The following is a 115343-nucleotide window of genomic DNA, read 5'->3' as shown; positions in this document are numbered from 1 at the left end:
GCTACCAGAAAGGGGGGCTTCTGACCGCCCTCAAATCCTTGAACTGGCTGGACGCTGCCCAGAAGCAAGGCATCAAATACGAGTGGTACCTGTTCCCAGCAGGCCCACAGCTTCTGGAAGCCTTGCGTGCAGGAGCCATCGATTTCGGCACCACCGGAGACACCCCCACCATTTTCGCTCTGGCAGCGGGAACCCCCCTGAGGTACGTGGCGATCACCAAAACCGAAGACCCCAGAGGCAGTGCCATCGTGGTGGACAAAAATTCCCCCATCAAGTCCCTGAAAGACCTCAAAGGCAAGAAAATCGCTTTGCAGCGCGGTTCCAGTGCCCACTACCTGACCCAGTTGGCCCTTGCAGAGGTGGGCCTTGACCTGAACGACATCGAAATCATCAACCTGCCCCCTGCCGAGGCCAGAGGGGCTCTGGAAAGTGGAACGGTGGACGCATGGACCATCTGGGATCCCTTCTATGCCATCGTGCAGGCCGGAGGGAACGTGCGGGTGTTGCGGGACAGCAAAGGCCTCACCGACGGGGTGGGTTACTTTTCGACGGTGGACCGTGTGCTGAAAGACACCGGCAAGAATCAGGCCCTGTCTTACCTGCTGGCCGAATTGAAACGCACTGCCGACTGGACCAACAAGAACACCGACAAGGTGGTGGACCTCTGGTACGAAGAACTCGGGATTCCCAAGGACATCCTGAAAGTGGTGAACCGCCGGAGTGGGGACACCAAAGTCACCACCTTCCCCCTCAGCCAGCTCAAATACCTGCAAAAACAATCCGACACCTTTTTCAAACTGGGCATCATTCCCAACAAAGTGAACTTCACCAATGAACTCATCGGCAAAGTCCCCTTCACCAAAAACGTCAAGGTGGCCCAGAAATGACCCTGCTGCGTACAGCCCCCTCCGTACAGAAACCCAGAGCACCCAGAAAAGGGTTTCAGGCCGCTGAACTCTGGCGCTGGGTGCTCCCCATCACCTTGCTGGTGGTGTGGCAGATCAGCTCCCAGCAAGGCTGGCTCAGCAAACTGATTCTGCCTGCCCCCACAGCCGTGTTCGGTGCCCTTCAAGAACTGATTCAGAACGGAAAACTGCTGGAGCACTTCACAGTCAGCATCCAGAGGGCTTTCACAGGGGTGTTCATTGGGTTTCTGGTGGGCTTCTCGCTGGGCCTGATGGTGGGCCTGAACCGCTTCCTGTCGGTTTTGCTGGACAGCACCCTGCAAATGGTCCGCAACATTCCACACCTTGCACTGGTGCCTCTGGTGATCCTGTGGTTCGGCATCGGTGAGAGTGGCAAGATCTTTCTGATTGCCCTCGGGACCTTCTTCCCGATCTACCTGAACACCGTGCACGGCATCCGTGGCATCGATCCCAAGCTGCTGGAAATGGCCAAAGTGTACCAGCTCACCCCCGCACAGACCTTCTGGCGTGTGGTGCTGCCCGGAGCTTTGCCCGGCATTCTGGTGGGCTTGCGGTACTCGCTTGGCATTGCGTGGCTGTCTCTGGTGGTCAGCGAATCCATCGCAGCCAACGCAGGGATCGGGCACCTTGCGATGGACGCCAGAGAATTCATGCGCACCGACATTGTGGTGCTGGTGATCCTGATTTACGCCAGCCTCGGAAAATGGGCCGACAGCACCGTGCGCCTGCTGGAAAGGAGACTGCTGCCATGGCACCCCAACCTCAAGTGACCTTGCACCTGGAGAGCATCTCCAAACGTTTTGGAAGCCGCGATGTCCTGAAAAACATCAATCTGCATGTGAAAAACGGCGAACTGGTCGCCCTGATCGGGGCCAGTGGAGGCGGCAAAACCACCCTGCTGCGGGTCATCGCCGGACTGGAAGAAACCTCTGGGGGAACCCTCACCTTCACCACCCTGAACCAGCAAGCCCCCCGCACGAGGGTGGTGTTTCAAGAAGACCGCCTGTTGCCATGGCTGAACGTGGTGAACAACGTCACGCTGGGACTGCCCAAAACCAGCCACCCTTACGCCTACCACATTCTGGAAAGTGTTGGACTGGCAGAACGCACCGGAGACTGGCCCGCCCAGCTTTCCGGAGGCCAGAGGCAAAGGGTTTCTCTGGCCCGGGCCCTCAGCCACCAACCCCACCTGCTGTTGCTGGACGAGCCTTTCGGGGCACTGGACGCCCTGACCAGAGGGGAAATGCAGAAACTGCTGGAAAACCTCTGGAACACCCACAGGTTCACAGCAGTGCTGGTCACCCACGACATCGAAGAGGCCCTGCAACTGGCAGACCGGGTGATTGTCCTCAGGGACGGAGAAATCGCCCACGAAGTGACCGTGGACCTGCCCCGCCCGAGGAAGCGCAGTGATCCGCACCTCTGGGAACTGGCCGAAGAACTCGAAAGGGAATTGCACGTGGCTGAGCCTGTGCCTTCTGCTCCAGTTGCGGTGGGAAGTGCACCCTGAAATCCGAAGTCACCTGCACCACAAAAGGGAGGGGAAACCCTCCCTTCAACTTTGGTTGCCGATGGAGTTCTGGTACCAGTGCGGATCAAGAATGTGTCTTGAAACAATCAAGATCTTGAAACGTCAGAAAAAACCTTGATTTGTTCTGAAATGTTCGCCTTTTCATCACACAGACCCTCAAATTTCCGCTGCTGGGCTCCAAGGTTTGATGGAGTCGATCCTGCCAAGCCAAATTTACCCAGCAAAATGGCTTTGGCAGATGAAAAGATTCCCGATGGCTTTCCTGTTGTAGTATCCTGCAAAAGTCAAACCTTTTTGAGGTTTCAAAGGAAAAAATGAAAAACATTGTTCTATTGACGTTGCTTGCTGTTGCCTGCATGGCCTGTGCCCCCACCCGTACATTCACCCAGTATCCTGATGCGGCTCTGGTGCAACTGGACCCTCAAGGAAAAGAAATCCAGGACTTGACTGCAGAAAAAGCTCCTCTTTCGTACACTTTTGCTGTGGAGGTGCAAGGTCACATCAATGTGGCCATCACCAACCGGGGTGATGAAAACGTGACCTTGCTCTGGAACCAATCTGATTTTCAGGTGGGGACACATGGCAGTTCTCCCATTCAGCAGTTCCGCAGCAACCCTCCCACCGAAGAAACCCTGGCACCTAGCAAAGTCCTTCGTGTGAGACTGACCCCAACAAAAGCACAGGATGGCTCCTGGCTTCCTGCGTCGGATAAGAAAGGGTCATTCATGCCTATGCCCTTTTTTTTCGGAAGCCAAACGGTGATTCTCAATTTGACCTACCAGAAGGCGTCTGAAACCCTCAAACACAGCTTTTTCTTTCGGTTCAAAAGCACTTCAACCATGTGAACTGAGCGGGTCAAAGTCTTTCTACAGTGTCTGTCAGTGAAATGGGAGGATTCAGGTGAAGCTTCCCATTTCAAAAATCCCTTCCAGAGAAAACAGGGTGCTGTTTTACGGACGGTCCAGCAAGATCTGGGTTTCTCCGGGCTGCAGCTTCCACGTCCCACCTGCAATGGCCCGACCCGAGACCTGATCAAACCACGTTCTGGCCCATGGAAGGTTGACCTCTTGCGCTTCTCCAGAGAAGTTGATCAACACCACGGCTTTCTGCTCTGGGGTGAAGCGCACGAATGCAGCCACATTGCGCGGTTGCCCGGCCACCAGACGCAACCCTCCGGTGTGCAGGGCTGGAAGTTTCGCCCGAACCGTCAGCAGTTTCTGGTAGGTTTCTTTCAGGGCAGGGTTGCCTTTTGCCCAGTCCAGAGGGGCGGGATCGAACAGGCTGGGACGCTCTGTGAGGCCCACTTCCTGACCTGCATAAATCAGGGGCACACCCGGTTCAGTCAGCAGAAGCCCGGCTGCGGCTTTCAGGACAGGCAGGCTGTTCAGTTTGCTGCCGATGCGTTCCTGATCGTGGTTTTCCAGATAACGCAATTTGGGAATGTTGGAGACCATCGTGGATTCAAAGGTGGGATGGTCAAAAAAGCGGTTGGCGGAAATCAAGAGCTTGGCCACCCCAACCGCTCTGGACATGCCGTCCCAGTCGTAAGACAGGTCAAAAGCCCGGTCATGGTAAGGGGCGTCTCCGGTTTCGGCCAGCAAGAGCACTTCAGGGTTGAAGGCTTTCATGGCCGGACGGAATTTCTGCCAGAAGCTGAGCGGAACCCCCCCAGAGTAATCGGCACGGAAACCATCCACCCCTTGCTGCAACCAGAAAAGACCGACCTCGATCAACTTTTGCTGGACCTCTGGATGGGAGGTGTCCAGGGCGGCCACATCGGTCCACTCGGGATTGGGTGCGATGATGTCGCCTTGCGGATTCTGGCGGTACCAGTCTTTGTGATCGGTGGTCCAGGGGTGGTCCCATGCGGTGTGGTTGAAAACAATGTCGATCACCACCCGCAAACCCAGACGGTGCGCCTCTTTCACGAAGTTCTGGAAGTCTTGCAAGGTGCCTTGCCTCGGGTCCACAGCGGTGTAATCCTTGATGGAATAAGGGCTGCCCAGTGTGCCTTTGCGCTGTTTTTCTCCAGTGGGGTAAAACGGCAGCAGGTACACGGTGTTCACCCCGAGGTTCTGGATTTCCTGCAAACGGGCCGTTGCAGCTTTGAAGGTTCCTTCAGGCGTGTGGTTGCGAATGAACACCTGATAGAGGGTCGCTTCTGGCATCCACGAGGGGGCAGGCAGGACCTGTGCCTGTGCAGAGAAGGCCAGCAGGATTCCAGCGGTCACAAGCGTCTTTTTCATCGTTTCTCCTTGATGATGCGCACCCCGGCAGAGGGCAGATGAAGGCTTTCCAGAATTTCGCCAGAGAGCAGGTCCGTCCAGTGGCCGGAAAGGGTGTATTCCAGAGGTGCATGGCGGGTCAGGACCACCTGAATGCGCTCCTCGCCCAGACGCCTTTCATAGACCAGATGGTCTTTTTGGGCCAGCACAATGCGGAAACTGCCTTCTTGCAAAGCTTTCTCCTGATGGCGCAACCGGATGAGGTCACGGTACCATTCGTACAGGGGATGTTCCCACCGCTCGGGATGGTCCCATGGCATGGTCCGGCGGCAATCCGGGTCATAGGTGCCTTCCATGCCGATCTCGTCACCGTAGTAAATGCAGGGCACCCCGATGAAGGTCAGCAACATGGCCGCGGCGATCTTCTGTCGCTCTGGATCCGGGCAGACGGTGGCGAAACGCTGGGTGTCATGGGAGTCCAGCAAATTGAACTGGGCCAACTGAAACGAAAAAGGCAACTGCCAGAGGTTTCGCAAAATCGCCTCTGCCCAGTCTTCGGCGTCTTCATGGGCAGGCACCCCACGGTGGTCCAGACCGCCCAGAAAAGCCCAGGTGGGCCACGTGAAACTGTGGTAATTCATGGTGGCGTCTTCGGTGCCCCCTTGCAACCACTGCACGGCATCGTAAAAATGCTCTCCGAAGATGTACGCGTCCGGGTGGGTTTCTCTGGCAGCCGTATAAAGTTCTTTCAGGATGTCTTTGTTGCCCTCATCTGAGCCGTTCATGCCAATCATCGGGGCCACATCCAGACGCCATCCGTCAATCTGGTAAGGCTCTTTCAACCAGAAACGCACCACACTGTCCGGGCTTCTGTAAATGGCATCACGCACCTGTGGGTTCGCGTAATCCAGCTTGGGCAGGGTTTTCACGCCCACCCACCCGAGGTAATCTTCAGGCTCTGGTCCGGTGTAGGTGTAGAAATCCCGTGTGGGACCATTCTGGTACGCCCCTGCCTCAGGGTAAAGTCCGGTTTTGTTCATCCATGGGTGGCGGTCTCCGGTGTGGTTGAAGACCCCATCCAGAATGATTTTGATGTCGTTCTGGTGCAGTTCTTCCACCAGAGCTGCAAAGCCTGCGTTGGTTCCAAAATGCGGATCAATCTTCAGGTAATCCTGCGTGTCGTATTTGTGGCTGGAGGGGCTTTCAAAGACGGGATTCAGGTACAAAGCATTCACCCCGAGCTTCTGAAAGTAAGGGATGCTCTGACGGATGCCCTCAAGATCTCCACCATAAAATTCCTGATGTCCGGTGTGGCGTCCGGGCAGGTCATCCCAGCTTTTCGCCATCACATCTCGGCCTTCGTAAAAGTATTCGCCTTCCTGCACGCTGATGGAAGGATCACCATTCTTGAAGCGCTCTGGAAAAATCTGGTAGAACACCCTTTCCCTCACCCACACTGGAGGGGCAACTGGCGTGAAACTGAAATCCTGTCCAGAGGCCGGACTGCTGCGACTCAAGCCTGCCTGATTGAACCACCAGAGTTTCCCCCTTTCAAGGACCTTGAAACGGTAGTGGGTTTTCTGGTGCTTCTGGATGTACACGAGGCCCGTCCAGCGACCATCTGGTGCTTTTTCCAGAGGCAGCAGTTGTTCGTCGCCGTAAGCGTAACTGACCGCCCATCCTCCTTCCATCTCTGGGGGGGCTTCCAGAAAGACCCGCATGTGTTCTCCCTCGCGCTTCAGGAAAAAAGGGGTGCCGTCATGGTGGTAAGTCACAGTGTTCTCCTTTCAGACAGGTGCAGGCTGGATTCGCGCACCACAAGCTCGGGAGGCAAAACCACCTGAATGGGTTCTGCGGGGTGTCCTTCAAGCAAATTCAGCAGGTGCTGGGCAGCCTGTTTGCCCATTTCTTCGATGGGCTGGGCGACGCTGCTCAGACCTTCTTTTGCTGCAAAAGTGTGGTCATCGAAGCCCAGAACCCTCGCCGGAAGTCCCTGTTCCCGCACGTGCCTGAGCACCCCAAGGGCCACAGTGTCGGCCATGCACAGAAATTGGCAGGGCTCTGGGTGATGCTGGAACCATCCTCTTGCAGCCTGCCGTCCTCCTTCGGTCGTCAGGTCCACGTATTCCGCCCCGGCCAGAGTGCGTCCATGCAATTTCAGGCCGTGCTGGATGCCGTTGTAGCGTGCTTGCAGCACTGGACTGACGAAAGGACTGGTGAGGTCCTGCCTCAGGCCAATCAACACCATGGGTTCAGGAAAGCTGCACAGGTGCCTTGCTGCCTGCACCCCTCCCCAAAAGTTGTCGATGCAGAAACTGGCGTGGCCCTCATGCTGGGTGTCCACCAGCACAGTGGGCTTCTGAAATGGAATCGGCAGACCGTTGTACAGGGTGCTCAGGTTCAGGGAACTCAGGATCAACCCATCCCCCTGATAAGGGAGGGCCGTGGCTTGCTGGTACCTGCGGGTTTTCAGGCTTCCCACCAGAGGGTACAGCCCGAGATCGTACCCGGCAGGCTCAAACACGCTTTCCATGGCCCAGAGCAAACGCCGGTAAAAATCGGTGTCCACCATCGGCAAAATGATTGAAACGGTGCGGGTTTTTCCAGCCCTCAGGGACTGGGCCTTGGGATCCGGCTGAAATCCCGTTTCCTGAAGGGCTTGCAGCACTTTTTCTTTCAGGTGGGCCTTCACCTGAGGGTTGCCGTTCAGCACCCGCGACACGGTGGCCGCTGAAACACCGGCAAGTTTGGCAAGCGTGTGGATGTTGTGTTTGCTCATGGGTCTCCACAAAAAGAGGGTTCTGGGACGGAAAATCTCTGGTTGCCTGAAAACAGAAATCGATTTCTGTTTGAGGTGTGTTTCAAGGTTCAATGGATTGTAGGTCCACAAAGGCAGATTGTCTATGGGGTCCTAGAGGCTTGACTGGGGAAAACCCTGATTGCTCTGGTTGATGCGGTTGGCTTCTTTATTTCTGTAAAATTGCTTTATCAACAAAGGTCAAGGAAAACCCTACTGGAAACTTGGCATTACCCTTAATCCAGATAGATGTTTCCACTGACTTTAAAATAAGGGATATGATATCAAGCAATTAACGACCCAATTAACGAAAGGTTAACGTCATTTGAAATATCCTCACCCCAGAGAGATTCAAGGATCTTTCTGAAAGGGAAGGTGGATGTATGTCTTACAACTGGAACAATGGACAGCTTTTGACCCTCAACCCCGGAGACACCGCAGTGTGCCAGACCCTGAACGCTGGGCAACTGTACGGCCTGTTCTTTTACAACTCGGCCCAGAACGACACTGGGGCCAACCTTGCTGTGGTGTGGAGCAACTCACAACCCCCCGTGACCGTGAACGTACCCGGCACCACTGGAAATCAGGGCCTGGCTTCGGTGGTCTTCGTGTACGGCGGAGACACCACCACCGTCTCGGTGAGCATGCTGCAGAACCAGCCCGGTGCACAGGTGCAGGCTTTCATTTGCAGCGTCAAAATGCCCACCGACACCTCTGGCATCAGCAACAAAGGCCTCCCAGAGGACGGAAGACCCCATTCTTTTGAGAAATTCACCCGGTATTTTGATGTGCCCGCCTCGCATTGGTACCAGTTGCAGGTCCAGAGCAACATCAACCAGTTCATTTTTGTGCAGTTCAAAGAGCAGAGCGCTCAGGTGGTGGTCCTGAATTCCACCAGCGATCCCAGTCAGACTGTGCAAGGGGTGGGCAGTGCAGTCAACATGTACAAAGTCAGTGCCGTGCCCTTCCAGAATTACTCCTACTCTTTGCAGGGCAATGGGTCACAGATCGTCTGGATCAATGCAGACAGTGTGCAGAACTCCCAAACCGCCAGCATTTCGCTGCAGTCCCTGACGGCCCTGTATGATCTGCACTCGGGCGAGTTGGTGGCCCACGACTGATCGGTTGTTCCGTCAAGAAGCAGACCTTCGGGTCTGTTTCTTTTTTGGTGTTCATTCCAGACGGGTGACCAGTCCTGCTCGAATGCCCAGTTCCAGAAAGCTTTTTGCGTCGGTGGGCACAGGTTCAGTGCGTTGCTGGGTGCGGTTGATGTGCCGGGTGATGCGTGCCCAGAGTGCATCGTCATCCATCAGGCGCAGGGCGGCTCGGGTCAAAAAGGGAGCCCGGCGTTCCATTTCTTTGCGGGCTTGTTGCCAGATGTCTTCTTCGTTGACCCCAGAGAGGGTTTCATCGAGGGTGATGGAATCGGTCTGGATGTGCACGCGCACTTTCATGTGGCCTCCTGTGGTTGTGGTCATGATACCCGACAGGGTAAGCGTAAAGTCGCTGTTCGGGCGATGCAAACAGAGAGAGCCATCAGCCGTCAGCGCTCAGCCGTCAGCCAGAAGGAAAGTCTTCTTGCTGCCTTTTGAGCTTAAAATCTGAGTGGACTTTCCCTTTTCGTTTTTGGTGTATTGCTGTTCTCGAAAGCAAACGCTTCAAGGTGGGCTTTGCGCTGAAAGCGGAGGGCTGACCGCTGACCGCTTTCTCCGATGACGTGCCAAACCTCAGGCTTTGCGGTGACCTCAATACTCGAGCAGCAGATTGCAGAAAGGAGCATTTTGCATGTTATTATGTAAATAACATATCTGTGTCCAGATGTGATAGGCTCTGGGCAGGAAGGAAGGCCCATGAAACTCGTCATTGTGGAATCGCCCGGAAAAATCAAGAAAATCAGCAGTTACCTGGGGAATGGCTTTGTGGTGGCAGCCAGTTTTGGCCATGTGCGGGATTTGCCCGCCAAGAAAGACGACCTCCCCGAGAAGTACCGCAAAGAGGCCTGGGCGAACATGGGCATTGATGTCCACAACAAATTTCGCCCGTATTATGTGACCAGCAGCAGCAAATCGGCACAGGTCCAGAAACTGCAAGATCTGGCCCGCAAAGCCACCGAAATCTATCTGGCCACAGATGCAGACCGCGAAGGCGAAGCCATCTCATGGCACCTCCTGCAACTTCTGAAACCCACCGTGCCTGTGCACCGCATGGTGTTCCACGAAATCACCCAGAAAGCCATCCAGCAAGCCCTGCAAAACCTGAGACCTCTGGACCTCAGTCTGGTGGCCGCACAGGAAAGCCGCCGCTGTGTGGACCGCCTGTACGGATACGAAATCAGTCCCCTCCTGTGGTCCCTCGGACCGAAACTGAGTGCCGGACGGGTCCAGAGCGTGGCCCTCAGGATGGTGGCAGAACGGGAACTGGAACGCGCAGTGTTCGTGCCCACCCAGTTCATTTCTCTGGATGCCCAGACCGTGGCCGGGTTCACGGCCCGACTGACCCACTTCGCAGCCCAGAGGGTGGCCACCGGCAAAGACTTTGACAGCAAAGGTCAACTCAAAGAAGGGGCTTACCCTTTAAGCAAATCTGAAGCAGATGGCCTCGCTGCCGAACTCAAAAAGCATCCCCTCTTCCTCAAATCCGACGAGGAAAAACCTTTCCGTGAAAAACCTCCAGCTCCGTTCATCACGTCCAGCATGCAACAGGAAGCTTCACGCAAGCTCGGGTTTTCGGTGAAAAAGAGCATGGAGGTGGCGCAAAAACTCTACGAAGCCGGATACATCACCTACATGCGCACCGATTCCCCCTCCCTGTCAGACGAGGGGCTCAAAGGGGCCAGAGATGCCGTAAAGCAGCATTATGGGGCGCAACTTTTGCCAGACCAACCCAGAATTTACGCCAGCAAAAACCAGAATGCACAGGAGGCCCACGAAGCCATCCGTCCCTCTGGTCAGGCGTTCAAACCGCTCAGTCAGGCCAAAAAAGAACTCCCTGACGAGGAACACCAGCTTTACGAACTGATTTACAAACGCACCCTTGCCAGCCAGATGATCGATGCCACCGGACGGCAACGCACCCTGACCCTCAACCATCTGGAGCACCTGTTCCATGCCAGCGGAAAAACCTACGATGAACCCGGATTCCGCACCCTTTACACCGAGGGCAAAGACGAACAGGAGGACGACGGTCAGAAACTTCCTCCACTCAACGTCGGAGACAGCATCAAAGTGCAGAAATGCACCGTCAAGAACAACAAAACCCAGCCCCCTGTGCGCTTCTCTGAACCCAAACTGGTTCAAACCCTTGAGAAAGCTGGAATTGGCAGACCCTCCACCTACGCCTCGATCCTTTCCAACATTGAAACCCGAGGGTACATCCAGCGCACCAAAAACACCCTGCATGCCACATGGCTCGGGGTGGCGGTCAGCCGGTTCCTGACCCACAGCTTTCCCCGTTTTCTGGACTACACCTTCACCGCAGAGATGGAACAGCAACTGGACGACATCGCTGCCGGGAAACGCACCCGACTGGACTACCTCACCCAGTTTTATTTTTCAGAAGGCGGACTCGGGCAGGAGGTCCAGCAATACCGCCAGAGGCCCCCTTTCGATCCTGATTTCACTCCAGTTCCCCTGAAAGAAGCTGGATTTCAGGTTCGCATTCAGGATGGGGTTCCGGTGCTGGCCTCTGGAGGCAAAGCCGTCCGCATCCCAGAGAAACTCAAGCCAGACGAACTGACCCCGGACAGGGCCACAGAACTGCTTGCATCTGAAGAAACGGTGGCCCTCAAGGCCCAGTCGGTGAACAGCCAACGGCGCACCCTCGGGACGCACGAAGGGCAAGAGGTCAGCGTGGGTGTGGGCAAATACGGCCCTTACCTGAAAATCGGAGACGCCTTTCACAAATTGAAGGTGCACGCCTCGGTGTTGCCCCATCTGACTCTGGAAAAAGCCTTGCAGCATGCAGAACAGGCCAAACAGGAAAACCAGATCCTGAAGGAACTCAAAAGTGGAAGGGGCACCATTCAGGTGCGCAGCAACGAACGGGGCCGTTACCTGTCCAGTGGCAGAAATTTTGCGCCATTGCCAGAGGCTCTGGATCTGGACAGCCTGACCTATCAGGAGGCCAGCGAAATGCTCAAGGCGCACCAGAGCAAGCGAAAGTGACCCTCCAAATCACCCATCCTGCCTGACCAGCCATTCCAGAGCTTGCTCTGCTTGATTCAGCACCGACAGGTGACCGGCCTCTGGAATGGCCCACAGTTCTGCATTCGAGCAGTGCTGTTTCAGCCACACCCCATGTGAGAAAGGCACCACCCGATCCTGCTGCCCATGCACCAGAAGAACCTTGCTCTGGATCTGGGAGGGGTCAAAGCCCCAGGGGGTCACATAAGAGATGTCATCATCCACCAGACCCGAGATGCCGTGATCCAGAGCCCCATCCACCACGGTTTGCAACCATGACCATGCGCCAGACAGGACTGCATGGTCGGAAGGGGTGAACATTTCAGGGTCGTACTCGGGGTTGGACTGCTCGTGCTGGATTTTGGCGGTTCTGCCCAGAGCGGCTTGCTGCAAGGTCTGGATGCCCCCCGGATACATCCCTGCAAACCAGTCCAGACCTGTGGCCTGAAAAGGGGCCAGTCCAGCCAGAGAAACCACCCCTGTGATCCGCTCTGGCATGAGGGCTGCACACGCCAGAGCGTGGGGTCCACCTCCTGAGTGGCCCATCACCCCAAAGCGTTTCAGATCCAGAGCGTTTGCCACCTGCAAGACATCTTCGGCGGTGTTCAGGATGCTGCGACCGGGTTTCTCTGTGGACAGGCCATATCCGGCCCGATTGATGGACACCCACCGAACGTTCAGACGGGCACTCAAATCAAACAGAGGCTCGGGAGGCAGGCCCAGATTGGGTGTTCCGTGGTGCCAGAACACCACTCTGGCAGCTTTGGATCCAGAGAAATCGAAATCGTGCAATTGCAGGGTGCGACCATCGGGCAGATCAAGCGTGAATGGGGTGGGCATGTGAACCTCGGGGGTCAAGTGGGATGAGGTCAGCATACTGCAAAACACCAATCTGTGTTCTGATATATACAGAATGGGTTACTTTGTTCACATGCCTTGCCACGTTTGTTGATCTGGAATCTCCTGCACGAAAATTTCTCGCTGTGAACTGTCCACTGTGAACTTCTCTTACGGCCCAAAAAGCCCTTTGATGTCCTCTTCGGTGATTTTCAGACCTTCTCCAAGGGTGCCTTCCAGAATGCCTGCGGCCAGAGCGGCTTTGAAACGCTGCATCCCGAGGATTTTCTCTTCGATGGTGCCTTCGGTGACCAGTTTGTACACGAACACGGGCTTGTCCTGACCAATGCGGTAGGCGCGGTCTGTCGCTTGGTTTTCTGCGGCAGGGTTCCACCATGGATCGAAGTGAATCACGGTGTCGGCTGCGGTCAGGTTCAGGCCCACGCCTCCGGCTTTCAGGCTGATCAAAAACACCTTGACCTGACCGGACTGGAACTTCTGGATCTGCTCCTGACGGTCCGAGGTGCTTCCGGTCAGCAGGGCATAATCGATGGAAAGCTCTTGCAACTCCTGCTCAATCAGGGCCAGCATCGAGGTGAATTGCGAGAACAGCAAGATGGTGCGTCCCTCTTCCAGCATGCTGGGAACGGTGTCTTTCAGCCACTGCATTTTGACGGAAGTCTGCACTTTGCTGGCCTCTTCCATTTTCAGAAGCCTCGGGTCGCAGCACACCTGACGGAGTTTCAGCAGGGCGTCCAGCACATGGATCTGGCTGCGGGCAAGGCCACGCATCTGGATTTCGTGTTGCAGGCGTTCTTGCATGGCCACCCGGATCACCTCGTACACGTCACGCTGGTCCCCTTCGAGTTCCAGTTTGAGGGTGATTTCGGTTTTCTCGGGGAGGTCGCGGGCCACCTGATTTTTGGTGCGCCTGAGCATCAAAGGCTTGACCATTCTGGAGAGGCGCATCTGTTTTTCTGCGTCCTGCTCTTTCTCGATGGGCTGCCTGAAGAAAGACCGGAATTCGGATTCTTTGGGCAAAAGTCCGGGCATCAGGAAGCGGAACAGCGACCAGAGTTCCCCGAGGTGGTTTTCCATGGGGGTTCCGGTCAGGCAGAGTTTGTGTTTGCTGCTGAGTTCCAGCAAGGCCTGACTGGTCTGGTTTTTGTGGTTTTTGATGTACTGGGCTTCGTCCAGAATGATGGTGTGGTAGGTGTGCTCTTTCAGGTGCTCGATGTCCCTGTGCAACAGGGCGTAGGTGGTGAACACCACATCGGCTTCCTTGATTTGCCCGAACAGTTTCCGGCGGGCCGGACCATGCAGCAAAAGGGTTTGCAGCTCTGGGGTGAATTTTTCGGTTTCGGAGAGCCAGTTGCGCATCAGGCTGGTGGGGGCCACCACCAGAACGGGTTTTTTCAGGCGTCCGGCTTCTTTTTCGATTTGCAGGTGGGTCAGGGTTTGCAGGGTTTTCCCGAGGCCCATGTCATCGGCCAGAATGCCGTTGGTGCCGGTTTTGCGCAGGGCTTGCAGCCACCCCACCCCTTCCCTCTGGTAGGGGCGCAGGGTGTCCTGCAAGGATGCAGGCAGTTTGGGCCGTTTCTTGCCGGTCAGTTGCCCGAGGCTTTTCGCCAGAGCCAGCACCTCCTGCCCTCCGTGCCATTCCAGATGGGGGTGTTCTTGAAGTTCACTCAGGAGCCCGGCGGCCATGCGCGGCAAACGCAGGCTCTGGCCTTCTTCCTCTTTCTTCTGATAAAACTCCGAAAGCAGGCGCAAAATGGAGCGCAAGCGGAGCATGTCCACCTTCACGAAGATGTTCTGACCCACTGGCAGGTACTCTTGCAGGGCGTCTCCCTGTGCAGAGAGCAGCAGTTTGAGTTCCTCGGGGTGGGTTTCCATCCATTCGATCAACATGGGCAGCAAAGAGACGTTCTGGCCTTCGACTTCCACACCCAGATCCAGCGTAAACCAGCCTTCCTCGTCCACAATGCGGGCTTCCAGTCGGGGTTGAATCACCCTGAAGGGGAAGGAACGGTCCATCTCGATGTTCCAGCCCTGCGCTTGCAACTCAGGGACCACTTTTTGCAGGAGGTGCAACCAGAGCGGCTCTGGCACGAATTGACCGGGTTTGCCGTAACGGTAAGGCAGGGTGAAATCGGTGTGTCCTTTGAGGGCATGGAAGCCCTGTTCGATCAGGGTTTGCAGGATGCCCTGCTCGGCCTGCACGTCCCGTTTGACCACCGTTAAAGTGCCTCTGGAGGGCAACTTGAGCGGTGGAAGCCCTTGCACTGCACGTTCCAGAGGAGGAATGGTTTTGGCAGGCACCTTCTCGCCCAGATAACTGAGGGTCAGGGTGGCGTGTGGCACAGGCGCAGTGATCGGACCGATGCTCCAATCCTGAGCGGAAATCACCAGATGGGGCTCGGGCTTGCCTTCCAGTTCATCGAAAGGCATTTCTCGGGGCAAGGGCATTTCCGGCCCGAGGTTTTTCAGGGATTGCTGAACCTGTGGCACCTGATCTGCCGTCACCCGTTGCAGGCCCAGAAAAAAAGTCAACTGGTGGGGTTGCAGTTTGGTGTTCACCTTGCCCATCTGCAGGGTTTGCATGTCCACAAACCACACAGAATGCAGAATCAAGACTTTGCTCTCTGGATCGGTGCGGAATTGTGCGTATTGGTGACCCTTTTCGTCCTCATGCCAGAAAGCGTGGCCTTCGCGGGTTTCCCGGTCGTCCAGAAAACGGCCCCAGTGGTCTTGCAGGAACAGGATGCCCTCGTCCAGCAGGTCTTCCAGCAGTTTGTCGGTCTCGGGGGTGTGGCGCAGGCGTTGCTGGGCTTTCAGCTCGTTCATGCGGTACAGCAAGTCGCCTTCCTGACGGCTGGGCACAAAATTTTTGCCCTGCACGTACACCTTCGGATCCTGCAACTGGCCCCCACGCAAGGTGCCCACCATCGGGATCAGCCTCGGGTAGGTGGGGTTGGGTTTCCCTCGTCCGAGGTCCAGCGCAAAGGCCAGCTTTTCACGCACCCTCGGTTGAGGCCGGTTGGGGGCCAGAATGGGTGTGGCCGGAGGCTTCTCAGGGTTGGCGGTCTGGGCCAGCAGAGGGGGAGGCGCAGGCACCGACAGGGTGATGTTCCCGAGTTGCAGCACCCCTGAAGGGGTTTGCTCGGGTTCAGAAGGCATCTGGATTTCGGGGTCTAATTCTTTCAAAAGGGTCATGGCATTCCATGCTTTCAGGAGGTTTTGGAGGTCGGCGGGGGCACGGTGGTACAGGGCTTGCAGTTTCAGCTGGAAAGCTTCGTGCAATTGACCCTGCAATTTCCAGCTGTCCACCATGCGCTCAAGGTGTTTGTGGTCGGCTTCGGTCAAGCCAGACACTTTGCGGGCTTGAGGAGGAGGGGAGAGGTGGTGGTGCATCACGGCTGCCATGTGGCGGCAGGTTTTTTTCTTTTTGTCCCTGCGGCAGGTGCATTGCCCTTCCAGCAGGTCTTCTTGCAGTAGGAGTTTGACCCGAAACACTTCCACGACATCGCGCACTTCGCCTTCGAGGGTGCTCTGGGCTTCAAAGTGGCGGCAGTGGATCACGCCCCCCTCCTGATACAGGGCCATTCCAGCCTGCCAGTCGTTGGGTTCAAAGAAGGCAGACCAGCCAGAGGGTCGGGAACTCCGGGGGGTTTTGAGGGTCCTGCTCATTCCAAAATCCTTTCAATCATCAGGCGAACCCTGCAGACCCTGCACCCCATGGGCCAAAGTCCGAATGCACCAGACAGGATACCTGTTTTCTCGGGGGAGACACGGAGGGATCCTCCAGACATCACTTGATGCTGTCCAACCCTAGAACTTGAGGCAATGTGCTCTGGCCCCATCCTGAAGGCCAGCGGTTGGCATGGGACAACCACCCGTGCCGACCAGATGTTCCCATTTTGGAGCATTTTCTCTGGATGTGCAAATCTCTGGCCTTCATGTGTGGATACAAGGGTTCCCAGATTGGAGGCAAGCTGACTGAGAGCAGGCCATGCAACCGGCTGCCATTCAGTCAAAATTCACCCTGACACAGTGGGCATCAGGGTGTCCAGAACGAAAAGTTGTGGAATCAAGAGGTGGCTTTTTTCAGAACGTTTTCCAGTCCAGCACGAACTGCTCTTGTTCTCTGGTCTGGATGGTTCCTGTTCGGGCTTCACGAACAGCCTGAACAGAATCTTGTGGGCTGTAACCGTGCAATTCTTGCAGCAAAATGGCGGCCAGAAGCCCTGTGCGCCCGAGCCCGCCCACGCAGTGCACCGTGAAGGTGGCTCCGCTCTGGTAAAGGTTTTTGAGGTCGTCCACAAAGGCTTTGAAGCTGGAAGCATCCGAGGGAATCCCGAGGTCCACGATGGGGTAGCGCAGGTGCTGCATCTGGTGCTCTAGGGTCTTCTCTGAGAGGTTTGGGATTTGCAGCATGTCCAGCTCGAAGTCTTCCACCAGGGTCACCAGATGGGTGGTGCCGTAGGTGCTTCTCAGGCGCAACAGGTCGGTGTCGAGGTCCCGGTTGTGCAGGGTTCCAGAAAGGGAACCCCGGCCTTTTTTGCCGGGTGCAAAAGTCATGTGAATGCGGGTGCCAGCAACGTGAGGGGCGAGGATGGGAAGTGCAGTCATGGTGCTCCTCCTTCTCTCATGATCCAACTTTAAAACATTAAAATCATGAGAGATTAGAGGGGTTTTCAAGGTTGGAGTGCAACCACTCTTGGACCAGTTCATGCATCAAGGCAGATGCAGCATCAGGAACCCGAGCCAATGTGTTGGAAAATCCTTGACTGCGCAGTGCGCTTTCAAGGAGAGGCACCCCAGCAAAATACACATCTCCAACCATCTGGTCCAACTTCACCTGAACAATCACTGGATGACACTGACCATTGACTTCCACAAAAAGGACCAGCAGAAGTTCAGGATCGTCCCACATGAAGTCACCCATGCTTGAAACCATTCCCACCAAATATCCCGCAGAAGGTAAAATGCCACCCACCCATCTGGATGCAGATGCAGCCCATCCCAGAGGCCATACCATCAAGTTCAGGCTTCCAAGATGCAATTCCAGAGCTTCTTGACGCAACTGTTGAAGGCCATCACCGTTCAGATGCACGGTTTTTTGGGTTTCCTGCCAGATGCAGGCCATCAAACACTGCTGGATCAGGTGTTGCTTCAGGGCCAGAGGATGCATCAAAAGCCCCTGAGCCAGCCTGCGCACCTCAGGCATTGGAAGGTAAAAATGTTTTGCCAGAACAGGTTGATGCAGCAAAAACTGCTGCCTGTGCTCCTTCAGTTGGTTCATGAAGCGTGTGCAGTCTTCCTTTGCTTCCAATCCTTGAAGCCAGAGGCGCAGGGTTTCTTGCAGAGGGATTGGAGTTGCAGGCAGGGGGTCTGGTGTTTTCGTGGCAAGAGCTAAAGCCGTGTCCAGCAACGTCTCAAGAACACCTCTTTTTAAAACCAACTGTGGTCTTGAAGGCAAATTGGCTTGAGTGGACCCCACAGGAACCAAGAGCACCTCACCTTCCAGGTCTGTCAACGAAGAAAACGTGGATGGATCATTCACAAGGTCATGAGGGGTTTGGGTCCATCCTGTGGGCAAGCTTTTCAAGTGCAAAAACCATGATGTGGTTTGAAAAAGCAGGCTCTGGTGCCGATCCCTCACATGCACCTGCCAACCACACACAGGCACATCTTGCTCAGAAAGGGTCAGGTGAGGCAGCAAAGCCAGATCTTTTTGCGTCTGGAGAGATGCTTGTTGAACCAGTTCAGCTCCTGTCATCTTGCGAAGACCTGCCAGAGCATTTTCTGGTTGCTGACCAGCATCCAACACCAGAACCAGACGCTCAGATTCCAGAAATGCTGGATCGGTGGTGTCAGGCCCATACCTGTAGAGCAGAGGCAATGACAGGGTGTGGCCCATCAGCATTTCCAGCATCCCACTCTGGAACACCCCCTGAAATGTTTGTTCGGAAGGGAAGCCTGATGCTCGAACCAACACGTTGCCATTGAGGTCGGTCCACAAGGAAGATGCAAAAAACAGGTGTGTCAGAGGCAAATCTTGTTCGGTGAAATCAGGCAGGGCCAACCATTCACCTGTCTTTTCGAACTGGTTGCCTTCACGAACCCAAAACTCCAGATGGGGATGCTCGGGAATGTGTTCCAGCAAGATGCCCTGCTCCAGCAACGTTTGCCATGCTTGAATTTGGAGTTCATCGGGTTCCGAAAAAGCCATGCCCCAATGTTACTGGGTTTGGAAAGAACCCAGAGCTGTACCAGACCCTGCAAGCCCTGTAACGTGACCGTTCAGTGGGGAAGCCGAAGCCCGGCTTTCAGAAGCACATCCAGCAGCAAAGTCAGGTTCTTGTTGGGCACCAGCAGCACAAAGCCCTGCACCACACTGCCCGGAAACTGCAAAATGAACATCTCGTGCGACTTTTGTTCGGCAGCAGTGGAGGTGATGCACTCCAGCAATTCCTCCTCGTCCCAGTGGGCATCCAGAGTCACGCAGTCGAAGACCTCACGGGCCACCCGGAGCAGTTCAAACCGCGAAAAACTCTGGAAACGTGGACCGAACGGCTGAAAGAGGTCGGCCAGCAAGCAGCAGGACCGGACCACCTCGGGTGGAACATCGTAAACGTGATGGGTGGGCAGCGAAGACATGGGCACTCCGTTCCAGAGCCTGCGACAGGAGGCCCTGATGGGTTCATGATGCCTTGTGGCCCATCACACAACTTTTTGGACAGAAGTAAAAAACCTTTAATTTGATCAGGGTTCTGAAGGGGTCAGCAGTTCTTCCAGCAGGTAAACCAGTCGGGTGCGGGCGTTGTCCTGACTGCCATAAATGCTGCGCACCATTTGCCCTTGCCCATCAAACACCAACCAGTGGGGTGTGCCCTCTGTGTGATGATGCGAGGCCAGAGACCCGTCCAGATCCAGAGCCACTGCAAAAGGCAAGCGGGCAAAGGATTGGGCGAAATGCTGCACGCTGGCCTCCACCTGATCTCGGGGCAGGATGCGGTGCCCTCTGGCGGTGTGAATGGCGAGCAAATTGAGGCGGTCTCCATGCTCACGGTGCAACCCTTTCATGAAGGGAATGCCCCGACTGACACACCCTGCGCACTCCAGATGAAAGAACATCACCAGACCCGGTTTGTTCCAGGTTTCAGGCGAAGGCAGCACCTCCCCATGCACGAAATCTTGAGCCTCTGGCCATTCCATGTTCAGAGCATACCCTGTGCCGTCTGGTGCTCTAGTTGCATCGGCCACAAATGCCTGTAAGAAGCAGGAGAGGTCCGCAGGCTTAGACTTGAGAGGCATCCTTCGTGCAAAGCCCTCCAATGGTTTCCCCAGCCGCCCCCTAGCTTTCTCTGAAGGAGAAGTTGTGCCAGATGTCCCCCTGTCCTTGCCAGTTTTGCTGGTGGTGGATTACTTCTACGACCACCAGATCCAGATCCACCGTGGCATCACCCATGCTCTGGATCAAAGCCAACAAGCTTCCCTGACTTTTGTGGGCCACCAGTTGGCTTCAGACAATCCCATTTTCCAGAGTGCCAACGATGTGTATGGCCTGATCTGCCCTGAGCGGTTTTCGGGTGCTCTGGTCAGTGCTGCCACCCTTGGCATCACGCTGGATGATGAAGTGTTCAGCCAGTACCTGCACAAACTGCATCCCCTGAAAACCGTGACCATCGGTCGCAAAGTGGCTGGTTTTCCTGCAGTCATGCTGGACAACCGTCCGGGGATGGAGCACCTCTGTCGGCATTTGCTGGACCGGGGATACCAGAGGTTCGTGGTTGTGCAGGGGTCTCCTGACAACCCTGAGAGCATCCTCAGGGAAGAGGTGGTCCATGAGGTGCTTTCAGCTCAGGATCTTGTGCCAGTTGCCACTGTAACCGGAGATTTTTATGGTCCTACAGCCGAGAGAGAGGTCGCACGCCTGATTCAGCAGGGCGTGGATTTTGATGTGGTGGTGTGCCTGAATGACGAAATGGCCCTCGGAGCGATCCGTGCCCTTGCGCAACACGGGCTGCAGGTTCCTGCAGATGTGGCGGTGGTCGGTTTCGATGACATTGAAGAGGCCCGCCATGCCAGTCCTCCACTCACCACCGTCCGTCAGGAGGTGCCGGGTCTGGGCCAGGCTGCGGTGCAGGTGCTGCAAAACTGGAATTGCTCTGGTGCAGAAGATGTGGTGCAGGCCAGTCGTCTGGTGGTCCGTGAATCTTGCGGCTCTTTGCCAGAGTGGCTTTACCAGTTGCCGTATTCCCATGCGCCAGAAGTGCTGATTCAGGAAATCGCAAAGGTGGTGCAGGGCCAGAGCACCCCTCAGGACTTTTTGCGCCATTGCCACAAAGCAGGCGATGATGCAACCCAGACCCTGAACCTCAAACAGTTGCTTCTGCAGTGCCAGCAGCATTTTGCCCAGCCACAGGACCGCAGGACCGCCACTGAGCTTCTTTTGTTGATGGTCGGCGTGGTGGTTGGACAGATGCACTCTTCAGGCGCGGCTTATCAGGGCTTGAGCAGCACCAACCGGGTCAGCACCCGACTGGCCCTGTCCCTGACCTCGCAGCAAGATCGGCAAGTCTGGTTGCAGGATGCAGAGCGGTACCTGCATTCTCTGGGGCTGCCCCGGTTTTTTCTGGTGGGTTACCCTCAGGTCAGAGCACGCATTCCAGAGCAGGCTGAGTTGCTGTTGACCTCCAGAAGGTCTGGCCCCATCTCTGTTCCGTTTCAGACTCAAGCATTGCTTCCAGCAGAGTGGCAGCATGAATTCCAGAAAGGCCACTTGCTGGTGGTTCCCCTGTTTGTGAAAGACCACCAGCACGGACTGCTGGTCTTTGAGAAGCCCACAGATCCGCATTTCAGCGTTGAGAACTTGCGCGTCACCCTCAGTCAGGGACTGCACAACCTGCACATCACCCAGTTGCAACAGGAATACACCCATCAACTGGAGCAGCAGGTGCGGGAACGCACCCGTGAACTGGAACAGGAAATCGTCATCCGCATGCATGCCGAGCAGGCCCTCAAAGCCATCAATCAGGAGTTGCAGCAATCCGCCATGACCGATGGATTGACCGGACTGTTCAACCGTTCGGCACTGGACCTCTACCTTGAACGGGAAATCGGGCACCATCAGGAACGCCAGAGCCCTCTGGCTGTGCTGCTCTGCGATGTGGACTTTTTCAAGCAGTACAACGACCTTTTCGGCCATTTGCAGGGGGATGTTTGTCTGAAGCAGGTGGCAGCGGTCCTCAAGAATTCCACCCGCAGAGAACGGGACTTCTGTGCCCGTTATGGCGGCGAGGAATTTGTGGTGGTGCTTCCCAATACGGGTTTGCAAGGTGCAGAGGTGGTGGCCCGAAACCTCCTGAAGGCCATGCGCCTCCAGGGCATCCCGCATCCATCATCCCCTTTCGATCAAAAAGTGACATTCAGCCTCGGGGTTGCCGTGTTGAATCCCCAGAAACCTCTGGCTGCCGCAGAAGTGCTCCATCAAGCTGACCTTGCCCTGTACCAGAGCAAAAAACAGGGACGCAACCGGCACACGGTGTTCCAAACAGGCTGAACTGCAAGGTTCAGCCTGCAGGATTTCTTTTCAGCTTGTAGGATGGAGTCAGGAACACAATTCTTTTTCTTTTGATGGCGCCTTTTGTGGACCCTGACAGGACCGGCAATCATTTGGTCATCACTCGGTGGTACTGTACTTCCACAACTTGCCTGCAGGGCCTGCCCCGCAGCGTGGTGTTCCCTCTGGAGGAAGCCTGTGACCTCATCGCTCTCTGTTCTACACCGACCCTTTCCCCTCAAACGTCCAGCCCTGCAGGCCCTGCGTTTTCGGGTGCTGGATGCTGCCGGAAATCCGCTGGGTTATGGTCTGAGGCAAACTCCTTTTTCTCCCCTGCTGCCTGCAAAAGACCTTGAAGAACTGAAAACCCGAGCTTTGGACGCCATTTACAATGGTGTGACCATTGTGGATCTGGAACAACCAGACATGCCCATCATTTATGCCAATGAGGCGTTTGAAAGGCTGACGGGCTACACCGTTCAGGAAGTGCTGGGCAAAAACTGCCGTTTTTTGCAAGGGGACCACCGGGACCAGTCGGGTCTGGAACAGATCCGGCAAGCCATGCGTGAACGCCGATCTGTGCAGGTCACCCTGAAGAACTTCCGCAAAGACGGAACGCTTTTTTACAATGAACTGACCCTGTTTCCTGTGGAGCAGCATGGACAGGTGCGCCATTACGTTGGAATTCAGAAGGACATCACCCATCAGGTGGAGACCGATTTGCAGTTGCAAGAACAGGCCCTTCGGTTGGAGAGTGCCCAGCGGTTTGCACAGGTCACCCATTTCGAATATGACCCCCGACGAAACACTTTTTCCAGTGGTCCTCAGGGGGCTTTGCTGCTTGGCCTTCCAGAGCAGCCCATCGTGGATCTGCATCTGGATGAATTCATGGGTTTTCTGCCCGTTCGCATTCGAGAGGGTTTTCTGGTGGAGGTGCAGCGGTGTGTGGAGAACCACAACCCTCTGGATGCCCAGATTCCGGTGCTGTGGCCAGATGGCACGGAGCACTGGTTGCACCTGAAAGCCAGTTGGGAGGCCACCCTGACAGGACCCAGATTGGTTGGATTGTCCATGGACATCACCACCCAGAAAGAGGCCCATGAGCGCATCAAGTTTCTGGCCCACTACGATGTGCTCACCCACCTGCCCAACCGGTCTTTGCTGCAAGACCGTCTGGATCAGGCTTTGCACCATGCCCGTGACCGCCAGAGCCGTGTGGCGGTGATGTTCATGGACCTCGACCGCTTCAAGCACATCAACGACACCCTCGGGCATGAGGTGGGAGACCGCCTCCTCAAGTCGGTGGCTGCCCGCCTGAAAAGCATCCTGCGCAAAGGGGACACGGTGGGCCGTCTGGGCGGAGACGAATTCGTGTTTGTGCTCTCGGGGTTCAAGGGCCTTCGGGATGTGGGCAAATTGTGCGAACGGATTTTGAGTGCTGTGCAGCAACCCTTCCGCATCCAGAGCCATGAACTTCATGTGACGGCCAGCATTGGGATCAGTGTGTATCCCGACGAGGCCCTCGATGCTTCCATGTTGTTGCAGCAAGCAGACGCCGCCATGTATCAGGCCAAAGCCCAGCAGGGAGGCAACAACCACCAGTTCTACTCGCCCGAGCTGCGCGGTCACCTGCAAGAACGTCTGGTTCTGGAAAATGGCCTGAGGAACGCCATCCGCCGTGAAGAAATGCATCTGGTGTACCAGCCCAAAGTGGACCTGACCACCTTGCAGGTGTGCGGAGCAGAAGTGCTGTGCCGCTGGATCCACCCCGAGTTGGGCCCCATTGGACCGGACCGGTTCATCCCTCTGGCCGAAGAGATCGGTGAAATGCACCACATCGGCAATTGGGTTCTGGAAACCGCTTTCCAGCAGCACCTGCTCTGGAGGAAACAGGGCCTCGATCTGCCCACCCTTGCCATCAACGTGTCACCCCAGCAGATCAACTCGCCCCTGTTTGTGACGCACGTTCAACAGTGCTTGCAAAAGTACCTCTTGAAGCCAGAGCAAGTCATTCTGGAAATCACCGAAACCCTGCTGATCAAGCAAGAAGATGTGGTGTTGCAGCAGCTTCAGGCTTTGAGTGCCCTCGGGATTGTGCTGTCTCTGGACGACTTTGGGACCGGGTTTTCCAGCCTGAGCCACCTGAACCGCTTTCCGGTCCGTGAAGTGAAAATCGACCGTGAGTTCATGCAGCCCACCACCTCCAGCCAGAGCCGAGCACTGGTGGAAAGCATCCTGCTGGTGGCCCACAAACTGGGCAAAAAAGTGGTTGCAGAAGGGGTCGAAGACACCGAAACCCTGCAATTTTTGCAGTCAGAAGGGTGCACAGAAGCGCAAGGTTACCACATTTCCAGACCCCTGAATGCAGAGGCGTTTTTGCTCTGGGCCACAGAAGACCGGGGTGTGTGGCGAAATGGCCTGAAAACCCCTCAGGAGGTCTGAAACGGATGGGCCGAAACCCGATTGCGCCCGGTTTGCTTGCTCTGGTAGAGGGCCTGATCTGCCCGGTTCACCCAGTCCTGCACACTTTCTGAAGCCTGATGCGTGGCCACCCCGAGGCTTGCCGTCACCTGTCCCACAGTTTCAAAAGGGTGCTCTTGCAGGGCTTCGTGGATCTTTTCAGCGACCAGAAGGGCGTCTTGCAGACAGGTGTTGGGCAGGATCAGCAGAAATTCTTCTCCACCCCACCTGCCCACGTGGTCTTCTCCACGCACTTTCAGGTGCAGCAGTCGGGCCACCCCTCTGAGCACCTCATCGCCCGTGTTGTGACCAAATCGGTCATTGATGCTTTTGAAGTGGTCAATGTCCAGCAGAATCACCGTTGCAGTGCGGGGTCTCTGGAGGGCCTCTTTCAGTGTTCTCAGGGTGGATCTGCGGTTGTGCAGTCCAGTCAGGGGATCGGTCCATGCTTGCTGTTCCAGCACCTGACGGTGGGTTTCGGCAGTGTAGAACTGCTCCTTGAACCATGCCACCGCAGATTGCAAGGACATGGCTGCAAGCACCAGAACCTGCATGCTGATCAGGTACAAACGGTCGTTGGCATTGAACTGGTGGTGAAGCAGGTCTGCACCCCACGGGGTCAGGAGTCCCAGAGTCCCTTGCAGCACAATCACTTGCAAAGCCCTCTGGTAAGAGAAAGCCAGCACACTCAGGGAAGTCATGGTGAACAGCACCCAGTAGCCTTCCAGAGCCACAGGTTTCCAGAAAATGCCTGTGTAAAGCTGATACAGCGTCAGCAACGTCCCGAGGAACAGGTTCACCCCTTCGGCTCTGGGCAGGTTGGGATTCGGGAAAACCGTCAGGTACAGGTGGGATCCCAGAAAAAGCGTTCCCATGATGCCGTAAGCCAGAGGATGGGCCTGTGAGTACAGGGCGCCCATCAGGCAGACCAGAAAGGCAAAAAACGTCACCAGACGGTACAACTGCCGTTTGAAACGCTGCACAAACTGTTCGGTGGAGGAGGGGGCTCTGGAGTCACGCATGGGAACCTCGCCATCAGTGTAGAAAACCCCCACTTGTCGAAACCTTACGACGCTGTCATCACAATGTGAAAGGTGTCGTGGGCCGATCACCCCAACTCAGTTTTCTTCGGCTTCGGGGGCTTCCTCTGCTTTGGGGTTTTGAGGGAGCATCTTCCTGACTCCCCTCTGGACCAGAGAACGGTGGCTTCGCATGGACATGTCGTCCATGACCTCTTCGATTTCAGAAAGGCTCTGGAAGGAACGGAGGGTTTTGCCTTGCACCTGACGTTCCAGCAATTTCAAAAGCCCCTCGGGTTTCCCATCCCGCACATGCACACGGGTGATGTGGGGCACCTGCAAAAACGGTGCGGTGGTCACACTGAAACAATGACCATCCGGCATGAAACCCAGCAAAGAAAACACCTCTTTCAGACTGGCTTTCCCGCCTGCAGGTGCAGGGTTTTTGGCCACCGCCACAAAAGCCACCAACTGTCGGTTCTGGTGCAGCAGGTACGCCCCAGAGACCTCTGGAAACTTCGGGTTGTGCATGAAAGTCAGGCGTTCAAAACCCAGCTTTTCCAGCTTCTGACTGGCGTTCAGCACACCTTCCTGATGGACTTCCGGCAGATGTTCAAAAGGGGCAAGGTCTTCAGACAAGGGGTTGGGGGCGGGTTGCCCCTGATCGGAGTTGATCAGACCAAAACGGGACAGCAAAAAGCCCATGATGCCAATCCACGGGCTCGGGGCATGGTCCAGCATTTCACGCAAGGTGAACTTGCGAAAGTCAGGCACGTACAGGGGTTCACTCATCTTGCCTTGATGGTATCCCATCTGCAGGATCAAACCAGAGATGAAGGCGTGTCGATGCGGTGGGACAGGTCATCGACCACATCGGCGAGGGTCACTCGGGCAAGGCGCTCTTCCATGCCTCTGGTGGCTTCCAGAAAGACCCACTCCAGAGAACCCTGAATGTTGCGCCCGATGGGACAATTTGGGTTGGGCTGGTCGTGCATCGAGAACAAGTCTTTTTCGTCCAGAACGGCCCGGAACACCTCCAACATGGTGATCTCCGACAGGGGACGTGTGAGTTGTGACCCGGCCACGCCCTGACGGGTGTGCACCAGACCTGCTTTGCGCAACAGCCCGAGGGTGGACCGCACCAGCACAGGATGCACCCCGATGCTGGCCGCCAGATCTTCGGAAGACTGGGGCTGTTCCGGGGTGAAGGCAATCAGACTGAGGATGTGGACGGCCACGGCATAACGGCTGCTGATCATCAAGAACTCCTGTAATCCATGATATTACAAGGACGGTGCAGGTTTGTGGTGGTTTTCCATTCAGGGTCAGCGCAAAGTCTCTGTCAGGCCATGCCAACACCAAGAGCCATCAGCCGTCAGCGATCAGCCGTCAGCAATCAGGACAGTTTTCTGGCTGCCTTTTGAACGGAAAGTCTGAGTGGCTTTCCGTTTGTGGCTTTTTGTTTTGCTGTTTGCAAAAGCCTTTTGGTGGGCTTTTTGCTGAAAGCTGAGGGCTGATCGCTGAACTCTTTTTCAAGTGACATGCTAAAAGCCAGACTTTGCGCTGACCCTGTTTGAGGTTGTCAGGCTTTCTCATGGGGGTGTGGTACGATCAACGTTCAGTCAACGGCACGGGAACGCACGTGTTCCTGTGGACCGTCTGCCCACACCATCACCTCTTCAGGTGGTTCTCTCTGGGTCCTGCTCGTGCAGCAGGCCTGCCGTCATGAAAGAGGCACAACATGTTGAATGCTTCATCCACACTGCAAAACCAGCAGGGTGCAGTTCTGAATTTGCTGTCCAAACAGCTCAGCCTGGGAGGTCACGAGATCCGTCTGGCCCTTGGCTTGACCGCCCATGACCTGCAAACGGTGCTCGCAGAATTGATTGCACAGGGTCTGGTGCAAACCGACAACCTTCGCAACACCGTGCGGTACAGCAAAAGGGAGTTCGAGCATGATCCAGAGCTGGTTCACCCCGAGTGGTTCTTGCCCTTCGAGGTGTGGTTCTCCAAAGGCCACCGCGAAACGGTGTTCAGTCTGGCCCGCCAGTTGAATGTGAACATCCCAGATGCCCGGGCCACCCTTGAAGAAATGCGCAAAGAGGGCCTCCTGTACGGGCATTTTGTGGGGAACATGTGCGTGTATTCGCTGCGCAAGCGCGGTGTCCTGTTGCAGGCTTCTGCAGAGCGCATGGGTCGCCTGAACGATGATGTTCTGGCCTCAAATGGCAAAATGGCCGGCAAGGGCCATTGACCATGCCTGATCCCACTTTCCAGAGTCCTGATGCGAATCCGGTGTCCACTTTGCATGTTTTTCAAACCCTTGATGTGATTTACGAATCTCCCCTTGAACCTCAGGGGGTGCTGGTTCACCTCACGGCACCCGAATGGGACCGCTACCAGAACTCTCTGGACCAGCGTTGTGAAGTCACGTACATCTTGATGGATTGCACCTCCCATCAAGCGGTTTTTGATCAGGCAGACCACGTGCACCTGCTTCAGCAAGAGGGTTTACCAGACCGTTACCGTTTGACATTCTGGATGTCTGCCCCCTGAGGGCAGCACAAATCAAAAGAGCAAATCAAAAGAGGAAACCTTTTGGGGTTTCCTCTTTTTTGGATGCGGTGTGCTCAGGGCAGGTTCGGGTCTCTGGCGTCTTTCAGGGCAGCCAGAATCACCCGCTCGGTGTCCGCAGGCCCAAGCAAGGGAATGACCAGTTGCTCCATGTCCGAGATTTTCAAACGGATTTCCTGATCTGCGAGGTGCTCACGCATCTGGCGGTGCCTCTCGTACTGGTCTTTGAAGCGCAACCGCACAATTTCAGTGAGCAAACGGCGCAAGGTGGGCAGCAACAATTCTTCTTTCATGTTCAGACCTTCTTTGGCTTGAGGATTGCATCAGGCGTTCAACCAAAATGGGATGGAGGTGTTGAGTGCGTTGATCCGTGAAATGAGGGGATTTGTCTGAATCCTCTCATTTCAAAACATTTTTTTAGAGAGAAAACCTCTGGTGCTTCTGGCAAATGCTTCAAATCAGATGGTTTGAATGGACTCGATGCGGTGGTGTTGCAGCATCAGGTTGTAAAAAGCCAGAGCATCGCTGCGGGTGGCTTGCAGGTGCACTTCACATCCCTGATCCCTGTGCCACCACAAGGACACCAGAGGCCATTTGTGGAGGGTCACTTGCTGACCGGTCAGGCTTTCAATCCAGCCTTGCAGGTTGGGCGTGGGGCGTTCGTGGGGAGAGAAAGTCAACTTGAAACGGTATGCGTTCATGATGTGCCTTTCTGCAAAGGAAACCCGATTTGCACAAGTTTCCAGTGTTTGATCCTTCAAAAGCAAAAGAAGACCGAAAGTTCGGTCTTCTTGCACGTTTCAGCCGATCACCAGCGTGAAGAACGTTGGGGTTGGCTCTGGTAAGCACTTTCAGGTGCAGCTTTGGTCACGACGATGTTGGCGGCCTGTGGACCTTTGCCGTTTTGTCCGGCTTGAACATCGAATTCGACTTCATCGCCTTCATTGAGTTTTTTGAATCCAGTGCTCTTGATGGCACTGAAGTGGGCGAACAAATCGGGGTTGCCCTGATGTGAAATGAAGCCGAAACCTTTTTCTGCATTGAACCACTTGACGGTACCTGAAGCCATGTTATACGCTCTTTTCCCTCCCAAAAACAAAAAAACACCGCACTCAAAAAAGGTGCCGTGTTGATCTTTAAGCGTCCTTGGAAGAATGTCAGTATAGCATGGAAAAATAAAAACAGCAAGCCATGATTTTTTCTCTGTGTCCACATTTGAAAATTCTGCCTCTCATGTGTTCGTGATAAAATAAAACTTCAACAGATCGTGCGTTGATTTTGATGACTTCGCGTTGATTTTTTGCTTCCGTTTTGTGTTTCCTCGATCGCTCAAGGTGTTTGAAAAACCACCTCGCCTGCCTGTTTGAAAAGATGGGACCCCTGAAAGAGGAACACATGCAATTGACTTCACCCTGGAACACCACACAAGCCCACCGCAACCTTGTGCTGGAACTGCTGGAAACCCACGACTCTGTTGGGGGCGTGGAAATCCGCAAAGCTCTGGGTTGTACGGCCCTGAATGTGCATCTGGTGATGGACGACCTGATCACCGAAGGTCTGGTGCAATCCGACACCCGAGGTGCCATCCGCTACAGCAAACGCAGTTTCACATTTGATCCTCAACGGGTCAAAGAAGAATGGTTTGTTTTGCTGAAAAACTGGTTTCAGGGTGGCAAAAGCGAAACGGCTCGGGCGGTGGCCCAGCAGCTTCAGTTGAACCTGCTGGATGTGCAAGCCACCCTCGAAGCCATGCGCCAGAGGGGATGGTTGCACGGTCGTTTTGTGGGCCGCATGTGCATTTATGCCTTGCTGGAAAGGGGCACCACCCTGCAAGGCACATCCCAGTCTGTGAAATCCCGTCTGAACGGTCCAGTAGGGGTGCTCAAGAAAATTCCCTGCAACATGCAGTCCTGAGCATCCAAATCATGTTTTGACCACGGGCACCATTCTTCAGGGTGTCCGTGGATTTGTGCAGGAGGTCAACTCCGGGTGTTTTTGGACCGGAAAGGGGTCTTTTTGAGGGGTTGAGGGGGGTGTTTGAGGTCTGCTGCTTCATCGCGGCAGCGGTCCAGGCACCGGGACCAGTCGTCCACGGTTTTGAGGCCAGAGGAGATGGCCTGTGCTGGGCTGTTGAACCCTGTTCCTGACAAAAATTCCCGTTTGGCACGTGCAAGAACAGATTCACTCATTTCCTGAGTGTACCACGTTCCAGGTCCGGGCAGGTGAAAGGCTCAGGATTGCAGCCAGAGTCAGCGCAGAGTTGCTGTCGGACCATGCCAACAGAGAGAGCCCTCAGCCGTCAGCGATCAGCCGTCAGCAAGCAGGACAGTTTTCTGGCTGCCTTTTGAACGGAAAGTCTGAATGGCTTTCCGTGTGTATCTTTTTGTTTTGCTGTTTGCAAAAGCCTTTTGGTGAGCTTTTTGCTGAACGCTGATGGCTGATCGCTGAACGCTTTTTCAAGTGACATGCCAAAAGTCAGACCCTGCACTTATTCTGAAGATTGCAGCAATTTCAGGTAACTTTCCAAGTGCCTTGTGACTGTTGCCTCGAAAGGCACTTGTTGCATCACGGCCAGCACACCTGCACCTTCAATGAGTGAAAGCACATGGTCTGCAGCCTGTTCAGGGGGGATGGGGCTCTGGGGACAGTCCCTTTGGATGGCCAGCACCAGAGCGGCTCTGGCCTGCTGATGAAACACCTGCAGCTCTGGGCGAACCCTTGGCAACACCGAGAACAGAAAACGGTAGTAGGCGGTCAGGTCCGGGGCGACCAACTGCACTTCAGAGAGCATCTGGGCATATCCACCTGCAAAACCCAGAGCCAGTTCTTTCAGGGACAGGTTTTCTGACAGGGGAGACTGCTGAAAATACCGCAAAAAGAAGTGTTCGATGGTGGCATGGTACAGGTCTTCTTTGTTCTTGAAGTGGTGGTAAAACGCCCCTTTGGAAAACCCCGAGGCCCGCACCAGATCCATCATGGTGGCGGCCTCGAAACCCTTTTCCAGAAAGAGTTGCAGGGCGGAATTCAGGATGTGTTCTTTGCTGTCATGCATGGGCGTCTCGGGGTCTGAACAGGCTGTGGATGTGCAGCGGTGGCAAACCTGTTGTTGCTGTCAGTTTAAACGACAGGTGCTGGTAAAGGGAGACGTTCTTTGCATTTTCTGTGTCCAGGGCCAAGCCTTGCGAGGTGGGGTGCTGGCAGACCTCCTCCCAGAGCCTGTCCAGCAGGGTTTTTCCCAGCCCCTTTCCTTGCTGCTCTGGGTGCACACCAATCTGAATCAGGTAATGGTGGGGAACAGCAGGACTGTTTTGCAGCACTTTTTGCTGGTAGGCATTCAGGTGCAGTAAGCCTCGACCACCCAGAGGTCCCAGCAAATTCAGGGTTCTGATCACCAGAGGCAAGGTCAGATGGGTGTTCGATTCTGGCGTGGACAGCACCGCTGCTGCCAGCAAATCCTGCTGGTCTAAGAGGCCCCAGACCTGTTCTTGCATCAGGAAAGCTTTTTCAAACAGAAAACTTTCAAGGGCTCTGGCTTTCTGCAAAGGGACGGGTTTGCCCAGCAGGTGCACAAAGAGGGGGTCTTCACAGAAAGCCTGTACCATCAATTCGGTGAACAGCCTGTGATCTTCTGGTTGCAGCAAACGGAGGTGCATTCAGCCCTCCTTGCGAAAGGCATGGTGGTGGTCCACCCCGAAACTGAACACCACTTTGAACAGAAAAAGCATTCCCATCAGAAGCAAAGCAGGTTCCACGCCGTTTGTGAGCAGCATCCCCGAGATGCCCCACACCGTCCAGACGCCTGCCACAAACACCTGCAAAGGGTGCCCGATCAGGCGGTTGACCAAAAGCACCCCAAGAAGGGTGTAAACCCAGACCATCAGGGCAAAGGAAAAAGAAGCTTCCAGCAGCAGGGCAATGACCAGCAGGTGAACATGAATGACCATGAACACCCGCCTCTGGTCTGGCCTCAGGGCGTAGTGGTTGCTGGTGCCCCGGCTGAAATTGGCCACACATCCGGCTGCGATGTCCAGCATCAGAAGCCCAGCGGGCAGGCTTTTCCAGAAGGGCAAGCCCTCAAAGGTCTCTGGATGGACAAAGACGATCAAGAGGGGCAACAGCAGGCCTGTGCTCAGGATCAGGGCCACTTCAAAGGGGGTGGTTTGCTCTCCAAGAACTTCGTGTAAAAAAGGGGGAAGGGTGAGGGGTCTCAACATGGGTGCTCCTTACATTCACATTATCATACCGGACGTCCGGTATGTTTTTGATCTGAGTTTAAATCTGTTTGTTTTTCAAACAAGGACATTGGGTTGGTCTATGGAGTTCATCTGACAGGCCAGAGATCAGGGGCTCATCAAAAGACTGTTCTGGACAAGAACAACCATGAAACGAGGTTCTTCGTCAGATTCGCATCAGCATTTTAATGTTTGTGTGACAGTTCTTTTGCTATTTTGCTTTTATGCAGGTGCCCGCTGTGCGTGATTTCATCATGGTGCTCACTTCGGATGGTGAAGTGGCCACCTTGCCCATGCACCTGATTGAAGACATGCACCCTGTGCTCCAGAGGCCCCACCTCACCCAACTGTATCTGAAGGCCTGCAATGAACGCCCTGCCCGGGTGGTGGTGATCCATGAGCCTCTGGACGTGTTCCGTGAACGCAGCGAGAAACTCCTGAAGGCCCTGGTCCTCAAGGACAACGAAGGCATCAACCACCACCTTGCCCCTCAAATCTGAGGTTTTGCTGCGTTGATCCGTGAGATGGGAGGATTCATTGAATCCTCCCATCTCAAAAAACCTTTTCCAGAAAGCCCCCTCGTGTTCTCCTGTCCAATGCTTTAGCGTTTGTCCAGAGGGCTGGATGGAGGCAAGATCAGGGTGCTCTCCTGCAGGATGTGGGCTTCGGCAGAACGGTACAGGCGGCTGGACAGGTAGTAATTGTGGATCAGCAACTTGAACAGGGCTGCTGCAGGAACCGCCAGCAAAGTGCCCAGCACACCAAACAACTCCACCCCGATCAGCAAGCTGACCAGCACGGTGGCGGGATGCAGGTTGGTGGTTTTGCCCAGCACCCACGGAGAGAGCACATTGCCTTCGAGCTGGTTGACCACCACAAAAACCAGCACCACCAGACCCACTGCAGTCCAACCCTGTGAGAAGGCCAGCAACAAAGCCGGGGCCACCGACACCACCACCCCGAGATAAGGCACCATCCCAAACACCCCGGCCACAAATCCAAGGGTCAATGCCGAGGGAATGCCAATCATCCACAAACCCAGAGCAATCAATGCCCCTTCCAGCAGTGCAATGGTGAATTGCCCCCTCAGGTACCCACCCACTGCCTGACTGAACTGGGCGGAAAGCTCCAGCATGCGGGGTTGTGACCGCTCTGGAAACAACCTGAGCATGGAACGGTTGATCCGCTGGTAATCGGCCATCAGATAAAACGCAAGGATCACCGTGAACAGGGCCTGCACCAGCACACTGGTGAAAGACACGATATAAGAGCCCGACTGGGTCAGCATGCCCTGCAAGGACCCTACCGCGGTTTTCGAAAAGTTGGCCACATTGTCCTTCCAGAGCTGCCCGAGTTGTCCCGCATAGTCTTGCAGCATCGGGGCATCACTGAGACCACGGACGCGCCTCAGGGTGGACTGCACCAGTTGATTGGCGGATTGGATCAACTCTGGAAGGCGGCCCAGAAATTCCGTGAGCTGGTTGAACACAGTCACGAGCAAAAGGACCAGCAATCCCACCACGCCCAGCAGGATGCACAGCACGATCAACAGGCCAATGTTCCTTCTCACCCTGCGTTTTTCCAGAAAGTCCAGCATGGGATTGAACAGGTAGGCCAGCAGGTAGGCCAGCAGAAAGACCGTCAGGGGCGTGGCCACCAGAGGCAACACCTGCAACACCAGATACACGATCCCAACCCCAACGGCCACACGCACCCATGGGTTTTGCCAGACCACCGCAAAAGCATTCATCATGGGCTCAGGCTAGCACCGGGTTTTTGTTGAAACTGCAGCAAAATCAAACGTTTTGCAGGGCAAAAAAGCAAACCTCCATTGCTGAAGGTTTGCTCAAGGTGTTTTGAATGGGATGGATCAATTGGCGTAACGTTTGGTGCCGTATTTTTTGACCAGAGCATCGTTCTTCTGCAGGTCCAGCTCTGCAAAGAATTGCACGGAATCTCGGGTCTGGGTGACCGAAATCGGACTCTTGCTGCCAGTGTATCCTCCGAGGCGGTACTCAAAGGGCTTGCCGGGGTAAGCGATGCGCTGGTCAAGGGGCACATCATGGAACCCGAGACGCACGATGTAATGGGAAATCCCGTTCCCCATCGGCACCTCGACATAATCCTGCTGAGGATGCCCGAAGGGTTGCACGCTGTTCCAGTAATTGTGGCTTGCACTGCCACTGGCCGCTTTGAAGATGATCACAGCGCAATCAATGTGGAAAATTTTGCTGCTGCGGTTGGTGAAAACCAGCACCCGGTCTCCGTACCACTCGCCGCCCCGGTCCACCACGCTGAGGGTCAAGGGCACATTTGAAGTGAAACGGCTGACCGGGCTTTCAGACAGGATGGGGTTGGGGGTGCTGAAATCGTAATTCGGACTGGTGGCGCAGCGGTCCAGTTGGGTGGCGTTGGGCATCAACTGACTGAAGGTCTCGGGTCCGGCAGAAACCCCGCCCGGAGGAGGGGTGGTGTTTCCAGAGCCTCCGATGTCCACCAGCACATGCTGCATCCCCGATTCTGCACTGTTGCCCACAGCGTCCAGCGCTTTTGCCGTGTACATGTACATGCCGTTCTGGGTTTTGTCTGAAAACGTCTTGCTGAAGGTGTACGGACTGGTGGTGTCTTCTGCGACTTTCACATCGTTCTGGTAGAACTCCACCCGGGTCACACCCACATTGTCGGTGGCTGTGGCGGTCAGGTTGAGGGTCCCTGCTGCGGTGAAGTCTGCCTGACTGGATTGCAAGCTGACCGTGGGTGGTGTGGTGTCGCTGCCCGTTCCTCCAGAGCAGGGTTGTCCGTTCAGGGTGCAACTGGTGACCCCACTGAAGGTCCCATTGCCTGAGTACTGAATCAGACTGGTGCTTCCAGCTTTGAGGGTGGCTCCGCCCCAGCTGTTGGGTTTGAGGGTGTAGCTTCCGTCTGCGTTGCGGGTGAAACTGCCTGCAGCCCCCCAGACGGAACCGATGCTGGCATCTCCTGCAAATTTGAACTGCAGGGTCCAACCTTCCACGTTGCTGGTGCTGTTGTTTCTGAGGGTGATGCTGCCGTTGTACCCTCCAGTCCATGCGCTGTCCACTCCGAAAGTGGCGCGCAAGTCAGGTGTGCTCTGGGGAATGGCATGTTGATGCTCCTGGGTGGTGCTCTGGGAACAGCCGTACAGGGCAAATCCCAGCAACAATGCCAGTGTGGCGGTGCGTGCTCTGGACATGAAACCTCCTTGAATGGGTGTAAAAAGGATGTTGAGATGGTAACAGAAATGTTACCAATATGAAACCAGTGCAATACCTTATAGATACCAATTTTAAAGCGGTATGGACCAGTTTAAATCCAGAGCTGAATGGGCAGGGTCAGCACAGATTGACAGCCATGCAGCGCAGAAAGTTCATTTTCTGTCCTCTGGGGTTTTGGAAAACGTTTGTTCTGCTAGGGGTTTTCCCTTGCCCTGTGAGCCTCCTGTGCTGTCCCCGATCCTTTGAACTTCAAAAATTTGAATGGGCCTTGCCATATGATCTTGGGGTCTTCGAAAGCAAAAGCCTCTGGATGGGCTTTTTGCTGACCGCTGATGGCTGACTGCTGACCGCTTTCTCAAGTGACATGCCAAACCTCAGACGTCGCGCTGACCCTCAACACCTCCACCCTTTCAGGCATAATGTCCAGAGATGTTGGCTGCCCTGAATGTGTTGATGCACCTCCTGATCACGGTGGTTTTTCCTGTGTTGGTGTTGCAAAAAGACCTTTTTGGGACCGGGTACAGCTTCAGCCTCTGGTTGGGCCCCACAGGGGCGTTCATGCTTTCGGCTCTGGTGCCTGCCGGGTATGTCTTGGGGATGCAATTCAAAAACCGCAAAGTTTCTCCAGTGTGGTTGCTGTTCACCCTGTCTGCCCTGATCAATGGCCTGAGCAGTTTCTGGTGGACCGATGGCCTGACCTTTGCCCTCAAAGACTCCAGCGGAAGCCTGTTTTTGGCCACCAGCACAGCCGTCTCCTTGCTCATAAAGAAACCCCTTTTTGGTTTCGTGATCCGGGAATACCTGAGCGTGGCTGGACCTCTGGACCCCAGAGTGGAACACTTCCTGCAAAACCGGGGACACCGCCTGATTGTGCTCAGCACGGTGATTTTGATGCTCAAAGGTCTGACCGTGGCGACCCTGAACACCCTCGTGAAATTCCATCTGGTGACAGGTCCGTTTGGCACCCCCGAGTTCAATCAAGGGCTGTCTCTGGCACTGGCATTTATGGTTCCAGTGGCTTACCTTTCCACTGCACTGGCCTACACGGGCATTTTTGTGCTCTGGCAGTGGGGTTTGAGGGGCAAACTCAGGTTCCCTTTTGCACCTTCAGAGTGGAGCAAGGCCATGGTTCAGGTTTGATGGAGTGCACAAATGGAGTGCAAAGTCGCTGACCTTGGCGGGGTGGTGTAGAAAGCCATCAGCCGTCAGCGTTCAGCCGTCAGCAAGAAGGAAAGTCTTCCTCCTGTTTCTTGAGATCCAAAACCTGTTTTGGCTTTGTTTTTGTGGTTTTTGATTCTCGAAAGCAAAAGCCACAGGATCAGCTTTTTGCTGAATGCTGACGGCTGAACGCTGACGGCTTTTTCAGTTGGCCTGCCAAAAGTCGGACCCTGCGTTTGCTCTGCGTTGCCCAGCCCTTGTTCTGGCAAATTTCAGAACCATCCGTTGCTGATCTCAGCAGCAAGGATTGAAACCCCTGTCCAATGTCCTGACCTTTCCATTCGCTTCACTCAAGCTGAAGTCAGTTCAACTGACTTCAGCTGAAAGCAGTAAGATCATCTCCGATGACCAAACTTGACGTTGGACCTTATGTCGCCAGCCTGAAAGCTGCCCCCCAGCAGGTGAAAGACCGCCAGTTGTTCCTCGAACGGGCCCGTCTGAGAGACGCCGTGCCCGAGGTGGAAGGTTTGCCTCTGGTCGGTCTGGGCGGCAGTTGTGGCAAGCCTGCTTTCCTGTTGCCTTACGTGCTGCGCTGGAATGAAGAAAACACCCTCAAGCTTGAAGGGGTGGCCAGAGATTTTGATTGCTTTGTGGAGTATGGTGCTTACCCCCACCTGAAATTGCTGGAAGGGGGCATGGAGGTCGCTGCGGTGCAGGACTGGAGCAATGTGGCTCTGGTGTTCATGCGTCCGGGATATGAGCATGGAGTGGAACTGCTCAAACGCCTTGCTGCGGATCTGACCCCCTGATGTTTTGAGGTTGACTTGTTGCACATGCAGCAGGTCGGCCTTTCAGGAATCAGGAATAACGTTATTCCTTGGAAAAATTCCGCACCAGAGCCGAAAAGTTTTGTGCATTGACGGGCCTTGAAAACAGGTAACCCTGCAAGTGGTGGCAGCCCCTTTCGGTGAGCCACTGGGCCTGCTTGGGGGTTTCCACGCCCTCGGCGATCAGGGTTTTGTTCAGGTGATGTCCCATCGAGAGGATCGCTTCGATGATCGGATCACTCTGACCAGAGCCAATCTGGTTCACGAAACTGCGGTCAATCTTGATGTAATGCGGATTGAACCGGGTGAGGTAACCAAGGCTGGAGTACCCGGTTCCGAAATCATCCAGAGCAATCCGAATTCCGGCCTGTTGAAGCAGTTTAAATTGCTGCTCCACCTGCTGCTGGTCTTGCAGGAACACGCTTTCGGTGATTTCGATGATGATGCGTTCTGGTGGGATGCCGTGGTTTTCCAGTTGCTGCAAGAAGTGCTGCATGCTGCCGGGTTGCAAAAACTGCCGTGCAGAAATGTTGATGGACACGGTGATGGGTGGAAGCCCTTCTTGGTCCCATGCCTGAATTTGCTGGATCACGGTGTCCTGTACCCATTCGCCAAGCAGGTGAATCATGCCGGTTTCTTCGGCCAGAGGGATGAACACGGCTGGGCTGATGTAGCCTTTCTCGGGGTGTTTCCAGCGCAGCAAAGCTTCGGCTTTTCGGATCTGGGGTTGGTTGGGCGTGATGATCGGCTGGTAGTGCAATTCAAGGTGGTGGTGTTGCACGGCTTCCATCAGTCCTCTGGTCAGGGTGCGACGGTCCAGCACCTCCTGACGGGCATGTTGCTGGTAATGGAAGTACCCACTGCGGGCCTGTTGCTTGGCATAAGAGAGGGCGTCTTCGGCAAAGCCCAGCAACTGGTTGGGCCGTTCACTGTCCTGTGGAAACAGAGCAATGCCGATGGTTCCCTGCACATGCACTTCCAACCCAGAGGGCAAAGCATGCACCTGTGAGAGACAGTCCAGCAAACGTTCAGCGGTGCGGGATGGGGTGCTCTGGTCCTGCACGCCCGTCAGGAGCACAGCAAAAGAATCTCCACCGATGCGGGCGAGCAGGTCCTGAGGGGGCAGGCAGCTTTGCAGGCGACGGGCCACCGACACCAGCACCTCGTCCCCGAGGGGGCTGCCATGCTGTTCATTGATCTCTTTGAAGCGGTCTAAATCCAGCAACAGCACTGCGCAGGACAGCCTTGACAGCATGTGCATTTGCAAATGTTGCCCGAGGCGTTCCATGAAGTATGCCCGGTTGGGCAATCCGGTCAGGGGGTCTCTGTGCATGAAAGGCAACTCGGGACGCTGGATGGGGGTGTCTTTGGCCCACACCACCCCGAGCAGGCTTTGCGGTGCTTCTGTGCCAAAAACGCGCGCTTTCATTTGCAAGATGCGTGGGGATTCGCCGGGAATGTGCACATGCAGGTCGGTTTGCATGAGGATCTCTGGGAGCAGTTGCCCACTGGGCAGCAACTGCATGTACTGGCTCCAGAGCGGCCATTGTTCGCTGCGCTTGACGTGTTGCAGGGTGTCTTCGATGCTCAGGGTTTCCCGGCCTTCAGGCAGGCCAAGCATTTTTCGGGTGATGGCATCCAGTTCAAATTGCAGGTGGTGACCGTGGATGCTCCAGAAGCCGATTCCAGTGGTCTGGGCTGCCAGTTGCTGGTGGGTTTCAAGGCGCTTTAGGCGATTGTGCAGGTGTTGTGAGCTGTCGATTGTGGCCTCAAATGCAGGGTTTTGAGGTGGAGCATTGGAAGGTTCAGGGAAAAGAGGTTTGTCCATGGCAGAGTCAACCTGCCTGTGGAATGCTCAGGCTGGCAGGATCTCTGGCAGTTTACGTAAACTTTTCTTACAGTTTTCTTTGCTGTAAACGTTTTCGGTTTTTATCTTCTCGATTTGAAATTTCTTTTCTCAAACGTATTGAGTTATTTGGGTTAAACATCAAAGTGCTTACATTTATTCTTAAAGAACACTTGGGAATTTCAACAGGCATGTGAAGCTTTACACAAACTTCACACGGCCTTCCTATGCTGAAAGCACGAAATTCAGCAAGGAGACCTGAACATGAAACACCTTCCCCTCCTGCTCCTCTTGAGCAGCACCGCACTGGCCCAGATCGGTCCCGAGAAACTGCAAAACGCCACCCCCAAAGAAGCCATGAAACTGGCCAACCTCTGGCGGACCAGCACCACTGGCGTGAAAAGCTTCGTGACCCCCGAGAACATTGAATTCACTTTCCCAGATGGTCAAACCACCAAGGTTCCCTTGCCTGCCGACCAGATGGTGATTGCCATCGCCCCCTACATCAACAAAACCCACCCCTGCAAAACCCACTTCATGTCCAGTTGCACCGGAGAGATGCAAAACCAGAGCGTGGATGTGCTGGTCAAAACCGCCTCTGGCACCACCGTCATGAACCGCACCGTCAAAACCCTGCCCAACGGCTTTCTGGAACTCTGGCTGCCCCGCAACCGCACCTACACCGTCACCCTCAAAGCTGCTGGAAAAAGCGCCTCTGGCACCATTGCCACCCAGAAAACCAGCGACACCTGCATCACCACTTTCCAACAGAAGTGAACCCACAGAAGTGAACCCACAGAGGTGAGTTTATGGACAACATGCAAATGACCCACTACATGGAGCTTCTCGCCACCAACCAACCGTGGAACCTGATCCTGTTCATGGCCATTCCGGTGATCCTCGCAGAGTTCATTGCGGTGACCGAACTGTACGTGCTGTTCAGTCGCAACACCACGGGCAGGCTCAAACGCTGGAATGGATACGCCGGGATGTTTGTGGGGGTGTATTTTCTGGGGGTGTTCGTGTACCTGTTCAGCACAGCGGTCGTTCCCCTGACCACACAGGGCTTGTGGAGGGGACCGTTCGATGTGATTGCAGTGGGATTCTACCTTTTGGGGGTGGTGCCTCTGGTGGGCATGGCATTGATTGACTCTGGACTGATCATGAGGGGCAAAGACGAGATCCTGAAACTCAAAAACCATGCTGTGATGGTTGGTGTTTTTCTGGTGGTGGCCCACATCGCCATGATTTTCGGGATGCTCAGCCCCCACCTCTTGATGTGAGGGCACCTTCCCATGTCCGGGCCTCTGGTCCGGTTTTTTTTGGCTTCCTGTGTTTTGTCACACAAACGGTGTGGGTGGTTCTGCTTGCTCTGGACGGTCCACTGTAAACTGTCCACTCACCCCAGCACACCCTCAGGGGGTCTTTACGGAAATTACACACAAGCTTTCTAGAGTGAAAGCATGAAACCCACACTGATCCTCCTGACCCTGATGGCTTTTGGCCAAGCAAGCGCACAAATGGACCACAGCATGCACTCCCAGCAGGCCATGCAGATGCAAATGGGCAGCACCATGGACATGGGTGGCCTGATGAAACTCTCGGGCAAGAATTTTGATCGGGCCTTCATCAGCATGATGATTCCCCACCACCAAGAAGCCGTGGACATGGCAAAAGCCGTGTTGCCCAAAAGCAAAGACCCACAGGTCAAAAAGTGGGCCAATGACATCATCACTGCCCAGCAAAAAGAAATCAAAGAGATGCAAGCCCTGCTGAAAACCCTTGGGGGCAACGACAGCAAAATGGCCAAAATGATGATGTCTGGGATGCAGGGCATGACCGACATGGTCAAAGGGGCCAAAGATGCAGACACCGCCTTCGTGAAAGGCATGCTGCCCCACCATGCCAGTGCCATCCACATGGCCAACATGGCTCTGGAGAAATCGGAAAACCGCACTGTCCTGAACCTTGCCAGAGACATCGTGGTGGCGCAAGCAGGAGAGATGCACGCGTTTAAAATGTGGTTGTTGAAATAAGCAAAAAGGAGAAAGCCCCAAAAGGGCTTTTCTCTTGAACCTGAAGGAGAACCATGGCCCGCATCCTGATCATGGACGATGATCCCAACATCCACCACATCTTGCAAGCCTACCTGCAACAGGACGGGCACACCGTGCTGCAGGCCCTGAACGGTGAGGAAGGTTTGCAACAGGAACCCGAGGCCGACCTGTTGATCATCGACTGGATGATGCCTGCCCTCTCGGGTTTGCAGGTGATCGAGACCCTGCGCCAGAGGGATTGCATCAAACCCATTTTGCTGCTCACCGCCAGAGCGGAAGAGGGAGACAAACTTCAGGGTCTGGATGCTGGAGCAGACGATTATGTGGTGAAGCCTTTCTCGCCCAGAGAGGTCACCGCACGGATTCGGGCTCTGGCACGTCGGGCAGGCATCCGTGAGACCCTGGAGTACGGAACCCTGACCGTCAAACCGGCTTCCCATCAGGTGTGGCTCTCTGGTGAGGAAATCCAGCTTTCCAAACTGGAGTTTGATTTGCTCTCTGCATTCCTGAGCACCCCCGGCATGGTCTGGAGCAGGGAAAGGTTGCTGAATCGGGTGTGGGGCAGCGACTTTCCAGAGATGGACCGGGTGGTGGATGTGCACGTCAAGAACCTCCGCAAGAAGCTGCAAGACGACCCCGAGAACCCCTCTTTCATTGAAACGGTGCGGGGCGTGGGGTACCGCCTGAAGGAACTGGGTCAAGGGTGAAAGGATGAAGCTTTACCCGAAGCTGTTCCTGACCCACCTGCTGGTCAGTCTGGTGGTTCTGGTGGTGGTTCTGGTGGTCGCTGAGGTGTCTGCCCCGTTCTTTTATCAGGAGCACATTCAGGACATGATGCATTCGGTTCCAGAGCAGGGGGACCAGATGCGGGCAGAACTGGAAGAAGGATTTCGCAACACCCTCACTTCCGCCATTTTGCTGGCGTTGCCTGTGGCGGTTCTGATGGGACTGGTCACCACCCATTTTGTGATGCGCCGGGTGGTGAAATCGGTCCAGAAACTCAGCGAAGGCAGTCAGGCGATCAGCTCGGGTCACTACCATGAACGCCTTCTGGTGCAAGGCAACGACGAGCTTTCCTTGCTGGCCCGCAATTTCAACCGCATGGCCCAGACGCTGGAAGATGTGGAACGCACCCGCATCGAGATGATCACCCATGTGGCCCACGACCTGAGGACCCCCCTGTCTGCCCTCAAAGGGTACTCAGAAGGTTTGCAGGATGGGGTGATGGACAAAGACGAGGTGGCGTCCCGCATCCTGACCGAAGTGCGCGGCATGGAGCGTCTGGTGCAGGACCTCAGTCTGGTCAGTCGTGTGGAAGCAGGCAAAATCGAGTTGCAAATGAAGCCCGTGCAGGTCTCGGGGGTGCTGGATGACCTGCAAGAACGTTTCCGGGCGGCTTTTGAAGACAAAGGGGTGGCTTTGCAGGTCAGTTCTCAGGAAGAATTGCAGGTTCATGCCGATCAGGAACGCCTATCGCAGGTGCTGAACAACCTGCTGTCCAATGCCCTGAGGCACACCCCCACCAAGGGCACAGTCGCTGTGCAGGCAGAAAAACACGGCAAGCAGGTGCTGTTCAAAGTGCAGGACAATGGGAGTGGCATTCCAGCAGAGCACCTCGGCCGGATTTTTGACCGCTTTTACCGCATTGATGCCCACCGCAACCGCCACGATGGAGGCTCGGGTGTGGGGCTGACCATCGTGAAGGGTCTGACCGAATTGATGGGAGGCACCGTTCAGGTGGAAAGCCAACCCGGACAGACCTGCTTTGTGGTGCAATTGCAACAAGAAAGCCCATGAATTCGGCATTTTTTGCATCAAACCTGATGACTTTTTGACTCAAAAATGTAATGATGGATACACAGCGTCCAGTCAAGGAGGGACCTCAGGTGTTGCACTTGTTGACAGGGATCACCATCAATCTTGCCCTGCTGGCCGCCCTGAGTTACTTGAGAACGTTTGCCATCGTTTTTCAGCCCACCGAAAAACAAAAAAACCTGTATCGCCTGTATGAACTCTTGATTTCCTCGGTGTCTGCACTGATTTTGCTGGCTTTTCCAGTCCAACTCAGCGGATCCCTTTTGATTGACCTGCGCTGTGTGCCCATTTTGCTGATGGGAATGCGACACGGTTACCTCTGGGCTTTTTTGACCATCATTCCTGTTGCCCTTTACCGATATCACCTGGGGGGTGCAGGTGCTGTGCCCTCCCTGTTTGCCTTGCTGGCCATGGTGGTGTTTTCGGGACTGGCCCACCAGATGTCGGTGCGCCAGAACAAGGCCGCCGAAGACCAACTGGGCATGGTGTTGATGGTCTCTCTCGCCCCCATCGTGGGCTTCTTTCTGGTTCCAGAGGGATTTGTTCTGTTTCAGACGGTGGTGCCCGTGCTGTACGCAGCAACCGTGGCAGGTTTGCTGACCTCTGCGATGATTTTGCGACACAAAAAACACCTGATGCAGTTCAGTGAGCAGATGCAGCAAGCCGCCCTGCTGGATCCCTTGACCGGACTGGGCAACCGTCGCAAATTCGAGCAGGACCAGAGGAATTTCCCTCTGGCCGCGCACCTGCTGGCGTTGGACCTCGACCATTTCAAGCGCATCAACGACACCTATGGGCACGGCATTGGCGATCAGGCCCTCATCACAGTGGGCCGGGTTTTGCAAAGCCACACCCGCTCTGGAGATCAGGTGTACCGCATGGGCGGAGAAGAATTTCTGGTGATGATCCACCATCCCGAGCACCAGAGGGCCTACGACATCGCAGAGCGCCTCAGGAAAGCCATCACAGTGCACGTCGCTGAACACCTCAAGGTGATCGAGCAGCCCCTGACCTGCAGTGCTGGCCTGAGCTGGCTTGGCGAAGGGATCAAGCCAGCCCTTGAACAAGCAGACCAGCAGCTTTACGAAGCCAAGCATGCAGGGCGCAACCGCACAGGCACGTTGCTTCCAGTTCAACGGGCAGAAGACCCTGTGCCAACGGCTCTGGATGGGCAACAACAGGTGCTCTTGCAGCAAGCTGTGCTGTTCTTCGTGTTGAATGACCTGCATGTGGTGGTCTATGCCCGCAAGTGCACAGGTGAGTTGCTGTTGACCAGTCCAGAGAGTGCACGTTTCATGAAACTGGCTCTGGTGGTGCTGGATGTGGCAGGAAACCCGGACCATGAAGCGCACAGCCAACAGGTGGAACGGCAAGTTTTGCAAGATGGATGTCCCCAAACCTTCATGGTGGAGGGCATCACCGAAAACCAGCAGCACAAACGCTATCTGGTGAAAAAAATCCCTCTGGTGTTGCAGCATCAGGAACAGGTGGTCCTGACGGTGGTGCAGGAGGTCGCTCTGTAGGGTAAGCGCAAAGTCTGACTTTTGGCATGTCACTTGAAAAAGCGTTCAGCGATCAGCCCTGAGCTTTCAGCAAAAAGCTCACCTTGAAGCTTTTGCAAACAGCAAAACAAAAAGACACAAACGGAAGGCCACTCAGATTTTCAGTTCAACAGGCAGCAAGAAAACCATCCTTCTGGCTGACCGCTGATCGCTGACGGCTGATGGCTCTTGGTGTTGGCATGGCCTGACAGCAATTTTGCGCTGACCCTGCATTGGCACCCTTGACCCAAGGCTGCAAATCAGTATGATGTACATGTCTGGTGTTCGAAAGAACGTTGCATACAACTGCTTGATTGCAGGTGCAATGGGGGAACTCCGGTGAGACTCCGGGACTGACGCGCAACGGTGACCCTGCAAGGGAAGTCCGAATGCCCACCAGAATTCAATCCTCGCGATCAGGGCACGTGAAAACACGTGAATTCCACCCATCGCCTCTGAAAGAGCGACATGGTTCATTCCACCTCATGACAATCCCAATCGGCAGACTGGCTGCAAAGCCAGCATTTTGACGTTTTCTTTCCCAACCTGCACCTGCAGGTGAGGTCTGTCATGCTGATTGTTTATGCCTCCAGAACGGGCAATGTGACCCGTTTTGTTCAAAAATTGGCTTTGCCTGCACAAAAAATCACCTCTGGACAGGAACGGGTGCAAGAACCCTGCCTGTTGATCACCTACACCACCGGAATGGGTGAGGTGCCAGAGGAAATCCAGCGTTTCATGCAGCACAACCACCAGCATGTGCTGGCGGTGGCTGGAAGTGGAAACCGCAACTGGGGCAAGAATTACGCCCGCAGTGCCGACCGGATTGCCCAGCAGTGGAACATCCCGGTCCTGATGAAATTTGAACTCTCGGGCCGTCCTCAGGACGTGGCCTGTTTTCTTGAAGGAGCACAACGACTTGAACACCACCGCCACCCAGAGCAGGAATTTGCGCAGCCTCGAACTCAACAGTCAGGTGCTTCAGAAGAAAGACGGCTTCTTCCAACTTGAACTGGACCGCGAAGCCGTGCAGGCTTTTGAACAGGAAATTCAGGAGCAGCTTCGCACGTTCACCTCGCCTTTGAAGCGCATGCGCACCCTGATTCAGGAGAACCTCTACGAGGATTTTTTCCAGACCTACACCCCCCAGCAGGTGCAGGAGATCCACGAACTGGCCCACAGCTTGCCTTTTGCTTTTCAGTCCTACATGGCGATTTCCAAGTTCTATAAGGATTACGCCCTGAAAAGCAACGACAAAAAGCAGTATCTGGAAACCTATCCTGACCGGGTGGTGGCGGTTGCCCTGCACCTGGCCAGAGGCAACATGGAACTGGCCCGCAAACTGGTGAAAGCCATGATGGAACAGCGTTACCAGCCTGCGACACCCACTTTTCTGAATGCCGGTCGGGCCAGAAGGGGAGAGTTGGTGTCCTGTTTTCTGCTGGACCTCGATGACAGCCTGAACTCCATTGGGTTTCATTTGAACACCGCCATGCAGCTTTCCAAAATTGGCGGAGGGGTGGCTTTGAACCTGTCCAAACTGCGTGCCAGAGGAGAATCCATCAAAGGGGTCGCCCACGCTGCCAAAGGTGTGGTTCCGGTCATGAAACTGCTGGAAGATGCTTTCAACTACGCCGACCAGATGGGCCAGCGAAAAGGGGCCGGAGCGGTGTACCTGAACGTGTTCCACTGGGATGTGCAGGAGTTTCTGGACACCAAAAAAATCAACGCCGATGAGAAAAGCCGCATTCAAACGCTTTCTCTGGGTTTGCTGGTTCCAGACAAGTTTTTTGAACTGGCCCGCGAAAACAAGCCCTATTACGTTTTTGCGCCCCTGTCCGTTCGGCAGGTGTTCGGCAAGCACCTCGATGACCTGAACATCGATCTGATTTACGACGAACTGGTGGCCCATCCCGGCATCGTCAAAAAGCAATTGAACGCTCGGGACATGCTGATCCAGATTGCCACCACCCAATTCGAGTCAGGTTACCCTTACATCATTTACACCAGCACGGCGAACCGCATGAATCCGCTGAAAAGCCTCGGGCGGATCCGCATGTCCAACCTGTGCACCGAGATTTTCCAGATCCAGAGCACCTCTGACATCACCGATTACGGCGAAAAAGACCAGATCGGGCATGACGTGTGCTGCAATCTGGGTTCGCTCAACATCGTGAACGTGATGGAAAAAGGCAGTCTTCAGGAGAGCGTCCACACCGGAATGGACGCCCTCACTGCCGTCAGTGACCTTTCAAACGTGCCCAATGCGCCCGGGGTGCGTCAGGCCAACAGCGATTACCACGCGGTGGGCCTCGGGGCGATGAACCTGCACGGGTTTCTGGCCAAAAACCACATCCGCTACGAAAGCGAAGAGGCCCGAGATTTTGTGCGGACCTTCTTCATGATGGTCAATTTTTATTCCATTGAGCGCAGCATGCAGATTGCCCGCGAGAAAGGGGTGCGCTTCAAGGACTTCGAGCGTTCCGATTACGGTACAGGGGCGTACTTCGAGAAGTACCTGACAGAGGATTTCTCTCCCAGAACGGAAAAAGTCAGGGGGGTGTTCTCTGGGAAAAGCATTCCCACCCCTCAGGACTGGAGCCGCCTGAAGCAAGAGGTGCAGCAGCACGGCATGTACCACGCTTACCGCATGGCGATTGCCCCCACCCAGAGCATCTCCTACATTCAGAATTCCACCCCTTCGATCATGCCGGTGGTGGATCTGGTGGAAACCCGAACCTACGGCAATGCCACCACCCACTACCCGATGCCGTTTCTGGACCACTCCACCATCTTCTTTTACAAATCCGCCTACCACATGGACATGATGAAAGTGATCGATCTGGTCGCAGAAATCCAGCAGCATGTGGATCAAGGCATCTCCAGCATCCTGTACGTCACCAGTGAAACCACCACCCGTGAACTGGCCCGACTGTACGTGTACGCCCACTTCAAGGGCCTCAAGAGCCTGTACTACACCCGAACCCGCAATCTCAGTGTGGAGGAATGCATCTCATGCGCCATCTAGAAAGAACCTCCTTCGAGGCCGTCAACTGGAATGTTCCCGAAGACCCCATCTCCAAACTGTTCTGGGACCAGAACGTGCGCCAATTCTGGGTGGATGAAGAAATCCCTCTGGCAGACGACAAACTGGACCACATGGCCCTCTCCAGAGCCGAACAGCACACTTACGAACAGGTGCTGGGTGGTCTGACCCTCCTTGACACCGAGCAGGGTGGTGTGGGCATGCCGCAGATTTCTTCTTTTGTGCCGGGTTTGCAGGCCAAAAGTGTCCTGTCTTTCATGGGTGCCATGGAGCACATGCACGCCAAGAGCTACAGCAGCATTTTCTCTACGCTGTGCACCACCAAACGCATTTCGGAGGTCTTCGATTGGGTGCAGGGAAACCCCCACTTGCAGGCCAAACTCCGGTACGTGCACGAAAAATACACCTCCATCCAGAGTGAGCGTGACCTGTACCTCGCGATGGGCACCAGTGTGTTTCTGGAGTCCTTTTTGTTCTACTCGGGTTTCTTTTACCCGCTGTACCTTGCTGGACAGGGCAAACTGGTGTCCAGCGGAGAAATCATCAATTTGATCATCCGGGACGAGTCGGTGCACGGGGTGTACGTGGGGATGCTGGCCCAACAGCACTTTGAAAAAGCAGGCCCCACAGAACAAAATGCCCTGAGAGAAGACATTCTGGGCATTCTGGAAGACCTGCACCGCATCGAAGAACAGTACACCGCAGAGCTGTACGACCCCATCGGCCTGACCCGAGAAGTGCTGCAATTCTCACGGTACAACGCAGACAAAGCCCTGATGAACCTCGGGTTTGATCCTCACTTTCAGGTCACTGAAAACGACGTGCATCCAGTGGTGTTCTCGGGACTGCGCACCGAAACCCGCAACCACGACTTTTTCTCCACCAAGGGCAACGGGTACATCAAAACCACCAAAGTGGAAACCCTGCAAGACGAAGACTTCGTGTTCTGAGCATGGCCTTCGTGCCAGAGGGTGGAAAAGCCCTCTGGCTTTTTGTTTTTCATGTTTTTTGGCGTTCTCATGGGGTAAAATCAAAACATGCTGGTTTGTGGTCCAGCAGAGCTTCCGGTCCTGAATCTGACATCAACATCACCCTGCTTTGTCAGGGTTGGCTGGTTTTCCACCAGAAGGGGCGTGACCCATGAAACCCCAGACCCGAACCCACCCTTCCACCCTCGCCGATTTGAAGTTGCAACGTGCGGTGCTGGTCGGCTACCTCAACAAGTTGCAAGAGTTTTCCCCTCTGGACTACCAGAGCCACCTTCATCAGGATGGTGAAACCCTGGAGATGTTGCGTGCAGAACTGATTCTGCTGGAATCGACCATTGACGCCCTGACCCAACTGTCAGACTTTCAGAGGGGCAAGGGGCTGGTTTTTGAAGCGGTCCTCAAAGGCGAGTTGTGACCGTCAGAAAGCGGGCACAACGTGAGCCCTTCACACATGGGATGGGTTCAGTGTTTTAAGGTCAAAGCATGAAAGCCATTTTGCTGACCGAGCCCGGCCTCCAGAACCTCAAGTTGGGCCAGAGCACCCTTGCAGACCTGAAGCCTGGGGATTTGCGCATCGAAGTGAAAGCCACCAGCCTGAACCCAGTGGATTACAAACTGTCCACCCATGGACACCCCAGCTGGACTTACCCCCACACGCCCGGTGTGGACGGGGCAGGGGTGGTGCTGGAAGTGGGACCTGAGGTGCAGGGCATTCAGGTGGGTGACCGGGTGTTTTACCATGGTGATTTGACCCGTGCAGGCAGCTTTGCAGAACAGGTGTTGGTGGACCACCGGGCAGTCACGGTCTTGCCTGCCGAAATGTCTTTTGAAGAAGGGGCTGCCCTTCCGTGTGCAGGTTTGACGGCTTATCAAGCGCTGGTGCGGTTTTGCAACCTGCAAGCCGGTCAGACGGTGCTGGTGCAGGGCGGGGCCGGAGGGGTGGGCAGTTTCGCCGTCCAGATTGCCCATCAATGGGGGGCCAGAGTGATTGCCACAGCCAGTCCAGCCAAGCATGAACTGGTGCGCTCTCTGGGTGCAGATGAGGTCATCGATTACCGGGATCCCGAGCAGATGGTGGAACAGGTGTTGCAGTTTTCTGCTGGAGGTGTGGACATCGTGCTGGACACCGTCAGTCGGGCCAGCAGCACCCTCGGGCTGCAAATGGTGCGCCCCTCAGGTCAATTGGCTTTCATCGCAGGGAGACCCGAGCCTGAAGCGGTTCAGCAACTCGGCCATCCCATCAAGGTCCATGAAGTGATGCTGGGGGGTGCACATGTGCGCAAAGACGATGCTGCGATCCGGGACCTTTCCAGAATGGGTGAGGCGTTGTCCAGCATGGTGGTTCAGGGCAAAGTGAAGGTCTTGATTTCACAGCACATTGGCCTGCCAGAAATTCCAGAGTGGCTGATCAAACTCAAGGCTGGAGAAGTGCCTTTTGGAAAAGTGGTGGCCACACTTTAAAGCATTTGACAGAGAAACAAGAGGTTGATGCTTGAGGTCGTGTTGTTTGAAATAGAAGGATTCTTTTGAATCCTTCTATTTCACTGTTAAACGCAGTAAAGCATCTGACAGAAGCACCAGAGGTTGTCTCTCTGAAAAGGGTTTTTGAGGCGAGAGGATTCAGAAGAACCTTCTCGTCTCACCGACAAACGCAGAACCACAAAAAAGACCACAGAAATGCAGCTCTGGAAACAGGCCTGTAAGTCTTTTTTTACCCTGTCCAAAAAGCCCCGGTTTTCCTTGTGTGGCGTTGGGGGTTTTCCTGAGATTGCAAGGTCTGCAAGGGTCCTTGCCTCATAAAGTCAGTAAGAATTGAAACAAATTTTGGGTTTTCCCTCAGATTCCTGATGTCTTCCTGAATGAACAGTGTTATACTGTTCATTGCGTTCTTCTCAACCTCTCATTCTTCTTCTCTTGCGTCATCCCCTTGCGTTGTTCCCAAGCTGGACCTCTGGTTTCTGGTTTTTGTGTTGTCATCGAAAGGAGTGCAATGAGCAAGCGTATTTTGGTGATCCTTTCCGAGCATGGTTACTGGGGTGAAGAATTGATCGGTCCTCTGGAGACCTTCGATCAAGCAGGCTATCAAGTGGATTTTGCCACCCCCACCGGAAAACGTGCCCATGCCCTCCCCCCGAGCATGGACCCCGAGTACATTGATCCCCCTCTGGGAAAAAGCGTCACCTCTCAGGAAGTGGCCGACAAGGTGAAGGCCCTTGAAGCCACCACCCGACTGGACAACCCCCTCAGCATTGCAGAAATGCTCCCTGAGCGGCCTTATTATGCTTCCCCCAATTTCCTGCGTGAAATGGAAGCCTACTACAAGGCCCGCGATGCCAGAGTGGAAGAACTGACCGACACTTACGACGCTGTGCTGATCGTGGGCGGAAGCGGTCCCATCGTGGACCTCGCCAACAACGAACGGGTGCACGACATCATTCTGGGCTTTCATGGCTCATCCAAACCCATTGGTGCCGAATGTTACGGGGTGGCCTGTCTGGCCTTCGCCCGCGACTGGGAAAACCGCAAGAGCATCATCTGGGGCAAACGGGTCACCGGGCACTGCAAGGAATACGACTACAAAGACGGCACGGGATTCCTGGGCACCGACTTCAACATGGGCCCACCCCCTTACCCTCTGGAGTACATCCTGCGCGATGCCACCGGCCCAGATGGGGCATACATTGGCAACTTCGGAAAAGAAACCTCGGTGATTGTGGATTTCCCTTTCATCACCGGACGCTCCACCCCGGATTCCTACCTGACCGGACAGAAGATGGTGGAAGTCCTCGAAAAAGGCCTCACCCGGTTCGGCTGGTAATCCCATGACCCCGCCTTCTGTGAAAACCGGAAGGCATGCCATCATCGAGCAGTTCATGCTCGATGGCATGCCCTACATGTTTGGCAACCCCGGAACGGTTGAACAGGGCTTTCTGGACGCCCTCGAAGATTACGCGGACTTCAAATACATCCTCACCCTGCAAGAAACCATTGCGGTGGCCATGGCAGATGGGTACGCCCGGGCCCTGAACCACCCGGCTCTGGTGCAACTGCACTCCAGTGTGGGGGTCGGAAACGGCATCGGCATGCTGTATCAGGCCATGCGGGGGCATGCCCCTCTGGTGGTGATTGCCGGAGAGGCCGGAACCCAGTACGACAGCATGGATGCCCAGATGGCGGTGGACCTGGTGGCCATGGCCCGTCCGGTCACCAAGTACGCCACCAGAGTGATCGAACCCCAGTCGTTGCTCAGGGTGCTGCGTCGGGCCATCAAAATTGCCGCCACCCCACCTTGCGGTCCGGTGTTCATCAGCCTGCCGATGGATGTGCTGGATGCCCCCATCACCGAGGAGATCCGGCCCACCACCACCGTGCACACCCAAGTCACCCCTCCCATTGAGCAATTGCAGGAAGCTGCGAACTGGCTTGCTGCTGCACAAAACCCCTTGATCCTGATGGGGGACGGCATTGCGTTCTCTGGGGCACAGGCAGAACTGGCCGCAGTTGCAGAAGCGGTGGGTGCACCCGTCTGGGGGGTCAACTCCAGCGAAGTCAACCTGCCTGCCAGTCACCCCCTGTTTGCAGGCCTCACCGGACACATGTTCGGAGAGACCAGCAAACGCATCGTGGAAGACGCGGATGTGATTCTGGTCAGCGGAACCTACCTCTTTCCAGAGGTTTTCCCTTCGCTGAAACGTCCTTTCGCAGAAGATGCTCGCATCATCCACATTGACCTGAGTCCCTACGAAATGGCCAAGAACTTCGAGGTGGATCTGGCCCTGCTGGGCGATCCCCGTTCGGCTCTGGGGGTGCTGGCCGGTTTGCTGAACGTGCACATGGGTGCAGAACAGAAAACCGCTGCCCATGAACGCACCCGTTTGCACCAGCAGAAAAAACTCAGTCAGGAACAAGAGCAGAAAAACCGGGATCAAGAGGAGATGCAAAAAGGGCATGCCACCATGGCAGCTTTTGCCGCAACCCTCGCAGAACTTGCCCCGGAGAACACCATTCTTTTCGATGAGGCCCTCACCAGCAGTCCGGCCCTCAACCGGTACCTGCCTGCCGAAAAGCCCGGCCATTTCTTCCAGACCCGAGGTGGCTCTCTGGGTGTGGGGATTCCTGGTGCGCTGGGCATCCAGCTGGCCCGCCCGGACAGCACCGTGGTGGCGTTCACCGGAGATGGGGGCAGCATGTACACCATTCAGGCGCTCTGGACCGCGGTGCACCACCAGATTCCGGCCAAGTTTGTGGTGTGCAACAACGGGGCCTACCAGCTTCTGAAAAACAACATCGACCAGTACTGGAAAGAGCAGGGCATCGAGGCCCACGGCCATCCGAAGTCCTTCGAACTGATTTCTCCGGTGATTGATTTTGCACAGGTGTCTCAGGGCATGCACGTTCCGGCCCTGAAAGTTCAGCGCATCGAAGACATCCGACCTGCCATCGAGCAGATGCTGGCCCACAACGGCCCTTTCCTCATCGATCTGGTGCTCACAGAAAGTTAGGTTTTCATGCAAGAACTTGAGGTTCAACAACTCGTCAAAGACTGGTACCACAACCTGGACGTGCATGCCCCGATGATCGAAATGCTCCCGATGCTGGTCCCAGAGGGGCTGGAAATGCAGTTCCCCGAGGCCACTTTGCGCTCTCTGGCCGAGTTTGAAGGCTGGTATCAGGGGGTGTTGCGCATCTTCTTTGATGAGGTGCACCTGCTGAAAAAAGTGGAGGTGCACTTGCACCCCTCCCATGCCGATGTGGACATCGTGGTGCAGTGGGAGGCCAGTGTCTGGAAACCTCCAGCAGCGAAATCTGAACGCATCGTCACCGATGCCCACCAGAGATGGGTGGTCGTCCCTGATGGCGATGGGAAACCCCGCATCCAGACCTACATCGTGGACAAACTGGACTTCCATCCCGGTTCGGCCACTTTGTGATCCCTTAAACCTTTGAACTTCAAGCTTTGAATTTCTTTTTTCAGGAGAGGCATGACTGCTGAGACCGGATCCACTTTGAATGCATCTTCTCTGGCGTACCGACTGGTGCAGTGGCTGAATGGGGAAAGACACCTGAGGGATGTCCCTTTCTCCGAGCAGGCCACCCTGTCTTTCCCGGTTCACGCCCGGCATCCGCTGTCTGTGGCAGGGTTTGAACAACACCTGCAAAGCTGGCAGGCGGCCCTGCCGGACCACCACATCGAAATCACCGGTGCAGTGTGTCACCCCGAGCGGGTCCTGCTGCACATCCAGAGGTCCGGCAGGCACCTCGGGGAGGACCTGCACACGGTTGCAGGCACCTTTCCCCCTTCCGGACAGAAATGCTCTGTGACAGGCATGCTCTGGGTGGAGGCGCAGCACGGCAAAATCCAGCAGGTGATCGTGCGTGAAGACGTGGGGGGCCTCCTCAGGCAACTCGGGCACACCCAAAACCCTGCTGATTCAGAGCCACACCTGCACACTGCAAGGCGTTACTTCACAGAACTGATGAATGAGGGCCGTCTGGAGACCATCGAGGAGATCCTCACCGAGGATTTCCAGTTCATCATCCCGACACAACCTGTGCCCCTGCAAGGCCATGAAGCGATGCGGCGTTTCGTGACCCGCCTGAGGACGGTGTTTCCAGATGTGCACTTCAAGGTTGAGCAGGATTTCGCGCAGGGACATCAGGTGGCTGCCCTCTGGAGCCTCACAGGAACCCACTCGGACACCTTTCTGGGCATCGAAGCTTCCGGTCGGAAGGTGCACGACTCGGGCATCGACATTTTTGTCTTTGAAGGGGAGCGCATCAAAACCCTGTACGTCAACCAGAACGATCTGGAACTGCTCGAACAACTGAGGGGCAAGTAAACCATGACCGACACCCCCTGGCTTGCCCTGCTCCTTGGCCTGATGGCCGCGTGGGCAGCAGGTCGGGTGTGTTTGCGTCATGGGTATCCCCCCATGCTGGGTGAACTGCTGCTCGGGGTCCTGCTGGGATGGGCCGGTCTGCTGCACCACCCCGAGATGCTGCAAACCCTCGGTGCTTTCGGGGTGGTCCTGATGCTGGTGGCGGTGGGGGCCACTTTGAACCTGAAAGCCCTCTTGCAGGACCGCAAACGGCTGCTTCCATTGGCCATGCTGGGTTTTCTGGTGCCTGCACTTTCGGGCTACGGTCTCCTGAGCATGGCCGGTCTGGGCCACAACACCTCCCTGATGGGGGCTCTGGTGCTGGGCAACACCGCACTGGTGACCACCAGCCGTCTGGTGGTGGACCTGAAACTGCTGGACTCGCAACTCGGGCGCACCTTGCTGGGCATTGCAGCCCTGACCATCGTGCTGGTGATGCTGACCTTCAGCCTCAATCAGGCCGTGAGCGGAGGAGCAGGTGGGTTTGCCCTCTTTCCCCTGCTGTTGTTCGGGGTCGGACTGTGGCTGTTTCCAAAAGTGGTCGGATGGGCACAGCAAGAAGCCGCCCGGGCCAGCAACGCAGGCAGCCCCGAGAAAGGCTTGCTTCCCCTCTTGATCGGTCTGTTTTTGCTGGTGGTCTTGTCCGATCAGGCCGGGCTGGGTTTTGTGCTGGGGGCCTTTCTGGCAGGGGTCTTCATGGGACCTTTGCTGGTGCACAGCTCCAACGGATGGTTGCTGGCGCAGCTCAAAGTGTGGGGGTTTTCGGTGCTGTCACCGTTGTTTTACGTGGCGGTGGGGGCACAGGTGCAAGTGGTCTGGCAGGACCTCGGCTGGGTCCTGTTGCTGACTTTGTTGGCTTTGCTGGGCAAAGGACTGACCCTCTGGACGGTGGCCCGTTTGCAGGGCAGCACCGGACGGGACAGCACCCTGCAAGCCATCAGTCTGAATGCCCGTGGAGGCATTGATCTGGTGTTGCTCTCCACGGCTCTGGGGCTGCAAATGATTTCCCAGAGCTGGTTTTCCATTCTGGTGCTGGTGGTGTGGCTTTGTACCCTGACCGTGCCTCTGGCCCTGAAGGCTTACGGGCTGCAACGCAGCATGCAAGTGCAAGGCAATTACCGAATTTGACAGGCAAAAGGAGGCTTTGTGACGAACACAACGACAGACTTCAAAGTGCATCTGGTGCGCGGACGTTTCCCGGTGCTGCCCAGCGCAGTCAACGCCTACGTGGTGGAGACCCCCACCGAAGTGGTGGTGATTGATGGCACCGCAGCGATTTCCAGTTCTCAGGAACTCCGGCAGAAAGCCGAATCTCTGGGCAAACCGCTGCGTGCCGTCCTGATGACCCACGGCCACCCTGACCACTTCACCGGACTGGTGTCCTTTCAGGACCTTCCCCGTTACGCCTCACAGGGCTGCATCGACTTTGCCCACCACGAAGACGAAACCAAATGGCAGGGGGGCAAACAGTACCTCGGGGATGACTTTCCCGATGAACGCACCTTCCCCAATCAGGTGGTAGAAGACGGTCAGACCCTGAATTTTGGAGGCATCGACTTCACATTCTCGGACCTCGGGCCGGGGGAATCCGACCACGATGGCATGTGGCTCTGCGAAGTGGATGGGGTGCAGCACGCTTTCATTGGGGATGTGATCTGCAACCACACCCACGCCTTTTTTGGAGACGGTCACGCCATTCACTGGATCCAGATCATCGAACGCCTGCAAAAACAACTGCGTGAAGATGCCCGAATTTACGTCGGACACGGCACTTCTCCAGCCACCCATGGGGATCTGGAAGAACAGAAAAAATACCTCCAGCACTTCATCGACACCATCAAAGACCTGCCCAGAGAAAGCCCGGTCAGCGAAGCCACGGTGGGCATGGTGATGGGCAGCATGAAAGCGCTGCAACCCACCGAAGAATTGTTTTTCCTGCTCGGGTATGAACTGCCTCAGGGCATCGAAAGGGTCTGGAAAACCCTCGGGGACCCGACATGACCCTCACGGACACAGCCATTCAAGAACTGGTGCAACTGTGGTTCTCCGGGCTGAATGAGCACCGCCCCATGGTGCGCATGTTGCCTCTGCTGGACCTGGAGCACCTGCACATGGAGTTTCCCGAGAGCACCCTCACCACCCCTGAGGAATTTGAAGGGTGGTACCGCACCGTCACCAGCACCTTTTTCGATCAGGAGCACATTGTCGAGGAGGTCCTGACGGAGGTGCAAGAGGACCGGGCAAACCTGAGTGTCACCGTGGTATGGAAGGCCCACGAATGGAAAGCCCCCGCCCCCTTCAGCACCCGCATTGCCATGCGGGCCGTGCAGGAGTGGACTGTGGTGGCAGGGGAAAACGGACAGGCACGCATTCAACGTTACGTGGTCAAATCGCTCACTCCCATTGGGGAAGAAGGGGGAACACATGGGTAAGAAAGTGCTGGTGCTGGCCTCGAATGTGGGATTGTGGGCCGAGGAATTGCAGGCCCCATGGGATGCACTGAAAAAAGCTGGACATGACCTGACCTTGGCCACACACAAGGGCCTCAAACCGCTTCCCATGCAAATCAGCATGAATCCGGATTTCATTGACCCTTTCCAGAACTACCATGTGAATCCGCAAGAGGTGGTGGACCGCACCCACGAACTCCTGAAAAACGGGGAGTGGGACAACCCCATCAAAATTCAGGATGCCCGCATGGCTGACTTTGACGCCATCGTGATTGTGGGTGGGCCGGGATCGGCTCTGGATCTGGTGGGCAACCCCAACGTGCATGACCTGCTCACCGAAGCCTTCCAGAGCGACAAAATGATGGGCGCACTGTGTTACGCCGTGGGGTGTTTCGTGTGGTCCCGCAACCCCGAGACCGGCAAGAGCATCATTCAGGGCAAGCGGGTGTGTGCCCACCCCAAAGAGTGGGACTTCAAAGACGACATGACCTACGATCTGGTCGGCACAGATGGGGACAACCAGGGCACCAATCTGGTGACCCGAGGTTTTGTGTTCCCGTTGCAGGTGATCGTGGAAGACGCCGTGGGACCCGAGGGGCATGTGACTTCCGACCACAACGCCAACCGCGAACAGCCCTGCGTGGAATACGACTGGCCTTTTGTGACGGCCCTGTCGGTGGAATCGTCCATCGCTTTCGGGGACAAACTGGTCGAAGTGCTGGCCAGCAGGTGACCTGATGACCCCTCCGGTTTTTCATGGCAGCATCGACATCTTCCGCAATGAAACCGTGTCCATCCACAGTTACTGCAGCCCGATGGATGGCGAATTTGTGCGCTCCCAGATCATCGAAACCCCCAACAGTGTGGTGGTTCTGGATGTGCAGCTCACCCGCAAATACGCCCGCGAGGTGCGAAGGTACGCCGAAAGCCTCAACAAACCCATTGAGCGGGTGATGGTGTCGCACATGCACCCGGACCACTGGTTTGGCATCGAAGAATTTCAGGATTTGCCCCTCTATGCCCTGAAAGAAGTGCAGGAGCAACTGGGTGCCCTCGGGGATTTCTGGATTGGCCTGCGCAAACCCGAGTTCGGAGACCAGATTCCCGACCATGCCATCGTGCCTGCACACACCCTCCCTGAAGGCCCCGTGACCATCGATGGGGTGCAGTTCGTGTTCCACAAGATCGAGAAAGCCGAATGCATCACCAACTTGATGGTGGAACTGCCAGATTTCAAAACCCTGCTCCCTCAGGACCTTGTGTACAACAACGTGTACCTGTTCGTTGGAGAATTGCACGGCCCGGAAAGAGATGTGCTGTGCTTCGAGGGCTGGCTGGACACCTTGCAGGACCTCAAAACCAGAGGGTTCGAACTGGTGATTCCCGGTCACGGCGAACCCACCGACTCGGGCATTTTTGACCGCTGCATCACCTTTCTGGAGGCCGCGAAAAAGGTGTTCCAGAGCACCACCGACCCCGAGCAATTCAAGGCCCAGCTCATCGAACGTTTTCCCGAATACCGCCTGCCGTTGCTGCTGGATTTTTCGGCAATGACGCTCTACCGCTTGATGTAAGAGGAGGAACCCCATGGACCCCAGAGAAACCCTTGAACTGTACTACCAGTACGCCAACTCCGGCCAGTGGATGAAATGGTGCGACCTGTTCGCCGATGACATGGTGATGGACGAACAACTCGCCGGGCACATTGAAGGCGGAGCCACCCTGCGCGAAATGATGCAAGGTGGGCTGGGCGGCTACACCGAATTCCAGAACCAGCCCAGAACCCTGTTCGTGAGCGGAAATGAAGGGGCCGTGGTGTCCCACATCACCGGAAAAACCCACCTCGGGGAGGAAATCCAGTGCGGGGTGATGAATTACTTCCGTTTCAACGACGAGGGGAAAATCGTGTACCTCGCCAACTTCCATGACTCTGTGCCGTTCAAGCCCCTGTTTGACCCGAACAACAAACCCGCCCAGAGCCCTGCGGAGTGACCATGGCTTTTGATTTCATTGTGGTGGGAGGAGGTTCTGCTGGCTGCGTGCTGGCTGCCCGCCTCTCCGAAAATCCGCAATTCCGGGTGCTGCTTCTGGAGGCCGGAAACCGGGAAGCTTTGCCGGTGGCTTCGGACCCATCCCTGTGGTTTCTGACCTGGGGCACCGAAATGGACTGGCAGTACACCAGCGTGCCGCAAAAGCACCTGAGAAACCGCCAGACCGACGAGCCCAGAGGCAAAGCCCTCGGGGGGACCAGCCAGATGAACCTGATGATGTATGTGCGGGGCCACCGTCAGGACTACGACGACTGGGCGAAAGTGGCTCCCGGATGGTCCCATCAGGAGGTGCTGCCTTATTTCCAGAAACTGGAAGATCAGGAAGACGACAGCAACCCCACCGCCGGACGGGGTGGCCCCATGCGGGTCATCAACGCCGGACTGCACCAGCCCAACCCGGCCTCCGGGACCTTCATTGAGGCCTGCGAGGAACTCGGGTTCCCGAGAACCAAAGACTTCAACGGTCCCCAGATGGAAGGGGCCGGGTGGCACCACATCAACATCCGAGATGGCAAAAGGGAAAGTGCCTTCACGGCATACTTGCAGCCTGTTCTGGGCCGTGAGAACCTGACGGTGCACACCCGTGCGGTGGCCACCCGCATCCTGCTGGAAAACGGACGTGCCGTGGGCGTGGAATACCTGCAAGACGGAGAGCAACACACCGCGCACGCCACACGCGAAGTGGTGGTCAGTGCAGGGGCCATCGATTCCCCCAAATTGCTTTTGCTGTCCGGCATCGGTCCGGCCCAGCACCTGCAAGAGGTGGGCATCCCCTGCCTGCACGACCTGCCCGGCGTGGGCGAAAACTTCCACAACCACGTGCTGACCGGGGTGGTGTACGGCTGGAACGGCGAACTGGAACCCGCCCGGCTCAACCGCTCGGAAAGCTGCCTGTACACCCGCTCTGGACCCGAGCAGGTGGCCCCCGATTTTCAGCTGGGCTTCGTGACCCTGTCTTTTGATGTGGTGATCGGGGCCGCCCATCCCAATGCGGTGTCCATCATTGCGGGCCTCACCAAGCCCAGATCCCGCGGAACGGTGAAACTGGCGTCAAAGGATCCTCTGGAGGCCCCCCTCATCGATCCCAACTATCTGGCCGAAGAAGCAGACCTGCACCGGATGGTGGAACTGGTGAAACTGTCCCGCAAGGTGTTTGAGACACAGGCTTTTCAGGGCAAAGTCACCGAAGAACTGCTGCCCGGACCGGCCTGCCAGACCGACGAGGACATCCAAGAATTCCTGATTTCCAGAGCCGCCTCTTACCACCACCAGTGCGGGTCGTGCCAGATGGGGACTTCGGACATGGCGGTGGTGGGACCGGACCTCAAAGTGCGTGGGGTGCAGGGCCTGAGGGTGGCCGACGCCTCCATCATGCCGGAAACCACCTCCTGCAACATTCACGCAGCGGTGTTGATGATCGCAGAGAAAGCCGCAGACCTCATGCAAAGGGAGCACCTGTGAAACCCAAACTCGAAGGCAAAAAAATTGGCATCCTGATGGAGTCGGATTTCTACGACCCCGAAATCTGGTACTACAAAAGCCGTTTCCCCGAGGAGGGCGCCGAAGTGCACTTCCTCTCCAAACTCTGGGGGCAACCGGGCCTGACCTTCACCGGTCACGAGTTCCACACCCCGTTTTACGTCAATGAAGCTTTCACCGACATGGACGATGAAACCCTGCGTTCTTTTGACGCGATCATCGTGCCTGCTGGATTCGTGTCGGACCGCTTGCGGTACACCCCGGATGTCACCCAGCCCTCGGACGCCGTGCAATTCCTGAAACGGGCCTTTCAGGAGGAAAAAATCCTCAAAGGCATCATCTGTCACGGACTGTGGCTGATGGCGTGGGCCCCAGAGGTGATGAAAGGCCGCAAACTCACCACCCACAACAACCTGTACGCCGATGCCATCAACATGGGTGCAGAGTACCTCGATCAGGACGTGGTGGTGGACCGGGATCTGGTCACTGGACGGACCGGAGGGCACCACGCCCAGTTCGCCCGCACCATCATTGCCCGACTGGCAGGTGAACTGTGAAATTCTCCCATGTGGCCCTGAACTGCAAAGATGTCGATGCCACCATCGACTTTTACAGCAGCATTTTCGGATTTCACACCGCACGGTCTTTTGACCTCGAAAACGGAGGCAAGATCGTCTTTCTGAAACTCGGGGACAGTTACCTTGAACTCTTTCCTGCCGAAGGCACCGGAGACACCCATCAGGCCGATGGCCCCAAACAGCAAGGGGTGTTGCGCCACATCGCTTTTCAGGTGGACAGCGTGGATCAGGTGCTCGAAACCATCGGAGACCGGGCAGAGGTGACCCTCGGGCCACTGGATTTCGATGCGTTCATTCCCGGATGGCGCACCGTGTGGGTGCGTGACCCGGACGGCAACATTGTGGAAATCAGTCAGGGCTATCAGGACGCCCAGTGAACTTCAAACCCATCAGGCACTGCAAGGAGACACCATGACCACACCTCAGGGCAATTCCATCAACTTCACCTTCTCGGACACCATTGCGGGTTACGTCACCCAGTTCAACCCCGAGCAGAACCAGTTCACCCTGCGCACCAGTGATGGGCGGTTCTTTCAGGTGAACCTCAAAGGCAACACCTACGCCTATCTGGCCCGCAACCTCGGGGATCCTTATCTGGACGCCACCGGACAGATCCACGACATGCTGGAAGAGGGGCGCTACATGTACGCCTACGGGGTGTACTACCCCGAGCACGGCACCCACGTCTTCGAAGCGCAATTTCTGGTGTTCGTGGGCCGCAAAGCCGATGAGTACTTCTTCGAGAAGCAGAACTGGTGGATCAAGCAACTCTCGGAAATCGCCCACTTTTACCGCCGGGCACAGTTCGGCAAAGGGGAGATCGATTACCGCAACTACCGCACCACCATCAACCTGTCCGGGGAACGCACCCGCGACAATTTCATTCAGGAAACCGACACCATCTCACGGTTGGTGTACGGGTACGCCTCGGCTTACCTGCTGACTGGCGAAGATGAGTTTCTGGAAATCGCTGAAAAAGGCACCGAATACCTGCGCGGACACATGCGTTTCTATGACCGGGACGAGAACATCGTCTACTGGTACCACGGCATCCGCATTCAGGGCGACAAGGAAGAAAAACTGTTCACCAGCGAATTCGGAGATGACTACGACGCCATTCCAGCCTACGAGCAGATTTATGCTCTGGCCGGGCCCATCCAGACCTACCGGATCAGCGGTGACCCGCGCATCCTCAAAGACGCCGAACTGACCATCGACCTCTTTGACCGCTTCTTCCTCGATCAGGAGAAAGGGGGATACTACTCCCACCTTGACCCGATCACCCTGGATCCCCTTTCGGACGCTCTGGGACCCAACAAAGGCAAAAAGAACTGGAACTCGGTGGGCGACCACGCCCCGGCCTACCTGATCAATCTGGTGCTGGCCACCGATGAGCCCCGTTTCAAGACCTTTCTGGAAGGCACCTTTGACACCATTGCCCGGTACTTCCCGGACTACGAGAACAGCCCCTTTGTGCAGGAAAAATTCTTTTCAGACTGGTCCCACGACCAGCAGCACATGTGGCAGCAGAACCGTGGCGTGGTGGGCCACAACCTGAAAATCGCCTGGAACATCATGCGCATGCACACCCAGGCCCCCAAACCCGAGTACGAAGCCCTCGCCCGCAAAATTGCCGCAGAGATGCCTCTGGTGGGCGGAGACCGCCAGCACGGCGGCTGGTACGACGTGATGGAGCGCGTCAAACAAGACGATCAGGAATGGCACCGCTTTGCCTTCCATGACCGCAAAGCCTGGTGGCAACAGGAACAGGGGATTCTGGCGTACCTGATCCTGCACGGCCTCCTCAAAGACGAGGAGTACCTGAGGATTGCCCGGGAATCTCAGGCCTTCTACAACGCATGGTTTCTGGACCACGACGACGGAGCCGTGTACTTCAACACCCTCGCCAACGGACTGCCTTATCTGCTGGGCACCGAACGCCTGAAAGGCAGCCACAGCATGTCGATGTACCACTCCTCCGAGCTGTGCTACCTCTCGGCGGTGTACAACAACCTGCTGATCTTCAAGAAACCTCTGGACATGCACTTCAAACCCATCCCCGGCGGATTCAAAGACAACATCCTGAGGGTGGCCCCGGACCTGCTGCCCCCCGGCAGCGTGAAAATCAGCAGCGTGACCCTCAACGAACAGCCCTACAGCAACTTCGATGCAGATGCCCTGACCGTCACCCTCCCCGAGACCGATGAGCGCGTCAAAATCTGCGTGACCCTGCAACCCGTATAACGTCATTTTCACAGGAGGTCGAACATGGAGATTCAATCCAGCACCGTTCAGGGTGTGGTGGTCGTGACCCTCATCGGGGACATCGACGGCAAAACCGCCCCTCTGGTGCAACAAAACGTGGTGGCCCTGATTCCGGCACAGGGCAAGATCCTGCTGGACATGGGGCAGGTGGGCTACATGTCCAGCGCGGGCCTCAGGATGCTGCTGCTGGTGTACCGTCAGGCCCAGAGCAAAGGCAGCCAGATTGCCCTGAGTGGTCTGAGTGAAGACATTTCCGACACCATGTCGGCCACCGGATTTCTGGATTACTTCGTGACCAGCAGCACGGTGGAGGAAGGGCTCAGCAAGCTGTCATGAACAAAAAAGACCCTTCAGACCGCACCGACAGTCTGGACGTGACGCCCAAAAAGCGCACGTCCACCAAGAAAACCACCGCTGCCACTGCTGCAAGTGCTCCAGAGGCTGCCCCCAAAAAGGCCCCTGCACGCAAAAAGAAAACAGAGGCTTTGCCTGAAACCCAGCCTGAAACCTCAACTGCAGCACCCTCTGTTCCAGTGTCCCTGACCCTGAATGCCGATTTCAGCAACGTGGACAGCCGCATTGATTTTTACCCCACCCACGAAATCGGTGGGCACCGCATCCGGGCAGGCAAACCCTTGCCGTTCGGGGCCACGCTGGTGCCCAACGGGGTGAACTTCAGCGTGTATTCCAGCCACGCCACCGACTGCACACTGGTGCTCTTTGACAAAGGATCACCAACCCCCAGAGCGGAAATCCCTTTCCCAAAAGAATTTCGCATTGGCAACGTGTTCTCGATGGTGGTTTTTGATCTGGACCCCGAAACGCTGGAGTACGGTTACCGCATGGACGGTCCGTTCGACCCACAGCAGGGGCACCGCTTCGACCCGAGCCGCATCCTGTTTGACCCTTACGCCCGCGTGATCAGTGGTCGGGACGTGTGGGGAGAGAAGCCCGACTGGGATAACATTTACCCGCACCGCTCAAGACTCTCCTTTGATGATTTTGACTGGGAGGAAGACCGCCAGCTGGAAATTCCTTCAGAAGACCTGATCGTTTACGAGATGCACGTGCGGGGCTTCACCCGCCATCCCTCTTCGGGGGTGAAGTTTCCGGGCACCTTCGTGGGCATCCGTGAGAAACTGCCGTACCTGAAGGAACTCGGGGTGAATGCCATCGAACTGATGCCGATCTTTGAGTTCGATGAGTTCGAGCACAGCCACACCGATCCCGAGACCGGAACCATCGACCACCTGAACTACTGGGGGTACTCCACCCTCGGGTTCTTTGCCCCCAAAGCCGGATATGCCGCCACCGGCAAAAAAGGCATGCAGGTCGATGAACTCAAAGCATTGATCAAAGCCTGCCACAAGCAGGGCATCGAAGTGATTCTGGATGTGGTCTTCAACCACACCGCCGAAGGCAACGAGCAGGGACCCACCCTGTCCCTGAAGGGCCTCGACAACCAGACCTACTACATGCTCACCCCCGAGGGGTACTATTTCAATTTCTCGGGCACCGGCAACACCCTGAACTGCAACCACCCGGTGGTGCGCAACATGGTCTTGGACTGCTTGCGGTACTGGGTCAGCGAGTACCACATTGACGGGTTCCGCTTCGATCTGGCCGCAATTCTCGGGCGGGCACAGGACGGATCTCCGCTCTCCAACCCGCCCCTTCTGGAAACCCTTGCGCACGACCCGATTCTGGCCAAAACCAAACTGATCGCGGAAGCGTGGGATGCCGGAGGGCTGTATCAGGTCGGCAGTTTCCCGGCATACGGACGCTGGGGCGAATGGAACGGCAAGTACCGGGACACCGTGCGCAAATTCCTCAAGGGCAACCCCGGAGAGGTGGGCGACATGGCCATGCGCTTGCAAGGTTCGCCTGACCTGTACAGTTCCCGTGGACCCACCGCCAGCATCAACTTCATCACCGCCCACGATGGTTTCACCCTGCATGACATGGTGTCCTACAACGAAAAACACAACCATGCCAACGGCGAAGACAACCGGGACGGGGCCAACGACAACGAATCGTGGAACTGTGGCATCGAAGGGGACACCGACGCCGCCGGGGTGCTGGCCTTGCGCCGCAGGCAAATGCAAAACGCTTTTGCCATGCTCCTGACCAGTCAGGGCATCCCGATGATCCTGATGGGCGACGAAATTGGCCGCACCCAGAGGGGCAACAACAACACCTACTGCCACGACAACGACCTCAACTGGATGGACTGGTCTTTGCTGGAAAAGAACCACGACCTGTTCACCTTTGTGCAACGCCTCAACCGCTTCCGTCACCTGCACCCGGTTTTGCGCAACCGTTGGCACCTCTCGGGCCGGGATTACGTGGGCAGCGGTTACCCGGACATCAGCTTCCACGGAGAACGGGCATGGAGTCCGGACTGGTCGCACGACAGCCGAACGCTGGCGTTCATGTTGTGTGGCAAGCACGCCCGTGGAGGCACCCTGCAGGACGACGACCTCTACGTGATGATGAACATGCACTGGGAGGACCACGCCTTCGAATTGCCGTACCTGTCTCAGGGCAGGCAGTGGCATGTGTTTGTGAACACCGGAGCCGAAACCCCCAGCGTGGAACCCGGTGAAGAAGTCTGGTTGAAAGACCAGCGTGCCTTCTGGATGGGTGCCCGTTCGGTGGCCATTCTGGTTGGCAAAGCCCCCCGTTGAGTCCCTTCTCGGGCCAGAGCTCAAGGTGCTGGCCCGCCCTTTTCAAGGAGAAACCCCATGTCCATGGACGTCAAAGTCGAACACCGCAATCAGGATGCCGTCATCACCCTCTCAGGACAGCTTGATGCTGCTGCTGCCCCTGCCTTCAAAAGCGCCATCGAAGAGGTGTTTGCAACCCCAGAGCCAGTGGCCCGACTGGTGATCCTCATGCAGGACCTCGAATACATGGCCAGCGCAGGGCTTCGCGCTCTGGTGTTCGCCAAGCAGAAAGCCGGGGCAGGCATCCCGATTGTGCTGGTGGCCCCTCAGGAAGGGGTGCGTGAAACCATCGAAATGACCGGGTTTCACCACAGCGTGGAAATCGTCGAGTCCTACGCCTGAGGACCTGCCAGAGGGGAAGCCTCTGGTTTTCCCCTCTGGTTTCTCCCCGACCTGCAAGGAGGTCTATGGAACCTTTGGTTTTGCCTGCGACCCTCGACAGTCTGGACCCCATCGCGGACTTTGTGCTGGAAGCCGCCCGTCAGGCTGGACTGGAACGCAAATCCAGTTATCGCCTGCGTCTGGCCGTGGATGAGATCGCCACCAACATCGTCACCCACGGTTACGAAGAAATGGGACTCACCGGAGAGATTTACGTGTACGCCGACATGGACGACGACTCCCTGATGATCACCCTGGAGGACACCGCCGTGCCCTACAACCCTTTTGAAACCGAACCGGTCAGTGAAGAGGAACTGCAAAAACCTCTGGAAGAACGTCCCATCGGTGGGCTGGGGTTGTTCCTGACCATCCGGGGGGTGGACCGCTTCTCATACGAACGGGTGGCCAACATCAACCGCAACATGTTTTTGATGCACCGCCCGAAAGGGGAGACCCCATGACCCAGCAGCCTTTCCCCACCGTGGTTTTGCTGCAAAACCCGCTGGACCACAGCACCATCAGCCATCTGGAAAATGCCGGTTACACCGTGCGTCACGTCTCTGAGGCCACGGAAGCAGAGGCACAGGTGCAACAAGAGCACTGTCCGGTGGTGGTGCCCCTGAAAACAGATGACCCTCTGGTGGCCACCCTGTCCGAACACCTGCTCTCCCATGCCGTGGCTTGGGCCGAAGATCCGGGGGCACTCACCCCTTACTTCCAGAGGGGAGGTCGGGCGTTTCTGCTGCCCCCATTCAGTCCGGAACTGGTGCAGGCCCAGATCGAGGCGCGCCGGGACCACCTGAACCTCAGGGTGTCTGCTCAGGACGTGGCCCGGCAGGTGGAACTCAAACTGATCGAAAGGGACGTGGAAATTGGCCGGGACATCCAGCTCAGTTTCCTGCCCCAGACCCTCCCAGAGCGGCCCGGATGGGAACTGTGCGCATTTTTCAAACCCGCCCGCGAAGTGGCCGGAGACTTCTACGACAGCTTCGAACTGCTCAATGGCCGAAGGATTGGCATCGTGATGGCCGACGTGTGCGACAAAGGGGTGCCAGCCGCCATCTTCATGGCCCTGTTCCGCACTTTGATTCGTGCAGGAGCGCAACAAAACATTTCCCTGTCGTGGGCGGACCCCAACACCAACTCGGGCGCAGACGACAAGGTGTGGCTCTCTGGGCTCAAAGGGGAAGGCCGTCAGGCCCTGCCCCGCATCGGGACCAGTGCCCTGCAAAACGCGGTGGGCGGCACCAACAATTACATGACCCAGAACCACGGGGAAACCGGGTACTTCGTGACCCTGTTCTTCGGGATTTTTGACCCCCAGACCGGGCAATTGATTTACGTGAACGGCGGTCACAACCCTCCGGTGATCGTGCGGGCAGACGGCACACAGGTGCTCCTGAAACCCACTGGACCTGCCGTGGGCATGATTCCCGGCGCGAACTTCAAAATTGCACAGGAAACCCTGCACCCCGGCGACACCCTCTTCACCTACACCGATGGGGTCACCGACGCCAAAAACAGCAACGGCGAATTCTTCTCGATGCACCGGGTCACCGAAATGCTGAAAGGGGAGATCACCTCGGCCCACACCCTGATGGAAAGCTTCAAAGCCGCCCTGAAAGACCACATTCAGGACGCCCCGCAATTTGACGACATCACCATGATGGTGGTGCGCAGGTCCCCCAATCCCTAACACCCACAAGGAGAGGCATGTCCACCATTGTTTCTGTCCACTCATTCCGGGGAGGAACCGGAAAATCCAACACCACCGCAAACCTCGGGGCGCTCCTGGCCCAGAGGGGCAAACGGGTGTGCATCATCGACACCGACATCCAATCGCCGGGGGTGCATGTGCTGTTTGGCCTGGAACCCGAGAACATGCACCACACCCTCAACGATTACCTGTGGGGCAACTGCAACATCGAAGAGGCCGCCCACGACCTGAGTGCCGCTGTGGGTGTGACCGGAAAAGGCAAAGTGTTTCTGGTGCCTTCCAGCGTGAGAAGCCGCGACATCGTGCGGATCCTGCGGGAAGGCTACGACATGGGGCTCCTCAATGACGGTTTTCACCGCCTGATCGAAGTGCTGGACCTCGATGTGCTCCTGATCGACACCCACCCCGGTGTGGGCGAGGAGACCCTGCTCTCCATCGCCATGTCAGATGTGCTGGTGCTGATCATGCGCCCCGACCAGCAGGACTATCAGGGCACCGCCGTGACCGTCGAGGTGGCCCGTCAACTGGACATCCCCAAAATGCTTCTGGTGGTCAACAAAACCCCCGAGAGTTACAACTTTGCAGAAGTCAAACGCCGGGTGGAAGCCACCTACAATTGCACGGTGGCCGGGGTGGTCCCCCACTCCGATGAAATGATGGCTCTGGCCAGTGCCGGGGTGTTCGTGACCCGCTTCCCCAACCACCAGATCAGTCAGCTTTACACCGGCATTGCCGACCAGTTGCTGTGAACCATGGATCAGGGGCTGTTTTTGCACATCAAAGCCGAAATTGACCGCTGGCCGGTGCAAGACGGCATCCGCAGCAGTGACCTCACCCTGCTGTCTGAGCCGTTGCGCACCGCCCTGACCACCACCGTGCGGGAAGGTTCTCTGGGTCTTGCAGATTTTGCGCGCCTGTTGCAACTCGACCTTCCTGAAACCTCAGAAGTGGTGGACCTCCTGCTGGACCACGGTTTCCTGAAAACCTCCCGCACTGCGCAAGACGGCAGCATCGAATACCGCGTCCGTCATGCCCGGTCGGGGCGGCTCACCGGAGACCTCTGGAACCGGGTCAGTGGTGCGCTGGAAGCGGCCCCTGATCCCCTTTCTGACCTCAAGAAATCAGGTGAAGAACCTTGAGCGAACCCGGCCTCCCACACCATCCAAAGGTGATTCCATTCGCCGCTTTCCACCGCAACACGGGTCGCTCCACCCTGCTGGCCGCTCTGGCCGTGCGGCTCTCCCGAGAAAAACGCGTGCTGGTGCTGGATGCAGACATCAGTGCACCCCAGCAGCAGACCCTCTTGGGGGTTCCGGCCCGCAATGTGGAATTCACCCTCAATGACCATCTGGTGGGTCTGTGCGATCTTGCCCAGACCGTGCAGGACCTCTCTGGCCCTCAAAAAAACCATGCTGGAGCCCTGTACATGATTCCGGCCAGCGACGACCTGACGGTGGCCTCACGCACCCTGCGCGAAGAGTACGACTCGGCGGTGTTGATTCAGGACCTGCAACGGCTGGCCCACACCCTGAGCATCGACCATGTGTTGATCGACATGCCGGTGGGCCTGAGTGGCACCACCCTGCCCCTGATGTCCATTTCGGACCTCTTGATGGTGGTGGTCCGCATCGAGAAAAAAGACTACGAAGGCATCGGGGTGATCCTTGACGTGGCCCGCAAACTGGACGTGCCCCACCTGATGCTGAACGTCAACATGGTGCACCGCACGTACCCTCTGGATGAAGTGCGCCACAAATTCTCGGAAAGCTACCGGGTGGAAACGCACGCCTTTCCCCACATCACCCCCCTGAGCACCTCACCCGAGGGGGAAGAGGCGATGCAAGAACTGTGCACCCGCATCCGGGAACTGGGGTGAACGTGTGGCCCTGATTTCCATCCAGAGAAACGAAGTGTTCCGCTTTGCAGTGCTGGCCTTGCTGCTGCTGGTCAACATTTTTGTGGCCCAGTCCAGCGATGTGGTCGGCACCAGTGGGGTGGTTTCTTCGCTGGGTGCGCCGGACATCCTGTGGGTGTGGGCCATCGACAACCTGTTGATGTTCGTGTTTTCGGTGCTGTACTCCCTGTATGCAGACCGCATCAAACGGGAACACCTGACCATCTTTCTGTTCTGCCTGTCCAGTGTGGTGTATCTGGGGATGTACCTGCTGTTCGTGGTGCAGGCCCCCTCCTCGTTGATCTACCCGCTTGTTTTGATTGTGGGAGACCAGCAATACCTGATTTTCCCGATGATCATCTGGACGCTGGCCAACGACCTGTTCAGCGTGCCAGAGGCCAAACGCCTGTTTCCGGTGCTCTCGGGGGTGGTGGTGCTGGGTAGCCTGCTTGGGAACCTGATTCCGGCCCTCACCCACAACAGCCTGCTCAGCAATGTGGATTTGCTGGCCCTGAACGCCCTCCTGATGCTGCTCGGGGCCCTCACCCTTTCGCTCAGCCTCAAAAAACTGGCCCTCAAAACCCAGCAGGAAGCCCACCCCGACCGACCCCAGAACATCCTCAAAGAAGGTCTGGATTTCGTGAAAGGGGTTCCGGTGTTCTGGTACCTCGCCCTGTCCATGCTGCTGCTCGGGTTTGCCTTCAACACCCTTGAATTCCACCTGATCCAGCAGGCCAGTCTGGCCTACAGCAACCCTGAGGCCCTCCAGAGCTTTTACGGGATTTTCCGAGCGGTGCGCACGGTGCTGCTGGTGGTGCTGCAATTCACGGTCACCAGTGGACTGCTCAACCGGTATGGCTTCCGAAAAATGTTCAATGGAATGCCCATCAGCATGGCTTTTGCCGTGGTGCTGTGCCTCCTGTGGCCCGGACTGCTGGGCGCAGCACTGGGCAACGGATTGGTGCGCGTCATGCTGGAAGGCATCGACGAACCCACCCGAAGGGCATTCCTTGGCATGGTTCCTGACGAGAAACGTGGCCGGGTCAGTGCTTTTCTGGAAGGCTACCTCTACTCGGCAGGATCGGTGGTCAGTTGCGTGCTGCTCGGGCTTGTGATGGTGGGTGCTTCCTTCGGCCTGTTTGGACCACAAACCGCCACCCTGATTTGCCTCCTGCTGGCTTTCGGTTGCGCAGCAGGGGCACTGTGGGCCATTTTCCGCTTCAACCAGACGTACGACAAAAGCATGCTCAACTGGCGCCTCAAACGCCGCAAACGCTCGGGAGGAGTGCTCGATGAACTCAAGTTTTGAACCCTGCACAGGAGGCCCACCATGAGCCCAAAATCCCTGCGCACCCTGACTTTGCGCTTCACCTCCCGGGAGTTCCAGTACACCCTCTGGGCCATCTTCCTGTACGTGCTGGTCACCTGGCTCACCAGTTTCATGAAGCTCACCGACACCTCTGGACTGGATTTGCGCCCGAGCGTGACCATCCCCATGGTCTTCGGGTTTCTGTGCGGACCTTGGGTGGGTTTTCTGGGGGGCTTTCTGGGCAACCTGACCAGCGACACCCTGATGTATGGAAGTGCCCTCGTAGACTGGCAGTGGAGCTTCGGGATGGGTCTGGTGGGACTGGTTCCGGGCCTGTACGCCCTGAAGCCCCGCAGTTACCGCAGCATTGCTGACCAGTTCAAAGCCCTCCTGGTGGCCTCTTTGGGTCTGGCCCTCGGGATGGGTTTTGCCTCGTTTTACGCGATGTGGATCTGCCGGGAGGGCAGCACCCTCCAGAGCTGTTACGTGATCCCCACCACCTTCAGGGACGCCCTCTACAATTCGTTCATCCCGGCCATGCGCGTCAACATGATTTGCACCGTGCTGCTCCTGCCGATCCTGCTCTTCAATGTGGACCGCCTGAGTTTGCGCCCCGAAGACTGGCGCTCGGGACTCCTGCGCCGCCTGCTGGTCACCCTGCTGGTGTCTGCTGCCCTGCCGACCCTCCTGATGGGCTTTTTCCTGACCCAGCGGTTCAGCCATGAAGCGGCAGATCCCTCCATCCTCTACCAGATTGTGGGGACCCTGATCGCCACGATCCTGTTCACCGCTGCCAATGCTGGGATGCTGGCCCAGAGTTTCTCACGTCCCTTGCTGCGCCTGATTGATGCCGCCCGCGAGATGAAATCTGGAAAACTGGACCGCGAAAGGGCCGAAAAATTGCGGGACCGACCCGGCCACGACGAGATTGCTGAACTGTCCCAGACTTTTGGCACCATGGCCCTTGAAGTGATGGCCCGCGAGCAAACCCTCAGGCAACAGGTGGAAGAACTGAAAATCGAAATCGACGAAGCCAAACGCCAGAAACAGGTCAGCGACATTGTCGACACCGACTTTTTCCGTGACCTGAAAAGCAAAGCCGCCCAGTTGCGAAGCCGCCAGAGCACCGAAAGCAAAAAAACCGGAGAATAGGGGATTTGGTTGCATCCCACCGCAGTGGCCCTCATTGAACCGCAAGCCCTCAGACACAACGCCCAGTTGCTTCACCACCACACCGGAAAACCCCTTCTGGCCGTGTTGAAAGCCAACGCCTACGGACATGGCATCCCTTTGATTGCACCCCTTCTGGAACCCCTGCCAGAAGTGTGGGGTTATGCGGTCGCCTCTGGTCCTGAAGCCCAGCAGGTGCGCCAGAGTGGCTGCCAGAAACCCATCCTGCTGCTCTCACCGCCTGATGCCAGAGACATCCCGGAACTGCATCGCCTCGGGGTGCGGTTCACGCTCAGCCACCAGGAAGAACTGTCCCTTTTGCCTGCAGGCGCACAGGTGCACCTCAAAATCAACACCGGACTGAACCGCCTCGGGGCCAGACCCGAAGAGGTGTCTGACTTGCTGGACGCCCTGCAAGCACACAACGTGCATCTGGAAGGTTGCTTTGCCCACTTTGCCTTTGCAGACCAGCAGGACCTGATCCGTGCAAGACACGAATGGCACCTGTTCAAACAGGTGATTCCCCTCCTCCCGGCACAAACTTTGAAGCACATGGGAGCATCAGAAGGGGTGCTGGCCCTCGGGCAGGACACCGCTTTTGACCTGATCCGCCCCGGCATGGCCCTGTTTGGCAACGTGTGCGCAGGGCACCTGCGCGGAAAACTTCCCCTCAAACCCGTCATGACCCTGAAGGCCCGGATTTGCCACCTGCATGAAGTGCGTCCCGGAGAAACCGTCTCGTATGAAGGCCGATGGCAAGCCACCCACCCCACCCGTGTGGCCGTGGTTCAAATCGGTTATGCCGATGGATACCCCATTCAGGCTGCCGGAAAATCCTGTGTGGTGGTGCAAGGGGAGAAACGACCCACCCTCGGGCTTTTTGGCATGGACCAGCTCATGGTTGATGTGACCGGACTGAGCGTGCAGGTGGGAGACTGGGTGGAGCTTTTCAACGCCACCACCCTGACCGCCGATCAGGTGAGCGACTGGGGCAACACCATCAGTTCACAGATGCTCTCCTGTCTGGGAAGCCGCATCCAGCGCATCGTCACAGCAGAAACCTGAAAAAACCACCATCCACACAAGATGGTGGTCTCAGAAAAAGAAGGTGATCTGCAGGTTTACAGTGGTAGACCATTTTCACTGATCAGCGTGCACTTGCGGTACACCGGGATGGTGTTGCTCTGGGGGGCAACGGCAGACTGACCACTCAGCGAGTAACCCACCAGATTCGCATGGAAACCTGCATTCAGGTAAGGACGGTCCTGCTCACGCACGCTGACCACCTTGATGTTGCGAGGGGTGGGCTTCACAATGATGCCCTGCTGACCCACGCCCGCAGGCAGGTAATTGCCGGTGGCAGAGTTGGCATCGAACAACACGGTGTAATCGTCACCGGAGTTCTCCAGTCCGTTGTCTTTGCGGAACACCGCCACAAAATCATCGTCTTCAATGGTGCTGTTGTTGTCCTCGCCTTGAAGGTTCAAATCTGCGCGGTCCAGTTCTCCCACAGCCGAGAAAGAAGCCCTCACCTGGGTTTTGGTGCTGTACAAAACGTTGCCATCCCACACTTCGTCACAACCCACAAAAGTGCCCCCTTGGGTGCGCCATTCGGTTTTCAGGGTGGGCATGCCCACAAGCAAACTGAAATCTGGGGTGATGCCGCAAGACACCAGACCCAGAGAAATGACCCCCACAATGCCCAAGCTTTTTTTCATGTTGCTCCTCCTCAAGGTTCAATCCAGCAAATTCTACCGCTCTGGAAGGGAGGCTTGCAATTCAAGGCGCACTTTCCGGGCAGGGGTTTTTGTCAGGAGGACCACCAACACAAACCAGAGGTGGGGTCAGCCCAGGCACTTTTGATGGACAAAAACCCCTGAAAAGTTGCCCTGAATTTTGGACTGAGTGCTGCAATTTTTTTCAAGGTTTGATCCTTCATGAAAATTCATTCATGCAGACACCCTTGTAAAAACCATGTGATTTTCAGGGTTTTTCAAGCAAGGGGGGGTGCTTGAATTTTTTTCAGCGGTTCCCAATACTGAAACCAACCTCAAGAACATCCAAGAACATCCACGTTGCAGAAAGGACCGTGTCCATGGGCAAACACGTCACCATTCAGGCCGTTGCACAACTGGCCGGGGTCTCCATCAGTTCGGTTTCCAGAGTGCTCAATGGATCGGCGCAAGTCTCCAGTGAAAAACGAATGCGCATCGAAGCGGCCCTGAATCAACTCGGGTACCGGTCCCAACTGATCCTGCACAAACAAACCCGCAGCAAACTGCGAAGCATCGGGGTTTTGCTGCAGGACCTCACCAGCAACTATTACACCAACGCCATCATGGGCATCGAGCATGCCCTGCGCGACACCGGATACTACCCGGTGTTCATCAGTGGACACTGGAATCCCGCAACCGAACAGGACGCCCTTGAAATCCTGCTGGAACGCCAGATGACCGGACTGATCGTGATTGGAGGCCACCTGCCAGACCGCCACTTGCTCACCATCGCCAAACAGGTTCCCACCGTGATTCTGGACCGCAGCATCAAAGGTCTTGAAAAACAATGCCTGCCCCTCAACAACGTGTTCGGTGGATACCTTGCCACCCGACACCTGATCCACCTCGGGCACCGGGCCATCGCCCACATCACCGGAGACCTACAAACCTCCGATGCCCGAGACCGCCTGCAGGGGTACAAAGACGCTCTGGCCGAGCACCGCATCCCGTTCAATCCGCAACTGGTGGTGGAAGGCAACTTCAATGAATCCACAGGGGTGATGGGCACCGAACTGCTGTTCAACCGCGGGGTGACGTTCACAGCCATTTTTGCCAGCAACGACCAGATGGCCCTTGGGGCAAGACTCGCCCTGTTCAGAAAAGGCATCCGCATTCCAGAGGAGGTTTCTCTGGTGGGCTTCGATGACGTGCGCGGAGTGGATTACATGGCCCCTCCACTCACCACCATCAAACACCCCATTTACGAGATGGTGCAGGCCGCTGTGACCAACCTGCTGGAAATGCTGACCTACCGCCACCCCCGGCCCCTCCCCGAGTTTCAACCGTCACTGGTGATCCGCGAATCCACCCGCATGCTGTTCAACCTGCCCAGAATCGAAAAAAGCTGACTTTGACCCCCCACCTCCAACCCCTTCAGCTTTCAGGCTGGAAAGGGCCGTTGTGCCCGGAAAGGATCCCATGAAAAAACGCACCCTCATGCTGGCCCTCATCACCTCTGGCGCATTTGCCGAAGGCCTCAAAACCCACACCAGTGACACCCACCTGAAGATCGGTGCTGCGGTCGACATGTTCCAGCTTCTTGACAACCCCGACTACACCAACATCCTCGAAAAAGACTTTGAAATTCTGGTTGCGGAAAACGCCATGAAAATGGCCCCCAGCCAACCTGCCCGCAACGAATTCAACTTTGCACAGGGAGACCTGCTGGCCGCCTACGCCCAGAAAAACAACATGAAACTGCGAGGTCACACCCTGCTCTGGCATGAACAGGTCCCCAAATGGATGACCGATGGCAACTTCAGCAAAGATGAACTGGAAGAAATCATGAAAACCCACGTTCAGACGGTGGCCAGCCATTACAAAGGCAAGGTGTTTGCGTGGGATGTGCTGAATGAGGCCATTTCCGATTCAGGGGGCCTCAGGGACACCCTCTGGCGCAAAACCCTCGGGGACGACTACATTGGGCGGGTCTTTCGGTACGTCAGGGAAGCCGATCCCGACGCCAAACTGTTCTACAACGACTACAACAGCGAAACCCTGAACCAGAAATCCAACGAGATTTATCAACTGGTCAAAAAACTCAAGGCCGAGGGGGTCCCCATTGACGGGGTGGGCATGCAAATGCACCTCAACCTCGCTTTTCCGCCCAGCATCACGGAAATCCAGCAGAACATGAAACGCCTTGCAGACCTCGGGCTGGAAGTGCACATCACCGAACTGGACGTGCGAACCGGAGCTTTTCAGGGCACACCCGCTGAACGCAATGCGGCTCTGGCCAAACTGTACAGAGACATCACCAACGTGTGCCTGCAAGCCAAAAACTGCACGGCCCTGATCACTTGGGGTGTCTCGGACAACCACTCCTGGCTGAAAGGGGACAGTCCACTGCTGTACGACGGGTTTTATCAACCCAAACCCGCGTATTTTGCAGTGCAGGAAGCCCTCAAGGGCAAAGGCCAACAGGTTGCGGTTCAAGCCCCCCCATCCCCACAAGCGGCCACCACCTTCCAGAGCTTCGCCACCTTCCCGGACGGCACCGAACAGACTGCGCAAGGTGCAGACGTGATCCGCATGACCTACTCCGAAAAACCCGGCGATGCCAGCATCCAGAGCCTCACCAGAAGTCAAGGCCGCCTGCAACTGCAATACACCCTCGGGAAGCAAGCGGGCAGCAGCTTTGCCGGGACAGGGGTGATCGTGCGTTCCGCCACGGGATCCAGCACCGTGGACCACACTGGAAAAATCAACCTCAAAATTCAACTGGCCACCGCTCACGAAGGCACTCTGAGGGTGCGGATCTCTGGCCCAGACCAGAACATTCTGAATGCTGGATGCTACCCGGTGTTTGTTGTGAAAACCACCCGTACCCTCACCGAATACACCCTCGAAATCCCCAAATTTACCCCCGAAAGCTGGTGTGGAGCCAACGCCCGCAGCATCGACACGGTGCTCCCACAGGTGCACTCCATCGAAATTGCCGACACCGACATCAGCCAGAGCGCCCGCAGCACCACACTGGAAGTGGGCAACATCACCCTGGGCCAGTGAAGTGAACTGAGCCCTCACCCCACAGCGTCCCTGACCGTTCATTCCTCTGACGGCATTGCAAACCGCAGGGTGTCAGCCTCCACTCTGGCACCCTCAGGGACCCTTTTGTCCCATCCAACCCCAAATCCCAATCCCAAATCCCCATTCAAGATCCGCAACACCCGTTGCGGCAGGAGCAACATGCACCCAAAAATCCCTCTCTGGCCCCTTCTTCTCACGCTCACTGCGTGCGCACCCATCGCAGGTACCTCCCAGACCGTCCCCTCAAATTTCCTCTGGGCCACCTACCAAAAAGCTGGTCCGGACCAGACCGACCAGCAAGGAGGCTCTTACCGCTACGCCTACAGCGAAAAGAAAAACGAAACCTCGGGACCCTTCCAGAAAATCGGCAACGCTGTGCGTTTCCAGTTCAACATGGGCACCGGAAACAACTGGAGCGGAGCCGCCATCGTTGCAGGGGTGCCCGGAAACACCCCCACCGACCTGCGGGGTTACCTGAACGGCACCCTCAGAATCACTGTGAATGCCAGCAACCTGGAACGCCTGATGGTCCGCATTGACGGAGACACCTTCAAAGCCGACGAAGACAAATACTGCTGGAGCGCCCACCAGATCCAACTGACCCGAGGCATGCGCGAATACCAGATTCCCCTCCAGAGCACCCAATGGACCCCTCTTGGGTACTGCTCCGCCGATGACCGCAAAGAAACCCTTGGGAGTGCCCTGAAAACCGCCAAAGAGATCCACCTGATTGCCTATGCCCCAGAGGGCATCAAAGGCGAAATCCAACTGGAACGCATCCAATTCACCCAACCTTAAAGCGTTGATCAGTGAAAACCCCCACCAGAGACCCCCACTTGTCCACCTTTCAAATGCTTCAAAAGGAGACCCCATGAAACACCACACCTTTTTCACCTGCCTGCTGGCCCTCGGCATCACCGCTTGCAACCAGACCCCAGCCAACTCCGACACCGAAAAGCCCATGGTCACGCTGCAAGCCGACCAGAGCACCTTCACGGCACCCGGCACCGTCAAACTGACCGCCACCGCCAACGACAACACCGGGGTGGTTAAGGTGGTCTTCAAAAAAGGCAACACCACCCTGTTCACCGACACCACCTCCCCCTACAAAACCACCGACCCCATCGTTCGAAATGGCACCACCACGTATACCGCCACTGCTTACGACGCAGCAGGAAACGCAGGAATCAGCACCCCCATCGAAGTGACGGCCTCTGGGCTCATCGACACCGAGACCTTCGCGCAATTTGGCGGAGGTGAACCCATCACCCAAACCCTGCAAGGTGGCAACATCCAACCCTACCAGTACGCAGAAAAAGCCGCAGGGGCCAGCATCGACCAGACCAGCGTGCTGAACGGAACCTACACCCTCGTTTACACTGTCAAAGCCGACAACAGTTACGGCGGAGCCGGACTGAACATCCACGCCCCCACAGGCACCACCCACAACCTTGGTGCTTACCAGCACATCGCCCTGAAACTCGGGGTCAACGCTGCCGCTGTGAATGCAGGCAAAACCACCCTCCGTGTGTTCGTGCAAGACGGAGATCCCAACGTCAAAGACGGCTGCTTCCCCTTCTACACCGCCACCAACCTGACCAGCACCCTGCAAGACCTGCACATCCCCACCCAAGACAGCACCCTCTGGCAAATCCCCGGCCACTGCGACCCCAGCAAAAACCCCAAAACCTACGATCAGGTCAAAAACGCCATCACCACCATCAACATTCAAGCCGACGGGGTGGTGGGGGTGACCTCGGGGCAAATCCAGGTGGCCGAAGTGGTGCTGAAAAAGTAAAAGGCGGGAAACACTCTGGAAAAACCTGATGCCCAAAACCCCTGAATGCCGTACTTTGGGGTGCATGAAAAGATGTTCCTGATTTCAACCCTGATGTTTTCAATGGCCTCTGCAAAACCAACCCACAGTGGACAACCTGCTCTTTCAAGTGCATGAAGTGACCTGTTTGGCCCTGAAATGTTTTTGGCTTCCCAAAGAAAAAACTGAGGTTGACAAAAGCATCCTGCACAAGTCTTTGCGTCAAGCCGTTGATACCGGACAAAACACCAAATACCGCAAGATGATCTGCGATGTGTTCACCAAGGTTTCCAGCACAAACCAAAACGTCACCCAGTTGCTCAGGCTGCAGAAAATGACCCGCCCAGACCAGTGCGTTTTTCCCAAGTGACATTTGCGTAAAGTGAGCCTCCGGAGGAAACTCAGGGGGTTTGTGTTGCTGAATATCGCTTTTTCAGTCCCCTTTCCCGAGGCAACCGCTGTTTCCATCCTCTTCTTTGGTGCTTTTTTCATTGAACCCAGTTCAAATTGATTTTCTTGTTGCTCCAGAGCACCTCCTCTCGATAAGCTGGGACCAAGCCAAAAACCCAATTTCACCCATCCCACAGGCAATGGATGCATTTTTCTCCAACTTCTTGTCTTGCTCTGGCCTGTTTGTGGGTGCATCTGGAAAGGAAGGTTCCATGAAAAAAATCACCTTGCTCGCAGGTCTGACGGTTTCCTTGATGGTCTCTTGTGGTTCACTCACCCCAGAGGGTTCTGCAGGACCCTCTGGGCTCAATGCCGAGCAACAGCAAACCTACACTCTGGATTACGCTTGGAGCAGGGTCAAAGCCAAAATGGAAGGCAAAGATTACATCCGCAATCCTGATTTTGGCAACGACGTGATCTCCGAAGGCCAGTCTTACGTGATGATGATGGCGGTCCAGATGAACGACCGGAATTTGTTTGATCGGGTGTGGAATTGGAGCAAATGGAAGATGCAGAACAGCGACACCGGCCTGTTTGCATGGCGGGTCAATCCAGATTCAGGACAAAAGGTGGACACCAACAGCGCACCTGATGGAGAGGCGTACTTCCTGACCGCCCTGATTTTTGCCCACAACCGCTGGGTGGGGGGTTCCAACTCGGGTTACCTGACGGATGCCAAAGCTTTGCAGGCAGCCATGAAAGCCAGACTGTTTGTGAATGGCGGAACGTACAATGGCATGATCAAATTCACCCAGGTCAACGAATTCACCGATCCGTCTTACCATTTGCCTGCTTTCTTTGATGTGTGGGCTGCAACCGCAGAAAAACACGGTTGGGGAACCCGAGACTTCTGGCGTGCCGCTGCCAACACCAGTCGCAACTTCCTGACCCAAGCCACCAGCAAATTCCGCAGTGGCAGTGGCCTGACCCCCGAGTATGCCAACTACGACGGCTCGGGCCGTTCAGAAAGCTGGAATCCGAAGTCCAATGAATTTCGTTACGATGCCCGGCGCACCGCCATGAACTGGACCATGGATTTCATCTGGAGGGGTAATCAGGACGCCACCAACCTGAAGGCTTCGACCCTGTCTTGGAACATTCTGAATTTTTTCAATGGTCAGGATGGCAACCGCAACGATTCGCACCTGTCTTACAACAGCTTGTGCCGTGCAGACGGGTATTGTGAAGGAGGCAAAAATGCAGGTTTGATTGCCATGAATGCCGTGGCCAGCCTGATTGTGCCTGCCCATCCCAGAGCCGTAAACTTCAAGAATGAAATTTTTTATCAGGATCCCACCCACTACGGCTATTACGATTTGATGGTGCACACCCTCGGGATGCTCTGGGTGACAGGGAATTTCAAGAAGTACATGTGAAAAAGTGAAGGGAAATGCAAAAAAAGCCGGGGATGTCCCGGCTTTTGGTTTGCAATGTTTCAGCGCTCAGAACGTGTCGAGCAGCACGGCCCCCTGAGATCCAGAGGTCACCAGTCGGGCGTAGCGTTTGAGCCACTTGCCGGGAATTTCTTTGATCACGGGTTGCCAGTTTTCACGGCGACGGGCGAGTTCCTCATCGCTGACCAGCACGTTGAGGGTTCCGGCGTCCATGTCCACTTTGATGATGTCTCCGTCTTGCACCAGAGCGATGGGTCCGCCTGCTGCAGCTTCAGGGGAGATGTGCCCAATGCTTCCGCCTCGGGTTGCGCCAGAGAAGCGTCCGTCGGTGAGGAGCAGCACGGTTTCGCCAAGGCCCATCCCTTGAATGTTGGCGGTGGGGGAGAGCATTTCTTGCATGGCGGGTCCGCCTTTGGGGCCTTCGTAGCGGATGACCACCACGTGACCGGAGCGCACTTTGCCCCCGAGGATGCCTTCGTTGGCGTCTTCCATGCTGTCAAAGCAGATGGCTTCCCCTTCGAACTGGCGCATGCTGGGCACCACCCCGGCGTATTTGACCACGCCACCTTCAGGAGAGATGTTGCCGAACAGCATCCTGAGGCCACCGGTTTTGCTGTAGGCGTTTTCGAGGGTGCGGACCACTTCGCCGTCTGGCTCTGGGGCGTCTTTGACGTTCTCTTCAAGGGTGTTTCCGGTCACGGTGACGCAACCTTCGTGCAGTTGTCCGTGCTTGAAGAGTTCTTTGAGGATCACGCTGACCCCGCCCACTTCGTCGAGGTCCTGAATGTGGTAGTTGCTGCTGGGTGCAATTTTGCACAGGTTGGCCACGCGGTCAGAGACTTCGTTGAGGCGACTCAGGGGGTATTCCACGCCAATTTCGTGGGCAATGGCGATGGTGTGCAGGATGGTGTTGGTGCTGCCACCCATGGCCATGTCCAGAGCGAAAGCGTTGTCCAGAGATTCGCGGGTCACGATGTCTTTGGGGCGGATGTTGCGCTCCAAGAGCACCATCACCTGACGGGCAGCGGCCTGCGCAAGGGCCTGACGGCGTCCGTTGGGGTCGGTGGCAGGAATGGTGCCGTTGCCGGGCAGGGCCATCCCGAGGGCTTCGCAGAGGCAGTTCATGCTGTTGGCGGTGAACATGCCCGAGCAGCTTCCGCAGGTGGGGCATGCTTCCTGTTCGTATTCGAGGAGTTCTTCGCCGCTCATTTTTCCGGCTTTGAAAGAGCCCACGGCTTCGAAAACGCTGGCCAAGTCGATGCGTTTGCCACTCTGGGTCAGGCCACGCAGCATGGGACCACCGGAAATGAAGATGGTGGGGATGTTGCAGCGCATGGCACCCATCAGCATGCCGGGCACGATTTTGTCGCAGTTGGGGATGCAGATCATGGCGTCAAACTGGTGGGCCTGAATCACGGTCTCTACGGAGTCTGCGATGATTTCACGGCTGGGAAGGCTGTATTTCATGCCGGTGTGACCCATGGCGATGCCGTCATCCACACCGATGGTGTTGAACTCGAAGGGGATTCCGCCTGCTGCTCGCACGGCTTCTTTGACCACCTGTCCGAACGCTTGCAGGTGCACGTGTCCGGGGATGATGTCGATGTAGGAGTTGCAGATGGCAATGAAGGGCTTGTCGAAGTCGCTTTCGCGTTGAATCACGCCAGTGGCACGCAAGAGGCTGCGGTGGGGGGCCCGTTCGAAACCGGATTTGATGGTGTTGCTGCGCATGGGAATCTCCTTGAGGCTGCAGGAATGAAAGTTACATTGCATTATAGTCCTCAGAAATCTTGCAATAAAGAGCCTCTTTTGCAAAACACTCATGCGTATAATGCATGAATGGACCTGCAAGCTCTGGACCTCTATGTGGCCGTGATGCGCGCCTCCAATTTCGCATCGGTGGCAAGGGACCGCAACCTTGACCCTTCTTCAGTCTCCAGACAGATTGCCGCTCTGGAAGAAGAATTGGGCCTCAAACTGTTTCACCGCACCACCCGCAAACTGACCCCCACCGAGGCTGGACTGGTGTATTTCTCCAGAATCGAACCCCTGATCGAGGAGTTCGCCAGAGCGAGGTTGCAGGCCATGGACGTGCAGGACACCCCTCAGGGCACCTTGCGGATCCATGCTCCGGTCAGTTTCGGGCAGATTCAACTGGTGCCATTGCTTCCTGCTTTTGCCAGAGAGCACCCCAACCTGCACTTCGAATTGATCCTCAATGACCGTCCCCTCAATTTGCTGGACGAGCGCATCGACGTGGCTTTGCGCACCCGTCCTCTGGCCGAACCCGGAAGTGTGGTCCAGAAACTGGCCCCTTTGCATTCAAGGGTGTGTGCCAGTCCCGGTTACCTCCAGAAACATGGTCGCCCCAGCAAGCCTGCCGATTTGAAAGACCACAGGTGTTTGCTCCTCGAGATGCCGGGTTACCGGGATGTGTGGCATTTCACGTCCAGAGCGGGCCACACCGAAGACGTAATGGTGCAAGGCCCCCTGAAAAGCTCAAACGCCATTGCCCTGAAAGACCTTGCTGTGCAGGACATGGGCATCATTTTGCAGGCCGGGTGGATCGTGCAGAAAGAGCTGAACTCGGGCCTTCTGGTGGATGTGTTTCCAGAGCACCGGGTTAACGGCTCGGATCTGGAAGACCCCGCAGTCTGGCTTCTTTATCCCACCCGCACGTATCTGCCCCTGAAGGTGCGGGTGTTTGTGGAGTTCTTGCAGAAGCAGTTTCAGGCGGTTCCGTCTTGAAAGCCTGTCTCTGGGGCTTTACAGGGCAAATTCAGAGTCGCTGTTTGGGCAATGCAAACAGACAGAGCCATCAGGGGTCAGCGTTCAGCCGTCAGCCAGAAGGAAAGTTTTCTTGCTGCCTTTTGAGATGAACACATGATGGGCTTTCATTTTGCGTTTATGTGTTGCTGTTGTCGAAAGCAAAAGTTTTGAGATGAGCTTTCCCCTGACCGCTGATGGGTGACTGCTGACCGCTTTTTGCGCTGACATGCCCATGGTGGGTCTGTTCCTTGAGCGGGTATCCTGTCTAGACCAAAAAACTGAGCAAACTCAGAAATGAGCATGCTCATGGCATGACCCGGATGCAGCAGAAAAAGCACGACCGCCAGCAGCAGATTGCCCACATCGCATGGCAACTGTTCACCGAGCACGGCTATGAAAAAGTCACCACCCGACAGGTCTCCGAGGCTGCCGACATCGCAACCGGAACCCTTTTCCTGTATGCCGAAAACAAAGGAGCCCTGCTGGTTCTGGCCTTCGAAGATGCCCTGAGAACCGCAAGCACTCCACATGCCTCCCTTCCAGAGCATCCTCTGGAAGCTTTGCTGGTGCTGTTCGGAGGTCCTTTGCACCTGTATGCAAAACACCGCACGTTGGCCCGTCATTTCCTGGTGGAGGTGCTCAGAAACCCATCATCGGATGTGACCACCAGCAACCTGATGGGGTTTCTGGAACGCATTGAAGGGGTGCTGGCTCTGGCCCAGCAGCAAAAACGACTGGATCCACAAGTCAATGTCAGGCAGGCTGCCCAGAACCTTTTTGGCATTTACCTGATGGTGATCATGCAGTGGCTGCCCACCGATCAGGACCTTGAAAGGGTGCAGCACACCCTCAGGCAAGCTTTTGAACTTCAATGGAAAGGGCTGCAACCATGCGAATCCTGATTGCAGGGGCAGGCATCGCTGGACTGGTGCTCGGTCAGGCCCTGAAAAAGCTGGCCCCAGAGGTGGAATTCACCATCACAGAAAAAAGCCCTTCCCTGCAAACGGCGGGCGCAGGCCTGATTCTGGCCCCCAACGCCTTGCAGGTGCTGGAACAATTGGATGCTCTGGACAGGCTTTTGCCTTTGGGTCAAAATCTGGGTGCCAGCCATTTGTGTGATGCCAGAGGCAAAAGCTTGCAAGCCCTGCGTGCTCCAGCAGGCAAACTGCTGGCCTTTCATCGGGGGGAGTTGTCGGCCCAGCTGGCAAAAGGGCTGGAACCCCACCTGAAATTCGGTCAGGCATACCAGAGCCACCAGCCCAAAAATGGCAAGCTTGAGGTTCAATTTACAGATGGCTCTGTCGTTCAGGCCGATGTGCTGATCGGAGCAGATGGTCTGCACTCCAGAGTGCGCCAGCAAGTCCACGGACCCTCTGTGGTTCATGCGGGGTACACCAGTTGGCGGGCGGTGTTGCCCTTCTCGCAAAAACTGGAAGGGGCCAGAGAACTCTGGGGACATGGAAAGCGGCTCGGACTTGTGCCCCTCACTGAAAACCGCCTGTATGTTTACCTCACGCTCAACAGCAAAGCCCAGCAATTCCAGAGGTCCAGACCTGCATTTTCCAGCCTTTTTGCTGAATTCTCTGGGGCAGATTTTGGGGCTTTGAACTTGCTTGACCAGCATCCGGTCATCCACACCGACATCCGCGAACTTCCTGTTCCGTTCTGGGGCAATGGGCAGGTGGTGTTGCTGGGAGATGCTGCCCACGCCCTCACCCCCAACCTTGGGCAGGGGGCTGGAATGGGCATCGAAGATGCCCTCTGGCTGGCAAAAGGCATACAGAGTGGGCAAAAGAACCTGTCCGTATGGATGCGTCAGGGCAGGCAAAAACGGGTGCAACAGGTGCAAATCCTCTCCCGTCATCTGGGAAGGGCAGGACAACTGCAAAACAGGGGACTGGTTTCCATCCGAAATGCATTGCTGGGTGCGGTTCCCGGTCAGCCTCCAACATGGCTCTGGAATCCAGATCAAAGTCTGAAGTGACTGGGTCAGCACAAAGTCACTGTCGAGCCAGACAAACAGAAAGAGCGGTCAGCTGTCAGCGTTCAGCCGTCAGCCAGAAGGAAAGTTTTCTGGCTGCCTTTTGACCTGAAAATCCGAGTGGCTTTCATTTTTCGTCTTTGTGCCCTGCTGTTGTCGAAAGCAAAAGCTTTTTGGGGGCTTTTTGCTGAAAGCTGAGGGCTGAACGCTGACGGCTTTTCCAATGACATGCCAAAATTCAGACTTTAGGCTGATCCTGTCTGAAGTGACCGTGGTCATACTCCGGTCATGATTTTCGGCTACACTGCTGAAGATCCTCAGGAGTGTGCGATCAAAATATAGCCCCCTCTGGCAAAACGCCAGAGGGATTTTGGTTGTGTTTGTTTTGTGTCCAACGCATCAAAGTGAGTGAAGATGTGAACGCAGTCAGCAAACCAGAGGCCCCCTCTCATGGTCAGCGCATTAAAATGAAATCACCAATTGATTGATGCACTTGATGACACAGCGCAATGGATGCAATCTGCCACACAAAGCAGGATGAATGTCCATGACGGCTGTGTTTTTTCGGTTCATCATGAGAGCCACCGACCCCCAAACATCGGTTCTTTGCACTGGAGTGAAACCATGACCCCGCACGATCCCTCACCCAAACTGGCCACCCTGCTCACCCCCAGAGAACTTCAGCACATGAAAAAGCTGTACCCCACCCTTGAGGAGGCCAGCGAAGCCACCGGTTACGACTTCGCTTCCCTCAGGGCGCGCAGCATCCGTTTGAATGTACGTTGGACCCAGGAACGCCGGAACCTTTCCTGAGCGTCTTTCAATCCGTTGACCTTTGAAGGTGCACCGTGAAAGTGCTGCCCTGATTTGCTGTGCTCTGGACGGTCAGATCTCCGCCCATCAGGGTCATGTACTGGTGGGAAATCACCAATCCCAGACCGGTGCCCTCCACTTTCTCATGCTGTTCCAGCCGTTCAAAAGGCACGAACAGCTTTTTCTGCTGGGCGTGGGTCAGACCTTCACCATCGTCCGAAACGGTCAGTTGCACTTCTTCTTCAGAGGCATGCATCTCGACCCTGATTTCGTTGCGACCGTATTTTGCAGCATTGGACACCAGATTGAGGATCACCTGTTTCAAGCGCTGGGCATCCCCCAGAGCTGTCAGGGGTTTTGACCCCTCGGGCAAAAAGAGATTCCGACCGTACTGGCCCGTCAAATTGAAAAGCATGGGCGAGATGTCTTGCAGCAGGTGATGGAGTGAGATGGGTTCATGATGCACCTGCACTTTGCCCGCTTCAATCGAGGAGAGGTCCAGGAGGTCATTGACCAGAGACAACAGATGTTTCCCGGCCTTGTGGATTTCCTGCACATCGTTTTTCTGCTCGGGGTCCATCGGCTCAAACAGCAAGAGTTCACTGAAGCCAATCACGGCATTGAGGGGGGTGCGCAGTTCGTGGCTCATGCGGGACAGGAAAGCGGTTTTGGCCTGAGACGCGGTTTCTGCAGCCCTGCGCTGCTCACGTTCCTGTTCCATCAGCAAACGCTCGGTGACATCCACGCCGGTGATCATGCACAATTCCACCCGACCTTCATCGTTTTGCAGGGGATAGAGCGTGGCCAGAAAGTGGTGTTTGTTTCCCTGAAAGTCCAGTGCCGTCACCTGCTGGTCCTGCACAAATTCCCCTTCAAAGACCCGTCCAATGGCGTGGCGCATGGCCTCCATTTCAGAGGGCACCTCCATCAGGTCCAGCCAGTTCAGTTCCGTGAAATTCAGGTTTCCCATCATCTGGCTGAACTCCCGGTTCCAGCGCTGGATGTGGCCCTCTCTGGACACCGTCACCATCGGGTAAGGGGCCTGATCCACCGCCTGACGGTAACGCTCCTCGGCCTGCAGGCGCACGTTGTTGCTGTGGATGCGGTTCAGCACACTGCGAAGCTGCACGAGCACCGTCTGGGTCAGGCGTAAAGTTTGCTGATCCAGCGGTTTTGGGTCTGGATGGTACCACACCACCACCAGTTTGCGGTGTTCGGTCTGAACCGGAACCGCCAGAGCGGCAGCCAGTCCATGTTCGGCTGCCGAAGCGCTCCGCAGGAAATGCTGGGCCTGGGTCACATCTGGTAGCCACTCGGGTTCACCGGTTTGCAGGGTTTTTCCGGGCAAACCCTCTCCCAGAGCGAAAGCCATGTGCTGGGCTTGCTGGATGAAACGCTGGTGTTTTGCAGGCTCTGGGGTGTAATGGGTTTTCAGCCTGAGCTTGCCATCTTCTTCCAGTTTCCACACTTCACTGAACACCCAGCCGTACATTTTGCACAGGCTTTCCATCACGGCTTGCAAGGCCAGACTGGGGTCACTGATGCTGCCCAGACGCTGGGTGAGTTCGTAAATCATCTTGCGTTCTTCGGCGTTGCGTTTCTGGGCGGTGATGTCACGCAGCAGGGAAGAAAACACCATGCCTTCTGGTTGCCGGATTGCCCCCTGAGACAGTTCAATCGGAAACTCTGTCCCGTCTGAGCGCAAGCCCACCACCTCGCCCCTTGAACCCAACAAACGGGATGCTCCACCTGTCACAACCCGTTCCAGTCCTTTTTGGTGTTCTTCACGGAAACGCTCTGGCATGATGATGTTTCCTGACTGTCCGAGCATGCTCCCTTCAGGGTGTCCGAACATCTGGTGCGCTGCAGGATTGGCCAGCACAATGGTGTTGCTGGCATCAATGACAATCACACCATCCTGTGCCAGATTGATCATGTCGTGGTAACGTTTTTCCTGTTGTCTGGCATGGGTGGCCCCCTCCTGCATCGCCAGAGCCATGGACTGCATAGCTCTGGACAGGTCTGCAAACAATCCCCGGTTGGGCCAGAGGATGTGTTTGCCCAGCATCTGGGTGTGGGTGGTCTGGGCCGTGGCGTACATCAATTGTTGCAATGGACGGCCCACCGCCCGGTCCCGGATCAGTCGGAGGATCAGGATCACGCACATCAACACCAGACTCCATGTCCCCACCCGTCGCAACAAGCGCTGTTGGAGGTCGTGGTTCATCTGGTTCACGGCAGCAGGTTGTATGCCAGAGGCCAGTTTCAGACCCTGATTTTGCAGTTGGTGTGAAGGGCCAGTGGTTTGGCCTTCAGGAAGCAAGCTGCCATGCACAGGCACAGCAAGCTTGCCCTGCCAGAGGGCAACAGACACGTCTGAACCCCCAAAAGGAGAATCAGGCAACTGGTCTTCCAGACCTTTTGGGCTCAGCATGGCCCATAAAAAGCCATGTCGCACTGGAATCCACAACATCAACACAGGATCTCGATCCGTCTGGATGATGGTGAAAGGCGTTTTGTCTGCAGGTGGTTTTTTGAAAGCTGGAATCAGGCGGGAGTCCCCATTTTGCAGGCACTCCAGTGTGGAGGTTGCACTCTGGTAACCCCAGCGTTCAAGCAGGTTCTCGGGGGTGAAGGCCACTTCGCAGCGTCCGAACAGTGTCAGGCGGGCATCTTGAACGGCTGCACGGCTTTTCATGTCCTGAACCAGCTGGTTCAGGCGTTTGTCCAGCGTTTCTGTGAAGGTGCGGGTTTCCCAGTGCCACTGGTTCCATTGCTGGTTTTTGCGCTGCAGGGCGTCATGGACCAGCATGACCAGCACAGGGGTGAAGGCCAGAGTGATCACCACCGACACCAGCATCAAAATCCATCTGAGGGTTTTTCGGATGTTCTGGTTGGCCTCAAATGGCATGGGCGGTCAGCGGAGCTTTGATGCAGGCCAGAAAAGCATGAACAACTTCAGGATCAAACATTTTACTGCTCTGGGAAAGGATTTCTTGCAGGGCCTCTTCATGGGTCCAGGCTTTTTTGTAGGGGCGTTCGCTGGTCAGGGCATCGTACACGTCGCACACCGAGACAATCCGGGCTTCCAGAGGAATCGCCTCGCCGGACAGACCCTGAGGGTAGCCTTTGCCGTCCCAGCGCTCGTGGTGCGACAGGGCAATCCGTTCAGCCATTTGCAACACAGGGGTTTTGCTGCCTTGCAGGATGTTTGCCCCCATCTGGACGTGTTGTTTGATGACTTCGAACTCCTCTGGGGTGAGGCGTCCGGGTTTCAACAGAATGTGGTCCGGGATGCCCACTTTGCCGATGTCGTGCAGTTTGGCGGCCTGTTCCAGCAGTGCCAACTGGGGTTCCAGCATCCCGAGGGTTTGCCCGATCTGGACAGCCATGTGACCCACCCGGTCGGTGTGGTCTCCGGTCTGGTCATCGCGGTATTCTCCGCAACGGGCGAGCCGTTCCACAATTTCCTGATGGGCCAGATGCAACTCGTGGTTGTGCTGCACAATCTGTTCGTAGGCGAGTTGCAGGTCATGGGTGCGTTCAAAAACCTGTTGTTCCAGACTCTGGTTGTGCTGGGACAGTTTCTGGTGCAGGTGTTGCAGGTGCAGGGTGTTTTTGATGCGCAGCAGGGTTTCGGTGCGGTCAATCGGCTTGGTGATGAAATCCATGGCCCCCAGAGCAAGCGCCTCGTGGCGGGCTTCGGTGGTGTTGTCGGCGGTGAGCACAATCACTGGAATGAATGTGGTGGAGTCCTTTTGTTCAGAGAGCGATTTCAGCACGTCCAGTCCACCGACATGGGGCATCATCAGGTCCAGCAAGACCAGATCGGGTTTCTGTTCAAGGATGGTTTGCACAGCCAGACGGGAATCCTGCACTTCCAGAGGGGAGGGGTAACCGCTTTGCATCAGCAGCCTCCGCACCAGAATCAGGTTGGTGGGTTCATCGTCGACCACCAGAATTCTGGCGTGGGGGAACTGGGACACAGCAGGGTTCATGGATCAGTGTAGTTCAAGGGGCATGACGGCTTTCTGCAGGTGTTCTGTTAAAAGCCGTTCATGCAGGCTTTGAGCAGAACCCAGCGTGGCACAACAAAAAAGGCCATGCTCTGGAAGGATCAGGCGGTTTCGCCCAGAGCCGCTTCGGTTTTTTCGATCACTTCAGGGCAGCCCCTCAGGTTGCTCTGGACCCCGGTCACGTGCATGTGGGCCAGACTGAGCAAGCACTGGACATGCTCGGGGTTGGCGGCTTCGGCATAGATCCGCAAGACAGGTTCGGTTCCAGAGGCCCGGAACATCACCCATGCGTTGCCAGAGAGCAGCCATTTGATGCCGTCCCTGCGGTCCACCGAAACCACTTCATGGCCTGCGATGGGGAAAGGCTCTTGCACCCGATCCATGGCCTCGTTGCGTTCGGTCATGCTGTTCAGGGTGAGGTCAAGGCGGTCATAGGCATGCTGGTAGCCGGTCATCAGTTCGATTTCATGGAACAGCTCGGGCAGGCTTTTGCCAGAGAGGGCCACCGCTTCAAGGAGCAAAAGGGCGTTCAGGATGCCGTCCCGCTCGGGAAGGTGCCCGAGGATGCCGATTCCACCCGATTCTTCTCCGCCAATCAGGATTTTGCTTTGCAGCATTTCCTCTGCGATGTACTTGAACCCAATCGGGGTGGTGATCACAGGCAGGGAAAGCAGGTGACACAGGCGTTCAATGATCCCAGAGACCGAAACGGTTTGCACCACGGTGCCCCGCAAGCCACGGTCGTAAAGGTGTTTCAGCAGCACCGCAAAAATCTGGTGCGGATTGAAAAACAGCCCTCCGGCGGTGACGGCCCCAATGCGGTCTGCATCTCCGTCGGTCACGGCTGCGAAAGCCAGACCGGAAGCGTCCCTCAACAGGTCGCTGGTGTGGTGAAGGTTGTGCAAAATGGGCTCGGGGTGCACCCCATAAAAAGTGGGGCTGGCCTCTTCGCGCACGTTCCGCACATCAAGGTCTATCCCGACATGTTCCAGAAAACCACTGACCCATCCGGTTCCCGAGCCTCCCATGCTGTCGTGGTAGAAGGTGCCTTCGAAGGACTTCAAAACCGACAGGTCCAGCAGGTTTTTCAGGTGGTCGTAGTAAGCGGCCTGAATGTCAAAGGTTTCGATGGGGTGCTTTGCAGCATCGAATTCTTGTGCAGCGGTGCCCAGAAACACCTCCACCTGCTTGACCCGCTCGGGAATCAGGCTGCCCCCATATGGCCCTTTCAGTTTGAAGCCGCAATACTCTTTGGGGTTGTGTGATGCGGTGATCATCACGCCACCGTCGGCCTGAAAGTGGGTCACGGCAAAAGACAGGGCTGGGGTGGGCAGGAAGGCTCTGGAGAGGTACACCTCAAGGCCGTTGGCGGCCAGCACTTCGGCGGTTTTGCGGGCAAAGCGGTCTGCCATGAAGCGGGTGTCAAAGCCCACCACCACCCTCCGCCCACCGATGACTTTCAGGTATTCGGCATAAGCTTGAGCGGCCAGAGCCACATTTTCGAAAGTGAAGTTTTCGGCGATCAGGTCTCGCCAGCCGTCGGTTCCAAAACGAATCATCTCATCACCTCATGCGTAGCGGCTGTACTCGGCAGAGTTTTTCAGGCCCTGCACCACTTTTTTGATGTCCTGGGTCCGGTCTTTTTTGACCACCAATGTCACTTCGCTGGTTCGCACAATCACCACATCGTCCAGGCCAATGGTCACGATCAAATCGTCCCCAGAGGTGGTGAACAAAATCGCCCCTTCGGTGTCAAGGCCCACGTGTTTGCCCACCGAAACGTTGGGGTTTTCGCTGCGCATCAGGCGTTCCAGAGCGTTCCAGTCTCCGAGGTCGTCCCAGCCGAAATCGGCGGGCATCACCATGATCGAGTGGGTTTTTTCCACGATGGCGTAGTCAAAACTGATTTTGTCGAGGGTGGGGAACACCTCGCGCACACCGCCCCGTTGCTGCATCGCGGTTTTCAACTGGTGGTACAGCTCGGGTTGGTGAAGCTGGTACTCGCGCAGCAAAGCCTGCACAGGCACAATGAACACCCCGCTGTTCCAGGAGAAGTCGCCTGAAGCAATGAATTTCTCGGCGCGTTCACGGTCCGGTTTTTCGGTGAACTGTGCCACCTGATGGACCGCGAAGCCGTCCACATTTCCGGCCTCTGGGCCTTTTTTGATGTAACCGTACCCTGTGGAGGCAAAAGAGGGGTTGATCCCGAGGGTCACAATCGAATCGAAAGTGTGGGCGGTTTGTGCAGCGGCCCGCACCACTTCCAGAAAGTGCTTTTCATTGCCGATGCGGTGATCGGAAGGGAAAATGCCCATCACAGCATCCGGGTAATGCTGGGCCACCGACAGGGCGGCAAAGAGCACCGCAGGGGCCGTATCGCGGGCCATGGGCTCGACCAGCAGGTTTTCCAGAGGCAAATCGGGAAGCTGTTCCAGCACCAGAGAACGGTAATCGTTGCTGGTCACCACAAAAAGCTGCTCGGGGTGGTCGGTGAGTTGCTGCAAGCGGCGCTGGGTGTTTTGCAGCAGGCTGTAGGGGCTGTTGTCAAGGGTGAGGAATTGCTTGGGTTTGGCCTTTCTGGAGAGGGGCCAGAAACGCTCGCCACTCCCACCAGCGAGGATCACAGGAACAAACAGGGGACTTTGCATGGCTTCTCCTTTCAGGCGGCCAGAAACTTGCGGGCCATTTTGAGCAGGCTCTGGCGGGAAAAGGGCTTGTGAAGCAAATCGCGTGCCCCGAGCGCCAGGGCCTGACCGGTGATTTCTTCTTCTCCCTGTGCGGTGATCACCACCACACTGGTGTGCTGGGGTTGCTGCTGGATGGTTTCCAGCAAGCTGAACCCATTCTCGCCGGGCATGTTCAGGTCGGTGAACACCAGATTGAAGTGCTCGGATTGCAGTTTTTCCAGTGCATCTGCCACACAGGTGGTCACCACCACTTCATAGCCGTGGCTTTGCAGGATGTGACGGATCAAAAGACCGATGTATTGTTCGTCGTCCACCACCAGCACGCGGTTCATGGTCTCAGCCTTCCCTCTGGGGAATCACCTGATCGAGCAGGGTCAAAGACAGGAGTTGCTTGACCACCGGACTGGCATTCACGATGTACAGCTCACCGCGCCCGCTGCGGGCCAACTTGAGGCCCGAGATGATGGCGGCCAGTCCAGCGGAATCCAGAAACTCCACCTGTGATGCATGCACTTCAAGCTGGTGGATGCCGACCTGGGACAGCTCTAGAAAAATGGATTTCAGGTGGGGGGCGTTGTGGGCATCCAGGCGCTCATCCAGCAGGATGCTGGCCTGTCCGGCATTTCGGGTGATTTTCATGGGTGGGCTCCTTTGGGGAACGTCAGCTGGGTGAAATTCCAGCCCTGATTGCGGGTGTATTGAATGCTGCTGGCGGCCTTGCGCACGATGATGAGGCCGTATCCTCCCTCACGCAACTCGCCTTCGGTGAGCTCTGGAGCAGAGGTGGGATCAAAAGTGTGTCCATCGTGCAGCACGCTGATCAGGTAATCGTCGTTGCGGTCTTGTACTTCAATGGAAATGCGGTCTGCTTCGCTGTGACGGATGGCGTTCACCACCAGTTCGGTGACGGCCACATTCACCAGAATCGGATTGACGGCCTTCTGGCACTGGGATTCCAGAAATGCAGAAAGGTCGGCAAGGTAACGGGTGTCCGCTTCCATCTCGAATTTCTGGGATTCGCCGGGCTGGTACTGCAAGAACACCATGCTCAGGTCGTCGTTGACGGTGTAAGACTTCAGGGCAGACAGGACCGATTTGCGGGCCAGATCGGGGTGGGGGCTTTTGCGAAGCAGTTGTTCCAGTTGCCCCTGACCAAACATGCTGCCCGAGTGGTCCTCGGCTTCGGTGACCCCATCGGTGTAAAAGCACAGCATGTCGCCGGGTTTCAATTTGCCCGACTGCATCACGTAAGAACCAAAAGCAAAAGTGCCCAGAGGGGGTGCGGTGGCTTTCCAGCGTGCGGCCACTTCGCCATTGCGGATCACCAGCACAGGGGGATGTCCGAAATTCAGGTAACTGTAGCTGCCGTCTCGGGACAGGCGCACCAGAATCAGGGTGGCAAACATCGAAAGGTTTTCCAGAATCCCGTGCAGGGCATCTTCCAGAGCCACACCCGGATCGGGTTGACGCACCGCCACTTTCAGGGCAGAGACCATCATTCCGGTCAGCAAGGCGGCGGAAATGCCTTTTCCAGAGATGTCTCCCAGTGCGATCCACGGTCCAACAGTCAGGTGAAAATCTCCCCCCACATCCTGCGCAGTGCGTGAAACCAGAGTGCCCTGATAATCCTCAGGAAAAGTCAGGTGCTCGGGGACAATTTGACGCCACAACTGCGAAGCGGTTTCCCGTTCACGGCTTTCAATGTGGGCGGTGGTCAGGCGGTGGCGGTTTTTCAGGGCATTCAAATTTTGCTGCAGCACGCTGCCAATGGTGGAGGCGGTCAGGGCGTCTTCACTGGTGAAGCCTTCCGCTTTGCCCCAGAACACCATCCAGCCTCCTTTGAAAGGAACGGTCAGCACGCTCTGGGTCACACCGGGCAGTTTGTACTGGGTGCGCTGGGGTTTGGGCAGGTCATGGAGCCACTGGGGCACAGTATTCATCCAGACCCGCCCGAGTTTCAGGGCACTGTTGCTGGCCCCCATCAGTTTCTGGGCGTCTTGCACGAAGCGCACCAGATCCTGTTCTTTTTCCACCGAAAGGCTGCGCCTCAGGGTCTTCTGGAGCAGTTCGATGGTGTCGAAGCTGTCGGCCAGAGCCTTCAAGGCGGCTTGCAGTTCAGGGCTGTCCATGGATCCTTTCGATGGGCAGCACCAGATGCAGTCCGGTGATTTCCAGAATCACCTGCACGGCATCCTGCACATTCAGGATCTGCATTTGCAGGCCCCGCTCCCGGGCCAGTTTGAAACTGCTCACCAGCCAGCTGAGACCCGAGGAGTCGATGAAATTGACCCCTCCAAAATCCAGCACAAAGTCATTTTTGATGTCTTGCAAGGTGCTTTTCAGCTGGGGAACCTCGTGGGCATCCAGACGGCCCCGCAGTTCCAGACGGACAGGATTGCCAGTGTGTTTAAGAATGTCCATGTGACCTCCTGAGCAGGTTCTCGAAGTGCAGGATGTACCATTCCGCAACATCGGAGAGCAACAATCCAGAGGCTACCCGGAAATTGTTCAGGCCCAATGACCGGGCTTTCTCGAGGTCAGAGAGCACCTCCCAGAGGGCATCGCGCAGGCTTTCGGTGTTCTCGGGTTCGAAGTACACGGCCTGGTAACCTTCTTCTTCGATCAGGTCTTTCAGGTCTCCGATTTTGGGCATCACGGCCCCTCTGGCAAATTCTCCGGCTTGATGGAGCACCCCTGAGGATCCGGTGGTGCTGTTGTAAGGAAAAGCCACCACCGTGCTGCCCTGAAACACTTTGGGCACGCCTTCTTCTGCGACGTAACCGGTGTAATGGATGTTGCGCGCACCTTGGTACTTGTCCCGCATGCTTTGCAGGTAGCCTTTGGCATTTGGAGAATCGCTTCCAGCAATCACCAGTTGAATGTCGGGGTTTTTGGTCAGCAACTGCTGGTGGGCCTCGATCAGGTGGTCCACGGTCTTGTAGGTCCCGAACTTCCCGAACGTCATGATGGTGGGGGTTTCAGGCAAGGGGGCAGGCTCTGGAGGCTGGGTGAAAGTGCCGTGGGGGGCCAGAAACACATTTTCTGCCCCATAACTGCCGCGCAAAATCTCCACATAGCGGGGCATGGTGGTGGCGACCAGACTGCTTTGCAGCAAAATCCGGGTGAACATCCTTCCTGCCGTGCGGGTGATGAATTCCTGCACTCTGGAAAGTTTGAAGCCAGCCTTGTGCAAATCGATGGTCTCGAAGAGGTTGTGCATCAGGGTGATGGTCGGGAATCCGGCCCGCCTGCACAGCATTGGGGCCATCAAACCCAGAGCGGCAGGCACCCGTTTGTCTCCAAAGGTGGCAAATTGCAGGTTGAACAGCACCACATCGGGCTTCAGGGCACGCACAATGCGCAAGATGCTCTGGCTGTTTTTGGGGTCGTTGAAATCCCACACCCGGTAAACGTGCTTGTGTCTGGGGGCCTCTGGGACACGGTCTGCAATCACACTCACCCTGGAAACCGCACTGTTTTGACGGAAAGCCTCCACCAGATGGTACCCGTATTCATTCAGGGTCCCTCTGGACGGAGGATAAGCGGTGATCACGGCAATGTGCATTCAAATCTCCTTTTTGTATTGACCTTGCTGGTCGAGTTTGCGGATGGTCAGGATGTCTTTCATGAACTTGATGCTGTCTTTCAGGGGGTCCACTTTGCTGCCCGGCGCATCAAACCACTGAACTGGCACTTCTGCGACTTTGAAGTGGTATTTGACGGCCAGATACAGGATTTCCAGATCAAAAGAGAAACCCTGCATTTTTTGCTCTCCAAACAGCACCTGTGCACTTTTTTTGCTGAACAGTTTGAACCCGCACTGGGTGTCCTTGAACCGCACCCCACTCAATGCCCCCACCAGCATGCGAAGCCCCGAGGAAACCATTGAACGCAGGGCGCTTTTGTTCTCCACCTGCGCCCCGTCTGCTGCTCTGGAACCGATGGCCACATCGTAACCGTCTTTGATTTTCTGAATCAATCGGGGCAATTCCTCAATGGGGGTGGAGTTGTCGGCATCGGCAAACAGCACCATGTCCCCTCTGGCGGCCTTGACCCCTCTGGACACGGCTCCGCCTTTTCCGGTGTTGGGGTGCCGCAAGACCCGCAGGTTTTTCCAGCCCAGACCTTCCACAAGATCAGCGGTCTGGTCTTTTGAGCCGTCATCCGAAAGGATCAGTTCCCACTTCAGGCCCATTCCAGAGACATTCACGGCCATCGCCCCGAGGGTGGGCAGGATGCGTTCGGCTTCGTTGTAGGCCGGGATCACGATGCTGAGGTCAAAGTGGCTGTGTTCGGTTTCTTTCCAGGTTTGAAAGTCAGAGTACGACATGGGCAACGTTCCTTTCGCGGCTCACCAGAAGGGCCAGGTATCCGATCAAGAGCACAAGGCGACTGAAAATCAGGGCAAGAAGCATCTGTTGCAGGTCTGCATGGAAAAACAGCAGACCCACCACTTGCAAGACCAGACCGGGCAGCATCAGGTAACCTGCCTGTTTGCTGCCCAGTGCCAGATAGTGGTTTGCGATCACAAAAGCCATGCCATACAGGCTGGTGGCCAGAGCGTACCAGCCAATCAGGCTGCTGGCCTGACTGTAAGCCGAACCGAACAGCAGGTGCACCAGTTGAGGCCCAGCCAGAAAGCACACCAGCACAGCTCCGAGGGTGATGGTGAACCCCAGAGCCAGAGAAATTTTGAGCAGTTCACGGGATTTTTCTCCAGAGGCAACTCTGGGGAAGAGGGCCGTGGTCATGGCCCACAACACGTAGAAGATCACTTTGCCCACCACGCTGACCGCAGCATACAGACCTGCATCTTCGTGGGACAGAAACACCGGGGCCAGCAGCACATCGAGGTTCATGAACAGGGCTTGCGTGGCCAGTTGGGTGAAAGTGGGGGAGAGGTAGCCTTTCAGTTCTTTTGAAGCAATGGAACTGACCTGTTTGGGCAGGTGCTTGCGGAGTTGCAAGGCCACCAGAAAAATGGGCAGGAGGGTGGCCACCACTGCTGCGGTGGCTTTGGGCAGCACCAGAAACAGGGGCAAGGTGAACAGGATTTTCACGCCATGTTCGATGTACAGGCTGAGGGTGAAACTGCGGGTGTCGTGTTGGCCTTGGGCTTCGCCACGTTGCAAACCCACCAGAGTGTAGACCGGCAAGGCCAGCATCAGCAGCACCAACCACAGCACCGGAAGTTCCAGAACGGGTGCCAACCACACCAGCACAGCAACCCCGACCAGCACCAACCAGAGCAGGTGCTTGCGGGTGCCCATCCAGAGGTTGCGGGTGACGCTCTGGCTGAGGGCTGCAAATCGGGCTGCGGTTTGTTGCAAAGTGGCAGGCAAAAGGGAAAGGATCAGCAGCAAAGCCATGAATCCCACATACTGCCCGTACTCTGTGGGTTGCAGAAAACGTCCCAACAGCACGGTGAATCCGTAATTGAGGGCATTCACACCCATCAAGAGGAGCATCAAAAGGGAGTCTTTGTGCATGGCTTTTCCATTCATCTTGGTTTCAGCTTAGCCCTTTTCCTCTCACAATTTTTCACCTGAGCACAGTGACATTCTTGTAAGTTTTTGTTGTACTGATCGAGGTTTTTTCAATCACTCACAAATTCACACTTTGGCCACACTTCAAGATTTGTGAGAGAATTTTTGCCCAGAATCAAAAGCATGAACAACAAAACAGTGCTCCTTTCCCTGATCACGGCAGCATTGATCGCAGGTTGCAGCTCTCCCCGCAGCGTGACCCCTCCTCCCCCTCCAGCGGAAACCATGACCGATCTGGTGGTGCCTCCCTCTTTTGATTACGCCACATTGCAGACCTTGCAGGTGGAGGTGAATGCCACAGATCAGGGATCTCCCTTAGAGAACATCGGAGTGAGTGTTTTCACCCGAGATCCCCAGATTCCAGATGAAGCAGGGTTCCCTCTGGAACCTCTGGCCAAAGGGATCCTGGTGGGAGGCAAGTTCAGCACCCCCGTGACCATTCCCAAAGATGTGAAGAGCGTTTTTGTGCGGGTGGACTACATTTTTGCCAACCAGAGCAGTGTGCGTGAAGCCACCATCCAACAGGGGCGTGCAACATTCGATTTCAGCAGCCTGCCCTTGCAAAACCTCAGCATTGGCAAACAGGCGGTTTATTCCATTGGCGCGACAGTGGGTCGCTACACTGTGCTGGGCGGATGGGCCAACAATGGGGTTCCCTCCTACCTGACCACCCCTGAAACCATCACCTCCGCTTTCTTGAATCAGGTCAACAGCTCTCTGCCTGAAGGCCGCAAGATCAGTTACCCCACCGACACCAGCAATTTCAGGGCTGACCATCCTTACATTGCCAGCAGCACCCAGAGCAACGTGATCCTCAAAGAAGACGCTGAACTGTGGGTGTCCTTCGTGCACGAAGGGGCCGGATACAAAAACATGCTGGGGTACTTCATTTACGATCCCCTCAACCCTCCCACCTCTCCCAGCGACCCCAAACTGAAGTATTACCTTGCTTTCCCCAACCTGTCTTACAGCCCGGATGGAGGCATGACCTCTGGGATGAAAGTGCAACTGAAGTACTTCGATGAAACCGGCAAAGCCAGCAACCGCTTCCCAGCAGGCAAAGCCGTGGGTTGGTTCATTGTGGCCAACGGTTGGAACGGCAGTCCCACCAACGGCCTGAACACCTACTTCTCTCTGGACCAACTGAACCCCGAGAACCCCAACAGCATCACCAACTCCCTCAGCAAAACCAACATCAAGCGTCACGCGATTTTGCTCAAAGACGATACCGCCCAGCACCTGATGCTCGGGTTTGAAGACCTCCTGCGCACCACCTCTGGATGCGATCAGGACTTCAACGATGCGGTTTTCAAAGTGTCTGCCACCCCTTATACCGCCATTGACACCAGCCAGATTCCCAATGTGCGCAACCCCGGAGAACCCGATCCTTCCACGCTCGACACAGACAAAGATGGTGTGGCAGACATCATCGACCAGTTCCCGAGCGATTCCACTCTGGCCTTCAAGACCGATTTCCCAGCCCAGTTCACCGAGGGCACCGTCAATTACGCCACCCTCGCCTTCGAGGACAAGTGGCCGATGAGTGGCGATTACGACTTCAACGACATGGTGATGAACTACAAATACACCCTCCTGATGAATGCCAGCAATCAGGTGGTGCGGGTCAAAGCAGATTTTGTGCTCCGTGCTGCTGGAGCCCTGTATCACAACGGTTTCGGGTTCCAATTGAATGTGCCCCAGAGCGCTGTGAAATCCGTGACCCGCAACGGGTACACTTTGCCTCAAAATTCATACATCAAAACCCGGGCCAATGGCACCGAAGAGGGACAAACCAAAGGCGTGGTCATTGTGATGGACGATGTGCATCAGGTGCTCAAGTCCAAAGGCCAGTACATCGCCTACCAGAAGTACATGAACACCCAGAGCGACAAGCCGTTCATCACCCACATTCCCATGAGCTTGACTGTGGAATTCAACACCCCACAAAGCCAGACGGCGCTCGGAACGGCTCCCTTCAATCCCTTCCTGATCAGCGATGGCACCGGTCAGATTGACCCTGCACGCAACCGGGGCCATGAGGTGCACCTGCCCGGACAGATGCCCACCGACCTTGCCGATCCCAGCCTGTTCAAAACCATGACCGACAACACCAGCGTGAAAGACGGTCGCACTTACGTGACACGCAACACCCTGCCGTGGGTTTTGAACATCCCCGGCAACTGGGATTACCCCGAGGAAGTCAGCGATCTGGTTCCCACCTACCTGAACTTCTCGAACTGGGCACAGAGCGGTGGTTTGCAGAAAACCAACTGGTACCAACCTCTGGCTGAAAACCGCAACGAAGCCCGCCTGTACAAGCGTCCTCTCCAGCAATCCGTGAAGCAGTTCTTCAGCGCGTGGTAAACCTGTGACTGTGACCCGTCAGCCTTCCGAAGCCTCTCCTGTCAGCAGCCCTGCGCTCAACCCCACCGCAATGTGGGGTGGGCCGGGGCTGACCCTGCTGTTTCTGCTGGCTTTCCTGAACTGGGGCCTGTACACCAGACTGCAACAAAAACCTTTGCAGGCCAGCATCCAGATCCCTTACCAGCAGACGTTTGCAGAGAACCCTCTGGGAGGTTGGCGTCTGACAGGCGTGTGGGAGGTGCGGGACCACAGTCTGGTGACCGTGAAACCCGGCAAAGCGCTGATTCCCCTGCGCACCGAAGGTCCGTTCATGGCACAGGTGACTCTGGGCTTGCCCGATGCAGGAGGCAGTGCCTCTTTGCTGTTCATGCATCAAGACAACAAGGAAAGCCAGATGGTGGTGCTCACCCGCAGTGCAGGACAGGCCCAGATTGGGGCCGGTTTTGTGGATGCCAGAGGCAAAGTGCAGCTGCGTGCATCGGTCAAGATTCCCGATCAGCAGTCTGGTACGCTTGCCATCAAAGTGCAGAACAACCGCTACGGGGTGTTCTGGGAAGGGGAGCAGGTCCTGAAAAATCTGGATTTACAGCACCAATCGGGTCTGGTGGCCTTGAGTGGCAGCACCCCGCAGGTGACCTTCACTGACTTGCAGGTGGCCGAATTCTTCAATTTGCTCAAACCCAATCCCACGGGTCTGCAACTGAAAAACTTCCGGTCGGTCAGTGGCAAATGGCAGCAAGACAAAGCTGCAGTGGTCCAAATCAACGAAAACGAATACGACACCATGCTGGTGAACCGCAAACCCCTTTCAGAGAACTTCCAGATGAACGTGACCCTCAGGCACCTCAAAGGACAGGGGGGAGGGGTCATGCTGGGCACCCAGCTGGGCAACAAATCAGGGGGTTATCTGGTGCGATTCAACGATCAGGGACCGGGCATCCTGTGGGGCAAATTCAACGATCAAGGGGTTTACGAACCCATCGGCTACCTTTCAAAAGTTGGAACTGGACCAGCTTACACCCTGTCTGTGAGCGGACAACTCGGGCAGATTGCTGTGCGTCTGGACGGTCAAATGCTGTTCACAGCCCCTTATCAGAAAGGCACCTACGTGGCCTTGACCACCTCCAGAAGCCAGGTGGAATTCAGTCGGTTCATTCTGAGGGACGTGCCATGACTTTTCCTGCGCGTTTGCCTGTTCTGCCAGAGTGGATCAAGGTTCCGCTTTCGGCCTTTTTGCTGTCCAGAATGGTGGTCTTGCTGGCCGGATACCTCGGGCAGGTGCTGATCCACGCAGAGCCCAAAGCTGGACAGTGGCATGTGGCTCCAGGCAACCTGATTCTGGACCCTCTGGCCCGCTTTGACAGCGGATTTTACCTCTCGATCATCACGCAGGGGTACAGCCTGAATCCGGGTGAGCAGAGCAACGTGGCGTTCTTTCCGCTTTATCCACTGCTGGTGAACCTGCTGCAACCCCTGTTTGGCCCCGGCGATTTTGGGGCTCTGGTGGCCGGAACGGTGGTTTCGCACATGTGCTTTCTGGGGGCTCTGGTGTTCTTGTATCGCCTGACCTTGCTGGAATTCGGGGACAACCAGACGGCAGCCAGAGCCGTTGTCTACCTGTGTGCCTTCCCAACCAGTTTCTTTTTCAGCATGGTTTATACCGAAAGCACATTTCTGCTGTGTGCCACGGCCACCATGTTTTATGCCCGCCAGAGGCAGTGGGGATGGGCCACGGTGTTTGCTTTCCTGACCACCTCGTCGCGCATTGTGGGCATCCTGACCTACCTGATGGTGATGCTGGAATTCTTCAGGGGATGTCCCATCCAGCCCAGAGCACTCTGGGAACGCATCCGTCAAGACATCCTCTCTGCGGTTTTGATCCATCTGGCCCCTTTGAGTTTACTGTTCCACATGCTGTTTCTGTCTTTCAGTGTTTCTGATCCGCTGGCTTTCTGGACGGTGCAGTCTGCTTGGGGCCGGGAAAACCTCGGGCCAATTGGAAGTTTCATCAAAGACTGGAAACCTCTGGTCAGCCAGAACTGGCTGACCGGCTTGAATTACTGGAATGTGGTGCTGGACAGCATTGCTTTGCTGTGCACTCTGGGCCTCAGTGTGGTCATCTGGCGCAAACTGGGGTTCAGTTACGCGCTTTATGTGGTGCTCGGGGTGCTGATTCCTGCTTCGAGTGGCATCATGTCCATGAGCCGTTACGTGTTGATTCTGTACCCGCTGTTCATGCTGCTGGCCCATTGGGGAAAAAACGAAAGGCTGGACCGCACCTATCTGACCCTCGGGTATGCCCTGCTGGGCATCCTGACGGTGGCGAGTGCCAATTGGGTGTTTGTGGCCTGAACTGCAGGCAGCACAAAGGGCAGCCGCAAAGTCGTTGCTCGCGATGCAAAACCAGAAAGCCGTCAGCGGTCCGTCAGAAGGAAAGTCTGTTTCTGATCCCGTGGGCTTGACAAGCCTGAGTGGGCTTTGCTTTTGAACCGTGTTGTACTGAGTCACACAAGCCTCTGGATGTGCTTTTCGCTGACAGCTGACGGCTGAACGCTGAATGCTTTCTCAAGTGCCATGTCAAAATTCAGACTTTGCGCTTGTGCTGGGGCAATACAGGAGATCAAAACCACAGGGTTGCATCTGGATCAACTGTTTTGGGTCTGGGTGAGGCTTCAGAAGTGGGGTCAATAGAAGTGTATCCCTTGATACAATTTCCAACATTTCTGTTTCAAGTTTGTAAAAAAATGTCGACTGGCATTGTGAACAATTTTTTGCAGGCGTTTAGAATGTGCCCATGTTGCGCACTCTGGGCCCCCTGCAACTGGACGGCCACCCCCTGACCCGACCCAAAACCCTGACTTTTCTGGCCTATCTTGCTCTGGCTGGACCCGTGTCACGGCGGTATGCACGTGAAATTTTCTGGGGGGTGGGTTCCAGCACCTCTGCCCTGAGGGTGGTCCTCAACCAGTTGCGCAAAGAAAACCCCGAGTTGGTCATTGAGAATCAGGACCTGCTTTCCAGCCCTGTGGATTCGGACGTGAAACGCTTCTTGCTGGCCGTCCAGAGGCACCACCACGAACAGGCTTTGCTGCTGTACCGGGGTCACTTTCTGGAAACCGTGGATTTCGAAATGGGCGAGGAACTCGAAGAGTGGGTGCAAACAACAAGGGAATCCATGCTCAGGCACGCCATTCATGCAGCTTTTTCTCTGGCCGAGCAGCACGCCCGTTTGCACGATTGGCCAGAGGTCAGCCGCAGGGTGCATCAAGGGCTGCATTACGGGTCCACTCTGGGCTTCACCTTCGAAGAAAAACACCATGCGCGGGCGTTGCTGATTGCTGCTGGAGACCCTGCTGCCCGGTTCTTCGATGCCTGTGCCATCCCAGAGGAGGCACCAGAGGAGGTCACAGCTTTCCAGCGTGAAAAGATGATGGTGCTTCCTGAAAAATCCGAGCCCTTTTTGGGACGGGAAACCTGTCTGCAAGAACTGCTGGAGCAAGTCAAAACCCAGCGCCTGACCACCATCACCGGGATTGGTGGAAGTGGGAAAACCACCCTGGCCAGCCACCTCATTCACCATCCAGAAGTGCAAAAAGGGTTTCAAGATGGGGTTGGATGGATCGACTTGCAACACCAGAGTGCCTCCCAATGGACCGATCACGTGGCCAGAATGCTGCAGGTGCCCCTCTCAGAACATGAAAGCTGGAACCGCATTCTGCAGTATTTGCAGCCACGCCATGTGCTGCTGGTGCTCAACCACTTCGAACACCTGCACACCGAAAAAAGCAAACTGGAACAGCTCCTCCAGCACTGCCCCAATGTGCATGTGCTGGTCACCAGTCGCGCTCGACTCGGGTTGTCCATCGAAAAGGCCCGTGCCCTCTCAGGGCTGGAACACGAACAGGCTTCGATTGAACTGATGCTGCAAGGCATCCCAGCAGAACGCATCCAGATGCTGAAGCCCACGGCCCTGCAACATCTGGTCCGACAGGTGCAAAACCACCCTCTGTCTTTGCAGCAACTCGGGCACCTGCTGAAATTTGTCTCCCCCACAGACTTGCTGAAATCCTTGCAACACAATCCCAGAGAAACCACTGGACCCGGACAGGGCATGATGCAGGTGTTTGAATCCACCTGTTTGCTGCTTCCAGAGGCCATCCAGCAGAAACTTTTCTGGCTCGGGGTTTTTGAAGACGGCTTCGATTTGCAGGCCAGCATTCAGGTGGCAGGCTTTGGACTTGCTGAACTTCAGGTGCTGCATGACCACAACCTGATCCAACTGGAAGCTTCAGACCGATACACCTTGCATCCGCTGTTCCTGGAACACCTGCGCCAGAGCATCACCCCAGAGCAGTGTCAGAACATGGCCGAACGGCACCACCAGCATTACGTGTGTGAACGCCTGCACAAGTTGTCTGAAGACAGTCTGACTGCGGAATTTTCCTCAGAAGAGGTCAACCTCAGAAAGGCGATTGCGCATGGGGTGAAGCAGCAACTGCCTGACACCGAAGCCACGCTTTATGTGTGTCTGATGCACTTTGAGCGGCAAGGTGCGTACCGTGCAGGGTTGCAGTTTTTTCAGGCCCTGTGCAATCTGCCAGGGTTGCACAACGCTGTGCAGGTGATTCTGGAAGCCCACACCAGCTGGATGGCCTTCCGTTGCGGAGATTACGACACGGCACTCACCCTTGCAGAAAGGGCACTGGTGCTGGCCCCTCCCGGCACATCCAGAACCATCCTGATGCAACTGCACAACACCCTCGGGACCATCCACTTGCAGCACGACCGGGAAGCGCAGGCTGAAGGGCATTTCCGCGAAGCCCTGAAAATGGCCATGGAAATCAACGATCCAGTCAGGATGTTGCGGTACAGGTGCAACCTCGCCACCTGTCAGATGGGTCAAGGCAAGCATGAGGAGGCCGCCAGAGAATACCAGTTTTTGCTGGGCACCCCTTCCCTCAGAAACGATGTGAACCTGCTGGCCGTGGTGGTGCTGGCATGGAGCCACCTGCAACTCTTCCATGTGCGTGGCCCCCATGTGGCACAGGTGGTCATGCTGCTGGAAGAGGTCCTGCAACGTTGTCAGAAAGCAGGTCTCAGCACCCACCTGCAAGACATCACGGTCACCCTCGGGCATGCTTACCTGCAAGACCGCCAGTACGAAAAAGTGCTGGAATGTGTGGGCTCCATCACCAGAGAAATGCAGGGCAGCCACCACCCAGTGCATGAAATTGATGCGGTTTTGCTGGAAGCGAGGGCCTACACCCTCCTCAGACAACTGCCCACCGCCCGCAACCGCCTGATGCTCGCCATCCACCTGATGCGCGACCAGTTGGCCCCCTCGAGGGTGGTGGACAGTTTGCTGTATTATGCCGATCTGGTGCATCTGGAAGGCTCAGGGAACATCCGCGAATTGCAAGAATTGAGCAGCATGCGGATGTCCCGCTGGCAGAAAGAACTGCTGGAAGAAGTGCTGGTCCGCACTTCGTGGTCAGAGCACCCGATGCCTCTGGATTTGTGGCTGAATTTCCAGTGGCTCAGGCAGCACCACCTCAGGGTCCAGCAGCAGGTTTGACCGGATCCACCACCGGATCCACTTGCTCCAGAGGCTGCAAGTTCACACTGGCCCGTTCCCAGAGCCCGGTCACCTGCTGGATGTCGTCTGCCTGCGGTCCAGCGTAAACGTACAGTTGCCAGTTGCGGTAGGTGGCCTGCATTTCAGGGGCCTCCCCGCTTTTCTTGGGTGCCCTTTCTTTGGAAGGGGTGAGGTCGGTCCCATGAATGCGGGGGTCTTCTGAGCCAGAGGTGCCAATCAAAGGCTGCCACTGTTGAATCCATCTTCCCAGCCCGTGCCAGACGGATTTCTTGACGGGTTTGAGCGGAGCAAGGTCCCACTCGTTGCCCCAGGGGATGAATTCTCCTGCACTGAGGCTCTGGTGGGGGATGAACACATACACGGGTGCCCCCTCTGCTGTGAGGAGGAATTGCCCGGTTTCATCGAGGCGAAGGTTGACGGTGGCGGCCTGAGAAGGTTCGTTCATGGTGTCCTCAATGGGGTTGAAGTGAAGCCAGAGAAGAAAGCTCCTCTGGCAAGACAAACTTAACACATGCTGCGGGATCAAAACAGGGTTTCATTTGGTGCAGGTGGCCTGCTCTGCTGCGCCGATTTCCACCGCACAGTTCTGGCCGGATTCCGTCCGAAGTTGACCTTGGAAGGTTCCAGAGGGCAACAGTCCCCAGCCTTCTTCATCCAGCAGGATTTCCTGACCATCTGCCAGCAGCACACTGCCAAACCGGGCCACCTCGTCTTTTTGCCAGAAGAACTGCACCCAGCGGTTGACCTGAAAATTGCTGGACCAGTCGTACTGGGCTGCGCCCGGAGACTGCATTTTGATTTGCAGTGAGGTGCGTTTGGGCACCACCGTGAAGGGCAATTCTTCCATCTTCACCGACAGGACGTTGGTGGCTCTGGGGTCCAATCCTGCCACCCACACCACGCCTTTGTCATCGGTGGTTCCAGCGTAATCGCCGTTCAAGTACAGGGACATGCCGGGCACTCCGGTTTGCAGCAGCACGGCTGTTCCAGAGGCTTGCGACTGCACAAACGCCCGGGTTTCGGTCATCAGCACCGAGCCTTCAAAGCGTGCGGTGAATTGCCCAGAGGAGTCTGCCTGAACGCTGCCGTTCACAGGCCCCTTGAAGCTGTAGGCACCGAAGACCTTTTCCGGATTGGCCCCATACTGGATCTGGTTGGCACCGTCCAACCGCTGGGTGATCACCACTTCAGGTTGCACGGTGCGGGTCTCTGGGTTGGCCTTGACCTGAACGGTGGCCGTGCTGATGGGATCAACCTGAAAACGTCCGGTCAATCCGATGCGGAAGCCGTTACCAGAATCGTGCTGGGCATAAAGCTGCACCCGGTTGCTTTTCATGGAATACCCGAGGCTGGCTTTCACCCCGAAGTTGCCATTCAAGCTGTTCCAATATGCACTTCCAGACAGATCCACCGGGTTTTTGTCGTCTTGCAGCTTGGCTTCCACATCCACTCTGGGACGCAGAGGGTTCTGCAAAGGGTCCACAAGGGCTGCCGACCATGTGACCGGTCCAGAGGTCATTTCGGTGGCAAGCTTGAGGTGACCAGACCAACTCTGGTCTGCGTGCTCCAAGCCGAGTCCAACAGAGAACATCTGGCCGTCTCTGCGGGTCACCCCCGAGATTTGCAAGGCACCCGTTCCATCGGTGCGTCCAGCCAACTGGCCTTGCAGGTTCCAGTTTTCGTCCAGACCGTATACCGCCTGAACGCCTCCTGCCCAGTGTCCTTCCTGCCAACCGGCAAACCCGGCATACTGGATGCTGCCTGCTGGATTCACCTGACCGTTGAATTTGAACGGCACTTTTACCGTGGAGGTTCTCACCCGGTCCTGAATCCGGATCAGCACGGTGCCCTCTGCACCAGTCACCGCAATGTTTTGCAGTTTGAGCAAGCCCGGCCCAGCCTGAAAGCGGTCCAGCACCCGGTTGTTCTGCGAAACGGTCACGGTGGCAAAACGGGGCAATTCCAGTTCCACCTCTGGAATGGTGCGCTGCAATCCTTCTTGACCCTGCACAGCCAAGCCAGAGAAGCGGTCTGTGCGAGGCAAGGCCCACAGGTTCCCAGAAAGCACAGGCAGGTTGGCATTCCAGAGACCAGAGGCTTTCACCCCATCCCACTGGTATGTCACTTGCACTCTGGGATTGAAGACATTCAGTTGTCCGTTCCAGCTCTGGCCCACCTGAAGCCGGGCATCCCACTGTGCATCGTTTAGCCGCACTTCAAAGCTGCCGCGTTCCCGCCACGGGGTGTTTTTCTGGAGGTCTTTGTCCAGTTGCATTCGGTAAGACAGGGTGAGCGCAGGTTCAGGGGTCAGGACGACCACCTCGGGATCGGGCAGTTGCTGGGCGATGCGGGTTTGCACCGGAAACAAGCGGACTGGCAAATCCACATCCAGACTGGCATTCTGCAAGTTCAGAACAGGTGTGGCCTCTGGCTTCAACCACTGGTAAGTGACCCCATCGCACTCGATTTCAGAACCGACAAAAATCAGCTCTGGACCGTTCAAGACCCCTTTTTGCAGGGCGATTTGCTGGTCTGACAGCATCACCAGAGTGGGACCTCGCACCTCCTGATTGACCCGAACCAGCAGTTGCTGTTCCTGATCCAAGCAGTGGTTGCTGGCATGGGCTGCACCAGACATGAGCAGTCCCACAGAGAGCCACCGCAAACTACGGGAGGACAAGTTCCACATTCCGGTTTTCACTTCCCTGCACAAAATTCACCCGCACAGGACCTTTCCAGCTCAGGGAATTGGGCAGACGGTAAACAAGGGTGGACCCGGCCAGAGCGGTGCGGGTTTCCAGTTTGAACTTCTGGTTGTTGTACACCACCTCGGGGTTCCTGAACACCTCACGGCGGGTTCCACTGTTGCTGACCTTCACAAAAAGGCCTTCTGCATCTTGCAGCAGTTGCACGTTCATGTCGCTTTTGGCTGCGGGGTCCGTGAAATACAGGGGCAGGGACATCCTGAGGGCGGTGGTGAGCTGGGCGGTCACCCCATCCTTCTGAATTTCCCGGGTGGGTGCATTGGCCTCTGGAATTTCAGTGATGAACACCCGGTAACTGATTTCGGTGCCCTCGGGTTTCTTGCGCAGACCGAAGCGGATCACCTGTCCCTGTTTGCCCTGCACGGTGAACCGGGCCGGGGTGACCACCACATCTCGGGTGGGCTGGTACACGTCCTGACCGTTCACTTGCGTCCACTTCACCACTTCCACGGTGAACGTAGAGGCCTCCGTCCCGAGGTTCTCCATGCGGGTTTCGGTGCCCAGACGCATGGCAGAGTTGATTTCCATCACAAGAGGGGTGACGGTCACATTGACGGCCTGTGCAGATGGGGGCAGTGTGCAGGTCAGAAAGGTCAGGCACGACATCCAGAATTTACGGTTGATGGGCATGGCTTGGAATTGCCTTTCCTGTTGAAGCAGAGAACAAAAGGGAAGCCAGCACAGGCTGGCCTCCCCGGAGTGCCAGAAGGTTTATTCGTAGCTGATGGTGTAAATCAGGGTGCCGGTGTAGGTTCCAGCGGGAACGCTCCACTTGCCTGTGTCAATGGAAGGGGTCAGGGTCAGTTGGTAAACATCTCCCGAGTTGTCACCGGCGTCTGCAGTGAACTGCAGGTCATCGGTGTAGTTCAGGGTCAGCACGGTCAGACCTTCACTGCCCACTTTCAGGTCCACAGAGCCAGAGGTTTTGGCTCCACCACTGAAAACGGTGCCAGCGGTGCATTTGACGCTGTAAACGGTGATGGCAGAATCGTCTGCCAGACCACGGGAAGCGTCGTAAGAGAGGCTCACAACTTTATCGAATTTGGCCTCAATGATGTCGGTGTCGCTGCCACCCGAGTTGATCACACAGACGTTTTCTACGGCAGCATTGAACTTGACGTCTACAGAGCCAGCAAAAGCGGAGCCACCAAACAACAGGGCAGCGAACAGAGCCAATTTTTTCATGTGTTCTCCTTAAATGTGTTCTGTGCCAGAAGGGGGTTTCTGCACAGATGGACATCAGGCCATGGACAGTTTGAGGGGGTCTGACCTGATGCATGCATTCTGGCAAAGGGGGCGTTATCAGGGCGTTATCGCTCACAAGAAAGCTGATGAAAAGTCAGTTTTGTCACGTAAAAATGGTGTCCCAGAGCACCAAACCCTTGTAAAAGCTCTTGCTGGATGGTGTTCTGCTGCTGTTGGTGGTGTATCACTTCATGCAGAGATCAGGGGGGTTCACCCCTAAAGTTGCCATTGGAGGTCTCACTCAATGCGTCCATTTTTGAAAAGTTTGTTTCCACTGATCACCAGCCTGTTGACGGTTTCATTCGCCCAGCAAGAACCCCCCAAGCCGCGTCCCATTGCCCCCGGAGAACCGCCCGCCACCGTCACGGCCACCCGCAACGAACCCACCCCTCTGGAGTTCACCACCGACCAGTTGAAGCGCATTCAGCTTCCCGCAGGTTTTCAGGTGAAAGTGATGGCCACCGGACTTGGCAATGCCCGCATGATGCTGGTGATGCCCGACGGCAGCATCTACCTCAGCCGGAGATCCTCCAACGATGTGATGCTGCTCAAAGACCAGAACGGGGACGGCCTGATTGAAGCTTCAGAGCGCAGACAGGTGGCCCAGAACCTGAAACTTGCCCACGGTCTTGCTGAAAAAGACGGCAAACTCTACATCTTTGCCGACACCACCATCTGGGTGTCCCGCATCCAGCCTGACGGATCGCTCAGCACACCAGCGGTGTTTGCAGACGGGTTCCCGAGCTCTGGACAGCACTCTGCCCGCACCATCCACTGGGGACCGGACGGTTTCCTGTACGCCGGAGTGGGCAGCCCCAACAACGACACCCCTGTTCCAGAGACCGAAGCCGCCACGGTGATTCGCATTGCACCAGATGGCAAATCCAGAGAGGTCTTCTCCAAAGGGTTGCGCCACACCATCGGCTTCAAATGGCATCCCACCACGGGCGTGCTGTACGGCTTCGATCAGGGGTCTGACTGGCACGGTGACAACATCCCCCCGGAAGAACTGAACGCTCTGGAGCGCAACAAGAATTACGGCTGGCCCTTCTGTTACGGTGACAAAATCCCCGATCCTTACGTGAATGTCGGCAACATGCCCGGCAAAATCACCAAAGAGGAATACTGCCGCATGACCGAAGGCAGCACCCTGAATTACACCGCCCACGCTGCGGCCATTGAAATGGTCTTTTACACCGGAAACCAGTTTCCAGCAGCTTTCAAAAACGATGCTTTTGTGACCTTCCGTGGCTCATGGAACCGCAGCGAACCCAGCGGTTACGAACTGGCCCATGTGGAATTTGACGCACAGGGCAAACCCGTTTCCATCACCCCATTCATGACCGGATTCATTTTCAAAGATGGTGAGGTGTGGAAGCAATTTGCAAGGCTGGCCGGACTGGCCCAGTACACAGACGGTTCCCTGCTGGTCACCGATGACCAGAGCGGCGTGATTTACCAGATTTCACACACTGGAGGTGCCCAGTGAAACGCCTGCTGTTGTCCCTCACCCTGATGTGCTCAGCAGCCCTGGCCCAGAGCACTCCCCTCAGTGCCACTGCAAAACTGATTGCGCCAGATGGAACCCCTGCTGGGACTGCCACGTTTGTGCAAAACGGCATGGGTGTGCAGGTGACCGTGAATGTCTCTGGGCTTGCTGCTGGAAACCACGGCATGCACGTCCATGAATCTGGCCGTTGCGAGCCCGGTGTGGACCCGGCCACCAACACCATCGTTCCTTTTGGCGCAGCAGGAGGTCACTTTGACCCCGGCATGTCCGGCAACCACGACCACCCCGAGACCGACAACAAAACCGGGCACGGTGGAGACCTCCCCATGATCACGGTGGGCAGCGACGGAACCGGAACCGCCCAGTTCATGACCAGCAAAATCAGCCTGATGGGTGAAAACGGCATCCTGAGGCGCAGTCTGGTGATCCACGCTGCCCCGGACGATTACGCCTCTGACCCCTCGGGCAAGTCGGGTCCCAGAGAGCGTTGCGGAACCATCGAACGGGACAACCTGACGGTGCAGGATTACACCCTGCCCGGTCCTCAGGACTTCCCTGAAGGTGTGGCTTACGATGCCAAGCGCAACCTGCTGTTCACAGGCAGTGCTGCCAACGGCACCATTTACCAGATTGATGCCTCTTCAGGACAGGTCAGCAAGTTCAGCGATGGGGGAGGAGAAGGCCGCACCAGCGCTCTGGGCATGAAAGTGGACGTTGAAGGACGCCTGTGGGTGGCTGGAGGGGCCAGTGGCACCATCGCCCTGCTGAATTCTGATGGCTCGCCCTTCAAGACCCTTCACACCCCCAAAACCCCTTTGCCCTTCATCAATGATCTGGTGTTCTTGCCCGATGGGTCGGCTCTGGTGACCGACTCCTCACGCCCGATCCTGTTTCAGGTCACCCCGGAGTTGCAGGTGAAACGCTGGCTCGATCTGAAAGACACCCCCATCGTGTACCAGCCCGGCACCAACCTGAACGGCATTGTGGTGACGCCAGATGGCAAAGGCATCCTGACGGTGCAAACCAACACCGGGCAACTCTGGCACATCGATCTGGCGAGCAAAGCCGTTACGGAGGTCATGACCGGCCTCATGAATGGGGATGGTCTGGTCCTGAATGGGCAGAACCTGTATGTGGTGCGCAACAAAGACCAGATGGTCAGCAAAGTCACCCTCGGGGCCGACTTCAAAACCGCCACCCTGACCCTGAACGAACCCCTGCATGGTCTGCGTTTCCCGGCTACAGCAACCCTGATGGGTGGAGATCTGGTGGTCACACAGGCACAACTGGACAAACTGCAAAAAGGGGCACCAGAGACCCCCTTCAAGCTCAGCCGTGTGAAGCTGTTCTGAGCGCAAGTCAACAGTTCACAGTAAAAAGCTTTCTCAGGCAGGGTCTAAGCATTTGACGAAAAACAGGATATTGTCTCTCTGGAAATGGTTTTTGAACGGAGGGGATTCAGATGGATCCTCTCCGTTGATGCATGGGTGTTGTCAAAAATTTAGAGTTGATCCAACCTCAATGAACCTGTACATATTTCCCTGTTCTGAAGATTCGCTCTGGAAAAATCCAGAGCGGTTTCAGTTTTCTGATGGGGTCCCGAAAAGTTTTTGCCGTTCCAGCCACCTTGCCCCATAAGCCCCTGCGCTGTCCAGACCTCCCAGAGGTCCCAGAGGGCTGACCATCACTCGGGTGGGCAGGTGCAGTTCGGAAAGGGCGCGCAGGGTTTCTTGCAAGAGGGGTTCGGCAGCGTGTGGGATGTCTTGCAGCACCAGAATGGCCGGGTCCAGCATGGCGACCACGGCGGTCAGGTGGTTGGCGAGGTCCTGCATGTACAGTTTCAAAGCTTGTTTTGCCCTTCGGTCTCCCTGTGCAGCTTGCACCGACACCTCTTCGATGGACCCTGAAGGGTTGACCTCTTGCAGGTGTCCGATCAGGCGTTCTGCCAGAGGTTGGTGTCTGACCCGTTTGGAAGGGTCTGCTGCAAAAGAGATTTCTCCGGCTCCGCCTGTGGCCCCGTGGTACATCTGACCGCCCAGCATCAGGCCCAGACCCAGCCCGTAACTGTAGTTCAGGAAGGCCAGAGGGTCTTCTTTTTGCATTTCCAGATGGTGCCAGGTGTGCCACGCAGCAAGGTTGGCGTCGTTTTCCAAGAGAACAGGGCATCCCAGCCGTGCAGAAAGTTGGGATTCCAGAGGAAAGTCATGAAATCCCAGCACAGGATGGGTGACGGTGCGTGTTCTGGGGTTGATGGACCCCACCATGCTGATGGCCACCACATCTGCCGGACCATGGAGGGAAAGCCACTGATGGATGAGGTTCAGGTTGTGCTCGGGTTGGTTGCTCAGAAGCTGGTAGGGGTTGCCGAACTGCTGGACCTCTTCGGGTTCTGCCAGCAGGTTGTAGCGCCCGCAGGCCACGGTGGGGCTTCCAAGGTCCAGAGCAGTGATTCTGAAACCTTCGGTGTTCAATCGGACCCGTGCTGCTGGACGGCCCCGGCCAGAAGGGGGAGGGGTGTCTTCCAGCAGGGCCAACCTTTGAGAGGCCAGTTCATCTACGGCAGCGATCACCGAAACCACACTCAGTCCGGTGCGGGAGGCCAATTCGGGGCGGGTGCCAGGTCCAGCTTTGAGGGCCTCGTAAACGCGTTCTCGGGCAGATCGGGATTCAGGTGCTTGGGTCATGGGGGCCTCGGTTGCAAGAAGTCTAGGGCATGGGCGGGGTCAGCGTAAAGTCGAGATTCGGGCGGTGCAAACACAGAGAACCATCAGCTGTCAGCGGTCAGTGATCAGCACCAAGGAAAGTCTTCTCCAATCCCTTGCACT

General features: G+C 56.2%; 107 protein-coding genes and 1 riboswitch (1 of these 108 cut by a window edge). Of the genes, 65 read left to right on the top strand and 42 right to left on the bottom strand.

Features of this window, described 5'->3' with window-relative positions:
• The 4 genes from Q371_RS02845 to Q371_RS02830 form a co-directional block, all read left to right on the top strand.
• On the top strand, positions 1-887 hold the 3' portion of the coding sequence (locus tag Q371_RS02845) for an aliphatic sulfonate ABC transporter substrate-binding protein (protein WP_051963118.1). It extends 82 nt beyond the left edge of the window; 887 of the gene's 969 nt are visible here — the last part of the coding sequence; its start codon lies off the left edge, out of view; the stop codon is at positions 885-887.
• Positions 884-1696: an ABC transporter permease subunit gene (locus Q371_RS02840; RefSeq protein ID WP_084571188.1), complete on the top strand. Its 813-nt coding sequence runs from the start codon at positions 884-886 to the stop codon at positions 1694-1696. The genes Q371_RS02845 and Q371_RS02840 overlap by 4 nt, the downstream gene beginning before the upstream one ends.
• On the top strand, positions 1675-2436 hold the full coding sequence (locus Q371_RS02835) for an ABC transporter ATP-binding protein (RefSeq protein WP_034335704.1): 762 nt from the start codon (positions 1675-1677) through the stop codon (positions 2434-2436). Before Q371_RS02840 ends, Q371_RS02835 begins: the two co-directional genes overlap by 22 nt.
• A gap of 335 nt (positions 2437-2771) precedes the next feature.
• The gene (locus tag Q371_RS02830; protein WP_034335701.1) at positions 2772-3302 is read left to right on the top strand and encodes a hypothetical protein; all 531 of its coding nucleotides are present in this window, start codon (positions 2772-2774) and stop codon (positions 3300-3302) included.
• A 105-nt stretch (positions 3303-3407) separates the two neighbouring features.
• Here Q371_RS02830 and Q371_RS02825 read toward each other — a convergent pair whose 3' ends face one another.
• From Q371_RS02825 to Q371_RS02815, 3 genes are read right to left on the bottom strand one after another with little or no spacing between them, the layout of a single operon-like run.
• Positions 3408-4703 carry an alpha-amylase family glycosyl hydrolase gene (locus Q371_RS02825; RefSeq protein ID WP_051963117.1) on the bottom strand — a complete coding sequence of 432 codons (1296 nt, stop codon included), beginning with the start codon at positions 4701-4703 and terminating at the stop codon, positions 3408-3410.
• Positions 4700-6457: a maltodextrin glucosidase gene (gene malZ / locus Q371_RS02820; protein ID WP_051963116.1), complete on the bottom strand. Its 1758-nt coding sequence runs from the start codon at positions 6455-6457 to the stop codon at positions 4700-4702. Before malZ ends, Q371_RS02825 begins: the two co-directional genes overlap by 4 nt.
• Positions 6454-7461 carry a LacI family DNA-binding transcriptional regulator gene (locus tag Q371_RS02815; RefSeq protein WP_157442476.1) on the bottom strand — a complete coding sequence of 336 codons (1008 nt, stop codon included), beginning with the start codon at positions 7459-7461 and terminating at the stop codon, positions 6454-6456. Before Q371_RS02815 ends, malZ begins: the two co-directional genes overlap by 4 nt.
• A gap of 401 nt (positions 7462-7862) precedes the next feature.
• On the opposite strand from Q371_RS02815, the gene Q371_RS02810 reads away from it, so the two are divergent.
• Positions 7863-8600, top strand: a complete 738-nt coding sequence (locus tag Q371_RS02810; protein ID WP_034335695.1) for a hypothetical protein — start codon at positions 7863-7865, stop codon at positions 8598-8600.
• Positions 8601-8651: 51 nt separating this feature from the next.
• Here Q371_RS02810 and Q371_RS02805 read toward each other — a convergent pair whose 3' ends face one another.
• Complete coding sequence (locus Q371_RS02805; RefSeq protein WP_157442475.1) at positions 8652-8957, bottom strand: hypothetical protein; 306 nt, start codon at positions 8955-8957, stop codon at positions 8652-8654.
• Positions 8958-9329: 372 nt separating this feature from the next.
• Between Q371_RS02805 and topA the strand changes: the two genes are divergently transcribed.
• Positions 9330-11642, top strand: a complete 2313-nt coding sequence (topA, locus tag Q371_RS02800; protein ID WP_051963115.1) for a type I DNA topoisomerase — start codon at positions 9330-9332, stop codon at positions 11640-11642.
• Positions 11643-11651: 9 nt separating this feature from the next.
• Here the strand turns inward: topA and Q371_RS02795 are convergent, their stop codons facing one another.
• From Q371_RS02795 to Q371_RS02770, 6 genes are all read right to left on the bottom strand, one after another.
• Positions 11652-12536, bottom strand: a complete 885-nt coding sequence (locus tag Q371_RS02795; RefSeq protein WP_245618199.1) for an alpha/beta fold hydrolase — start codon at positions 12534-12536, stop codon at positions 11652-11654.
• Between the two features lie 132 nt (positions 12537-12668).
• Complete coding sequence (locus Q371_RS25175) at positions 12669-16187, bottom strand: DEAD/DEAH box helicase (protein WP_051963114.1); 3519 nt, start codon at positions 16185-16187, stop codon at positions 12669-12671.
• Positions 16188-16604: 417 nt separating this feature from the next.
• Positions 16605-17129 carry a cyclin-dependent kinase inhibitor 3 family protein gene (locus tag Q371_RS02785; protein ID WP_051963113.1) on the bottom strand — a complete coding sequence of 175 codons (525 nt, stop codon included), beginning with the start codon at positions 17127-17129 and terminating at the stop codon, positions 16605-16607.
• 43 nt (positions 17130-17172) lie between these two features.
• Entirely contained in the window at positions 17173-18732 is a 1560-nt protein-coding gene (locus Q371_RS02780; RefSeq protein ID WP_034335689.1) for a hypothetical protein, read from the bottom strand.
• Between the two features lie 71 nt (positions 18733-18803).
• On the bottom strand, positions 18804-19160 hold the full coding sequence (locus Q371_RS02775; RefSeq protein ID WP_034335686.1) for a hypothetical protein: 357 nt from the start codon (positions 19158-19160) through the stop codon (positions 18804-18806).
• 105 nt (positions 19161-19265) lie between these two features.
• A complete protein-coding gene (locus Q371_RS02770) occupies positions 19266-19718 on the bottom strand; it encodes a TlpA family protein disulfide reductase (RefSeq protein ID WP_034335683.1) in 453 nt (150 codons plus the stop codon).
• Between the two features lie 163 nt (positions 19719-19881).
• Here Q371_RS02770 and Q371_RS25170 point away from each other — a divergent pair, with 163 nt between their 5' ends.
• Together Q371_RS25170 and Q371_RS25165 are read left to right on the top strand one after the other, a co-directional pair.
• The gene (locus tag Q371_RS25170) at positions 19882-22065 is read left to right on the top strand and encodes a diguanylate cyclase domain-containing protein (RefSeq protein ID WP_051963112.1); all 2184 of its coding nucleotides are present in this window, start codon (positions 19882-19884) and stop codon (positions 22063-22065) included.
• 198 nt (positions 22066-22263) lie between these two features.
• Positions 22264-24507 (top strand): EAL domain-containing protein, encoded by a 2244-nt coding sequence (locus Q371_RS25165; RefSeq protein WP_051963111.1) that lies wholly within the window; start codon positions 22264-22266, stop codon positions 24505-24507.
• Here the strand turns inward: Q371_RS25165 and Q371_RS25160 are convergent.
• The 3 genes from Q371_RS25160 to Q371_RS02745 all read right to left on the bottom strand — a co-directional run bounded on the left by Q371_RS25160 (position 24495) and on the right by Q371_RS02745 (position 26803).
• On the bottom strand, positions 24495-25547 hold the full coding sequence (locus tag Q371_RS25160; protein ID WP_157442474.1) for a GGDEF domain-containing protein: 1053 nt from the start codon (positions 25545-25547) through the stop codon (positions 24495-24497). The genes Q371_RS25165 and Q371_RS25160 overlap by 13 nt on opposite strands.
• Before the next feature lie 96 nt (positions 25548-25643).
• A complete protein-coding gene (locus Q371_RS02750) occupies positions 25644-26336 on the bottom strand; it encodes a hypothetical protein (RefSeq protein WP_034335681.1) in 693 nt (230 codons plus the stop codon).
• 29 nt (positions 26337-26365) lie between these two features.
• The gene (locus tag Q371_RS02745) at positions 26366-26803 is read right to left on the bottom strand and encodes an Rrf2 family transcriptional regulator (protein ID WP_245618197.1); all 438 of its coding nucleotides are present in this window, start codon (positions 26801-26803) and stop codon (positions 26366-26368) included.
• A 482-nt stretch (positions 26804-27285) separates the two neighbouring features.
• Here Q371_RS02745 and Q371_RS02740 point away from each other — a divergent pair, with 482 nt between their 5' ends.
• Positions 27286-27798, top strand: coding sequence for a hypothetical protein (locus Q371_RS02740; RefSeq protein ID WP_034335675.1), 513 nt, complete (start codon positions 27286-27288; stop codon positions 27796-27798).
• Between the two features lie 2 nt (positions 27799-27800).
• Positions 27801-28100, top strand: coding sequence for a hypothetical protein (locus Q371_RS02735; RefSeq protein WP_034335672.1), 300 nt, complete (start codon positions 27801-27803; stop codon positions 28098-28100).
• Between the two features lie 74 nt (positions 28101-28174).
• On the opposite strand, the gene Q371_RS02730 is transcribed toward Q371_RS02735, so the two are convergent.
• The 3 genes from Q371_RS02730 to Q371_RS02720 form a co-directional block, all read right to left on the bottom strand.
• Entirely contained in the window at positions 28175-28411 is a 237-nt protein-coding gene (locus Q371_RS02730) for a hypothetical protein (protein ID WP_034335669.1), read from the bottom strand.
• Positions 28412-28576: 165 nt separating this feature from the next.
• Positions 28577-28819, bottom strand: a complete 243-nt coding sequence (locus Q371_RS02725; RefSeq protein ID WP_034335667.1) for a hypothetical protein — start codon at positions 28817-28819, stop codon at positions 28577-28579.
• A gap of 107 nt (positions 28820-28926) precedes the next feature.
• Positions 28927-29187: a cold-shock protein gene (locus tag Q371_RS02720; protein WP_034335666.1), complete on the bottom strand. Its 261-nt coding sequence runs from the start codon at positions 29185-29187 to the stop codon at positions 28927-28929.
• A gap of 326 nt (positions 29188-29513) precedes the next feature.
• Between Q371_RS02720 and Q371_RS02715 the strand changes: the two genes are divergently transcribed.
• A complete protein-coding gene (locus tag Q371_RS02715) occupies positions 29514-30032 on the top strand; it encodes a hypothetical protein (RefSeq protein ID WP_157442473.1) in 519 nt (172 codons plus the stop codon).
• 65 nt (positions 30033-30097) lie between these two features.
• Here Q371_RS02715 and Q371_RS02710 read toward each other — a convergent pair whose 3' ends face one another.
• The 5 genes from Q371_RS02710 to Q371_RS02690 all read right to left on the bottom strand — a co-directional run bounded on the left by Q371_RS02710 (position 30098) and on the right by Q371_RS02690 (position 32332).
• Complete coding sequence (locus tag Q371_RS02710) at positions 30098-30307, bottom strand: hypothetical protein (protein ID WP_034335657.1); 210 nt, start codon at positions 30305-30307, stop codon at positions 30098-30100.
• 110 nt (positions 30308-30417) lie between these two features.
• Positions 30418-30585, bottom strand: a complete 168-nt coding sequence (locus Q371_RS02705; protein WP_157442472.1) for a hypothetical protein — start codon at positions 30583-30585, stop codon at positions 30418-30420.
• Positions 30586-30606: 21 nt separating this feature from the next.
• Positions 30607-31170 carry a TetR/AcrR family transcriptional regulator gene (locus Q371_RS25155; RefSeq protein WP_051963109.1) on the bottom strand — a complete coding sequence of 188 codons (564 nt, stop codon included), beginning with the start codon at positions 31168-31170 and terminating at the stop codon, positions 30607-30609.
• Entirely contained in the window at positions 31163-31771 is a 609-nt protein-coding gene (locus Q371_RS02695; RefSeq protein ID WP_051963108.1) for a GNAT family N-acetyltransferase, read from the bottom strand. The genes Q371_RS25155 and Q371_RS02695 overlap by 8 nt, the downstream gene beginning before the upstream one ends.
• Positions 31772-32332: a hypothetical protein gene (locus Q371_RS02690; protein ID WP_051963107.1), complete on the bottom strand. Its 561-nt coding sequence runs from the start codon at positions 32330-32332 to the stop codon at positions 31772-31774. It lies immediately after the preceding gene.
• A gap of 257 nt (positions 32333-32589) precedes the next feature.
• On the opposite strand from Q371_RS02690, the gene Q371_RS02685 reads away from it, so the two are divergent.
• Positions 32590-32850 carry a hypothetical protein gene (locus tag Q371_RS02685; protein WP_034335654.1) on the top strand — a complete coding sequence of 87 codons (261 nt, stop codon included), beginning with the start codon at positions 32590-32592 and terminating at the stop codon, positions 32848-32850.
• A 101-nt stretch (positions 32851-32951) separates the two neighbouring features.
• Here Q371_RS02685 and Q371_RS02680 read toward each other — a convergent pair whose 3' ends face one another.
• A complete protein-coding gene (locus tag Q371_RS02680) occupies positions 32952-34103 on the bottom strand; it encodes an AI-2E family transporter (RefSeq protein WP_051963106.1) in 1152 nt (383 codons plus the stop codon).
• 117 nt (positions 34104-34220) lie between these two features.
• A complete protein-coding gene (locus Q371_RS25150) occupies positions 34221-35561 on the bottom strand; it encodes an Ig-like domain-containing protein (protein WP_051963105.1) in 1341 nt (446 codons plus the stop codon).
• A 451-nt stretch (positions 35562-36012) separates the two neighbouring features.
• Here Q371_RS25150 and Q371_RS02665 point away from each other — a divergent pair, with 451 nt between their 5' ends.
• Both Q371_RS02665 and Q371_RS02655 read left to right on the top strand, forming a co-directional pair.
• Entirely contained in the window at positions 36013-36723 is a 711-nt protein-coding gene (locus Q371_RS02665) for a DUF3159 domain-containing protein (RefSeq protein ID WP_034335649.1), read from the top strand.
• 422 nt (positions 36724-37145) lie between these two features.
• Positions 37146-37550 (top strand): hypothetical protein, encoded by a 405-nt coding sequence (locus Q371_RS02655; protein WP_034335643.1) that lies wholly within the window; start codon positions 37146-37148, stop codon positions 37548-37550.
• Positions 37551-37611: 61 nt separating this feature from the next.
• Here the strand turns inward: Q371_RS02655 and Q371_RS02650 are convergent, their stop codons facing one another.
• Entirely contained in the window at positions 37612-39396 is a 1785-nt protein-coding gene (locus Q371_RS02650) for a putative bifunctional diguanylate cyclase/phosphodiesterase (protein WP_051963104.1), read from the bottom strand.
• A gap of 282 nt (positions 39397-39678) precedes the next feature.
• Between Q371_RS02650 and Q371_RS02645 the strand changes: the two genes are divergently transcribed.
• The 36 genes from Q371_RS02645 (at position 39679) to alr (ending at position 73826) form a co-directional block, all read left to right on the top strand.
• Complete coding sequence (locus Q371_RS02645; protein ID WP_034335641.1) at positions 39679-40191, top strand: CueP family metal-binding protein; 513 nt, start codon at positions 39679-39681, stop codon at positions 40189-40191.
• A 32-nt stretch (positions 40192-40223) separates the two neighbouring features.
• Positions 40224-40697, top strand: coding sequence for a DUF6803 family protein (locus Q371_RS02640; protein WP_034335638.1), 474 nt, complete (start codon positions 40224-40226; stop codon positions 40695-40697).
• Positions 40698-40877: 180 nt separating this feature from the next.
• Positions 40878-41450, top strand: a complete 573-nt coding sequence (locus Q371_RS02635) for a DUF305 domain-containing protein (RefSeq protein WP_034335636.1) — start codon at positions 40878-40880, stop codon at positions 41448-41450.
• Positions 41451-41503: 53 nt separating this feature from the next.
• Complete coding sequence (locus Q371_RS02630; protein WP_034335634.1) at positions 41504-42178, top strand: response regulator transcription factor; 675 nt, start codon at positions 41504-41506, stop codon at positions 42176-42178.
• A 4-nt stretch (positions 42179-42182) separates the two neighbouring features.
• Positions 42183-43268: a sensor histidine kinase gene (locus Q371_RS02625; protein WP_034335632.1), complete on the top strand. Its 1086-nt coding sequence runs from the start codon at positions 42183-42185 to the stop codon at positions 43266-43268.
• Between the two features lie 89 nt (positions 43269-43357).
• Positions 43358-44809, top strand: a complete 1452-nt coding sequence (locus tag Q371_RS02620; RefSeq protein WP_034335630.1) for a diguanylate cyclase — start codon at positions 43358-43360, stop codon at positions 44807-44809.
• A gap of 319 nt (positions 44810-45128) precedes the next feature.
• Positions 45129-45242: riboswitch (cobalamin riboswitch) on the top strand.
• A 155-nt stretch (positions 45243-45397) separates the two neighbouring features.
• On the top strand, positions 45398-45838 hold the full coding sequence (gene nrdI, locus Q371_RS02610; RefSeq protein WP_084571182.1) for a class Ib ribonucleoside-diphosphate reductase assembly flavoprotein NrdI: 441 nt from the start codon (positions 45398-45400) through the stop codon (positions 45836-45838).
• On the top strand, positions 45747-47855 hold the full coding sequence (nrdE, locus tag Q371_RS02605; protein ID WP_211253790.1) for a class 1b ribonucleoside-diphosphate reductase subunit alpha: 2109 nt from the start codon (positions 45747-45749) through the stop codon (positions 47853-47855). The genes nrdI and nrdE overlap by 92 nt, the downstream gene beginning before the upstream one ends.
• Entirely contained in the window at positions 47843-48823 is a 981-nt protein-coding gene (nrdF, locus tag Q371_RS02600) for a class 1b ribonucleoside-diphosphate reductase subunit beta (protein ID WP_034335622.1), read from the top strand. Before nrdE ends, nrdF begins: the two co-directional genes overlap by 13 nt.
• 190 nt (positions 48824-49013) lie before the next feature.
• Positions 49014-49277, top strand: coding sequence for a hypothetical protein (locus tag Q371_RS02590; protein ID WP_034335617.1), 264 nt, complete (start codon positions 49014-49016; stop codon positions 49275-49277).
• 68 nt (positions 49278-49345) lie between these two features.
• A complete protein-coding gene (locus Q371_RS02585) occupies positions 49346-50323 on the top strand; it encodes a zinc-binding dehydrogenase (protein ID WP_034335613.1) in 978 nt (325 codons plus the stop codon).
• Positions 50324-50852: 529 nt separating this feature from the next.
• Entirely contained in the window at positions 50853-51680 is an 828-nt protein-coding gene (locus tag Q371_RS02580; RefSeq protein WP_034335610.1) for a type 1 glutamine amidotransferase domain-containing protein, read from the top strand.
• 4 nt (positions 51681-51684) lie between these two features.
• On the top strand, positions 51685-53364 hold the full coding sequence (locus Q371_RS02575; RefSeq protein WP_034335607.1) for a thiamine pyrophosphate-binding protein: 1680 nt from the start codon (positions 51685-51687) through the stop codon (positions 53362-53364).
• A 6-nt stretch (positions 53365-53370) separates the two neighbouring features.
• Positions 53371-53793, top strand: a complete 423-nt coding sequence (locus Q371_RS02570; RefSeq protein ID WP_034335604.1) for a hypothetical protein — start codon at positions 53371-53373, stop codon at positions 53791-53793.
• Between the two features lie 51 nt (positions 53794-53844).
• Positions 53845-54702: a nuclear transport factor 2 family protein gene (locus tag Q371_RS25145; RefSeq protein ID WP_051963103.1), complete on the top strand. Its 858-nt coding sequence runs from the start codon at positions 53845-53847 to the stop codon at positions 54700-54702.
• 3 nt (positions 54703-54705) lie between these two features.
• On the top strand, positions 54706-55869 hold the full coding sequence (locus tag Q371_RS02560; protein WP_034335601.1) for a cation:proton antiporter: 1164 nt from the start codon (positions 54706-54708) through the stop codon (positions 55867-55869).
• Between the two features lie 18 nt (positions 55870-55887).
• A complete protein-coding gene (locus Q371_RS02555) occupies positions 55888-56742 on the top strand; it encodes an MBL fold metallo-hydrolase (RefSeq protein ID WP_034335598.1) in 855 nt (284 codons plus the stop codon).
• Positions 56739-57173 (top strand): hypothetical protein, encoded by a 435-nt coding sequence (locus Q371_RS02550; RefSeq protein ID WP_034335594.1) that lies wholly within the window; start codon positions 56739-56741, stop codon positions 57171-57173. The genes Q371_RS02555 and Q371_RS02550 overlap by 4 nt, the downstream gene beginning before the upstream one ends.
• Positions 57166-57924 carry a DJ-1/PfpI family protein gene (locus Q371_RS02545; protein ID WP_034335591.1) on the top strand — a complete coding sequence of 253 codons (759 nt, stop codon included), beginning with the start codon at positions 57166-57168 and terminating at the stop codon, positions 57922-57924. Before Q371_RS02550 ends, Q371_RS02545 begins: the two co-directional genes overlap by 8 nt.
• 4 nt (positions 57925-57928) lie before the next feature.
• Positions 57929-58765: an MBL fold metallo-hydrolase gene (locus tag Q371_RS02540; protein ID WP_051963102.1), complete on the top strand. Its 837-nt coding sequence runs from the start codon at positions 57929-57931 to the stop codon at positions 58763-58765.
• A 13-nt stretch (positions 58766-58778) separates the two neighbouring features.
• Complete coding sequence (locus tag Q371_RS02535) at positions 58779-59183, top strand: nuclear transport factor 2 family protein (RefSeq protein ID WP_051963101.1); 405 nt, start codon at positions 58779-58781, stop codon at positions 59181-59183.
• 2 nt (positions 59184-59185) lie between these two features.
• Positions 59186-60703 (top strand): GMC family oxidoreductase, encoded by a 1518-nt coding sequence (locus Q371_RS02530; protein WP_034335933.1) that lies wholly within the window; start codon positions 59186-59188, stop codon positions 60701-60703.
• Positions 60700-61278 (top strand): DJ-1/PfpI family protein, encoded by a 579-nt coding sequence (locus Q371_RS02525; RefSeq protein WP_211253789.1) that lies wholly within the window; start codon positions 60700-60702, stop codon positions 61276-61278. The genes Q371_RS02530 and Q371_RS02525 overlap by 4 nt, the downstream gene beginning before the upstream one ends.
• Positions 61275-61676, top strand: a complete 402-nt coding sequence (locus Q371_RS02520; RefSeq protein ID WP_034335588.1) for a VOC family protein — start codon at positions 61275-61277, stop codon at positions 61674-61676. The genes Q371_RS02525 and Q371_RS02520 overlap by 4 nt, the downstream gene beginning before the upstream one ends.
• A gap of 34 nt (positions 61677-61710) precedes the next feature.
• The gene (locus Q371_RS02515; RefSeq protein ID WP_034335585.1) at positions 61711-63543 is read left to right on the top strand and encodes an AGE family epimerase/isomerase; all 1833 of its coding nucleotides are present in this window, start codon (positions 61711-61713) and stop codon (positions 63541-63543) included.
• Between the two features lie 24 nt (positions 63544-63567).
• On the top strand, positions 63568-63900 hold the full coding sequence (locus Q371_RS02510) for an anti-sigma factor antagonist (protein ID WP_034335582.1): 333 nt from the start codon (positions 63568-63570) through the stop codon (positions 63898-63900).
• Positions 63897-66251 (top strand): glycogen debranching protein GlgX, encoded by a 2355-nt coding sequence (glgX, locus tag Q371_RS02505; protein WP_084571181.1) that lies wholly within the window; start codon positions 63897-63899, stop codon positions 66249-66251. Before Q371_RS02510 ends, glgX begins: the two co-directional genes overlap by 4 nt.
• 57 nt (positions 66252-66308) lie before the next feature.
• Complete coding sequence (locus Q371_RS02500) at positions 66309-66632, top strand: anti-sigma factor antagonist (protein ID WP_034335579.1); 324 nt, start codon at positions 66309-66311, stop codon at positions 66630-66632.
• A gap of 65 nt (positions 66633-66697) precedes the next feature.
• Entirely contained in the window at positions 66698-67132 is a 435-nt protein-coding gene (locus Q371_RS02495; RefSeq protein ID WP_034335576.1) for an ATP-binding protein, read from the top strand.
• Complete coding sequence (locus Q371_RS02490) at positions 67129-68367, top strand: PP2C family protein-serine/threonine phosphatase (RefSeq protein WP_051963100.1); 1239 nt, start codon at positions 67129-67131, stop codon at positions 68365-68367. Before Q371_RS02495 ends, Q371_RS02490 begins: the two co-directional genes overlap by 4 nt.
• 17 nt (positions 68368-68384) lie before the next feature.
• The gene (locus Q371_RS02485; RefSeq protein WP_034335573.1) at positions 68385-69137 is read left to right on the top strand and encodes a MinD/ParA family ATP-binding protein; all 753 of its coding nucleotides are present in this window, start codon (positions 68385-68387) and stop codon (positions 69135-69137) included.
• A gap of 3 nt (positions 69138-69140) precedes the next feature.
• On the top strand, positions 69141-69527 hold the full coding sequence (locus Q371_RS02480) for a hypothetical protein (protein ID WP_034335570.1): 387 nt from the start codon (positions 69141-69143) through the stop codon (positions 69525-69527).
• Positions 69528-69556: 29 nt separating this feature from the next.
• Entirely contained in the window at positions 69557-70264 is a 708-nt protein-coding gene (locus Q371_RS02475) for a MinD/ParA family ATP-binding protein (protein ID WP_169743776.1), read from the top strand.
• A 4-nt stretch (positions 70265-70268) separates the two neighbouring features.
• On the top strand, positions 70269-71591 hold the full coding sequence (locus tag Q371_RS02470) for an Npt1/Npt2 family nucleotide transporter (RefSeq protein WP_034335564.1): 1323 nt from the start codon (positions 70269-70271) through the stop codon (positions 71589-71591).
• A gap of 21 nt (positions 71592-71612) precedes the next feature.
• Positions 71613-72743 carry a HAMP domain-containing protein gene (locus Q371_RS25140; RefSeq protein ID WP_051963099.1) on the top strand — a complete coding sequence of 377 codons (1131 nt, stop codon included), beginning with the start codon at positions 71613-71615 and terminating at the stop codon, positions 72741-72743.
• Between the two features lie 9 nt (positions 72744-72752).
• Positions 72753-73826 (top strand): alanine racemase, encoded by a 1074-nt coding sequence (gene alr, locus Q371_RS02460; RefSeq protein WP_034335561.1) that lies wholly within the window; start codon positions 72753-72755, stop codon positions 73824-73826.
• A gap of 56 nt (positions 73827-73882) precedes the next feature.
• Here alr and Q371_RS02455 read toward each other — a convergent pair whose 3' ends face one another.
• Positions 73883-74479 (bottom strand): hypothetical protein, encoded by a 597-nt coding sequence (locus Q371_RS02455; protein ID WP_034335560.1) that lies wholly within the window; start codon positions 74477-74479, stop codon positions 73883-73885.
• Between the two features lie 377 nt (positions 74480-74856).
• Here Q371_RS02455 and Q371_RS02450 point away from each other — a divergent pair, with 377 nt between their 5' ends.
• The 5 genes from Q371_RS02450 (at position 74857) to Q371_RS02425 (ending at position 81208) form a co-directional block, all read left to right on the top strand.
• Positions 74857-75885 (top strand): LacI family DNA-binding transcriptional regulator, encoded by a 1029-nt coding sequence (locus tag Q371_RS02450; RefSeq protein WP_034335558.1) that lies wholly within the window; start codon positions 74857-74859, stop codon positions 75883-75885.
• A 70-nt stretch (positions 75886-75955) separates the two neighbouring features.
• Complete coding sequence (locus Q371_RS25135) at positions 75956-77545, top strand: endo-1,4-beta-xylanase (protein ID WP_157442470.1); 1590 nt, start codon at positions 75956-75958, stop codon at positions 77543-77545.
• Between the two features lie 180 nt (positions 77546-77725).
• A complete protein-coding gene (locus tag Q371_RS02440) occupies positions 77726-78364 on the top strand; it encodes a hypothetical protein (protein ID WP_034335557.1) in 639 nt (212 codons plus the stop codon).
• Positions 78365-78437: 73 nt separating this feature from the next.
• A complete protein-coding gene (locus Q371_RS25130; RefSeq protein ID WP_051963097.1) occupies positions 78438-79364 on the top strand; it encodes an Ig-like domain-containing protein in 927 nt (308 codons plus the stop codon).
• 680 nt (positions 79365-80044) lie between these two features.
• Complete coding sequence (locus Q371_RS02425; RefSeq protein WP_169743775.1) at positions 80045-81208, top strand: family 8 glycosyl hydrolase; 1164 nt, start codon at positions 80045-80047, stop codon at positions 81206-81208.
• 66 nt (positions 81209-81274) lie between these two features.
• Here the strand turns inward: Q371_RS02425 and ilvD are convergent, their stop codons facing one another.
• Complete coding sequence (gene ilvD / locus Q371_RS02420) at positions 81275-82957, bottom strand: dihydroxy-acid dehydratase (protein WP_034335551.1); 1683 nt, start codon at positions 82955-82957, stop codon at positions 81275-81277.
• Between the two features lie 108 nt (positions 82958-83065).
• Here ilvD and Q371_RS02415 point away from each other — a divergent pair, with 108 nt between their 5' ends.
• The 4 genes from Q371_RS02415 to Q371_RS02400 all read left to right on the top strand — a co-directional run bounded on the left by Q371_RS02415 (position 83066) and on the right by Q371_RS02400 (position 86789).
• The gene (locus Q371_RS02415; protein ID WP_034335550.1) at positions 83066-83974 is read left to right on the top strand and encodes a LysR family transcriptional regulator; all 909 of its coding nucleotides are present in this window, start codon (positions 83066-83068) and stop codon (positions 83972-83974) included.
• A gap of 332 nt (positions 83975-84306) precedes the next feature.
• Positions 84307-84897: a TetR/AcrR family transcriptional regulator gene (locus Q371_RS25125; protein WP_051963096.1), complete on the top strand. Its 591-nt coding sequence runs from the start codon at positions 84307-84309 to the stop codon at positions 84895-84897.
• The gene (locus Q371_RS02405; protein ID WP_034335548.1) at positions 84885-85979 is read left to right on the top strand and encodes an FAD-dependent monooxygenase; all 1095 of its coding nucleotides are present in this window, start codon (positions 84885-84887) and stop codon (positions 85977-85979) included. The genes Q371_RS25125 and Q371_RS02405 overlap by 13 nt, the downstream gene beginning before the upstream one ends.
• Positions 85980-86600: 621 nt before the next feature.
• Positions 86601-86789 (top strand): hypothetical protein, encoded by a 189-nt coding sequence (locus tag Q371_RS02400; RefSeq protein WP_034335546.1) that lies wholly within the window; start codon positions 86601-86603, stop codon positions 86787-86789.
• Positions 86790-86796: 7 nt separating this feature from the next.
• Here Q371_RS02400 and Q371_RS25120 read toward each other — a convergent pair whose 3' ends face one another.
• The 11 genes from Q371_RS25120 to Q371_RS02345 all read right to left on the bottom strand — a co-directional run bounded on the left by Q371_RS25120 (position 86797) and on the right by Q371_RS02345 (position 98981).
• The gene (locus tag Q371_RS25120; RefSeq protein ID WP_051963095.1) at positions 86797-89700 is read right to left on the bottom strand and encodes a PAS domain S-box protein; all 2904 of its coding nucleotides are present in this window, start codon (positions 89698-89700) and stop codon (positions 86797-86799) included.
• The gene (locus tag Q371_RS02390) at positions 89690-90787 is read right to left on the bottom strand and encodes an HD domain-containing phosphohydrolase (RefSeq protein WP_034335545.1); all 1098 of its coding nucleotides are present in this window, start codon (positions 90785-90787) and stop codon (positions 89690-89692) included. Before Q371_RS02390 ends, Q371_RS25120 begins: the two co-directional genes overlap by 11 nt.
• A 119-nt stretch (positions 90788-90906) precedes the next feature.
• The gene (locus Q371_RS02385; RefSeq protein WP_084571178.1) at positions 90907-92364 is read right to left on the bottom strand and encodes a phosphohexomutase domain-containing protein; all 1458 of its coding nucleotides are present in this window, start codon (positions 92362-92364) and stop codon (positions 90907-90909) included.
• A gap of 9 nt (positions 92365-92373) precedes the next feature.
• A complete protein-coding gene (locus Q371_RS02380; RefSeq protein ID WP_034335544.1) occupies positions 92374-93453 on the bottom strand; it encodes a mannose-1-phosphate guanylyltransferase in 1080 nt (359 codons plus the stop codon).
• A gap of 11 nt (positions 93454-93464) precedes the next feature.
• On the bottom strand, positions 93465-93824 hold the full coding sequence (locus tag Q371_RS02375; protein WP_034335542.1) for a response regulator: 360 nt from the start codon (positions 93822-93824) through the stop codon (positions 93465-93467).
• 4 nt (positions 93825-93828) lie between these two features.
• On the bottom strand, positions 93829-94131 hold the full coding sequence (locus Q371_RS02370) for an STAS domain-containing protein (protein WP_034335540.1): 303 nt from the start codon (positions 94129-94131) through the stop codon (positions 93829-93831).
• Complete coding sequence (locus Q371_RS02365; RefSeq protein ID WP_034335538.1) at positions 94128-95621, bottom strand: ATP-binding SpoIIE family protein phosphatase; 1494 nt, start codon at positions 95619-95621, stop codon at positions 94128-94130. The genes Q371_RS02370 and Q371_RS02365 overlap by 4 nt, the downstream gene beginning before the upstream one ends.
• Complete coding sequence (locus Q371_RS02360; protein WP_051963094.1) at positions 95608-95913, bottom strand: STAS domain-containing protein; 306 nt, start codon at positions 95911-95913, stop codon at positions 95608-95610. The genes Q371_RS02365 and Q371_RS02360 overlap by 14 nt, the downstream gene beginning before the upstream one ends.
• Complete coding sequence (locus Q371_RS02355; RefSeq protein ID WP_034335537.1) at positions 95900-97057, bottom strand: glycosyltransferase; 1158 nt, start codon at positions 97055-97057, stop codon at positions 95900-95902. The genes Q371_RS02360 and Q371_RS02355 overlap by 14 nt, the downstream gene beginning before the upstream one ends.
• Positions 97058-97822: a dolichyl-phosphate beta-glucosyltransferase gene (locus tag Q371_RS02350; protein ID WP_034335536.1), complete on the bottom strand. Its 765-nt coding sequence runs from the start codon at positions 97820-97822 to the stop codon at positions 97058-97060. It lies immediately after the preceding gene.
• Positions 97809-98981, bottom strand: a complete 1173-nt coding sequence (locus tag Q371_RS02345) for an MATE family efflux transporter (RefSeq protein ID WP_157442469.1) — start codon at positions 98979-98981, stop codon at positions 97809-97811. Before Q371_RS02345 ends, Q371_RS02350 begins: the two co-directional genes overlap by 14 nt.
• A 180-nt stretch (positions 98982-99161) precedes the next feature.
• On the opposite strand from Q371_RS02345, the gene Q371_RS02340 reads away from it, so the two are divergent.
• From Q371_RS02340 to Q371_RS02325, 4 genes are all read left to right on the top strand, one after another.
• Positions 99162-101402, top strand: a complete 2241-nt coding sequence (locus tag Q371_RS02340) for an LruC domain-containing protein (protein ID WP_034335531.1) — start codon at positions 99162-99164, stop codon at positions 101400-101402.
• 4 nt (positions 101403-101406) lie between these two features.
• Positions 101407-102576 carry a hypothetical protein gene (locus tag Q371_RS27500; protein WP_034335530.1) on the top strand — a complete coding sequence of 390 codons (1170 nt, stop codon included), beginning with the start codon at positions 101407-101409 and terminating at the stop codon, positions 102574-102576.
• A complete protein-coding gene (locus tag Q371_RS25115) occupies positions 102573-103754 on the top strand; it encodes a mannosyltransferase family protein (RefSeq protein WP_051963093.1) in 1182 nt (393 codons plus the stop codon). Before Q371_RS27500 ends, Q371_RS25115 begins: the two co-directional genes overlap by 4 nt.
• Positions 103755-104196: 442 nt before the next feature.
• The gene (locus Q371_RS02325; protein ID WP_034335528.1) at positions 104197-106977 is read left to right on the top strand and encodes an AfsR/SARP family transcriptional regulator; all 2781 of its coding nucleotides are present in this window, start codon (positions 104197-104199) and stop codon (positions 106975-106977) included.
• Here Q371_RS02325 and Q371_RS02320 read toward each other — a convergent pair.
• From Q371_RS02320 to Q371_RS02305, 4 genes are all read right to left on the bottom strand, one after another.
• Positions 106955-107443, bottom strand: coding sequence for a hypothetical protein (locus tag Q371_RS02320; RefSeq protein ID WP_034335526.1), 489 nt, complete (start codon positions 107441-107443; stop codon positions 106955-106957). The two genes, Q371_RS02325 and Q371_RS02320, sit on opposite strands and share 23 nt — an antisense overlap.
• A 90-nt stretch (positions 107444-107533) precedes the next feature.
• Complete coding sequence (locus Q371_RS02315) at positions 107534-109648, bottom strand: fimbria/pilus outer membrane usher protein (protein ID WP_157442467.1); 2115 nt, start codon at positions 109646-109648, stop codon at positions 107534-107536.
• 16 nt (positions 109649-109664) lie between these two features.
• Positions 109665-110393 carry a fimbrial biogenesis chaperone gene (locus Q371_RS25110; RefSeq protein ID WP_051963092.1) on the bottom strand — a complete coding sequence of 243 codons (729 nt, stop codon included), beginning with the start codon at positions 110391-110393 and terminating at the stop codon, positions 109665-109667.
• A gap of 81 nt (positions 110394-110474) precedes the next feature.
• Entirely contained in the window at positions 110475-110948 is a 474-nt protein-coding gene (locus Q371_RS02305) for a hypothetical protein (protein ID WP_034335523.1), read from the bottom strand.
• A gap of 304 nt (positions 110949-111252) precedes the next feature.
• On the opposite strand from Q371_RS02305, the gene Q371_RS02300 reads away from it, so the two are divergent.
• Positions 111253-112497, top strand: coding sequence for a PQQ-dependent sugar dehydrogenase (locus tag Q371_RS02300; protein WP_034335521.1), 1245 nt, complete (start codon positions 111253-111255; stop codon positions 112495-112497).
• Positions 112494-113870 (top strand): superoxide dismutase family protein, encoded by a 1377-nt coding sequence (locus Q371_RS02295; protein WP_034335520.1) that lies wholly within the window; start codon positions 112494-112496, stop codon positions 113868-113870. The genes Q371_RS02300 and Q371_RS02295 overlap by 4 nt, the downstream gene beginning before the upstream one ends.
• A 228-nt stretch (positions 113871-114098) precedes the next feature.
• Here the strand turns inward: Q371_RS02295 and Q371_RS02290 are convergent, their stop codons facing one another.
• Complete coding sequence (locus Q371_RS02290; protein ID WP_034335519.1) at positions 114099-115202, bottom strand: ROK family transcriptional regulator; 1104 nt, start codon at positions 115200-115202, stop codon at positions 114099-114101.
• Positions 115203-115343 lie beyond the last annotated feature (141 nt).

It is taken from the genome of Deinococcus misasensis DSM 22328, assembly GCF_000745915.1.
Taxonomy (GTDB): domain Bacteria; phylum Deinococcota; class Deinococci; order Deinococcales; family Deinococcaceae; genus Deinococcus_C; species Deinococcus_C misasensis.
The sequence above is the reverse complement of the archived record's forward strand: the minus strand, read 5'-3'. Positions and strand labels throughout refer to the sequence as shown.

Coding starts and splice junctions, on each gene's coding strand:
- Q371_RS02735 (WP_034335672.1), top strand. CDS start 27,801: ATGCCTGATCCCACTTTCCAGAGTCCTGATGCGAATCCGGTGTCCACT.
- Q371_RS02290 (WP_034335519.1), bottom strand. CDS start 115,202: ATGACCCAAGCACCTGAATCCCGATCTGCCCGAGAACGCGTTTACGAG.
- nrdI (WP_084571182.1), top strand. CDS start 45,398: ATGCTGATTGTTTATGCCTCCAGAACGGGCAATGTGACCCGTTTTGTT.
- Q371_RS02415 (WP_034335550.1), top strand. CDS start 83,066: ATGGACCTGCAAGCTCTGGACCTCTATGTGGCCGTGATGCGCGCCTCC.
- Q371_RS25110 (WP_051963092.1), bottom strand. CDS start 110,393: ATGCCCATCAACCGTAAATTCTGGATGTCGTGCCTGACCTTTCTGACC.
- glgX (WP_084571181.1), top strand. CDS start 63,897: ATGAACAAAAAAGACCCTTCAGACCGCACCGACAGTCTGGACGTGACG.
- Q371_RS02510 (WP_034335582.1), top strand. CDS start 63,568: ATGGAGATTCAATCCAGCACCGTTCAGGGTGTGGTGGTCGTGACCCTC.
- Q371_RS02350 (WP_034335536.1), bottom strand. CDS start 97,822: ATGTCGTACTCTGACTTTCAAACCTGGAAAGAAACCGAACACAGCCAC.
- Q371_RS02715 (WP_157442473.1), top strand. CDS start 29,514: ATGCAATTGACTTCACCCTGGAACACCACACAAGCCCACCGCAACCTT.
- Q371_RS02810 (WP_034335695.1), top strand. CDS start 7,863: ATGTCTTACAACTGGAACAATGGACAGCTTTTGACCCTCAACCCCGGA.
- Q371_RS02530 (WP_034335933.1), top strand. CDS start 59,186: ATGGCTTTTGATTTCATTGTGGTGGGAGGAGGTTCTGCTGGCTGCGTG.
- Q371_RS25130 (WP_051963097.1), top strand. CDS start 78,438: ATGAAACACCACACCTTTTTCACCTGCCTGCTGGCCCTCGGCATCACC.
- Q371_RS02480 (WP_034335570.1), top strand. CDS start 69,141: ATGGATCAGGGGCTGTTTTTGCACATCAAAGCCGAAATTGACCGCTGG.
- Q371_RS02705 (WP_157442472.1), bottom strand. CDS start 30,585: ATGTCACTTGAAAAAGCGTTCAGCGATCAGCCATCAGCGTTCAGCAAA.
- Q371_RS02545 (WP_034335591.1), top strand. CDS start 57,166: ATGGGTAAGAAAGTGCTGGTGCTGGCCTCGAATGTGGGATTGTGGGCC.
- Q371_RS02380 (WP_034335544.1), bottom strand. CDS start 93,453: ATGCAAAGTCCCCTGTTTGTTCCTGTGATCCTCGCTGGTGGGAGTGGC.
- Q371_RS02745 (WP_245618197.1), bottom strand. CDS start 26,803: ATGATCAGCAGCCGTTATGCCGTGGCCGTCCACATCCTCAGTCTGATT.
- ilvD (WP_034335551.1), bottom strand. CDS start 82,957: ATGCGCAGCAACACCATCAAATCCGGTTTCGAACGGGCCCCCCACCGC.
- Q371_RS02455 (WP_034335560.1), bottom strand. CDS start 74,479: ATGAAAAAAAGCTTGGGCATTGTGGGGGTCATTTCTCTGGGTCTGGTG.
- Q371_RS02805 (WP_157442475.1), bottom strand. CDS start 8,957: ATGACCACAACCACAGGAGGCCACATGAAAGTGCGCGTGCACATCCAG.
- Q371_RS02405 (WP_034335548.1), top strand. CDS start 84,885: ATGCGAATCCTGATTGCAGGGGCAGGCATCGCTGGACTGGTGCTCGGT.
- nrdF (WP_034335622.1), top strand. CDS start 47,843: ATGCGCCATCTAGAAAGAACCTCCTTCGAGGCCGTCAACTGGAATGTT.
- Q371_RS02710 (WP_034335657.1), bottom strand. CDS start 30,307: ATGAGTGAATCTGTTCTTGCACGTGCCAAACGGGAATTTTTGTCAGGA.
- Q371_RS02540 (WP_051963102.1), top strand. CDS start 57,929: ATGACCCCTCCGGTTTTTCATGGCAGCATCGACATCTTCCGCAATGAA.
- Q371_RS02625 (WP_034335632.1), top strand. CDS start 42,183: ATGAAGCTTTACCCGAAGCTGTTCCTGACCCACCTGCTGGTCAGTCTG.
- Q371_RS02630 (WP_034335634.1), top strand. CDS start 41,504: ATGGCCCGCATCCTGATCATGGACGATGATCCCAACATCCACCACATC.
- Q371_RS02425 (WP_169743775.1), top strand. CDS start 80,045: ATGAAAAAAATCACCTTGCTCGCAGGTCTGACGGTTTCCTTGATGGTC.
- Q371_RS02345 (WP_157442469.1), bottom strand. CDS start 98,981: ATGCACAAAGACTCCCTTTTGATGCTCCTCTTGATGGGTGTGAATGCC.
- Q371_RS02645 (WP_034335641.1), top strand. CDS start 39,679: ATGAAACACCTTCCCCTCCTGCTCCTCTTGAGCAGCACCGCACTGGCC.
- Q371_RS02795 (WP_245618199.1), bottom strand. CDS start 12,536: ATGCTGACCTCATCCCACTTGACCCCCGAGGTTCACATGCCCACCCCA.
- Q371_RS25115 (WP_051963093.1), top strand. CDS start 102,573: ATGACTTTTCCTGCGCGTTTGCCTGTTCTGCCAGAGTGGATCAAGGTT.
- Q371_RS02550 (WP_034335594.1), top strand. CDS start 56,739: ATGACCCTCACGGACACAGCCATTCAAGAACTGGTGCAACTGTGGTTC.
- Q371_RS02340 (WP_034335531.1), top strand. CDS start 99,162: ATGAACAACAAAACAGTGCTCCTTTCCCTGATCACGGCAGCATTGATC.
- Q371_RS02825 (WP_051963117.1), bottom strand. CDS start 4,703: ATGAAAAAGACGCTTGTGACCGCTGGAATCCTGCTGGCCTTCTCTGCA.
- Q371_RS02440 (WP_034335557.1), top strand. CDS start 77,726: ATGCACCCAAAAATCCCTCTCTGGCCCCTTCTTCTCACGCTCACTGCG.
- Q371_RS02360 (WP_051963094.1), bottom strand. CDS start 95,913: ATGGACATTCTTAAACACACTGGCAATCCTGTCCGTCTGGAACTGCGG.
- Q371_RS25140 (WP_051963099.1), top strand. CDS start 71,613: ATGAGCCCAAAATCCCTGCGCACCCTGACTTTGCGCTTCACCTCCCGG.
- Q371_RS02365 (WP_034335538.1), bottom strand. CDS start 95,621: ATGGACAGCCCTGAACTGCAAGCCGCCTTGAAGGCTCTGGCCGACAGC.
- Q371_RS02390 (WP_034335545.1), bottom strand. CDS start 90,787: ATGAACCCTGCTGTGTCCCAGTTCCCCCACGCCAGAATTCTGGTGGTC.
- Q371_RS02815 (WP_157442476.1), bottom strand. CDS start 7,461: ATGAGCAAACACAACATCCACACGCTTGCCAAACTTGCCGGTGTTTCA.
- Q371_RS02750 (WP_034335681.1), bottom strand. CDS start 26,336: ATGAGTGAACCCCTGTACGTGCCTGACTTTCGCAAGTTCACCTTGCGT.
- Q371_RS02495 (WP_034335576.1), top strand. CDS start 66,698: ATGGAACCTTTGGTTTTGCCTGCGACCCTCGACAGTCTGGACCCCATC.
- Q371_RS02740 (WP_034335675.1), top strand. CDS start 27,286: ATGTTGAATGCTTCATCCACACTGCAAAACCAGCAGGGTGCAGTTCTG.
- Q371_RS02325 (WP_034335528.1), top strand. CDS start 104,197: ATGTTGCGCACTCTGGGCCCCCTGCAACTGGACGGCCACCCCCTGACC.
- Q371_RS02695 (WP_051963108.1), bottom strand. CDS start 31,771: ATGCACCTCCGTTTGCTGCAACCAGAAGATCACAGGCTGTTCACCGAA.
- topA (WP_051963115.1), top strand. CDS start 9,330: ATGAAACTCGTCATTGTGGAATCGCCCGGAAAAATCAAGAAAATCAGC.
- Q371_RS02400 (WP_034335546.1), top strand. CDS start 86,601: ATGACCCCGCACGATCCCTCACCCAAACTGGCCACCCTGCTCACCCCC.
- Q371_RS02725 (WP_034335667.1), bottom strand. CDS start 28,819: ATGAACGCATACCGTTTCAAGTTGACTTTCTCTCCCCACGAACGCCCC.
- Q371_RS02770 (WP_034335683.1), bottom strand. CDS start 19,718: ATGGAATGGCCAGAGGCTCAAGATTTCGTGCATGGGGAGGTGCTGCCT.
- Q371_RS02305 (WP_034335523.1), bottom strand. CDS start 110,948: ATGAAAAAATTGGCTCTGTTCGCTGCCCTGTTGTTTGGTGGCTCCGCT.
- Q371_RS02680 (WP_051963106.1), bottom strand. CDS start 34,103: ATGATGAATGCTTTTGCGGTGGTCTGGCAAAACCCATGGGTGCGTGTG.
- Q371_RS02515 (WP_034335585.1), top strand. CDS start 61,711: ATGACCACACCTCAGGGCAATTCCATCAACTTCACCTTCTCGGACACC.
- Q371_RS02320 (WP_034335526.1), bottom strand. CDS start 107,443: ATGAACGAACCTTCTCAGGCCGCCACCGTCAACCTTCGCCTCGATGAA.
- Q371_RS02385 (WP_084571178.1), bottom strand. CDS start 92,364: ATGATTCGTTTTGGAACCGACGGCTGGCGAGACCTGATCGCCGAAAAC.
- Q371_RS02785 (WP_051963113.1), bottom strand. CDS start 17,129: ATGACTGCACTTCCCATCCTCGCCCCTCACGTTGCTGGCACCCGCATT.
- Q371_RS02450 (WP_034335558.1), top strand. CDS start 74,857: ATGGGCAAACACGTCACCATTCAGGCCGTTGCACAACTGGCCGGGGTC.
- Q371_RS02300 (WP_034335521.1), top strand. CDS start 111,253: ATGCGTCCATTTTTGAAAAGTTTGTTTCCACTGATCACCAGCCTGTTG.
- Q371_RS02490 (WP_051963100.1), top strand. CDS start 67,129: ATGACCCAGCAGCCTTTCCCCACCGTGGTTTTGCTGCAAAACCCGCTG.
- Q371_RS02575 (WP_034335607.1), top strand. CDS start 51,685: ATGACCCCGCCTTCTGTGAAAACCGGAAGGCATGCCATCATCGAGCAG.
- Q371_RS02665 (WP_034335649.1), top strand. CDS start 36,013: ATGTTGGCTGCCCTGAATGTGTTGATGCACCTCCTGATCACGGTGGTT.
- Q371_RS02585 (WP_034335613.1), top strand. CDS start 49,346: ATGAAAGCCATTTTGCTGACCGAGCCCGGCCTCCAGAACCTCAAGTTG.
- Q371_RS25175 (WP_051963114.1), bottom strand. CDS start 16,187: ATGAGCAGGACCCTCAAAACCCCCCGGAGTTCCCGACCCTCTGGCTGG.
- Q371_RS02500 (WP_034335579.1), top strand. CDS start 66,309: ATGTCCATGGACGTCAAAGTCGAACACCGCAATCAGGATGCCGTCATC.
- Q371_RS25155 (WP_051963109.1), bottom strand. CDS start 31,170: ATGCATGACAGCAAAGAACACATCCTGAATTCCGCCCTGCAACTCTTT.
- Q371_RS02650 (WP_051963104.1), bottom strand. CDS start 39,396: ATGGACAAACCTCTTTTCCCTGAACCTTCCAATGCTCCACCTCAAAAC.
- Q371_RS25160 (WP_157442474.1), bottom strand. CDS start 25,547: ATGCGTGACTCCAGAGCCCCCTCCTCCACCGAACAGTTTGTGCAGCGT.
- Q371_RS02780 (WP_034335689.1), bottom strand. CDS start 18,732: ATGGCTTTTTCGGAACCCGATGAACTCCAAATTCAAGCATGGCAAACG.
- Q371_RS25150 (WP_051963105.1), bottom strand. CDS start 35,561: ATGTCCAGAGCACGCACCGCCACACTGGCATTGTTGCTGGGATTTGCC.
- Q371_RS02655 (WP_034335643.1), top strand. CDS start 37,146: ATGACCAAACTTGACGTTGGACCTTATGTCGCCAGCCTGAAAGCTGCC.
- Q371_RS02775 (WP_034335686.1), bottom strand. CDS start 19,160: ATGTCTTCGCTGCCCACCCATCACGTTTACGATGTTCCACCCGAGGTG.
- Q371_RS25145 (WP_051963103.1), top strand. CDS start 53,845: ATGACTGCTGAGACCGGATCCACTTTGAATGCATCTTCTCTGGCGTAC.
- Q371_RS02535 (WP_051963101.1), top strand. CDS start 58,779: ATGGACCCCAGAGAAACCCTTGAACTGTACTACCAGTACGCCAACTCC.
- Q371_RS02840 (WP_084571188.1), top strand. CDS start 884: ATGACCCTGCTGCGTACAGCCCCCTCCGTACAGAAACCCAGAGCACCC.
- Q371_RS25125 (WP_051963096.1), top strand. CDS start 84,307: ATGACCCGGATGCAGCAGAAAAAGCACGACCGCCAGCAGCAGATTGCC.
- Q371_RS02580 (WP_034335610.1), top strand. CDS start 50,853: ATGAGCAAGCGTATTTTGGTGATCCTTTCCGAGCATGGTTACTGGGGT.
- Q371_RS02730 (WP_034335669.1), bottom strand. CDS start 28,411: ATGAAAGAAGAATTGTTGCTGCCCACCTTGCGCCGTTTGCTCACTGAA.
- Q371_RS02560 (WP_034335601.1), top strand. CDS start 54,706: ATGACCGACACCCCCTGGCTTGCCCTGCTCCTTGGCCTGATGGCCGCG.
- Q371_RS02635 (WP_034335636.1), top strand. CDS start 40,878: ATGAAACCCACACTGATCCTCCTGACCCTGATGGCTTTTGGCCAAGCA.
- Q371_RS02370 (WP_034335540.1), bottom strand. CDS start 94,131: ATGAAAATCACCCGAAATGCCGGACAGGCCAGCATCCTGCTGGATGAG.
- Q371_RS02640 (WP_034335638.1), top strand. CDS start 40,224: ATGGACAACATGCAAATGACCCACTACATGGAGCTTCTCGCCACCAAC.
- Q371_RS02485 (WP_034335573.1), top strand. CDS start 68,385: ATGTCCACCATTGTTTCTGTCCACTCATTCCGGGGAGGAACCGGAAAA.
- Q371_RS02375 (WP_034335542.1), bottom strand. CDS start 93,824: ATGAACCGCGTGCTGGTGGTGGACGACGAACAATACATCGGTCTTTTG.
- Q371_RS02590 (WP_034335617.1), top strand. CDS start 49,014: ATGAAACCCCAGACCCGAACCCACCCTTCCACCCTCGCCGATTTGAAG.
- Q371_RS02570 (WP_034335604.1), top strand. CDS start 53,371: ATGCAAGAACTTGAGGTTCAACAACTCGTCAAAGACTGGTACCACAAC.
- Q371_RS02690 (WP_051963107.1), bottom strand. CDS start 32,332: ATGTTGAGACCCCTCACCCTTCCCCCTTTTTTACACGAAGTTCTTGGA.
- Q371_RS02720 (WP_034335666.1), bottom strand. CDS start 29,187: ATGGCTTCAGGTACCGTCAAGTGGTTCAATGCAGAAAAAGGTTTCGGC.
- Q371_RS02830 (WP_034335701.1), top strand. CDS start 2,772: ATGAAAAACATTGTTCTATTGACGTTGCTTGCTGTTGCCTGCATGGCC.
- Q371_RS25135 (WP_157442470.1), top strand. CDS start 75,956: ATGAAAAAACGCACCCTCATGCTGGCCCTCATCACCTCTGGCGCATTT.
- Q371_RS02355 (WP_034335537.1), bottom strand. CDS start 97,057: ATGCACATTGCCGTGATCACCGCTTATCCTCCGTCCAGAGGGACCCTG.
- Q371_RS02835 (WP_034335704.1), top strand. CDS start 1,675: ATGGCACCCCAACCTCAAGTGACCTTGCACCTGGAGAGCATCTCCAAA.
- Q371_RS25120 (WP_051963095.1), bottom strand. CDS start 89,700: ATGCCATTTGAGGCCAACCAGAACATCCGAAAAACCCTCAGATGGATT.